Source organism: Phycisphaerales bacterium, from assembly GCA_040221175.1.
In the GTDB taxonomy this organism is placed as follows: Bacteria; Planctomycetota; Phycisphaerae; order Phycisphaerales; family UBA1924; genus JAHCJI01.
On record JAVJVK010000019.1, the window covers coordinates 344124 to 459466 of the forward strand.

General features: G+C 67.2%; 85 protein-coding genes and 1 other RNA gene (2 of these 86 cut by a window edge). 55 read left to right on the top strand and 31 right to left on the bottom strand.

The window, feature by feature from the left end:
• From RIE32_13775 to RIE32_13785, 3 genes are all read right to left on the bottom strand, one after another.
• Window positions 1-1080 carry the 5' portion of a GC-type dockerin domain-anchored protein gene (locus RIE32_13775; protein ID MEQ9097320.1) on the bottom strand. The gene continues 1620 nt to the left of window position 1, outside the view, so 1080 of the gene's 2700 nt are visible here — the first part of the coding sequence; the start codon lies at window positions 1078-1080; the stop codon falls past the left edge of the window.
• A gap of 206 nt (window positions 1081-1286) precedes the next feature.
• Window positions 1287-3290: a VWA domain-containing protein gene (locus tag RIE32_13780; protein MEQ9097321.1), complete on the bottom strand. Its 2004-nt coding sequence runs from the start codon at window positions 3288-3290 to the stop codon at window positions 1287-1289.
• On the bottom strand, window positions 3287-4000 hold the full coding sequence (locus RIE32_13785; protein MEQ9097322.1) for an RlmE family RNA methyltransferase: 714 nt from the start codon (window positions 3998-4000) through the stop codon (window positions 3287-3289). Before RIE32_13785 ends, RIE32_13780 begins: the two co-directional genes overlap by 4 nt.
• A gap of 197 nt (window positions 4001-4197) precedes the next feature.
• Between RIE32_13785 and RIE32_13790 the strand changes: the two genes are divergently transcribed.
• The 6 genes from RIE32_13790 to RIE32_13815 all read left to right on the top strand — a co-directional run bounded on the left by RIE32_13790 (window position 4198) and on the right by RIE32_13815 (window position 11498).
• On the top strand, window positions 4198-5133 hold the full coding sequence (locus RIE32_13790; protein MEQ9097323.1) for an HTH domain-containing protein: 936 nt from the start codon (window positions 4198-4200) through the stop codon (window positions 5131-5133).
• A gap of 784 nt (window positions 5134-5917) precedes the next feature.
• A complete protein-coding gene (locus RIE32_13795; protein ID MEQ9097324.1) occupies window positions 5918-6607 on the top strand; it encodes a hypothetical protein in 690 nt (229 codons plus the stop codon).
• A gap of 303 nt (window positions 6608-6910) precedes the next feature.
• Entirely contained in the window at window positions 6911-7750 is an 840-nt protein-coding gene (locus tag RIE32_13800) for a hypothetical protein (protein ID MEQ9097325.1), read from the top strand.
• A gap of 27 nt (window positions 7751-7777) precedes the next feature.
• Entirely contained in the window at window positions 7778-8170 is a 393-nt protein-coding gene (locus tag RIE32_13805) for a 6-carboxytetrahydropterin synthase (GenBank protein MEQ9097326.1), read from the top strand.
• 32 nt (window positions 8171-8202) lie between these two features.
• Window positions 8203-10431: a polyphosphate kinase 1 gene (ppk1, locus tag RIE32_13810; protein MEQ9097327.1), complete on the top strand. Its 2229-nt coding sequence runs from the start codon at window positions 8203-8205 to the stop codon at window positions 10429-10431.
• 2 nt (window positions 10432-10433) lie between these two features.
• Window positions 10434-11498, top strand: a complete 1065-nt coding sequence (locus tag RIE32_13815; protein MEQ9097328.1) for an N-acetylneuraminate synthase family protein — start codon at window positions 10434-10436, stop codon at window positions 11496-11498.
• Here the strand turns inward: RIE32_13815 and RIE32_13820 are convergent.
• The gene (locus RIE32_13820) at window positions 11424-12782 is read right to left on the bottom strand and encodes an O-antigen ligase family protein (protein MEQ9097329.1); all 1359 of its coding nucleotides are present in this window, start codon (window positions 12780-12782) and stop codon (window positions 11424-11426) included. The genes RIE32_13815 and RIE32_13820 overlap by 75 nt on opposite strands.
• 186 nt (window positions 12783-12968) lie before the next feature.
• Between RIE32_13820 and RIE32_13825 the strand changes: the two genes are divergently transcribed.
• Window positions 12969-14708 carry a hypothetical protein gene (locus tag RIE32_13825; protein ID MEQ9097330.1) on the top strand — a complete coding sequence of 580 codons (1740 nt, stop codon included), beginning with the start codon at window positions 12969-12971 and terminating at the stop codon, window positions 14706-14708.
• A 73-nt stretch (window positions 14709-14781) separates the two neighbouring features.
• Here RIE32_13825 and RIE32_13830 read toward each other — a convergent pair whose 3' ends face one another.
• The gene (locus RIE32_13830) at window positions 14782-16824 is read right to left on the bottom strand and encodes a DUF4139 domain-containing protein (GenBank protein MEQ9097331.1); all 2043 of its coding nucleotides are present in this window, start codon (window positions 16822-16824) and stop codon (window positions 14782-14784) included.
• Between the two features lie 127 nt (window positions 16825-16951).
• Between RIE32_13830 and RIE32_13835 the strand changes: the two genes are divergently transcribed.
• The gene (locus RIE32_13835; protein ID MEQ9097332.1) at window positions 16952-19921 is read left to right on the top strand and encodes an FAD-linked oxidase C-terminal domain-containing protein; all 2970 of its coding nucleotides are present in this window, start codon (window positions 16952-16954) and stop codon (window positions 19919-19921) included.
• Window positions 19922-19923: 2 nt separating this feature from the next.
• Here the strand turns inward: RIE32_13835 and rpiA are convergent, their stop codons facing one another.
• From rpiA to thiS, 3 genes are all read right to left on the bottom strand, one after another.
• Window positions 19924-20694 (bottom strand): ribose-5-phosphate isomerase RpiA, encoded by a 771-nt coding sequence (gene rpiA / locus RIE32_13840; GenBank protein ID MEQ9097333.1) that lies wholly within the window; start codon window positions 20692-20694, stop codon window positions 19924-19926.
• Entirely contained in the window at window positions 20687-22222 is a 1536-nt protein-coding gene (locus RIE32_13845) for an aldehyde dehydrogenase family protein (GenBank protein MEQ9097334.1), read from the bottom strand. The genes rpiA and RIE32_13845 overlap by 8 nt, the downstream gene beginning before the upstream one ends.
• A 67-nt stretch (window positions 22223-22289) precedes the next feature.
• Window positions 22290-22523 carry a sulfur carrier protein ThiS gene (thiS, locus tag RIE32_13850; GenBank protein MEQ9097335.1) on the bottom strand — a complete coding sequence of 78 codons (234 nt, stop codon included), beginning with the start codon at window positions 22521-22523 and terminating at the stop codon, window positions 22290-22292.
• Window positions 22524-22578: 55 nt separating this feature from the next.
• On the opposite strand from thiS, the gene RIE32_13855 reads away from it, so the two are divergent.
• The 5 genes from RIE32_13855 (at window position 22579) to RIE32_13875 (ending at window position 25673) form a co-directional block, all read left to right on the top strand.
• On the top strand, window positions 22579-23412 hold the full coding sequence (locus tag RIE32_13855; GenBank protein ID MEQ9097336.1) for a hypothetical protein: 834 nt from the start codon (window positions 22579-22581) through the stop codon (window positions 23410-23412).
• Between the two features lie 157 nt (window positions 23413-23569).
• Window positions 23570-23947 (top strand): hypothetical protein, encoded by a 378-nt coding sequence (locus tag RIE32_13860; GenBank protein MEQ9097337.1) that lies wholly within the window; start codon window positions 23570-23572, stop codon window positions 23945-23947.
• A complete protein-coding gene (locus RIE32_13865; GenBank protein ID MEQ9097338.1) occupies window positions 23938-24987 on the top strand; it encodes an AAA family ATPase in 1050 nt (349 codons plus the stop codon). Before RIE32_13860 ends, RIE32_13865 begins: the two co-directional genes overlap by 10 nt.
• Before the next feature lie 94 nt (window positions 24988-25081).
• A complete protein-coding gene (locus RIE32_13870; protein MEQ9097339.1) occupies window positions 25082-25339 on the top strand; it encodes a hypothetical protein in 258 nt (85 codons plus the stop codon).
• A 121-nt stretch (window positions 25340-25460) separates the two neighbouring features.
• Window positions 25461-25673: a hypothetical protein gene (locus RIE32_13875; GenBank protein MEQ9097340.1), complete on the top strand. Its 213-nt coding sequence runs from the start codon at window positions 25461-25463 to the stop codon at window positions 25671-25673.
• 146 nt (window positions 25674-25819) lie between these two features.
• On the opposite strand, the gene sat is transcribed toward RIE32_13875, so the two are convergent.
• Window positions 25820-27034, bottom strand: a complete 1215-nt coding sequence (gene sat / locus RIE32_13880) for a sulfate adenylyltransferase (protein MEQ9097341.1) — start codon at window positions 27032-27034, stop codon at window positions 25820-25822.
• A gap of 138 nt (window positions 27035-27172) precedes the next feature.
• Window positions 27173-28354, bottom strand: a complete 1182-nt coding sequence (locus RIE32_13885) for a glycosyltransferase family 4 protein (GenBank protein MEQ9097342.1) — start codon at window positions 28352-28354, stop codon at window positions 27173-27175.
• 103 nt (window positions 28355-28457) lie between these two features.
• Here RIE32_13885 and cysC point away from each other — a divergent pair, with 103 nt between their 5' ends.
• Window positions 28458-29084, top strand: a complete 627-nt coding sequence (cysC, locus tag RIE32_13890) for an adenylyl-sulfate kinase (protein MEQ9097343.1) — start codon at window positions 28458-28460, stop codon at window positions 29082-29084.
• A 535-nt stretch (window positions 29085-29619) separates the two neighbouring features.
• Here the strand turns inward: cysC and RIE32_13895 are convergent.
• The 3 genes from RIE32_13895 to RIE32_13905 are packed head-to-tail and all read right to left on the bottom strand — an operon-like array spanning window position 29620 to window position 33001.
• Complete coding sequence (locus tag RIE32_13895; protein ID MEQ9097344.1) at window positions 29620-29916, bottom strand: hypothetical protein; 297 nt, start codon at window positions 29914-29916, stop codon at window positions 29620-29622.
• Between the two features lie 16 nt (window positions 29917-29932).
• The gene (gene gltX / locus RIE32_13900; protein MEQ9097345.1) at window positions 29933-31648 is read right to left on the bottom strand and encodes a glutamate--tRNA ligase; all 1716 of its coding nucleotides are present in this window, start codon (window positions 31646-31648) and stop codon (window positions 29933-29935) included.
• A 36-nt stretch (window positions 31649-31684) separates the two neighbouring features.
• Window positions 31685-33001: a S8 family serine peptidase gene (locus RIE32_13905; protein MEQ9097346.1), complete on the bottom strand. Its 1317-nt coding sequence runs from the start codon at window positions 32999-33001 to the stop codon at window positions 31685-31687.
• 347 nt (window positions 33002-33348) lie between these two features.
• Here RIE32_13905 and fusA point away from each other — a divergent pair, with 347 nt between their 5' ends.
• Entirely contained in the window at window positions 33349-35418 is a 2070-nt protein-coding gene (gene fusA, locus RIE32_13910) for an elongation factor G (protein ID MEQ9097347.1), read from the top strand.
• Window positions 35419-35487: 69 nt separating this feature from the next.
• Here the strand turns inward: fusA and ssrA are convergent.
• Window positions 35488-35838, bottom strand: a transfer-messenger RNA (tmRNA) gene (gene ssrA / locus RIE32_13915).
• A 127-nt stretch (window positions 35839-35965) separates the two neighbouring features.
• Between ssrA and ispD the strand changes: the two genes are divergently transcribed.
• Window positions 35966-36697, top strand: coding sequence for a 2-C-methyl-D-erythritol 4-phosphate cytidylyltransferase (gene ispD / locus RIE32_13920; GenBank protein MEQ9097348.1), 732 nt, complete (start codon window positions 35966-35968; stop codon window positions 36695-36697).
• Window positions 36698-36706: 9 nt separating this feature from the next.
• Here ispD and lexA read toward each other — a convergent pair whose 3' ends face one another.
• Window positions 36707-37321: a transcriptional repressor LexA gene (gene lexA / locus RIE32_13925; GenBank protein MEQ9097349.1), complete on the bottom strand. Its 615-nt coding sequence runs from the start codon at window positions 37319-37321 to the stop codon at window positions 36707-36709.
• Between the two features lie 593 nt (window positions 37322-37914).
• On the bottom strand, window positions 37915-39093 hold the full coding sequence (dprA, locus tag RIE32_13930; GenBank protein ID MEQ9097350.1) for a DNA-processing protein DprA: 1179 nt from the start codon (window positions 39091-39093) through the stop codon (window positions 37915-37917).
• A gap of 179 nt (window positions 39094-39272) precedes the next feature.
• Between dprA and RIE32_13935 the strand changes: the two genes are divergently transcribed.
• From RIE32_13935 to RIE32_13955, 5 genes are all read left to right on the top strand, one after another.
• Window positions 39273-40709 carry a SpoIID/LytB domain-containing protein gene (locus RIE32_13935; protein ID MEQ9097351.1) on the top strand — a complete coding sequence of 479 codons (1437 nt, stop codon included), beginning with the start codon at window positions 39273-39275 and terminating at the stop codon, window positions 40707-40709.
• Window positions 40710-41514: 805 nt separating this feature from the next.
• Window positions 41515-42063, top strand: coding sequence for a hypothetical protein (locus RIE32_13940; protein MEQ9097352.1), 549 nt, complete (start codon window positions 41515-41517; stop codon window positions 42061-42063).
• Between the two features lie 12 nt (window positions 42064-42075).
• Window positions 42076-44823, top strand: coding sequence for a CHAT domain-containing protein (locus RIE32_13945; GenBank protein ID MEQ9097353.1), 2748 nt, complete (start codon window positions 42076-42078; stop codon window positions 44821-44823).
• Window positions 44820-46076, top strand: a complete 1257-nt coding sequence (locus RIE32_13950) for a S8 family serine peptidase (GenBank protein ID MEQ9097354.1) — start codon at window positions 44820-44822, stop codon at window positions 46074-46076. The genes RIE32_13945 and RIE32_13950 overlap by 4 nt, the downstream gene beginning before the upstream one ends.
• Window positions 46077-46264: 188 nt before the next feature.
• A complete protein-coding gene (locus RIE32_13955; protein MEQ9097355.1) occupies window positions 46265-47386 on the top strand; it encodes a GC-type dockerin domain-anchored protein in 1122 nt (373 codons plus the stop codon).
• A gap of 136 nt (window positions 47387-47522) precedes the next feature.
• Here the strand turns inward: RIE32_13955 and RIE32_13960 are convergent, their stop codons facing one another.
• The 6 genes from RIE32_13960 to RIE32_13985 form a co-directional block, all read right to left on the bottom strand.
• On the bottom strand, window positions 47523-48005 hold the full coding sequence (locus RIE32_13960; protein MEQ9097356.1) for a DUF1772 domain-containing protein: 483 nt from the start codon (window positions 48003-48005) through the stop codon (window positions 47523-47525).
• Window positions 48006-48238: 233 nt separating this feature from the next.
• Window positions 48239-49015 (bottom strand): hypothetical protein, encoded by a 777-nt coding sequence (locus RIE32_13965; GenBank protein ID MEQ9097357.1) that lies wholly within the window; start codon window positions 49013-49015, stop codon window positions 48239-48241.
• Window positions 49016-49385: 370 nt separating this feature from the next.
• The gene (locus RIE32_13970) at window positions 49386-52607 is read right to left on the bottom strand and encodes a DEAD/DEAH box helicase family protein (protein MEQ9097358.1); all 3222 of its coding nucleotides are present in this window, start codon (window positions 52605-52607) and stop codon (window positions 49386-49388) included.
• Window positions 52600-53424: a PIN domain-containing protein gene (locus RIE32_13975; protein ID MEQ9097359.1), complete on the bottom strand. Its 825-nt coding sequence runs from the start codon at window positions 53422-53424 to the stop codon at window positions 52600-52602. The genes RIE32_13970 and RIE32_13975 overlap by 8 nt, the downstream gene beginning before the upstream one ends.
• Before the next feature lie 30 nt (window positions 53425-53454).
• Window positions 53455-54780: a DUF262 domain-containing protein gene (locus RIE32_13980; protein MEQ9097360.1), complete on the bottom strand. Its 1326-nt coding sequence runs from the start codon at window positions 54778-54780 to the stop codon at window positions 53455-53457.
• Window positions 54781-54782: 2 nt separating this feature from the next.
• On the bottom strand, window positions 54783-58034 hold the full coding sequence (locus RIE32_13985; GenBank protein ID MEQ9097361.1) for a site-specific DNA-methyltransferase: 3252 nt from the start codon (window positions 58032-58034) through the stop codon (window positions 54783-54785).
• 162 nt (window positions 58035-58196) lie between these two features.
• On the opposite strand from RIE32_13985, the gene RIE32_13990 reads away from it, so the two are divergent.
• Both RIE32_13990 and RIE32_13995 read left to right on the top strand, forming a co-directional pair.
• Entirely contained in the window at window positions 58197-60380 is a 2184-nt protein-coding gene (locus tag RIE32_13990; GenBank protein MEQ9097362.1) for a Z1 domain-containing protein, read from the top strand.
• Window positions 60381-60967: 587 nt separating this feature from the next.
• Window positions 60968-61795: a thioesterase domain-containing protein gene (locus RIE32_13995; protein MEQ9097363.1), complete on the top strand. Its 828-nt coding sequence runs from the start codon at window positions 60968-60970 to the stop codon at window positions 61793-61795.
• Between the two features lie 84 nt (window positions 61796-61879).
• Here RIE32_13995 and RIE32_14000 read toward each other — a convergent pair whose 3' ends face one another.
• From RIE32_14000 to RIE32_14015, 4 genes are all read right to left on the bottom strand, one after another.
• Entirely contained in the window at window positions 61880-63250 is a 1371-nt protein-coding gene (locus tag RIE32_14000) for an alpha/beta hydrolase (protein MEQ9097364.1), read from the bottom strand.
• Between the two features lie 105 nt (window positions 63251-63355).
• Window positions 63356-65704: a catalase/peroxidase HPI gene (katG, locus tag RIE32_14005; GenBank protein ID MEQ9097365.1), complete on the bottom strand. Its 2349-nt coding sequence runs from the start codon at window positions 65702-65704 to the stop codon at window positions 63356-63358.
• Between the two features lie 196 nt (window positions 65705-65900).
• Entirely contained in the window at window positions 65901-67280 is a 1380-nt protein-coding gene (gene tyrS, locus RIE32_14010) for a tyrosine--tRNA ligase (protein MEQ9097366.1), read from the bottom strand.
• A gap of 55 nt (window positions 67281-67335) precedes the next feature.
• Window positions 67336-68175, bottom strand: a complete 840-nt coding sequence (locus RIE32_14015) for a type II secretion system protein (protein ID MEQ9097367.1) — start codon at window positions 68173-68175, stop codon at window positions 67336-67338.
• A 136-nt stretch (window positions 68176-68311) separates the two neighbouring features.
• Between RIE32_14015 and RIE32_14020 the strand changes: the two genes are divergently transcribed.
• The 6 genes from RIE32_14020 (at window position 68312) to RIE32_14045 (ending at window position 80154) form a co-directional block, all read left to right on the top strand.
• Window positions 68312-69340, top strand: coding sequence for a GC-type dockerin domain-anchored protein (locus tag RIE32_14020; protein ID MEQ9097368.1), 1029 nt, complete (start codon window positions 68312-68314; stop codon window positions 69338-69340).
• Window positions 69341-69375: 35 nt separating this feature from the next.
• A complete protein-coding gene (locus RIE32_14025; GenBank protein ID MEQ9097369.1) occupies window positions 69376-70056 on the top strand; it encodes a biliverdin-producing heme oxygenase in 681 nt (226 codons plus the stop codon).
• 192 nt (window positions 70057-70248) lie between these two features.
• Window positions 70249-72717 carry a GC-type dockerin domain-anchored protein gene (locus RIE32_14030; protein MEQ9097370.1) on the top strand — a complete coding sequence of 823 codons (2469 nt, stop codon included), beginning with the start codon at window positions 70249-70251 and terminating at the stop codon, window positions 72715-72717.
• A 25-nt stretch (window positions 72718-72742) separates the two neighbouring features.
• Entirely contained in the window at window positions 72743-75286 is a 2544-nt protein-coding gene (locus RIE32_14035; GenBank protein MEQ9097371.1) for a GC-type dockerin domain-anchored protein, read from the top strand.
• 11 nt (window positions 75287-75297) lie between these two features.
• Window positions 75298-77712: an EF-hand domain-containing protein gene (locus tag RIE32_14040; protein MEQ9097372.1), complete on the top strand. Its 2415-nt coding sequence runs from the start codon at window positions 75298-75300 to the stop codon at window positions 77710-77712.
• A gap of 27 nt (window positions 77713-77739) precedes the next feature.
• Window positions 77740-80154: an EF-hand domain-containing protein gene (locus RIE32_14045; GenBank protein MEQ9097373.1), complete on the top strand. Its 2415-nt coding sequence runs from the start codon at window positions 77740-77742 to the stop codon at window positions 80152-80154.
• Here RIE32_14045 and RIE32_14050 read toward each other — a convergent pair whose 3' ends face one another.
• Window positions 80155-81324: a sialidase family protein gene (locus RIE32_14050; GenBank protein MEQ9097374.1), complete on the bottom strand. Its 1170-nt coding sequence runs from the start codon at window positions 81322-81324 to the stop codon at window positions 80155-80157.
• A gap of 226 nt (window positions 81325-81550) precedes the next feature.
• Here RIE32_14050 and RIE32_14055 point away from each other — a divergent pair, with 226 nt between their 5' ends.
• The gene (locus RIE32_14055) at window positions 81551-82507 is read left to right on the top strand and encodes a hypothetical protein (protein ID MEQ9097375.1); all 957 of its coding nucleotides are present in this window, start codon (window positions 81551-81553) and stop codon (window positions 82505-82507) included.
• Between the two features lie 13 nt (window positions 82508-82520).
• On the opposite strand, the gene RIE32_14060 is transcribed toward RIE32_14055, so the two are convergent.
• Window positions 82521-83828 carry a hypothetical protein gene (locus RIE32_14060; protein MEQ9097376.1) on the bottom strand — a complete coding sequence of 436 codons (1308 nt, stop codon included), beginning with the start codon at window positions 83826-83828 and terminating at the stop codon, window positions 82521-82523.
• Window positions 83829-84001: 173 nt separating this feature from the next.
• On the opposite strand from RIE32_14060, the gene RIE32_14065 reads away from it, so the two are divergent.
• The 7 genes from RIE32_14065 to RIE32_14095 all read left to right on the top strand — a co-directional run bounded on the left by RIE32_14065 (window position 84002) and on the right by RIE32_14095 (window position 93970).
• The gene (locus RIE32_14065) at window positions 84002-85570 is read left to right on the top strand and encodes an arylsulfatase (GenBank protein MEQ9097377.1); all 1569 of its coding nucleotides are present in this window, start codon (window positions 84002-84004) and stop codon (window positions 85568-85570) included.
• A 137-nt stretch (window positions 85571-85707) separates the two neighbouring features.
• Complete coding sequence (locus tag RIE32_14070) at window positions 85708-87315, top strand: arylsulfatase (GenBank protein ID MEQ9097378.1); 1608 nt, start codon at window positions 85708-85710, stop codon at window positions 87313-87315.
• Between the two features lie 336 nt (window positions 87316-87651).
• Window positions 87652-88935 carry an LssY C-terminal domain-containing protein gene (locus RIE32_14075; GenBank protein ID MEQ9097379.1) on the top strand — a complete coding sequence of 428 codons (1284 nt, stop codon included), beginning with the start codon at window positions 87652-87654 and terminating at the stop codon, window positions 88933-88935.
• A 462-nt stretch (window positions 88936-89397) separates the two neighbouring features.
• A complete protein-coding gene (locus RIE32_14080) occupies window positions 89398-90066 on the top strand; it encodes a hypothetical protein (protein MEQ9097380.1) in 669 nt (222 codons plus the stop codon).
• 263 nt (window positions 90067-90329) lie between these two features.
• Window positions 90330-91964 (top strand): arylsulfatase, encoded by a 1635-nt coding sequence (locus tag RIE32_14085; GenBank protein ID MEQ9097381.1) that lies wholly within the window; start codon window positions 90330-90332, stop codon window positions 91962-91964.
• Between the two features lie 68 nt (window positions 91965-92032).
• Window positions 92033-93187, top strand: coding sequence for a formylglycine-generating enzyme family protein (locus tag RIE32_14090; protein ID MEQ9097382.1), 1155 nt, complete (start codon window positions 92033-92035; stop codon window positions 93185-93187).
• Window positions 93188-93202: 15 nt separating this feature from the next.
• A complete protein-coding gene (locus RIE32_14095; GenBank protein ID MEQ9097383.1) occupies window positions 93203-93970 on the top strand; it encodes a hypothetical protein in 768 nt (255 codons plus the stop codon).
• A 40-nt stretch (window positions 93971-94010) separates the two neighbouring features.
• Here RIE32_14095 and RIE32_14100 read toward each other — a convergent pair whose 3' ends face one another.
• A complete protein-coding gene (locus RIE32_14100) occupies window positions 94011-95561 on the bottom strand; it encodes an ATP-binding protein (GenBank protein ID MEQ9097384.1) in 1551 nt (516 codons plus the stop codon).
• Window positions 95562-95592: 31 nt separating this feature from the next.
• On the opposite strand from RIE32_14100, the gene RIE32_14105 reads away from it, so the two are divergent.
• The 15 genes from RIE32_14105 (at window position 95593) to RIE32_14175 (ending at window position 108824) form a co-directional block, all read left to right on the top strand.
• A complete protein-coding gene (locus tag RIE32_14105; GenBank protein ID MEQ9097385.1) occupies window positions 95593-97059 on the top strand; it encodes a transcription antitermination factor NusB in 1467 nt (488 codons plus the stop codon).
• 89 nt (window positions 97060-97148) lie between these two features.
• Window positions 97149-97610, top strand: coding sequence for a PTS sugar transporter subunit IIA (locus RIE32_14110; protein ID MEQ9097386.1), 462 nt, complete (start codon window positions 97149-97151; stop codon window positions 97608-97610).
• Window positions 97611-97647: 37 nt separating this feature from the next.
• Window positions 97648-99624, top strand: coding sequence for an ABC-F family ATP-binding cassette domain-containing protein (locus RIE32_14115; GenBank protein ID MEQ9097387.1), 1977 nt, complete (start codon window positions 97648-97650; stop codon window positions 99622-99624).
• Window positions 99617-99901: a hypothetical protein gene (locus tag RIE32_14120; GenBank protein ID MEQ9097388.1), complete on the top strand. Its 285-nt coding sequence runs from the start codon at window positions 99617-99619 to the stop codon at window positions 99899-99901. The genes RIE32_14115 and RIE32_14120 overlap by 8 nt, the downstream gene beginning before the upstream one ends.
• Window positions 99898-100185 (top strand): hypothetical protein, encoded by a 288-nt coding sequence (locus tag RIE32_14125; GenBank protein MEQ9097389.1) that lies wholly within the window; start codon window positions 99898-99900, stop codon window positions 100183-100185. Before RIE32_14120 ends, RIE32_14125 begins: the two co-directional genes overlap by 4 nt.
• Window positions 100186-100211: 26 nt before the next feature.
• Window positions 100212-100871: a CoA transferase subunit B gene (locus RIE32_14130; protein MEQ9097390.1), complete on the top strand. Its 660-nt coding sequence runs from the start codon at window positions 100212-100214 to the stop codon at window positions 100869-100871.
• A 158-nt stretch (window positions 100872-101029) separates the two neighbouring features.
• Window positions 101030-103429, top strand: a complete 2400-nt coding sequence (locus tag RIE32_14135) for a proton-conducting transporter membrane subunit (GenBank protein MEQ9097391.1) — start codon at window positions 101030-101032, stop codon at window positions 103427-103429.
• Window positions 103426-103842 (top strand): Na+/H+ antiporter subunit B, encoded by a 417-nt coding sequence (locus RIE32_14140; GenBank protein ID MEQ9097392.1) that lies wholly within the window; start codon window positions 103426-103428, stop codon window positions 103840-103842. The genes RIE32_14135 and RIE32_14140 overlap by 4 nt, the downstream gene beginning before the upstream one ends.
• Before the next feature lie 18 nt (window positions 103843-103860).
• Complete coding sequence (locus RIE32_14145) at window positions 103861-104208, top strand: Na+/H+ antiporter subunit C (protein ID MEQ9097393.1); 348 nt, start codon at window positions 103861-103863, stop codon at window positions 104206-104208.
• Window positions 104205-105845 (top strand): proton-conducting transporter membrane subunit, encoded by a 1641-nt coding sequence (locus tag RIE32_14150; GenBank protein ID MEQ9097394.1) that lies wholly within the window; start codon window positions 104205-104207, stop codon window positions 105843-105845. The genes RIE32_14145 and RIE32_14150 overlap by 4 nt, the downstream gene beginning before the upstream one ends.
• On the top strand, window positions 105842-106318 hold the full coding sequence (locus tag RIE32_14155; GenBank protein MEQ9097395.1) for a Na+/H+ antiporter subunit E: 477 nt from the start codon (window positions 105842-105844) through the stop codon (window positions 106316-106318). The genes RIE32_14150 and RIE32_14155 overlap by 4 nt, the downstream gene beginning before the upstream one ends.
• A complete protein-coding gene (locus RIE32_14160) occupies window positions 106315-106638 on the top strand; it encodes a monovalent cation/H+ antiporter complex subunit F (protein MEQ9097396.1) in 324 nt (107 codons plus the stop codon). Before RIE32_14155 ends, RIE32_14160 begins: the two co-directional genes overlap by 4 nt.
• Entirely contained in the window at window positions 106635-107162 is a 528-nt protein-coding gene (gene mnhG / locus RIE32_14165; GenBank protein ID MEQ9097397.1) for a monovalent cation/H(+) antiporter subunit G, read from the top strand. The genes RIE32_14160 and mnhG overlap by 4 nt, the downstream gene beginning before the upstream one ends.
• Before the next feature lie 40 nt (window positions 107163-107202).
• The gene (gene purE, locus RIE32_14170) at window positions 107203-107739 is read left to right on the top strand and encodes a 5-(carboxyamino)imidazole ribonucleotide mutase (protein MEQ9097398.1); all 537 of its coding nucleotides are present in this window, start codon (window positions 107203-107205) and stop codon (window positions 107737-107739) included.
• Entirely contained in the window at window positions 107736-108824 is a 1089-nt protein-coding gene (locus RIE32_14175) for a 5-(carboxyamino)imidazole ribonucleotide synthase (GenBank protein ID MEQ9097399.1), read from the top strand. The genes purE and RIE32_14175 overlap by 4 nt, the downstream gene beginning before the upstream one ends.
• Here the strand turns inward: RIE32_14175 and RIE32_14180 are convergent.
• Entirely contained in the window at window positions 108821-109405 is a 585-nt protein-coding gene (locus RIE32_14180) for a 4'-phosphopantetheinyl transferase superfamily protein (GenBank protein ID MEQ9097400.1), read from the bottom strand. The genes RIE32_14175 and RIE32_14180 overlap by 4 nt on opposite strands.
• Window positions 109405-110451 (bottom strand): hypothetical protein, encoded by a 1047-nt coding sequence (locus tag RIE32_14185; protein ID MEQ9097401.1) that lies wholly within the window; start codon window positions 110449-110451, stop codon window positions 109405-109407. The genes RIE32_14180 and RIE32_14185 overlap by 1 nt, the downstream gene beginning before the upstream one ends.
• Window positions 110452-110596: 145 nt before the next feature.
• Here RIE32_14185 and RIE32_14190 point away from each other — a divergent pair, with 145 nt between their 5' ends.
• The 3 genes from RIE32_14190 to RIE32_14200 all read left to right on the top strand — a co-directional run.
• Window positions 110597-111622: an efflux RND transporter periplasmic adaptor subunit gene (locus RIE32_14190; GenBank protein MEQ9097402.1), complete on the top strand. Its 1026-nt coding sequence runs from the start codon at window positions 110597-110599 to the stop codon at window positions 111620-111622.
• Between the two features lie 93 nt (window positions 111623-111715).
• The gene (locus RIE32_14195) at window positions 111716-113710 is read left to right on the top strand and encodes an efflux RND transporter periplasmic adaptor subunit (GenBank protein ID MEQ9097403.1); all 1995 of its coding nucleotides are present in this window, start codon (window positions 111716-111718) and stop codon (window positions 113708-113710) included.
• 12 nt (window positions 113711-113722) lie between these two features.
• Window positions 113723-115343, top strand: partial view of an HlyD family efflux transporter periplasmic adaptor subunit gene (locus tag RIE32_14200; protein ID MEQ9097404.1) — the 5' portion only. Its footprint extends 557 nt past the window's final position; only the first 1621 of its 2178 coding nucleotides appear in the window; the start codon lies at window positions 113723-113725; the stop codon falls past the right edge of the window.

The window sequence follows — 115343 nt, forward strand, 5'->3', positions numbered from 1 at the left end:
GAGGTTGGCATTGATCTGGCCAGAGCCCCGCATGAGCACGGTGCTGGCCAGCGTGGTCTCCAGCCCGCCCACCAGGTCGATGACCTGGGCCCGTCCGGCCGCGGTCGTCGAGGAATCGTTCAGCACGATCTCGGCATCGCCGTCGATTGTTCCGCTCGTGGAGAACAGCAGCCGGCTGCCACTGGTGGAGCCCTCGCGGTTGATGAGGATGGTTCCGTCGAGCGTCAAGCCATCGCGGACTTGCAGGTCGCGGCCATTCTCGATCTCGACGTCGCCCTGCACGCGGTCGACGCTATTGAGGACGCCGCTCCCGCCGGCGACCTCGAACAGTCCGTTGCGGCTGTCGATCTCGCCGCCCTCGATGGTGCTGACCAGCGTGACAACACCCCCGTCAGATACGACGGTGCCGGTTGGTCCCTGGACGACGGGGATCGCGATGCGCATGACGCCACCGTCGGTGGCTTCGAAGCGACCGTTGTTGGTCTTGGAGCCGCTCTGGATGTTCAACCGCCGCCCGGCGGCGTCGGCGCGGATCACGCCATTGTTGATCAGGTTCGAGGAGACCAGACCCGAGCCGCGCACCGTCAGGTCGGGGCCGATGGTGGTGAGGCGGCCGCCGATGAGATCGATCATCTGCGCCCGGCCGATGGCCGTCGTTGAAGTGTCGTTCAGCACGATCTCGCCGGTGCCGACGAGCATGCCCATCGGGTCGTTCATGATGAATCGGGCGGCCGAGGTGCTGCCCTGGTCGTTAATGACCAGCATCCCGTCGATGGTGGCCATCGGACCGGTGATAGTCAGGTCTCGACCGGTGCCCAGGCCGACGAAGGCGTTGGGGTTGATGATCGAGAGGCCCGCAAGATTGGGCGACACGCTGCGGATGAGCACGTCGTAGGTTCCCGGCAGAGCAATGATGGCCGCCTCGGGCGGCGCACTGGGAACCTCGACCGGATTCCAGTTGAAGTCATCGCCCCACAGTCCGCCCGCAGCGTTGTCCCACATGATGTCCTGGGCGCTCGCGGTGCAGACCGTTCCGGCCACGGCGCACAGCATCGCCGCCGTTGTCAGCGCATTCTTCATCGGATCTCTCCCGTCTGGTGTCTCTCAGGCTCTCTCGTCTACGCCACCGGGTCCGATGGCAATGCCGGCCCATCGCCCCGGGTAGGACATCATTAGAACCGATGGCGGAAGGTTCCAGCACCCAATTCGCGCGCACATGACCGTTTCCGGACCAACCAGCGAGCACTGGCCCCCCTCGATTGTAAATCTGGCGAATCTGGAGCCTGCTACCGCGACAGACCGCGCCAGGACAGCAGCCACTCCATGCTCAGCACCAGCAGGCCGGCCAGCACGAACCAGTGCCACAGCTCCCGCTCGCCGCCGCGCGCACCGCCATCGGCCTGTTCCGCGCGCAGCCCGCCCCACGCCCCATCGAGTTGCTCGGCCGCCGCCAGCCGGCTTTCCGTCACGCTCATGACGTTCACGGCCACGGCTCGCTGGTCGCCGGCGATGGGCTGCTCGAGCAGGTAGACGCCCGCGCGCTCGAACGGTCCGACCGAAGGCGCCGAACTGGGGGCCGACAGGCGAAGGTCGATCTCGCTGCCCGCGCCACGCAGACGCACCTGCGCGCGCGGCTGGGCGAGCCGGAGCGGCGCCACCTCGCCCGCGCGCACGCCGTCGGCCGCATCGCGCGAGCCGCGCATCGAAAGGTAATCAATCGCCTCGGCGACGAACAGCGGGAAGCTCACCAGCTTGGGCCAGTTGCTGCTGGCCGGCTCGAAGCCAACCCAGATCCGCCGGTGCCGCTCGGCCTCGAAGGCGACGATCAAGGGCCCGCGCGAGCCGCTGGCCAGCACCGTGTGGCGCACGCCCTCGGGCAGGCCGCCATCGATCAATGGCTCGGCGACGGCGAGTTGGTCGAGCGCCAGGTCGCGCATGACCGGGTGCGTGCGCCGCCAGGAGACCACGCGGGTGCCCTCGGCCTGCTCCGCATCGATCACCGCAAGCCCTGGCGTGTCGCGGCGCTCCAGCGGGGGCGGCGGTCCGAAGTGCAGGCTCGGGGCCGGCGGCGGCGTGCGCGGCGACACGCGGTCGAACACGAGGGCGTCGAACGGCAGGTCGCCCGCCGCCGCCAGTTGCTCGTATCGGCTCAGCCGGACGATGCGGATGTCGCCCAGCTCCATGGCTTCGAGCACGGCGGCGATGAGCAGCACCGGCCCGGGCCGGTCGGGGTCGACCAGCTCGGTCTCGGGAATGACCTGCATTACGCGCGGCCGGCCGGCGGTGCGCAGCCAGAGCGAGGCCACGTCGTCGGCGGCGAGCAGGTCCTGGCCGGGCAGCAGCACGCTCAGGACGCCCGCGCCCGGCGCGACGGCCGAGAGGCTCACGCTGGCCTCGGTCGGGCCATCCTCGTCGCCCCCGGGCTCCAGGCGAGCGACCGCCTCGGCGACGACCTCGCCGTCGAGCGCCAGGCGCACGGGCAACTCGCGCCGCATCGGGCCCATCGCCAGCACGCGGGCGAAGACGCGGACGGTCGCGGGGTCCTCGTACTGCCGCTGGGCCGCGAGGGCGACGATCCCGGCGTTGCCGCCCTCGCCCGCACCGCCGACGGACTCCAGGCGCACGCGCACGTTGGCGGGCAGCGGGTCGGCCGGCGGCGGCACCGCGCCGTCGGATACGAGCACGAGGGTCAGGACGCGCGGCTCGTCTTCGCCCGCCGCCTCGCCCTCGCCCTCTCGAGCGCTCGCCAGGCGGACCAGCTCGGCCAGCGCCTCGCCCGAAGCCTCCTCATCGGTCGGCTCGACGGCGTCGATGGCCCCCAGCAGCACGGCCCGGTCGCCGGTCCACGGCGTCAGCGGCACGGCCTCGGCGCCGAGCGCGACGACCATGACCCGGGCATCGCGCCCGGTCGCCAGCTCGCGCGCGAGCGTGCGCAGCCGCGTCCGCGCTTGCTCGAACCGCGTCGCGCCCTCCGCGCCATCGGTGGCGTTCATGGAGGCCGAGCGGTCGAGCACGAGCATGACCCGGCCGCCCAGCGTGCTGGGTATCACGGGCCGCGCGAAGGCCAGCAGCAGCAGCGCGAGCGCGAGCAACTGGAGGAGCAATTGCGTCTGCGGGCGCACCATCCGCCACGGCGCGTTGCCCTGGGCGTCTCGTACCGCGCGCTCCCAGAACAGCACGCTGCCGACGCGCACCGGCCGGCGCCGCAGCTTGAGCAGGTAGAACGCGATCACGGGCGGCACCGTCAGCGCCGCGGCGATCAATGCAGCAACGGGCGCGAGAAAGGTCAAGCGCCCCCACCTCCCCAGCCCTTGCCCGGCTTGGGCGGCGGCGGCGCGACGCCCTCGGGCCGCTGCAATCGCCCGAGCGCCGGTTCGTAGCCGGTGGCCATCACGAACATCTCGGTTGAGACCTCCCTGGTTGCCCTGGGCTTCAGCCCGCGGCACCACGAGAACATCGCGCCCGTGCGCTTGACCAGGTCGGGGTAGCTCTCGCCCTCGAAGACCTTATAGACCAATCCGCCCCCGGGCCGCAAGACGTCGGGCAGCCGCTCGAGGATCGCCTCGCACAGCCGCACCGACTTGTAGTGGTCGCCCGCGCCGCTGGTGTTGGGGGCCATGTCGCTGATGACCACGTCGTACAGCGCGGGCTTGTCTGCATCCTCACCGCCGCCCTCTTGGCCGCGCCAACCCACGACCGGCTCCAGCAGCGTCGCCGCGTCCAGCGTCGTGAAGTCGCCGCGCATCGTCACGACGCACGGGGGCATCGGCTCGCGGACATCGCTCAGGTCGATCCCGGCGACCAGCCCCTCCTCGCCCACCAGCTCCGCGGCCACCTGCAGCCAGCTCCCGGGCGCACAGCCCAGGTCGAGCACGGCCATGCCCGGCTTGATGATCCCCCGCCGCTCCTGGATCTCCAGCAGCTTGTACGCCGACCGCGCGAGATAGCCCTCGGCCTTGGCCTTCTTGAAGTACTGGTCGTGGAGGACGCGCTTGGGCACGCGGGAGGGTATGGGGCAAGCGGCGGAGGGATGGAGCGACGAAGAAGGAGAGACGCAGAGGCGAATCTGCTCTTGCTCCCTCTCCCGCTCGCGGGAGAGGGCCGGGGTGAGGGGTTTTCCTTCCGGCCATCGCGTGCCCATACACTGGCTGACCGCGTCGTAACAGTCGCCGTTGACCAGCACCAAGGGCATCAACCGTGAGCTACACCTTTCTTGATCTGGCCGTCGATGTACTGCAAACCGCCCAGACGCCGATGACCTACCAGGAGATCTGGCAAGCGGCTACCGATGCCCATCTGACCGAGAAATTGAACAGCAAGGGAAAGACGCCTTGGGACACGCTTGCCTCCCAGCTCTATGTGGAGGTGCGAGACAACCCGACGTCCAGATTCATCGGAGTGGGCAAGAGGCCGGTGAGGTTCTTTTTGAAGCAGCGCGAGCGCGAGCTGGACACTGCTGTCATTCAGGGAGTGGAAACGAGCGAGACCACAACGGCAAGCGGCAGGCCCAGTGCGCCCATGGTCGAGCGAGACCTGCATCCGCTCCTTGCGTACTACGCCTACGCCAACCCCAGCTTCAACCGTGGCCGTGCGATCCATACCAAGACCATCTACCACGAAAAGTCGAAGAAGGCCGGTTACAACGAATGGGTCCATCCCGACATGGTGGGCTTCTATCTTCCGCTCGAAGATTGGCAGACCGACGTCATCGAGCTCAATGAGGTCTCCGACAACAACGCGCTGCGCCTCTACTCCTTCGAGCTCAAGCGGTACCTGGACAAGTCCAACTATCGCGAAGCGTACTTCCAGGCCGTCTCCAACTCGTCCTGGGCCCATGAAGGCTACCTGGTTGCCGCGGATGTCCTCGACGACGACGAGTTCCGGGCCGAGTTGGATCGACTGGCCTCGGCATTTGGAATCGGGATCATCGAACTGGATCCTGACGACGTGGATGCCTCGCGCGTGCTCTTCCCCGCTCGACGCCGCCCCGCATTGGACTGGGAAACCATGAACAAGCTGTGCACGCAGAATCCCGACTTCGCCAAGTTCCTGCACGACGTCAAGATCGACTTCAAGGCCCGTGAGGTCCACAACAACAAGTACGACAAGGTGCGGAGCCCGAGCCCCGATTGAGGAGTCAGCCATCCTGACGCCCCGCAGGAAGCCGCCAACTTCTACAAGCGTTCCGGCCGGCTCATCAAGCTCATCACCGTCCAGGAATTCCTCGACGACGAGCACGCCCAGCGGATCTGCGGCGCAGGGGAGGCTGTAGCGGGTCGGGTGGCGCGACGCCGAGCAGATGCGCAGCGCGGTGGAGCCGGTTTACCGCGCTGCGAACCGGTTTCACCGCGCCGCAGATCGGTTTCGCAGCGCTGCGCACGCGTTCTACCGCGCTGCAGGACGGATCCACCGCGCCGCAAAATGGATCCACCGCGCTGCGGAGCCGTTTTGCAGCGCTGCGGAATGGGTTCGCAGCGCTGCAGAACCGTTTTACCGCGCTGCAAAATCGATTTACAGCGCTGCAAAACCGTTTTACAGCGCTGCAGAACGATTTTGCAGCACCCCGAAGGGGCTTGAGCGAAACTTCGCGGCAATTTCTTTTTGCCCCAAGAACCGCCCCTGCGGCCTCCCAGGGCGGTTTTCGTGCGCCGAGCACGCGCGACGGCGGCGCCAGGCCCGGAAATGTTGCCGATTTTCCGGACTCGGGCTGGAGTCGCCCCCGGATCGCCCCGATGACCCGGATAACCCCGGCCGTCGTGGTCCGGGAAGTTTCGTTCACGCGGTCGCCCGCTCGTTTGGGGGTCGCCGCCAGTTCCAGGAGCTTCGCCATGTTGATGCGCGATGTTCACACGCCGTCGGCGGCCCGGTTCGTATTGGTCGCCACCGTCCGGACACTCCGTTCGCAAGGAGCACAATCATGAGCACCATCCCACGAGAAAACGACGCCGCCGTCGCCTGGTGCGCCACGCACCTTCCCATCTGGACCGCCAACGCCGCCGCCATCGGGCTCGATCCGCTCGAGCTTGCCGAGCTGTCGACGCTGATTTCCGAGGCCAATACCCGCCTGACCGCGCGGGACCAGGCCAAGGATGCCGCATCGGGCGCCATCGGCTCGTTCAACGAGGCGGCCGGGCTCATGCGCGACATGGCGGCCCTGCAGGTCACCAAGATCCGCACCTTCGCCAAGGCCAGCGACACGCCGGCCATCGTCTACGAGGATGCGCAGATCCCAGCCCCGGCCGACCCCTCGCCGCGGCCGGCGCCCGGCACGCCCGTCCTGTTCACCGTGGCCCTGGACCAGAGCGGGGCGCTCAAGGTCGAGTTCAAGTGCCCCAACCCGCCACGCGTCACGGCGCTGACCTACCGCGTGGAGCGCAGCCTGGGGGCCCAGCAGCCCTTCGTGTTCTTCAAGAACGCCAAGGAGCGGTCCTTCACCGACGACACCGTGCCCAGCGGCTCGGGCGACGTGACCTACCGCGTCACGGCGCAGTCGTCGACCAAGGACGGCGCCCCGGGCTACTTCACGGTGCGTCTGGGCGTGAACCAGCAGGCCCAGCCGCAGGTGGAGATCATCCGCCAGGGGTCCAGCGAGAGCGAGGCCTCGTAGTTTCGCCTCGTCGGGCAAAGCCCTCCTCGGCGAGGTAGAAGTTGCCGTAGGGCTGGTAGGTTGAAGGGTTGGGAGGAGGGGAAGGTTTTGCGACCGCCCTCTCCACTGCAACGCGGGCCGATGGGCCCGCTTTCTCGTGCGCGGGGGGACGGCAATCGGGACTCGGCAATCGGCAATCGCCGGAGGAAGGAACGTGCGTTCGCGTCCGCTCTTCCCGGATGCCGATCCCCGAGTCCCGATTGCCGAATCCCGATTGCCGAATCCCGGATGCCGATCCCCGATTGCCCCCCTCTACCCTGCCCAATGCCAACCGGCACCGCTGGCCCAACCGTCCCCGACCGCCTGCCCTGCATCGGCTGCGGCTATGACCTCGTTGGCCTGCCCGAGGACGGGGCCTGCCCCGAGTGCGGGGTGGCGATCGGGCGGTCGATCAGCGGGGATCACCTGTTTGCCAGTTCGAGAGAGCATCGGCGGACGCTGGCCCGGGGGGCCGACTATGCGCTCGGGGGCGTCTGGGCGGCGTGGACGTCGCTGGCGTTCGTGCCGGTGTACCTGTTCGTCGACGCCGTGGTGGCCAGGCTGCCGCTCATGCTGAGCGTCTCGCTCGCGCTGCTGGGCACCGGGCAGGGCTGGCTGGGGCTGACCGCGGCCGATCCCGATCGCATCGGCGATGCGCCCGAGCGGTGGGTCCCGCGGTTCGTGCTGCGGCTGTACGCGTGGGCGATCGGGCGCTTCGGGCCGGTGCTGGTCGTGCTGTGGTTCGCCATCGAGGCGTTCCTGCGGGTGCAGGGCCATCGCCCGACCGCACCGAACCTGCCGCTGGTGCTGACCATGCTCGCCTGCCTGCCGACGCTTGCGCTCTCGGGGCCCATCGCCGCGGAGATGTCCGTGCTGGCCCGGCGGATGCTCGAGGGCGACCTGGCCGATCGGTGCCGCGGGCTGGCGGCCACCGGCTGGGTCGCCGTCGTCGCCGTGCTCGTCGCGGTCCAGTTCGAGTGGGCCACGCCCACCGGGCCCTGGTGGGTGCTCGAGCCGATCGCATGGACGGTCGCCCTTGTGATGGCCCTGGCCTGGGCCGTGCAGTACCACACCCTCATCCGGGCCCTGCGCATCGCCCTGGCCGCCGTTGCCGCCCGGCCCTGACGGCCACCCTCCCTACCCTCTCCCCGCATGTTCGAGATTACCGCCGAGGCCAGCTTCAACGCCCAGCACGCCATCCTCATCCGCGGCGACCGCGAGCCCGTGCACGGGCACGACTGGGTCGTCCGGGCCACCATCGCCGGGCCAGCCTTGGATCGGGAAGGCCTGCTGTGCGACTTCCACGCCGTGGAGTCGGCCCTCAGGGGCATCACCGACCCGTGGAACCACGACGACCTGAACCACAGCGAGGCCTTCCGCGGCCGCAAGCTCGAGCCCACCGCCGAGAACGTGGCCATGGTGGTGGCCGTCGAGCTGGCCCGGGCCCTGAAGGGCATCCTGCCCGAGGGCGCCCGCGTGGCCCGCGTGTCGGTGACCGAGGCCCCCCGCTGCGTGGCGACGTACCTTCTTCCCCGAGAAGACTGACGCGGGGCCGAACCAGTGGGGACCACGGACGCATGACCCAGCACGATGCACAGGCGATGGACCGCCCGCAGGCCCACGGCAGGGCCGCCGGGGCCGATGTGCCCGAGCCGGGGCCCGAAGCGCTGTTCAACCGCGACCTCTCGTGGCTGGCCTTCAACCAGCGCGTGCTCGAGCTCTCGGAGGACGAGGCGACGCCGCTGCTGGAGCGCGTGAAGTTCCTGGGGATCTTCGCGAGCAATCTTGACGAGTTCTTCATGAAGCGCGTCGGGCTCATCCGCCGCCAGGTCGACGCGGGCATCGAAGCCCCCTCGCCCGACGGGCTGACCCCCCGCCAGCAGCTCGACGCCGTGCGCGAGAAGGTCCAGGCGCTCCAGGCCCGCCAGGCCGACTGCTGGGAGCGGGCCATCCTGCCCGCGCTCGAGGCCGAGGGCGTATCGCTCGTGGGGTACGACGACCTCGAAGACGCCGAGCGGGCCCGGCTCGATCGCTGGTTCGAGGAAGAGGTCTTCCCGATCTTGACGCCGCTGTCGATCGATCCCGGCCACCGCTTCCCGTTCATCAGCAACCTGAGCGAGAACCTGGGCATCCTGCTCAGCGGCGACGGCGGCATGCCAGGCCACGCCGAGCCCGGCCTGGGGCGTTTCTGCCGGCTGAAGATTCCCGACGGGGTGACGCGGCTGGTGCGGTGCGACGATCCGATGGGCCAGGGTGAGCCCGCCGCCGCGCTGGCCGCCGCGGGCCGGCTGCGGTTCACGCCCCTCGAGCAGGTCATGCGCGCCAACCTGGGCATGCTCTTTCCCGGCGTCTCGGTGCTGGCCATCAACGCCTTCCGCGTCACGCGGTCGGCCAGCGTCGAGGTCGAGGACGAGGCCGGCGACCTGCTCGAGAGCGTGCAGGAAGAGCTCCGCCGCCGCCGCTTCGCCCGGCCCGTGCGCATGGAGATGGCCGAGCAGCCCCACGAGGAGCTGTCGGGCTTCTTCGCCACCAGCCTGGGATTGCAGGACGGGGACATCTACGTCCGCCGAGGGCCGCTGGAGTACGGCGACCTGATGGAACTGGCGGCCCTCGACCTGCCGCACCTGAAGGACAAGCCCTGGAAGCCGCTGACCCCGCCCAGGCTGTTGGGCGTGGACGTGCGCAGCGGGCGCGGCGACATCTTCCAGGCCATCCGCGAGCGCGACATCATCGCGCACCATCCCTACGAGAGCTTCGACGATTCGGTGCGGGCCTTCGTGAGCGCGGCATCGCGCGACCCCGACGTGGTCGCCATCAAGCAGACGATCTACCGGACCAGCCGCGACTCGCCCTTCGTGCGTTCGCTCGTGCGCGCGGCCGAGAACGGCAAGCAGGTGGCGTGCATGGTGGAGCTGCGCGCCCGCTTCGACGAGCACCGCAACGTGTCCTTCGCGCGGCGGCTCGAGCACGCGGGCGTGCACGTGGCCTATGGCATCGTCGGGCTCAAGACCCACGCCAAGTGCTCGCTCGTGGTGCGTCGCGAGCGGGACGGCCTGCGCGCCTACGCCCACATGGGGACGGGCAACTACCACCCGCGAACGGCGCAGCTCTATAGCGACCTGTCATTGCTCACCTGCGATCCGCGCATTACCGGCGAGGTCCTCGAACTGTTCAACGCCATGACCGGGTATTCGCTCAAGGGCGATTACGACCACCTGCTCGTGGCGCCCACGACGATGCGACCGGCCTTCGAGGCGATGATCGACGACGAGATCGAGCATGCGCGGGCGGGCCGGCCGGCACGCATCTTCGCCAAGCTCAACTCCATGGAAGACCGCAAGATGACCGCGCGCCTGTACGAGGCCAGCCAGGCCGGTGTGCAGGTCGACCTGTGCGTCCGGGGCTTCTGCTGCCTGAAGCCGGGCGTGCCCGGCCTGAGCGAGAACATCCGCGTGGTGTCGGTCGTCGGCCGATTCCTGGAGCACTCACGCATCTTCCACTTTTCGAACGGACACAGTGATCCGCTCAAGGGCCGCTGGTACATCGGCAGCGCCGATTGGATGTATCGCAACCTCAACAACCGCCTTGAGGCGGTGTGTCCCATCTACGACCACGCGGCCAGGCACCGGCTGCACGAGGTCATGCGGGCCAACCTGGAAGACCATGCCCAGGCGTGGGACCTTCGGTCCGACGGAACATACGTGCGCCGCGAACGTACGGGTCGCGGCACGTTCTCGACGCTCATGCGCATGACCCAGAAGGCGCACGCCGCAGCACTTGCCGACGCGGGTGAGCGAGAGGGCTGAGCGTGCGTATCGGTCAACGCTCCATCGACATCGATCAGCCGCCCTACGTGATTGCCGAACTGGGCGTGAACCACGATGGCTCGGCCGACACGCTCACGGACCTGGTACGAGCGGCGCACCGGGCAGGCGCCGAAGCGATCAAGCTCCAGCTATTTACTGCAGGTGATCTGCTCGCCGGGGCGGCAACGCTTGCCGAGTACCAGAAGGAGGCCGGCGAACGGGATCCACGCGAGATGCTGCGCCGGCTGGAATTACCCCTGGACGTCGCCCGGCGTGCGATCGACTTGGCGCACGACCTGGGCATGCACGCCATTGCCACCGTCTTCGATCTGCCGCTGCTGCCTATCGCCAACGAGTTGCCGCTCGATGCGTACAAGACGGCCTCGCCCGACCTCGTGCACCGCCCCTTGCTCGAAGCCCTGGTGGACACGAGGCGGCCGCTGATCGTCAGCACCGGCGCCGCCTCGAGGGACGAAGTCCAACGGGCAGTCGGCTGGCTGGCGCCGGCGCGCGATCGACTCGCGGTGCTCCAGTGCGTCAGCAGCTATCCCACGCCACCCGAGTACGCATCGGTTGCCGCGGTGGCCGATCTCGCAGACGTATTCTCGGGACCGGTTGGCTACAGCGATCACACCACGCTCGTCGACACGGGCGCGCTCGCGGTGACGCGCGGGGCTCGCGTGCTCGAAAAGCACCTGACGCTCGACCAAAAGCTGCCCGGGCCGGACCACGCCGCCTCCATCGAGCCCGAGCAGTTCGCCGAGTACGTGCGGCTCTGCCGTGCAGCGCACGAGGGCGATTGGCAGGCCGACCCGAACGACGAGCGGCTCGGGCCACCAACCAAGTTCCTGCTGCCCATCGAGGCCGATGTTCGCCAGGTTGCGCGGCGGAGCATCGTGGCCGCCCGCGATTTGCCCGCAGGCCATGTGCTCACGATGGAAGACTTCGCGTTCAAGCGGCCCGGCGGCGGGCTCGAGCCTTGGCAGGCCGATCTACTGCTGGGGCGACCCATCGAGTTCGACGTTCCGGCCGATCGCGCGATCATGCCGGAGGACGTAATCGACTGACCCGGCCACCGCCAGGCCCATCAGCAACATCCACATCGCCAGCACGTGCGTGTTCATGTGCATGACCTCGAACATGCACGCGGCAAACAGGCCCAACAACGCCCACGGCACGCCGGCGGCGTACGGATGCTCGTGCAGGCGGCAAGTCCACGCGATGCGAGTCATCAGCAGCAGCACCATGACGTAGAGCATCAAGCCGACGATGCCGGTATTGGCCAGCGGCTGAAGAAGCGTGTTGTGCGGATGCGGACCGGTGTGCGTGCGATCGGCCGGGTCGATGCCGCGTCGGGCGAGGTTTTCCAGCACCCAAGTCTCATAGCCCCCCTCGCCCGTGCCGCCGATGGGACTGTCGGAAAAGGCCTGGACGGCCCACCACATGAGCAAGAGTCGTGTGCCGGTGTACGACGAGAAGTCCTGTTGCTCGAACACCTGTTCGAGTTCCTGGTACGCTTCGGTCGCGCGAGGCGCCGCGACCTTCCACCCAACTACACCGCCAGCACCAATGAGCACCAAGCCGACGACGCACGCGACGGCGACCCGACGGGCCGTCCACGGAATCTTGCGGACGCCCACGATGCAGGCCAGCGCGACGAGACCGGCCGCGGCAATCCAGGCGCCGCGCGTGCCCGTGGCCAGGAGCGCCACGAGCGTGATGACGGTGCCGACGCCCCCAAGAACAGCCCATCCCCGCCGGCCGTGCAAGAGGGCGGCCAGGTGCAAGCCCAGCGCGGCGCACAGGTTGGTCCCCCCCGCCACCGGCTCATTCCAGCCCGCGTTGCGGTTGGGCATGCGATCCCACTGGGGCAGCCAGTCCATGCCTGCGCGGCTCAGGCCGTGGCTGAGTTGAGACAGGTTGTAGACGAAGAACCCGCACACCAGCCCGACTACCAGCGTGCCCACCATCGGCGCGAGCGGCAGAAGGAATGGGATGTTCCAGATGAATCTGATCTTGTCGATGCGGTCCACGCCGGCTTCGACGTCGGGCGACCAAAGCAGCGAGATGGCTCGCCACGCGGTCCAGACAACGATGGCCAGGAACAGGGGGTGCGCCAGGCCCATCACCACCGCCCGCCATACCCAGGGCAGCCGCACCAGGGTCATGAGCCAGAGCAGCGCGCCACCCACCTCGACGTACGTCGTCCGACCGCAAACGCACACCGTCCAGGCCAAGGCTCCCAGCAGGTGCAGCCACCACAGCCAACGCGGGCCGCCCTGTGCTCGCTCGATGGCGTCGCGGGCGAACGACTTTGAGAAGAAGCCCAGCACCAGGCGATCGAGAGTCATGCGGGGAATCCCCTTTTGCATTCGTCCTGCCTTCCGGCCTGCAATGCGATGCTGATCGCCAGGTGTCATAACCGAACCGGAATGCAACGAACCTGGCCGCTCTTCGTACAATAGTGCATCGGAGGGCGCCACCCGCCCGACTGTGAATTGGGGCTCTGAATCACCCCGGCAAAGGAGGCAGCGACCATGCAAGCCGTTCACCGAGTCGTCCGCAAGGCCTCGTTGCGGCTGTTCATGCGTCTATTCCTCCAGAGGTTGGCCATCACGACGTTCGTCGCCATCCTGGCGGTCTTGGCCGTCAAGATCGGCCTGTGGCTGGCGGGTATCGGGCTCGACATTGCCGCGACGCTCGCCATCGCAGCGACCGCCGCCGTCGCGGGTGCCGCCCTGTGGGCGCTGGTCACCCGGCCCCGGGGCGTCGACGTCGCCCGCGCCGTGGACGAGGCCGCGGGCCTACGCGAGAGCCTGAGCACCGCGTGGCTCTGCGAGCGAGAAAGCGATCCGTGGTCGGCCGCCGTCCGTACCGACGCCGATCGCCGTGCGACGGCCGTCGATGTTCGTGCATCGCTTCCGCTTACGCTGGGCCAGTTCTGGAAGGCTCCGCCCATCGCCGCGGCGGCAGTGGCGATCATCTGGTTCGTGCTCCCCGCGACGAGCCCCGACATCTTCGGCTGGCTCGAGAAGCAGGAACAACAGGTCCAGGCCGAGCAGGAGATGGAAGAGGCCCAGGTGGCGGTCAAGGTTGCCGAAGAGATCATCCAGAAGGTGGCCGAGAAGACCGGCCAGCCCGTGGATCAATTCAAGCCCGAGCAGAATCCCGAGATGCAGACGCCCCAGGCCCTGCGTATGGCGGCGCTCGACAAGCTGACGCAGGCCGAGCAGGCCTTGCGGGAAGAGGTCGAGAACGGCGAGGCAGCCATGAAGCTCGAAGCCATGCGCCGCGAACTCAGCCGCATGAAGCAGCCCGGGCCTGGTCCTGCGTCCGAACTGGCCCGTGAACTCGCCAAGGGCGACTTCCAGGCGGCCAAGCAGCAGCTCGACGAGCTCTCGCGCCAGATCGACAGCGGCGAGCTGGACGAAGCCACGCGGCAGCAGTTAGCCGAGCAGCTCAAGAACATGCAAGCCCAGCTCGAGCAAATCGCCAAGGACCAGAGTTCGCTAGAGCAAGCGCTCCAGCAGGCAGGCATGGATCAGCAACAGGCCCAACAGCTTGCACAGCAGATGGCCCAGAACGCCAGCAACCCGCAGCAGATGCAGCAAATGATGCAGCAGGCCATGCAGCAGATGCAGAACCTGACGCCCGCCCAGCAGCAGCAACTCATGCAGCAGGCCCAGCAGATGGCCCAGGCATGCCAGGCCTGCCAGAACATGGGCAACAAGATGGGCCAGATGGCCCAGGCCGCCATGCAGCCGGGCCAGGGCAATGCCGGACAGGCGTCTTCGGGCATGCTCAGCCAGATGGAGATGATGCAGATGGAGCAGATGGCCGCCCAGGCCATGCTCTCGCAGACGCAGCAGCAGATGCAGCAACTCAGTGGCGGCATGAGTTCGTTGCAGCCCAGCGGCGGCCGAGGAAGTGGCCCGATGGCGGGCGTGGGCACGCAACTCGCCAACGGCGAGGAGTCCGCCCCGGTCGAAGTCGAACGCCAGGCCCAGCGCACGCCAACCCAACTGGGAGCCGGGCCGATCGTGGCCGAGCGATTGGTCTACGGGGAACTCGTGCGGGGCGAATCGGTCGCTCAATTCAGCAGCGCCGTCCAGGCGGCCAGCACCGGCGTGGCCGAGGCCATCGAAGACAACGTCGTGCCCATCGAGTGGCAGGAATCGTTGCAGGCGTACTTCGGTCGCCTCCAGAAACGGGCCGAGGTGGTCCAAGGCACGGCGCCCGCCGAGCCGGCGCAACAAGAGCCCGACGAAGGCAACTGACGCACTCCGAGTCCAGCAATTAGCAAACCCCGGGCTGAACCCGGGGTTTTTCTGAATAGGCGATGGCGACTCGTTACCGAACGCTCAGGCCCTCGAAGTACTTGCGACGATCGGCTTCGGCCTGCTCAATGGCATTGCGCGTCTGCTCGGCCTGGGTGCTCAGCTCGGCAAGCCGGTCTTCCTGGTTGGTCAGGGTCTCGAGGTAGCGGCGGTACAGGTCGGTTGTCTTGTCGATGGCCTGCATGTTCTGGCGAATCCGGCCCTGATCTTCTTGGATCGACCGGATCTGCTGGTTGATCCGCTCGAGCTGGCTCTCGAGGTCGGCCACCTTGCGATTCATGCTGGCGCCTTGACGAAGCGCGGCAATCACGTCGTCGCTCGCCTCGGCGCCACGATTGATCTGCTCGATCAGGTTGGGCAGGTCGGCGTCGATGAGGCCGTAGCGGCTCGACTCGGTGCGCCGCTCGACGACCTTGAGTTCCAGTTCCTTGCCCGCGTCGACGGTTCGCTCGAAGCGGACCATGCCATCATCGCTCCTGGCGCCGTTGGTCGGCTCGACCAGGTCCCAGCCGCCCATTGGCTGGTGTTCGATGACGACAGTGCGTTCCTTGCCCGCCTCGTTGCGCAGGGTGTAGGTGTTGGTCATGGTGCGAACATGGCTCGATTGCAGGTAGCCGTTGACGATGCGGTACGTCGCACGCGAACTGCTGGAGCTCTGGGCTTGCTGGGCCTTGAGCTCCATGTCGACGGCATAGGCGAGCATGCGCTCGGCGTTCATGGGCACGAAGCCCACCATGGCGTCGCCGGCGTAGGCGCCGTCGTAGACCGCGACGGGCCCGCTGATGAGCGGGGCGCTGGTGGTGTTGGTGAGCTCGACGCCCAGCATGGGCTGGTTGCCCTGGCTGGGCGTGTAGATGCTGATCTTGCGTGCCTCGACCTGCTCGGTGAGCACCGGAATCATCGCGCTCTGCTGGCGGTCGAGGCTGATGGGATTCTCGATGCGCAGGACGACCGACTCGCCCACCTGGACGGCAGCGGCCATGCTGGAGGCAGATGCGAAGAATGCTTCGGAATCCGAAAGTTCCAGCATCCGACTGCCGGCGCTCCGCGAAGCCGTTTCTGCTGCCGGCGCCTGTCGTGAGAGTGCGCGCATTCGCCTGTCGTCGGGCTCGCCGGCGTCCTGGAAGGGCGACTGCCCTCCCGAGTAGACCTTGGGTTGGGCGAGCATGCCCCCGGGCACCGGCACGTCGGGCCGCCGCACGAAGAGTGGCGTCTGCAAGTCCATCGTGAAGCCCACCGGCTGGCTGGCGACGAGCGAGAGGTCGATCCGCCGCCAGTCCTCTTCGGTCGTGTTCTCGACGATGGCCCAGGCCTGGAGGATCGGCTCATTGCGTTGGTTGAGCACGAGGCGGTAGGCGGGCTTCCACACGGGCATCTCGTGCACATAGCTCACGAGCATCTGACGCTCGCCCTGACCGGTGCTCGAAACCTCGACCGTGCGGATGTTCTCGTCGCGCTCCTGCGCGAGGATGTCCAGGGCTCGCTCGATGTCGTTCTTAAGCTGCTCGTCGAGGAATTCGAGGTTGATGATGTTGTCCAGGTCGATCCGCTTGATGCCCGCGCCGGTGAAGATCGTGACGGCGTAGGTCTGCACGGCCTTGTCGCCCTCGGCCCGCTGCACGGTCTCGACGCTGGTGATCGTGCCGGTGGCGGTGCTGTCCGCGGTGGCGACCTTCACCCGCGCCCCGCGGAGGCGGCTGAGTAACTCGGCCATGGAGGGGTTGTCGGCCAGGTTCACGCCGAAGCTGGCCAGCCGCCGCTCGATCGGCTCGCGCGAGCCGTAGCTGATGGCCCCTACCGTGCCGCCGCCACCGTCGAGCACGACCAGGCTCTTGAGCAGGTCGTTGAGCTGGCCCTGGTCGACGCGGAGGTAGAGGTTCGCGTCGCCGTTGATCTGGCCCACGCGTTCGAAGCTGCCCACGCCCGAGCGGTAGAGGGTGACGGCGGTGATGGGTAGTTCCTGGGCTTCGTCTTGAACGGCCAGAGCCGGAAGCGCAAGGCCGGCAACGAGGGCGAGGCTGAGACACGACGTGGGGGCGCGGCGAGCGGCTGGCATTATGGAGATCCTCCTTGGGTGTGCTACAGGCATGTACGGACGCCGGCACACTTGGATCGACCGGTGGCGGGGTTCCCGTCCAGTGAATCGAGGCTTGTGACACGCCCGTGACCCATACCCTGTACGGATGCCTTCCATCAGCCTGCCACAAGTCTCCTCCGCCAACGGCGCCCTGCCAGCGAACATCCTGGCCGACCTACACAACGCCATAGAGGGCGAGGTCCGCCATGCCTACCACGAACGGATGCTGTACGCGACCGACGCGTCGAGCTACCAGGTCGAGCCCCTGGGCGTGGTCATCCCCGCGAACGCAGCCGATGTGGTGAAAGCGGCCCGGGTGGCCAGCGACCACGGCCTGCCCATGCTGCCCCGCGGCGGGGGCACGAGCCTGGCAGGCCAGTGCGTCAACCGGGCGTTGGTCATCGACACGAGCGCCCGGATGACGGCGATCAAGACGGTGGACGCGCAAGCCCGGCGATGCACCGTGGAGCCGGGCATCACGATCGATGATTTGAACACGGCCATTGCTGAAACGGGGCTCTTTTTCGCTCCGGACCCGTCCACGGCCCGCCAGGCCAACGTGGGCGGCAGCATCGGCAACAACGCCGCGGGCTCGCGATCGGTGCTGTATGGGCGGATGGTCGAGAACGTCGAGGCGATCGAGGCATGCCTGGCCGACGGCACGGTCGTGCGATTCGAGGCCGGCTCGCGTGACCCGGTTGCCAGGCGCATCGGCTCACGCGTGATTGATGTCGTGAGAGACCATCGCGATCTGATCCGCGATCGATATCCGAAGACCCTGCGGCGAAACGCTGGCTACGCGCTCGATGTGGTGCTCGCTGACATCGAGCGGGCCGAGCGCGAGGGCGTGGATCCGCTGGACGTGGTCAACCTCGCCAAGCTGCTCTGCGGCAGCGAGGGCACGCTGGCGATGACGCTCAGCGCCGATCTGGTGCTGCACCGGCTGCCCAAGGCCAAGGGCCTGCTGCTGCTCGGGTTCAATGACCTCGACGCTGCGATCGAGGCGGTCCAGCCATTGCTGGAGACCAAGCCATCGGCCGTCGAATTGGTCGACGACGTCATCATCGACCTGGCCCTTGCGAACCGAACGCACCGCGCATCGGCCGAGGCGATGCCGATGCCCGACACCGGCACGCTGCGGGGCGTGCTCTACGTCGAGTACTTCGCCCAATCAATCGATGATCTCTGCGAGCGGCTCGATGAGGGCCGGCGAGTCGCAAGCGAGAGCGATCCGAGCGTCGGCATCGAGCGCATCGAGGATCCGCGGGCCATGGCCGCTGCCTGGGCATTGCGCAAGGCGGGCGAGCCGCTCGTGCACGGCATCGTCAGCAATCGCAAGCCCGTGACCTTCGTCGAGGACAATGCCGTGCCGGTCGAGCGGCTGGGCGAGTTCGTTCGGCGGTTCCGGGCCATCGTCGAGGAGCACGGCACGTTCGCATCGTTCTATGCTCACGCGTCGGTGGGCGTGCTGCACGTGCGGCCCATGCTCGATCCACGCGATCCGCAGGACGAAGCGAAGCTGCACTCGATCTCCGTTGCGATCGCCGACCTGGCGAAGGAACTGGGCGGCGTGATGAGCGGCGAGCACGGCGACGGGCGCGTTCGCGGGCCATTGCTGGAGCGTTTCTACGGGCCGGAATTGATGGCGGCGTTCGCAGAGGTCAAGGCGGCGTTCGACCCGAAGGGGTTGCTGAACCCGGGCAACATCGTGGGCGCCCCCACGGCCATCGAGACGATCACGCAGCACACGCGCATCCGCCCCAACGGCCAGAACGTAGACGTCCCGCCCGTTGCGACGTACTTTGACTATGAAGATCAGCATGGTTTCCGCGGCGCGGTCGAGATGTGCAACGGCGCGGGCGTTTGCCGCAAGAAGAGCGGCGGCGTCATGTGCCCAAGCTACATGGCAACCTTGGACGAACGGCACAGCACCCGGGGCCGAGGCAATGCCTTGCGCCTGGCAACCACGGGACAACTGCCATCGGGCGAAAACGACCCATGGAACGACCCGGGCACGATCGAGACGCTCAATCTCTGCCTGAGCTGCAAGGCGTGCAAGAGCGAGTGCCCAAGCAACGTCGATATCGCACGGTTGAAGGCAGAGTACACGGCCCAGCGCTTTGCCAGCAAGGGCAGGCCCACGCTGCAGGCGGCGGTGTTCGGGCACGTACGGACGTTGAATCGGCTGGGATCGCTGACGCCTGGCCTTGCCAATGCGGTGAACCAGACCAGTCTCGCCAAGTGGGCGGCCGGGAAGCTGCTGAACCTGGACGAGCGGCGGAGCCTGCCCCGCTTCGCGCGATCGCTTACGGGACAGTGGAAGCGTGCGGGGCTCGGCGGGCACGACGACCGCCCGACGGTGCTCGTCTTCGGTGATTGCTTTACGATGTACAACGAGCCTGGGATCGGACTCGCGGCGGGTCGCGTGCTCGGGGCCTTCGGCTACAACCCGGTGCTGGTTGACGTGGGTTGCTGCGGACGCTCGATGATCTCGACCGGCCTGCTCGACGATGCGGTCCGCACGATCACCGCGACCTACGCGACGCTGGTGGGCATCGACGCGAGTGCGCCCATCATCGTGTTGGAGCCAAGCTGCCTCTCGGCGATCACCGACGACTGGGTGCAGCTCAAGAGCTCCATTCCGCTGGCCGAGCGCAAGGCGCTGGCCACTCGGACGCACGCACTCGAATCATTCCTCGAGGATCGATGGGACGAGCATCCGACGCGCCCGGAGATCACGGGCAGCCCCGAAGTCTACCTGCACGGCCATTGCCACGAGAAGGCCCTGCGTGGCATCGGCAACGCGACCAGCCTGCTCGAACGTTTTGCGACCGTCCACACGGCCGACGTCACCTGCTGCGGCATGGCAGGCTCGTTCGGATTTACCAGGGACCGCTACGACCTGTCGATGAAGATCGGCGAACTGGGCGCACTGCCCAACGCACGTGAGGCGCACGAGGCTGGCCAGGCCGTGCTCGCGTCGGGCACGAGCTGCCGACACCAGATGCACGACGGCGCCAATTTGAAAGCAATGCACCCAGCCGAGTGGCTCGATCGGATCATCGGTTCGGAGTAGGCCTATTCGGCCATCGGCGGACGCAGCAGGCGTTCGATGCTGCCGTCGTCGCGGCGGACCAGGACCTCGGTGGCCTCGGTCAGGAACAGGCCGTGCTCGATGACGCCCGGCGTGTTGTTCAGGGCGGCGGCCAGTCGCTCGTAGTTGTGCCCGTCGTCGTTGCTGCTGCCTCCGTGGAGCTGCACGTCGAGGATGAGGTTGCCGTTGTCGGTGACGTAGAGGGTACCGTCCATGCTTCGGCGGAGGACGCCCGAGAGGCCCAGGGTGCGCAGGTTGGCGCGGATCGAGGCCAGGCCGAACGCCATCACGGCGATGGCCAGCGGCGTGCGCTCGCCCAGGTGATCGACGAGCTTCTCTTCTTCGACCAGGTACACGCGTCGTGCGGCGGCGGTGGCGACCAGGCGTTCGCGGGTCATGGCCCCGCCCGCGCCCTTGAGCATGCGTAGCTGGGGGTCGACCTCGTCGGCTCCGTCGAAGAGGTAGTCGACGTGCTCGATGGTGGCGAACTCGCGGACCTTGACGCCAAGCTCCAGCGCATACGCGCTGCTGGCCTCGCTCGTGGACACGCAGGTGATGTCCAACTGCTCGGCGATGATGCGCCCGGCCAGGGCGGCGATGGCGCGGCGTGCGGTGCGACCGGTGCCCAGGCCCACGACCATGCCCGGCTGGATGTCGGCGACGGCGGCGCGTGCGAGCGCGTCGCTCTCGCTCTGCGTGGCGGCCAGGCGGGCGGCTTCGGTGGGCTGGTTGGTGGGCGTGGTTCCATCAGCCAAAGCGCACCCCCTGGGCCAGGCGCAGCGAAGCGCCGTAGTTGATCGTGCAGGTCTGTCGTCGCATGTAGGCCTTCCAGCTGTCGCTGCCGGCTTCGCGTCCGCCGCCGGTGTCCTTCTCTCCGCCGAATGCGCCACCGATCTCGGCACCGCTCGTGCCGATGTTGACGTTGGCGATGCCGCAGTCGCTGCCGGCCGGCGAGAGGAACCGTTCGCTGGATCGCACGCTGCTGGTCATGATGGCGCTGCTCAGGCCGTGGGCGGTCGAGTTGTGCAGGGCGATGGCGTGGTCCAGGTCGCGATACGTGAACACGTAGAGGATGGGCCCGAAGGTCTCCCGCTGGGCGACGGCGAGTTGGTTATTCGCGGGGGCCCGGATAATCGTGGGCCTGACGAAGCAGCCGCCCAGCGAGACGTCGGCACGTTCGCCGCCGACGAGCACCGTGCCGCCCTGGCTCTTCGCCTCGTCGATCGCCGCGTCGAAGGCCTCGCCCGCCTGCTCGGTGATCAACGGACCGACCAACGTCTTGTCGTCCATCGGGTCGCCGATCGGCGCGCGTTCGTAGGCGTCGACGAGCTTCTCGAGCAAGGGTTCGACGATTGCTTCGTGGGCAATGAGCCGACGCGTGGTGGTGCAGCGCTGCCCCGCGGTCCCAACAGCGGCAAAGAGCAGCGCGGGGACGGCCAGGTCAAGGTCGGCGTCGGGCTCGACGATGACCGCGTTGTTGCCGCCAAGCTCGAGCAGGCACTTGCCCAGCCGGGCGGCGACGACCTGGCCGACCTTCCGGCCCATCTCGGTCGACCCCGTGGCGCTGATGAGCGGCAGGCGGGCGTCGGCGGTCATGGGCTTGGCCACGGTCTCGTCGCTGCCGATGACCAGGTTGAACACGCCCTCGTGGCCCAACTCCGTCGCGACCTTGTCGGCGATGGCGTTGGTCGCCATCGCGGTCAAGGGGGCCATGAGGCTTGGCTTCCAGATCACCGTGTCCCCGCAGACGGCCGCGATCATGGCGTTCCAGCCCCACACGGCGTTGGGGAAGTTAAAGGCGGTGATGACGCCGATGGGCCCGAGCGGCTGCCATTGCTCGAAGAGCCGGTGGTCGGCACGCTCGCTGGGCATGGTTCGGCCACCCAGCATGCGCGACAGGCCCGTGGCATAGTCGGCGATGTCGATGGTCTCTTGGACTTCGCCCAGGCCCTCGCTCCGGATCTTGCCGACCTCCATGGAGACCAGGGCGCCCAGGGCGTCCTTGTGCTCTCGCAGGGCGTGGCCGATGCGGCGGACGACCTCGCCCCGCTCGGGGGCGGGCACCATGCGCCACCTCAGGAACGCCGCCCTCGCACGCTCGATGGATTCTTCGAGCTGGGCCGCGCCGTCGAGGCGAACGCCCGCCAGCGGCTGGCCCGTGGCGGGGTTGAGGCTGACGACCTGCGAGGCGTCGCCGGCCTCGCAGCGCTGGGCTGGAACGAAGCGCGGGTCGCTGTCGAGGGGCAGGCTCTCGAGCGGATTGGCGGCCGTCGTCTGGGACATCGGGGCACTGTAGGCAAAGCCCGCCCCGATTCAGGCTCTTCGCAGATCCTTCGAATGCACTGGCCCCTCACCCGCCCCCCACCAGCGTCACGATCTCCACCTCGTCCCCTTCGGCAAGCGTGTGGCTCTCGTGGGTCGCCCTGGGCGCCAGCTCGCGGTTGACCTCCACGGCGCAGGCCGTGCGGGCCAGGCCCAGTTGGTCGAGCAGGCCCGCGATGGTGGCGCCCTGCGGGGCTTCGCGCGGCTCGCCGTTGACCGTCAGGGTGATCGTGTTCGTGCCGGAGGGGGTCGCCTGTGCCATGAGGTATGGTACTCGGTTGGCAACGATCCGGGCCGTCGCGGCGTACGGTATTGGTATGAGCCAGTACCGTTTCTTCGGCGTCGTGATCCTGCTGCTGGCGGTTCTCACGCTGCTGGCCGGCTGCGAGCAGGACTACAGCCAGGAAAGCCCCGAGGCCCTGGTCGATTCGGCTCGCCAGATGGTGCTGGATGGCAACGCCCGGCGGCTGAGCGAGCTGGTCTGGACCGAGAGCGACGGCGAGAAGCTCGTCATCGATCGCCTTGGCCGCACGATGGGCGCGCTGCAACGGCTGGGCGAGGCGGTGGCCAGCGAGTTCCCCCAGGAGGTCGAGAAGATCCGCAGGCAGGCCGACGAGGCGGCCGAGGCCGGGGAGATCAACAGCATCATCGGGCGAGCGCTGACCGCCTCGGGCGGGGTGGCCCGCGGGGCGCCGGCGGCCATGCGCGACGAGCGGCGCATGCGGCAGGGGCTCGACAGCGTCGTGCGTGAGCTCATGGCAGACCCCTATGGCTGGCTCGAGCGCCACGGCGAGAAGCTCCAGCCCATGCGCATTACCGACGACATCGTCGCCTTGAGCTGGCAGGGCAAGCCGGTGGTCGGGCTCAGCCTGGTCGAGCACGAGGGCCAGTGGTACCTCAAGCTGCCGCTCGACCAGCCCGCGCTGCGGCGCTTCCTGCCCCAGAGCGAGGAAGAGTTCGAGATCTGGGGCGAGCTGGTCGCCAGCGTGCACAACGTGCTGCAGGACCTGGCCGACGAGGTCGAACGCGGCGAGCACAAGAACCTCGAAAGCGTCGCCAGCACCGCGGGCGAGTACGCCCTGCCCACAGCCTTCATGGTGATGATCGCCTATGGCAAGGCGCTGGAAGAACGCGGCTCGGGCGAGGGCTGAAGCCGCGGCGAACAAAGAAATCTTGCCCTGATCACCGCGTGCGCGCGCTATGTGGCGGCGCTGCGTCGCTTGTTTCTTGCCTTGCGCTGACGTCGCGGGAAGAGTGCGGGGCCCAAAGCCCCCGTGGACCACTCGCCTCGAACGTGAGGTATCCGCGATGGAGTTTCAAGTTCCTGATCAGCCCGTGCACTCGAACGTCCTGCAAGCCCAGCTCGCCGCCGCCTGCGATGCCATGCGAACCTGGGACGGCACGATCGAGATGCCCTCGAACCCGTCCCTGTGCCTGCGACGCGACGACGCCAACGTGATCGTCCTGCAACGCAACCGTGAGCTGGCCAAGGAAGTCTCCGGCCGGATCATGGACTACCACCTGCGGAACTACCTGGTCAACGCCAGCGTGGACACCTACCGCCGCGCCATGTGGCCATGGGTGTTTGGCATCTGCGACAGCACCTTCCCGCGGGATCCCTCGGCCATGCTGCTGCGCGAGCTGGCGGCCCGCTTCGTCGAGGCGGGGGTGGCCGCATGCGCGTGAACCTCAATGACGGCGGCGTAGCGCCTTCGACCTCGCAGCCCGCCAGCAAGGCCGATTCGTTTCCTCTCTCGGCCACCCCACCCCCGGGCGAGAAACGAAACGAATTCACGCTCACGTCCCTGGGCGAGCTTGGCCCCGGCGAGTCGCCCGATTGGATCTGGCCGGGCTACATCGCCCGTGGCGGCGTCACGCTGCTGACCGGGCTGTGGAAGGCGGGCAAGACCACGCTGCTGGGGCACCTGCTGCGCGATCTGCCGCTGGGCACGGGCCTGGTCGACGTGCCGATGACCGATCCGGTGGCGATCGTGAGCGAAGAGCCCGCGGGCGTGTGGGCGCGGCGGCGCGATGCGCTCACGCTGGGCTCGACCAACCTGCTGCTGCAACGCGAGTCGTTCGCCAGGCCCAGCCACCAGCAGTGGATCGACCTGATCGACAAGCTCGCCGGCGCGGTGCGAGAGCGTTCGCTGGCGCTGGTGGTGTTCGACACGCTGCCCAGCCTGTGGCCCGTGCACAACGAGAACGACGCGAGCGAGGTGGTGCACGCGCTCGCGCCGCTGCGGAACATCAACAACGCCGGGGCGGCCGTGCTGCTCATCCACCACCCGCGCAAGGGCGAGGGTGATCAGGCCCAGGCCAGCCGGGGCAGCGGCGCCCTGCCGGGCTTCGTCGACGCGATCGTCGAGCTGCGCCGCTTCAACCCCCAGGACCCCGCCGACACGCGCCGCAAGCTGACCGCGTATGGCCGCTACCCCGAAGTGCCGCCCGAGATGGTCCTGGACCTGACGCCCCAGGGCTACCGCATGCTGGGCCAGCCCGGCACGCTGCGGAGCGAGGGGATGCAGCAGATCATCGAGGGACTGCTGCCCGGCGAGCCGCCGGGGATGACGGTCGAGGGGGTGCTGGAGGCGTGGCCCGAGGCGAGCCGGCCGAGCGAGATCCACTTGCGGCGCCTTCTCGCGAAGGGTACCGATGACGAGCGATGGGAACGACACGGCAAGGGCGTACGCGGAGATCCGCACACGTTCGTGCGCATGGCGTAAGCCCCCGGGCTGTGGCGATGCGTTTCGTTTCCTATCTCGGCCACCCCTGCCTCGGGCGGGATATGAAACGAATCGGGTTCCCTAGCATGACCACGTGCGATGCCCCAAGTGCAAGTACGACCTGCGCGGCCTGGGCGATACGTTGTGCCCCGAGTGTGGTTGCCATCCGCACGTGGTCTATGCCGACCGGGCCGAGCGTCGCCATCGACGCCGCCGCATCGCGAGGGTTGTTGGCTTCTGGGGCGGCCTGGCGATGGTGGTGGCCATCATCTGGGCCATGTCGTACCTGCAGGTCAACGCGGACGAACTCAGCCATAAGAAGGGCTTCCGCCTGCTGTACGGCGGGCGGTGAGCCCGTGCCCCTTGGCGATCAGAATATGGTGGCCAGAGGCTGCCTTCGAATTCGATTCGGACACCGCCCGAAGCTGGGTCGGTCGGTGCACGAAACGAATCCTGACCCCTACCCTTGACCCGTGAAGTGCCCCAAGTGCAAGTACGATCTGCGCAAGATCGACGAGTGGCGATGCCCCGAGTGCGGCTGCCTCCCGCACTGGGTCTTTGCCGATAGGGCCGAGCGTCGCCAATGGTGCCGTCGGCATCTCGGCGCGGCCAGCTTCTGGGGGCTGCTGGCCCTGCTCGTGGTCGTGCTGGGGTTCATGATGTACCTGGCGCTCACGGGCGCGTAGGGCCAGCGCGAACGCACGCACAGGTCAACCAGAGTCAGATCCGATCCGACCACGTCCGACACCAGCGTGGCCCGGTGTCCGAAACGGATCGAAACAAGAAACCCGGGCGTGCGCCCGGGCCTCGGTGGGTCGGGTTGGCGTCAGTCCTACTTCTTCGTCGCCCACTTGATCAGCACGTCGGCAACCTCCGGCCGGCTGAACTCCTTGGGCGGACGCTCGCCATTGGCCAGCATGTCGCGGACCTTGGTACCGCTGAGGAAGACCTGGTCGCCCTCGATCTTGGGGAAGGTCTTGCCGCTGACCATGCCCTGGGCCTTGTGGCTCCACGCGGCATGCTCGAACTTCAGCGGGGTGATCTTCAGATCGCCGACCGCGCCGGTGGTTACCTGATCGACGAGCGTCTGCGCGTCGTACGTTCCGTAGTAGTTGCCCACGCCCGCGTGGTCTCGCCCGACGATGAAGTGCGAGCAGCCGTAGTTCTGGCGGACCAGCGCGTGCAGGATGGCCTCGCGCGGGCCGGCGTACCGCATCGCGGCGGGCATCACCGTGATCATCGTGCGGTCCTTGTTGAAGTACTCGTCCACGAGCACCTCGTAGCACTCCATCCGCACGTCGGCGGGGATGTCGCCGGGCTTGGTCTCGCCCACCAGCGGGTGGATGAGCAGGCCGTCGGTGATCTCCTGGGCGCACTTGCACAGGTACTCGTGGGCGCGGTGGATGGGGTTGCGCGTCTGGAAGGCGCTGACGGTCGTCCAGCCCTTCTTCTCGAAGGCCTCACGCGTCTGCGCGGGCGTCAGCCGCTTGTCCAGGAACGCCTCGGGGCCGTCGGGGTCGACGCACACCGTGACCACCTCGATCGGCCCGGCCAGGCACGTGTCGCCCTCCTTCTTCACCGCCTCGGCGCCGGGGTGCTGCCCGTCGTCGTCGCCCGGCTTGTTGAAGAAGATCGTCGCCTCAGCCTCGCGATCGTGCGCGAAGACCTCATCGACGGTCATGACGGCCTGGAGCGTGCCGTTGGGGGCGTACAGCGCGACGCGCTCGCCCTCCTTGGGGGCCTTGGCCTTGTCAACGCTCAAGGTAATCGGGATCGGCCAGCGAACGCCGCTCTCCAGCTTCATGTCCTCGATGACGCCCTTGACGTCGGCCGAGCCCATGAACCCCGTCAGCGGGCTGAACGCCCCGGTGCCGATCATCTCCACGTCGCACGACTGCTTCATCGAGAGGTCGATTCGGGTGAGGCCCTCGGCCTCCTTGACCAGCTCATCGCGGCGGGCGCCGGTGGCCACCTGGTCCACCAGGGTGCCGCCGTGGGGCTCGATCAGGGACTTCTTCGTGGTCTGGGGGGCCATCGTCGCCGGCATCGCATCCTCCTTGGGGGTCCGGCGTGGCCTGGGGCTGGAAGGGTTGGCCAAACCGGAAGGGGACGTTATGTCGCACGCCGGTTGGGAGCAAACCGTTCGGGTGCCCGGGGGCCGAGATCAGCGGGTTTTCACGTGTCCTCAACGCCGCCGCAGCGCCCGGGCATGGGCAAAGCGGATGGCCGCCTCGTGCCCGTCGACCATGTTGGCCACGGTGCACCGCTCCAGCACCACCTGCCGCCCCGCCTCGCCCATCTGCCGGGCGGCCTCGGGGTCGTCCACCAGCCGGGCGATCGCCCCCGCCAGCGAGCCGGGCTCGCCCAGGTCGACCAGCAACCCGCTGCGGCCGTGCTCCACGGTGGCTGCCTCGGGGCCATGGCGGGACATGTCCTGGCTGGTGATCACCGGCAGGCCATACCCAAGAGCGTGCAATGCGCTCAGCCCCATATAGTCGGGATACACGAAGGCCCGGGCCGAGAGGAACCACGGAGCCAGCGCATCCTCGCCGTAGATCGCCCCGGGCATGCGGACCCGCTCCTCGATGCCCAGCTTCCGCGACAAGTCTGCCAGGTGCTCGCGCTGATCGCCGTCGCCCACCACCACCACCACCAGATCCGGGTGCGTATCCGTCAGCGCAGCCGCGGCGTGCAGCAGCAACTCGAGACGGTTCTGGGCATACAGCCGCGAGACGAACAGCACCACCGGCCCGCGATCCAGCCCGTGCTCTCGCTGGAAGGCCGCCAGCCGATCGGGATCGCCCAGCCACTTCTCTCGTGAGACCTGGATGGCCCCCTGGTCGAGCGCATTGAGCGCCACGAACAGTCGCTTGGGATCGAAGCCTTCCTCGATCATGCGCTCCCGGGCCGGGTGGTTGTACAGCACGACGGCGTCGGCCTTGCGACCGATCCAGTTGCGAAGCCGGCGAGACCACGCCGAGTCTCGCACCGAGTAGCCGTGCCCCCACAGCACCACGCCCACGCCATGCTTCTTCGCACGCCCAATGGCCGGAAGCAGGCTGGGCGCCCCCGCGTTGTACTCCAGCACCGCCACGTCGGCGCGTGCCGGATCGACCGCTTCCATCTGAGCCGACACCCACCGAACCTTCCTGGGCCACTTCAACAGCGTCCGCTCGGCCACCTGGCGAGCCTCGAAGCCCTCGGCCGCTACGTTTGGCAGCTTGGCCTTGTCGCTGAAGAGCACCTCGACCGAGATCCCCGGGCGTTGGGCCAGCTCCGCGAACACGGGCACGCGATAAGCCGGCAGCGCCGGCTGCTGGAAGCACACGCGGATGGGCTGGTTCTCGGGCGAAGCGGGCACGCTCATGGCGGCAACGCTATCGGTTCGCGGCAGCCAACCCGTCTACGATCTCTCCGCTGGACCGGCCATGCGGGCCCGGCGACCATGCAGAACCCAAACAGGAGGCGGAATGACCCAGACCACCGATAAGGTCAAGGCGACCAACATCCACTGGCACGAGGGCGACCTCAGCCGAGACGAACGCTGGAACGCACTCAAGGCAAAGGGCGCCACGGTCTGGTTCACCGGCCTGAGCGGCTCGGGCAAGAGCACCATCGCCAGCGCCGTCGAGCAGGTCCTGGTCAAGAAGGGCGTCAACAGCTACCGCCTGGACGGCGACAACGTCCGCCACGGCCTCAACAAGAACCTGGGCTTCAGCGCCGAAGACCGCACCGAGAACATCCGCCGCATCGGCGAGGTCAGCAAGCTCTTCGCCGACGCTGGCGTCGTGAGCCTGACCAGCTTCATCAGCCCCTACGTGAAGGACCGCGAGTTGTGCCGTGCGATGCACGACCAGGCCAAGCTGCCCTTCCTCGAGGTCTTCGTCGACACGCCCCTCGAAGAGTGCGAGAAGCGCGACCCCAAGGGCCTCTACAAGAAGGCCCGCGCGGGCGAGATCAAGGGCTTCACCGGCATCGACGACCCCTACGAGGCCCCCCCCAAGGCCGAACTGGTCCTCAAGACCGCCGGCCGCTCGATCGACGACTGCGTGCAGGAAGTGCTGAGCTTCCTGGAGAGCAAGGGCATCGTCCGGTAGGACATAATCTCATGCCGAAGCTTACCTGTCCCGAGTGCCATCACTCTAAGACGCTTTCGGGCAGGGAGTATCGTCGAATTGTGGTAGCCAACCCTCGCTATTTCTTTGAGGATGATGCGAGACGCTATCCAAGTTTTTGTTGTGTGGCTTGCGGATGGCGTGGCACCCCAGTTGTGCAAGACTGGGAGGTTCCCTCGAAAGTTCCGTGCACGGATTGCGGTAAGCCAATTTCAACAGATCGTATTGATGCGCTGGGCACCCCGTCACGTTGTACCGGATGCCAACTTCGAGTTGAAGCTAACCCGTTCGAGTTGGCGGGCAAGCCCTGTGCAGTCTGCGGGAGCGCACTAGTCATAGAAATCACTGAGTACTCAACAGACTGGCTCGATCCCGGCCCGAAGCGTCACCGAGTCCGCTGTGATGCATGCTCTTATGTGCAGCATCAAGACAAGACACGCGTTGAGCCAGAAACCAAGGATCGACACGCTGACTAGTAGATGTTGTGTTCCACTGTTGCTGAGCGTGCTCCACCCGGTCAATTCTTCATCCGCCGAAGGCGCTGCGGCTTGGCCTTGGGCACCTGCTCGATCAGGCCGCGCGCTTCGAGGTCCTGCTTCACCGTCGTGACGTACCAGAGGACGCTGAGCCCCTTGGGGTATGCGTCTTCGTTCAAATGGTCGACGACCAGGTCGCCCAGGTCGCCGAAGAGCACGCCCTCGTCGTCCTTCGGGATGACCTTCAGCAGCGCCCGCCGCATCTCGTCGTACTTGGTCCTTTCGATGTTGACGCCCGCCTTGCCCTGCGGGTGCAGCGTCATGATCCGCTCGGCCATCCCCACGCCCCTCTCGCTAGCTATTGACAGCATGGGCCGACACGCACCGCTCGATGCGAGCGAACGCCTGCGCCTTGCCCACAAGCTCCAGCGTCTGCCCAAGCCCCGGGCTCACCGTCCCGCCCGTCATCGCCACGCGCAGCGGTTGGGCCGCCTTGCCCATGCCAAGGCCCTTGCCCTCGCACCACTGCTTGATGGCCGCCTCGATCGCCTCGGCCTCGAACGGCTCGACCGCTTCGAGCACCGGCGCCAACTCACGCAGCACCGCCAGTCCCTCGCCGTCGTTCTTCAGCAGCACCTTGTTGACGGCCTTCTCGTCGTACCCGAAGTCGTCCCGCAGCGCGAACGCTACCACGCCCGCCGCCTCACGCAGCACCCGGGTCCGCTGCCTCGCAGCGGCAGCCGCCATCGTCAGCTTGTCGCCCAGGGCCTCAAGCGTCGCCTGGTCGTACCGCTCCAGCCAGGTCCGCCACGCATCGGCGAACTGTTCGTCGCTCATGCGGTTCTGGATCTCGTCGGCGTTGAAGGCCATGAGCTTCTCGCGGTCGAACTTGCTCGCGCTCTTGCCGATGCGGTGCAGGTCGAACTTCTCGACCAGGTACCCCATCGTGAATCGCTCGACGTCGGTGCCGTCCTCGTTCTTCTCGCCCGGGTTCCAGCCCAGCAGCGCAAGGTAGTTGCACAGGACGTGCGGCAGGTACCCGCTGCGCCGGAAGTCCTCCACGTCGATCTCCGGCGGCGTGAAGCCGATGACGCCGGCCAGCCGCATCAGGTCATCGGTCGGCAACTGCGCCCGCTTGTCGCCCATCCACGCCTTGAAGCTCGCGTCGTCGAGCGTGCCCTCGGGCGCCGCATCGATCTTCTGTTCCTTACAGAACGCCCGGACGGCCTTGTCCTTGTCCCGCTTGCTCATCTTGCTGTTGTCGGGGTTGAAGATCAGCGGCAGGTGCGCGTACACCGGCGTGCGATAGCCCAGCGCCTGCTGTAGCGCCACGTGCCGTGGCGTGTTCTGCAGGTGTTCCTGGCCACGCAACACGTGGCTGACGCCCATGGCCTCGTCGTCGACCACCACCGCGAAGTGGTACGTCGGGAAGCCGTCGGCCTTGCGGATCACGAAGTCGTCCAACTCGCCCGCGGCAAAGCGAACCTCGCCCAGCACCGAGTCGGCCACCACCACGTCATGGTCGGGCGCCATGAACCGCACCACGTGCGGCTCGCCCGCCATCATCCGGCTCATGCGTTCCTCTTCGGGAATCTCGAGCGCCGCCCGGTCGTAGCGATACGTCTGATTGGCGTCTTGGGCCGCCTTGCGCTTGGCCTCGAGTTCCTCGGCCGTCTCGAAGGCCGGGTACGCCCGCCCCCGCTCGAGCAACTCGGCCAGCGCCGCGTTGTACTGGTCCACGCGCTCGGCCTGGAAGAACGGCCCCACGCCCCTAAGGTCGCCGCCCAGCCCTTCAAACGCGGGCCCTTCCTGCCACGCGATGCCCAGCCAGGCCAGGTCTTCGAGGATGCCGGCAACCGCCGCCTCGCTGGATCGCTTCTGGTCGGTGTCTTCCACCCGCAACAGGAACGTGCCGTCGTGGCCCTTGGCAAAGGCCCAACAGAACAACGCGGTTCGCGCTCCCCCCACGTGCAGGTGCCCCGTGGGCGAGGGTGCGAACCGCGTGTACACCCCATGGACCGGGGCGGGCTGGCCGTTGGCGGCCGATACGTCTGCGTGTGCGTCGCTCATCGTGCAGATGCTAGCGACGCCACCACGCGCAGGGCATCAGCAGCCGGTGGCGAACAGGTTCTGAAACTCCAGGAAGTCAAAGATGTTGAAGTCGCCGTCGCCGTTGATGTCCGCCTGGGCCTCGCCCTGGTCGAACGCGGTCTGGAACGCCAGGAAGTCGAAGATGGTCAGGTCGCCATCGCCGTCGAAGTCGGCCACGCACGGAGGCAGCACGTCCAGCGCCGCCTCGGCATTCACCAGGCCATAGCCGAAGTCGCCGTCCCAGCCCGGGCTGCCCAGGTCGATGGCCGTATCGATCATGAACTGGCGGACCTCGTCGTTGATGCGCCCGTTGCCGTTGGTGTCCTGGATGCCAGCGCCGATGATCAACGCCGCCACGCCAACGGCGTGGGGCGTGGCCATGGACGTGCCGTCGAGGTTGCCGTACGAGTCATCGCGGTTGGAGGTCGTGGAGTAGACGTCCACGCCCGGCGCCACCAGTTCGAGGTTCGTCCCACCCTGCGAGAAGCTCGCACGACGATCGCGGCTGTCGATGGCGCCCACGGCGATCACGCTGTCGTAGCGTGCGGGCACGCCGATGGGCGCGCCCCCGCCGTTGCCCGACGCCGCAAAGTGGATGATGCCCGCGTCCCAGGTGTTCTGATACGCCGATTCAACGAGCGAGGAATCGCCCAGCGTGAAGCTGCTGTTGGTGACCTGGATGCCGTTGTCCAGCGCCCACTGCAGCGCGTTGATGGCGCCCGACGCCGTCGGTGCGAACGTGCCGACCTTCAGCATGTACAGGTCGGCTTCCGACGCCACGCCGACGATGTTCGAACCATTGGCAACCGCCGCGACGCTGCCGCTGACGTGCGTGCCGTGGCTGAACGGGTCGCTGAAATCGTCGCTCATGATCGAGAAGTCGTATCCGAACACGAAGTTGTCGGCGATGTCTTCGTGGGTGTGCCGCAGGCCCGAGTCCATGACGCCCACGGCCACGCCCGTGCCCCGCTGTCCGCCGGTGTGCGTGTTCTCGCAGCCAACGCGGCGCACGCCCCACACCTGGTCATACTCGGTCGTGTACTGGCCGATGCCGTTGGGCTCCACGCCCACCACACGGGCATCGAGCGCACGCAGCTGAGCCTCGGCCCCGGCGGGCAGGCTCGCGTGCATGCCCGGCGCCACCGTCCAGACCTGGTGTACGACGCCGCCAAGCGACTCGACCAGCGCCACGTCGGCGGGGGTCGGGTTGCTGACGAACTCGATGAGCACGTCGGCCATCGGGGTCACGGTCTCATCGGCCTGGGCGGTCGAGCCCAGAGGGCCACACACGGACAACACGGCCGCGGCGGCGGTCAGTCGGGCAGGCTGCATATCAAACTCCTAACAGTTTCGATGGGCAGGAAACGAGCGAAACCGGGCGGGCCATCCCGGCCGCCCACCACCTGCCAGCATACCGCGCTCCGCTGGCGTGCACGGCTGGCTGGCGGTCTTTTGGGTCTACGTACCCAACCATCCGCCGTTACAACCGGTGCGGTTTCGCCTCGTTGGCGCGGGTTCACCATGCCATAACGCAGGCTTGGCCCCACATGTATGATGGAGCGTGGCCGCTCGTGGGCCCGGGGCCGCCCCAGGCCCCATGCCAGGCCACGCCAACCCGCTCGGCGGCAACGACGGGCACGGACCCGCGACGTGCCGCCCAATCCGACGGAGGCGCCCCTATGGCTGTTCGCAATCCTTCAACGATCCGCAACCTCCTCCTGGCCGGCCACGCCGGCGCCGGCAAGACCCTGCTCGTCGAGCGACTGCTCAACGCCGCCGGCGCCACCAACCGCATGGGCTCGATCGAAGACGGCAACACCGTCACCGACTGGACCGACGAGGCCAAGAAGCATGGCCACAGCCTGACCAGCAGCCTGGCCCATTACGAACGCAACGACACGCTTGTCTCCCTCATCGATACGCCCGGCCTGGCCGACTTCTTTGGCCAGGCCATCGCCGGCCTGCCCGCCGCGGGCCTGGTGGGCGTGGTCGTCGATGCCGCCAAGGGAATCGAGACCAGCACGCGCCGCATCATGTCCGTCGCCGAGCAGCGCAACATTCCGCGCATGATCATCGTGAACAAGATCGACGACGCACAGGCCGACCTCGAAGGACTGATCGCCAAGATCCGCGAGACCTTCGGCAACGTGTGCGTGCCCGTCAACCTGCCCGCGGCCGACCGCGAGGGCGTCGTCGACGTGCTGGGCGAAGACACCAGCGGCGATACGCTCTTCAGCGACGTCGAGACGGCCCACACCAGGATCGTCGAGCAGGTCGTGGAGGTCGAAGACGGCCTGATGACCCAGTACCTCGAGGGCGGCGCCGCCTCGCTCGACCGCAAGGCCGTGCACGATGCCTTCGAGAGGGCCCTGCGCGAAGCCCACCTGGTGCCCATCTGCTTCGTGAGCGCCAAGACCGGCGCGGGCGCCGATGCCCTGCTGGACCTCATCGAGAGCCAGTGCCCCAGCCCGTTGGAGACCAACCCGCGCACGTTCGAGAAGCTCGACGACGACGGCAAGCTCATCGAGAGCTTCGAGCCCAAGCCCGACGCAAGCCAGCCGCTTCTGGCCCACGTCTTCAAGGTCGCCAGCGACCCGTTCGTGGGCAAGCTGGGCATCATGAAGATCCACCAAGGCACGCTGAAGGTCAAGGACGAGGTGTACTTCGGCGACGGTCGCAAGCCCGTCCGCGTGAACACGCTCTTCCGCCTCCAGGGCAAGGATCACGTAGACGTCACCGAGGCGGGCCCGGGTGAGATCGTCGCCGTCAGCAAGATCGACGAGATCGAGTTCAACACCGTCGTGCACGCCCACGCCAACGAACACCTCCGCCTGCGGCCGCTGCCGCTGCCCAAGCCCATGTTCGGCCTGGCCGTCGCCTTGTCAAACCACAAGGACGAATCCAAGTTCGGCCCCGCCATCGCCAAGTTGCAAGCCGAAGATCCCTGCTTCATCATGGACCGCGTCGTCGCCACCAAGGAGACCGTGCTGCGCGGGCTGGGCGAGATGCACCTGCGCGTCATGCTCGAACGCATGAAGAGCCAGTACGGCATCGAGGTCGAGACCCACCAGCCCAAGATCGCCTACAAGGAAACCGTCACCGCCAACGCCGAGGGCCACCACCGCCACAAGAAGCAGTCGGGCGGCTCAGGTGAGTTCGGCGAGGTCTATCTCCGCGTGGCGCCCCTCAATGGTGAAGCCGCCGAGCACGGCGAGCACTTCGAGTTCGTGAACGCCACCGTGGGCGGCTCCATCCCCAAGCAGTTCATGCCCGCGATCGAGAAGGGCATCCGCCAGGCGCTCACCGAGGGCGCCATCGCCGGATACCCCATGGAAGGCGTGAAGGTCGAGGTCTACGACGGCAAGTACCACGCCGTCGACTCCAAAGAAGTGGCCTTCATCAAGGCCGGAAAGCGCGCCTTCGTCGATGCCTGTCGCAAGGCAAAGCCTGCGCTGCTCGAGCCGTTCGTCGAGGTCGAGGTCACCGCCCCGGCCCAGTACATGGGCGACATCACCGGCGACCTGTCGACCAAGCGCGGCCGAGTGCAGGACTCCATGGTCGACGGCGATACCTGCACCGTTCGCGCCGTGGCGCCCCTGGGCATGCTCCAGAACTACGCCAACGAACTCAAGAGCATGACCCACGGCGCTGGCAGCTACGTCATGGACTACAGCCACGACGAACGTACGCCGCCGAACGTCCAGGCCGAAGTCATCGCGGCGTATGACCCCCACGCCGACGACGACTGAATCAGAGCGAGCATCACCTGATCACCAACGACAACGCCGCGCGCAGGAGCACGCGGCGTTGTTCATCGAGAGTGGAGCCGGGGGGAATCGAACCCCCGTGTCGGATCGGCAGCCATGGCGCCTCTACGCGTGTAGTCGGCGATTTGATCTCGGCCTGTGCACGGGCGCCGACGCCCTTGCCTTCGGCCCAGCCACCGGTGAACCTCCTCGCCAACACGCCCGGAAGCGCCACGTGTTGACCAGCCCGATGTCGTCGTCCCCCTTCCCTATCGGGCGTCGAGAGGGGGACGGGCTACGTTAAGCAGCCAGAGCGTACTGCGGTTCGGCAGTTGTTGGTTTTGTGTGCCGGTTACGAGGAGAGCACACCTCTCGACGCGCCACACCATGCCTCACACGTCCGATCGAATCCATATCGGCCCCAAGTTGTCGCCCCGACCATCAGGCCGCGGGCACGGACTATAGAGAGCGATCCATTGCCGGGCCGCCCGTTCTGGGAACCCCACCAGCATCATCGCCTATTCCGCCACCCGACTCCATACACTGGTCAATGCCCCCGCCCACGAGCCTTGCCGTCCTCATCTGCGCCGCCGGCTCGGGCAGCCGCTTCGGCACCAGTTCTGGAAGCAAACTCGACCAGGACATGCACGGCAAGCCGGTGCTCCATCGAGCGGTGGAGCCCTTTCTTTCCCAGCCAGGAGTTGGCTCGGTCCTCGTCGCCGGCCCCGCAGATGCCTCGCAGCTCGCCGCGTTTCGCGAGCGGCACGAGGCCGCCCTGACGCCGCTGGGAGTCACCATCTGCCCCGGCGGCAAGGCCGAACGCTACGAGACCGTCGCCGCGGGGCTCGACGTTCTCCGCTCTCGCGCGTCCGGCGAGCAGGCCGTGCTGATCCACGACGCGGCGCGGCCGTGCGCGTCCCGGGCACTCGTGCGTCGCGTGATCGACGCCTTGGGAGATGCGGCGGCGGTCGTGCCCGCGATTCCAGTAGCCGACACGCTGAAGCGTGGCCGGCCAACCGAAGGTAATCGAGCCTTTGTCGAGGAAACCGTCGATCGCCGAAGCCTCTACGCATGCCAGACGCCCCAGGGCTTCACGAGAGAGCTCATCTCACGGGCGTACGCCCAGCACGACCTGCAGAGCACCGACGACGCGCAGCTCGTCGAACGCCTGGGCGAACCAGTCACGCTCCTACCAGGCGATCCGAGGAACCTGAAGATCACAAGGCCCGAGGATCTCGCGCTGGCACGTGCGATCTGGCCGACGCTGGCGTCGGATGCCTAGCCCCAGGGCTCAATACCGACGGATGACGCCGCGCACCACGCCCTGCACTTCGCAGTGCTTGACGCGGATGGGCTCGAAGTCGGGGTTCGCTGGCTGCAGGCGGATGTGATCGGATTCCCGGTAGAACGTCTTGAGCGTGGTGGCGCCATCGGGCAGCAGAGCCACGACGCGATCACCGTTGTGGGCTGTGGGGCTGCGCTCGATCAGCACGTAGTCGCCGTCGAGAATGCCCTCGTCGCGCATCGAATCGCCGTCGACCTTGAGAGCGAACATGGAACGGCTGGAGTCCGAGGGATTACCCACGAGTTGTTGCAGGTCGATCTCGTCGCTGTCGGCGACCTTCTCGATCGGGTAGCCCGCGGCGATCTTGCCGACCAGCGGATAGCGGAACGGCCGGGACTCGTCGGGAACCGAGACGCCCTCAGCAATCGACAAAGAGCGTGCCCTGTTGGGCTCGCGCACCAGAGCGCCCTTCTTGATGAGCGCCTCGACGTGCTCGAATACGGTCACCTTGCTGACGCCGATTTCGTCGGCGAGTTCCTGCATCGTTGGCGAATAGCCTCGGCGGATCCGCCAGTCGCGGATGAGCCGAAGAATGCGAAGCTGCTTGGGTGTCAGGTTCATGGGGGCGTACCTCGTTCTCTCGCGGCACGGTGACCAGGGGCATGGGCCCGCGGCGCAGAGCGTGCTGCGTGGCTCCCGTCCCAGCTTCGGAACTGGTCCGGGCCGGTCTGGGTGTGTTGTTCGTGCTCTCCGAGCGCCGGTCGGCCGACGCTCCCTCCAACGACCCGGGCGCCGCCCGGGCCACGTTCTCTTGCTCGCATACCGCGCCACGTGCCGGGTCGCGCACGCTGACAAGGCGAATGGCGCCCAGGGCCAGCCCCACGAGTTCGCCCAGGAGTTCCCTCCAATCCTGGGCGCTCCACGACTGGGTGGCCTGCGACGCGGTTGCCTGTGCGTCGCCGCGAACAAAATCGCCGCCGGGTCCCAGCATGACCAGCGCACCTTCGCCCCGGCATCCGTCTGCGACCTCAATCGGAAGGGACGTGGCGGCGAGTTGGCTTGGGTGGGCGATCATGCCAGATTCATCGGATCACGCGGTCATGGTGTTCGATATTTTTTCGGACTTCTGTTCGGATTACTGTAGCAAGCCAGATCCCTGATATCAAACGATCCGCCGACTCGTCCGGGCCCCTCGGCCATGCTAGGCAATACCCTTACCGATTCCGAACAAGCCTGAGACCTTCCCTGCGGATCCGCCGCCGAATCTCCAGCAGCGTCACCACCGCACGGACCTGTTCCGGCGGCAGGTCGACGCGCTCGCAAAGCTGGTCGAGCGTCAAGGCTTCGGCCAGCGCGTCGAGCACGCGATCTTCCATGTTGTTCGGTGTCCGATCGCGCCCGGTTCCCTCTGGTGCAACCTCTTCTTCCGAAGAGGCCCCGAACAGGTCGGGAGCGGGGTACTGGCGGTCCCGGAGAGACCCCAGGGCTTCTTCAACGTCGGCGGGCGTGGCCACGAGCGTCACGCCGTCGCGGATCAGCGCATGGCAGCCGCGGCTGGATTCCACGTCGACGCGCCCCGGCACGGCCATGACTTCCCGCCCCATCTCACCCGCCAGCCGGGCGGTGATGAGCGCCCCGCTCTTCGCCCCCGCCTCGATCACGACAATGCCGCGCGAGAGGCCGGCGATGATGCGGTTGCGGGCGGGGAAGTTCTTGGCCTCGGGCCGGCAGTGCATGGGCAACTCGGATACCACCGCCCCGCCGCGCTCGGTGATCTGCTCGAACAGTTCGGCATTCTCGGCCGGGTAGGCGTGGTCGAGTCCGCAGCCCAGCACGGCGACCGTGACGCCGCCGCATCGAAGCGCCGCGTGATGGGCCGCCGTGTCGATCCCCCGGGCGCCGCCCGACACGATCGACCAGCCGCCCTGGGCCAGGACGCCGGCGAAACGTCCGGCCTGGTCGATGCCATACGCCGAGCACTTGCGCGCTCCGACAAGCCCAACGCCTGCGCGTTGGAGCGCCTCGACCGATCCACGCACGTACAGCAGTGCCGGGGCGTGCTCGTCGCCAGCCAATTGCGGCGGGTAATCGGGATGATCGAACGGCAGCAGCTGCACGCCGGCCTCGAGCGCATGCTCATATCGCTGCTCGACCTCGGCACGCGCCGTCTTCAGCCCCGCGGCCAGCTTGCGGGCCAGGGCGTCGCCCACGGAAGGGACGGCGGCGAGTTGCGCCATCGACGCGGTCAGCGCCGCCTCGGGACCGCCCATGATGGAAACCAGGCGGCGGATCCGCCGGGGGCCCAGCTCGGGCACCAGCGTGAGCGCGAGGATCGCCCGGGCCGAGGGCCGGCTCTCGGCGGGCGTCGTCCTGGGCGTGCCGACTACGGACATCCGCGATTCCCTCCGGGATCCTCTGTCGCCATGGTAGCCCCCAAGCGACAGGCCCGGACAACCCCCTCACACGTCGTCAGGCCTGCTTGACTACTACGCTTGTGGCCGGGGCCCGGCGATCGACCGCCGCTGGTAGCTTTCTTACAAGGACGCCACCGACGGCGCCGATCGGGAGCAGGATGTTCCAGCCCATTCGCACAGCCGGGGTCAGGGCCTGGGCCGGCCTCTTCGGCCCGGCCGGCCTGGCGCGAGCCCACCTCGCCCATCCGGGCTCGGGAACGATGGCGGTGCTGCTTGCCACGGGCCTGATCGTGAGCCTCGTGGCGGCCAGTTGCCAGTGGCCGCAGCGCACGCGCACCGTGCTGGGCCCGACCGATGGCACTTGGGAAGTCTCCAGCGTCTGGATCGGCCAGGAGCCGACGATCCGGGTGCGCATCGCCGAACCGACGCGCGAGATCCTCGTCGCGGGGGCGCGCCTCGTGCTCGCGCGCGACGCGACGGGCGGGGTCAAGATCTATCGAACTCCCCTGCTGGCCCGCGCCTCGGCCGGCACGCTCGAGTTCCAGGAACCCGGCGGCGCCACGCACCGGCTGTCCGGGGACGTGACGCTCGAGTCGGCCGACCCGCGCGAGGCGGGTTACGCAAGCCCGGGCACGCTTGCCTGGTTCAAGGACGCACCGACCATTGCCGTGCAAGGCGTGCCATACGCCGGCTCGGTCACGCTCAGCGCGTCGGCGGCGGGCGTGCAGGCGGTGAACGAGATCGAGCTGGAGCGGTACGTCGCGGCGGTCGCCTCGCGCGAGCTCTATCCGTCGTGGGACCTGGCCGCCTACGAAGCCCAGTGCATCGCCGCACGCTCTTATGCGTTGCAGTCGATGGAACTGGCCGAGCGGCGCGGCCGCGCGTGGCAGGTCGAGAGCGGCACGATCGACCAGGCCTACCCCGGGCACACCGAGCACGAGCAGAGCATTAGGGCGGCGATCAACACCCGCGGCCGGGTGCTGGCCTACGGCGGGGGCGTGCTGCGTGCCTATTACAGCAGCACCAGCGGCGGGCGCAGCGGCTCGGCGGCCGATACCTGGCCGACCGGCCCGGGCTATGAATACAACCTGGTGCCGCCGCTGCAAGCTGGCGTGGGCGGCGTGGCTATCCACGCCAGCGAGGCGTCGCGCTTTCACCGCTGGCAGGTCGTGCGCAGCACCGACGACGTGACCAGGCGGCTGCGCGCATGGGGGGAGCGTGCCGGCCACTCGCTCAAGAACGCCCGCGCGGTGACCAACATCGAGGTCGCGCGCACCAACCGCGTCGGCCGACCAGCCCAGTATCGCGTGGGCGAGCGCAACGGCGTGTCGCACGTGCTCAGCGCCGAGCAGCTCCGCATCGCCCTGAACGCCGACGCCAAAGGGCTCGAGGACGTCGGCGGCGAAGAGCGCGTGCGCAGCGGCGACTTCGAGGTCACCGCCGCCGGCTCGCGCTTCGTGATCCGCGGCCGCGGCTTCGGCCACGGCGTGGGCATGTGCCAGTTCAGCGCGCAGGCCCTGGCCCAGCGCGGGTGGAACGCCGAGCGCATCCTGCTGAACTTCTATCCGGGTGCGGAGATCGAAAGGGCGTACTGACGACCCTCCGAGGCAGAACACGTGCCGCGTCGTGTCGGGCTGCGACGCATCGGAGGCCACGTGGTGCGCGTTGCGCTTCGCTGGCTTCCCAGATAGATTGCAAGACGGCTGCCCCGCGATGCTGCGGCAACGCAGCCGGCGCATCGTCTAGACTTGTCTGGGAGTTCGCCCTCGCATGTGTCAGACGCCGGAGAATTGGCACGCAGAGCTTCTGCATCAATGCCGAGCGGGCGATCAGCGCGCTTGGGCGGAGCTGGTGTCCGAGTTCGGGCCGCTGGTTTTCGCCGTTGCACGACGCGTTGGCTTGTCCGAGGACCGCTGCGAGGATGCGGCGCAGTCAACTTTTGCCGCACTTGCGAGCAACCTCCGACGGATCAAGGAGCCTGCGGCATTGCCAGGGTGGCTCGCAACGACCGCTCGTCGGGAAGCAGTTCGGATATCGAAAGATGTCGCCAGGCGGCGCGGCAATCCGCTCGCCAATGAGCCGGAGGCTCCACCCGAGCATGCATGGCTCGATGAACTCGAGACTCATCAGCGATTACGAACGGCTTTCGGCAAACTCGGGCCTGCGTGTCGCAATCTGCTCAGGGCCCTGTACTTTGAAGGGACATCGCCCGACTACCGGGGTGTTGCCGAGCGTCTGGACATGGCCGTGGGCAGTATCGGTCCTACTCGGCAACGTTGTCTCTTGAGACTGGCCGAAATCTTTACGGGGTCTCCCTGATTTTTTGCCCTGCCGAGGGAAAGGTCGCGATCTTGCGGCATGCTGCTGTATCAGCAGGCGGCTGAATACCTCTAAAGGGGCATGATGGACCATCAGGACATCCCGCCAGAGATCGCCGATCCGCTCCGTCGCGCAGCGGCGCTTGAGCCGTTGTTTGCCGTTGACCGTGGCGTGCTCGATCGCATCGCGGCCGCGACCGCGCCGACGACGCCCGGCAACCTGGCGAATTCCCTGGGAGAGTTGGTCTTGACGCTCGTCGAAGGTTCCACCGGCGGCCTGCGACCGGCATATCGCGCCGGTGTGAATCCGACGCACGCCGTTCGCAAGATGACCTTTGCGGCCGGCGGCCTCCGGCTCTCGCTCATGCTTGACCCCGGGACACCCGGGCTGCCGCTGGACCTGCCGGCAGCGTACCGGGTGCTCGGCCGTGTCTTGGGGGCCAAAGCCATGCAGGACTGCGCGGTGCGATTCCGGTCGTCGCAAGGCGTCAAGGCTACAACCCTCGATTCGCATGGGTTCTTCGAATTGACGCTCGATCCGGGCGTGTACCGGTTGGAAATCGCGTTGTCGGACCCGGAGACGCAATTGGTCGTGCCACAACTCGACGTTGGGACCAGCGGAGTCGAGTAATCCATGGGCTCCGTGCTCGACCAGATTGAGGTCGTGTTGACGCGGAAGAGCACGCGGCCGGACGAACTGCGCGCATTGGCCAGCGATCTCAAGCAACTCGCGCTAACCGACCTGAAGCAAGCCGTGACAATCGCCGAGCGTTTGGCCAGCCTGCCGGTGGCCGATGATGCGCTGGCCGTTGATTTGCTTACCGCCCGGGCACACGTCCTGAGCTATGCCACCCGATTCGATGACGCGACGAGCCTGCTGACCCAAGCTGCACGGATCGCTGACCGCACCGGCGATATCGGCGCTTTGGCCCAAGTCCGGCTCACGGCGGTGCAACCGTTGGCCCGCGCCGGGCGGTTCGAGGAAGCCCAGCACGCCGCCGAGGCCGCCTGCGATGCGTTTTCCGCTCGCGACGATTCGATTGGTCAGGGCAAGAGCAAGCTGAATCTGGGCATCGTCCTTCGCATGCGCGGCCTGCCGTCGGATGCCTTGCAGGCATTCAATGCCGCATTGCCGATGCTGGCCGAAGAACCCCTGCTGCTGGGCGCGCTCTTCAGCAATCGTGCCGAGGCAATGCTGGATCTCGATCTGTTCGGTGAAGCCGAAGAGTCATTCCTGGCGGCACGCGAGGCCTTTTCTACGGCCGGCAACGAGCATGGGGCGGCGATCGTGGAAGGCAACCTGGCGGATCTGTTCGCTCGCGAGGGCCGCCTCGACGCAGCGCTGGAGCGTTTCGAGCTTGCGCGCCAACATTTCGAGGCCAGTGGTGCGACCGCCGACGTAGCTCGCCTGGACGCCGAAAGTGCCGAAGCCATGGCGATGCTGGGCGCGCGCGATGCCGCCATCACGACGCTCAGCCAGTGCCTGCCCCAATTGAGCACCGCTGGACTGGTGCGCGAGTGGCGGCGCGGCCAATTCGCCCTGGCCTGGTGCCTGCTCACCGGCGGACACGATGGTTCGGCCCGAGACGTCATCCACGCGTTGCTCGGAAACCTTGGACCGGAGGAGCCTGTCTTGCGTGCCCAATGCGAATTGGTGCTCGCCGTGCTGGACATTCGCTTTGGTCGCGCTGCGACTTCCGATCGGGCATCGGCCATCCTCGAAGCACTGGGCGACAGGCCCTTGCGTCTGGCACAGGCCCACGCGTGGCTGGCCGACGCAATGATCCGCGCCGGGAACTTCGACCGTGCCGATACGCACCTTCAAGCACTGGGTGCAAGCCGACTGGCAATGTCGATGTCGGCTCTACGAGCCCAACACGGACACCTGAGCGGCAGGCTGTTGCAGGCTCGCAAGAAGACCGCTGAGGCAGCGGAAGTGCTCCGCGAAGCGATGCTGGAGGCCGAACGCATACGCGGGGCCCTGCGTGCTGATCGCTGGCGGACCGCCTGCGGCCAATCGTGGCGCGATGCCTACCTTGACGCAATGTCGGCATCGCTGGACTCGGGCGATGTAGGAAACGCGCTGGACGCACTCGAGCGCGTGCGCGGCCGATCGCTCCACGAAGCAATGGGTTCGCAAGCCTTGGCCCGGGCACAGGACCCAGAACTGCATGAGAAACTCGAGGCCCTGAACGTGCAGTACGCACGGCTGGAAGCCGATGGCGACGCCTCGAGCATGGCGGCGAAGATCGCCCAACTCGAAGACGGCATCGAGCGGCTTCGTATCCGCAGAGATGCGGTGGGTCAGCCGCGACCTCTTTCGGTCGACCCGCTGCCGCTGGAGACCATCCGGGAGCGATTGCCCAGAGGCGCCGCGATCCTGGAGTACTTCCAGGAGGGCCGCGACGTGGGCGTGTTCGTTCTCCGGTCCGACGGCGTGCGCGTGCATCGCTGCATCGCGGGCGAGCAGCAGGTGCGAAGCGGTCTCTCGCGATTGCTGTTCGCCGTCGAATTCGCCGTTGACGATGAAGCCGAGCGTCGTGCGAGCGGCGAAGGGGAAGAGGTCGGCCCACGCAACGAGTCGGAGCAACGCGCCAACAGTCAGCTCTGGCGTTCCGCCGCCGACAACCTTTCCAGATTGCTCCTGCACCCCCTTGCGCCGGACCTGGAGGGCATCGACACGCTGGCCATCAGCCGGCCAGCAAGCCTGGAGGGCGTACCCTGGGCCGCCTTGCCCTGGGGAGAGTCGATGCTGCTGGCGCAATTCGTGGTGCGTTCGACGCCCAGCGCGAGCGTCGCCGTTCGGCCGCGAGAATCCGTATCACTGTCGGACGTGCTCGCCGTGGGCGTCGACGATGCGCTCGCACCGCGGATGGGTGAAGAGGCGGCATTGGTGGCCCAGCAGACCATTGGGCATGCACTGATCGGAAGGGACGCGACGACGAAGCGCGTCCTGGCAGCCATCGAGACGGCGGATGTGGTGCATCTCGCAACGCACTGCGTTTTCTCTCCCCGGCATCCGATGGCCTCGCGGCTGAAGCTGGCCGACCGATGGCTGAGCGCCTACGAGCTGGCCGCGGCCATCCGGCCGGGAGCTCGCATCGTGCTGGCCGGGTGCGAGACTGGGCGCGCGGGCGGAGTCAACACCGAGGATCGCACGGGGCTCGTCAGCGCCCTGCTGGCCAATGGAGCCGCGGAGGTGCTGAGCACCCATTGGCCGCTGCATGATTCGAGCGCTGCACGGATCTTCGAGGCGATGTACGCCCAGCTCACATCGGGTTCGGCGGCCTCGCTTGCACAGGCGCTGGGGCGAGCACAGCTTCAGGCCGAAAGAGAAGGCATGTCGCCGTGGCACTTCGCGGCGTTGCACGTCACGGGAGGGATGACATGAAGAGGAAACCGAATCTGCTTCTGATTTTTGTGCTGGCGACGCTGCTGCCGGCCATGGTGGCGCTCGGCGACGACGATGAGGTCGTGCCCGGGCAGGTGGTCGTGCGATTCGCTCCCGGGGCCGACATCCCCGGCTTCCTCGCCCGATGGCGGGCCGAGTACGGGGCCGAGATCATCACGCGGACCACCAGCCGCCCGATCTACCTCTTGAGCGTCTTCGAGGGCGATGAGGAAGAGTTCGTCGACGACGTCGAGTTCGACCCCGCCCTCGACTGGGCCGAGCCCAACTACTTCGGGCGTGACGAGAATCCAGATCCGGGCACCCAGAGCATCTTCGTGGCCAGCACGTCCGGAGCGTTCCAGTCCCAGCCCGCCATGAAGGCCCTGGGCGTGGACGCGGCCCAGCGTTTCGCCACCGGCCGGGGCATCGTCGTCGCCGCGATCGACTCGGGGCTGGACCCCGCACACCCGGTGCTTGCGGGCAAGCTCGCCCCGGGCGGCTGGAACTTCATCACGGGCACGCCCGACGTTGCCGACGTGGGCGACGGCATCGACAGCGATGGCGACGACCTGATCGACGAGTCGGTCGGCCATGGCACGATGGTCGCCGGCCTGATCGCACGAATCGCACCGGACGCGAACATCCTTCCCCTGAAAGTCCTGGACAGCGACGGGCTGACCAACACCTTCCTGATGGTCGAGGCGATCTTCTACGCCATCGACAACGGCGCCCATATCGCCAACGTCTCGATGGGCACGACGCGCCAGACGCTGGTCATCGACGCGGCCCTGGCCGAGGCACGCGACGCCGGCATGCTGGTCGTCGCCAGCACCGGCAACGAGGACGACAGCAACCCACGCTTCCCGAGCGGATCATCCGACGAATCGGGCTTGGGCCTGGGCGTGCTGGCCGTGGCCGCGGTGGACGACGACAACCGCCGCGCCGAATTCAGCAACTACGGCCCGCATGTGTCCCTGACGGCGCCCGGCGTGGACATCACCAGCACCACGCCCGGCGGCGGGTATGGCCGCGCCAATGGCACCAGCTTCGCCGCCCCGATGGTCGCGGCGGGCGCTGCGTTGTACTGGTCAGGGGCGCCCGACGCCTCGGCCGGGAGCGTGCGTGATCGGCTGCTGGCCTTCACGGTGGACGTCTCCGCGCAGAATCCGAGCTTCGACGATGAGCTCGGCGCCGGCCGGCTGCACGTGTTGTGGCCTGTCAAGGGCGTCGAGCTCCGACGCGACCAGCGCTGAGCATCCAGGCTTTCCACCACGTCGCGCTCGTTTTCCTTGGCGGCCCCCGGAGGCCGTTCTCTTTTTGGTGCGCATCGCACGAATTTCGTGCGCGCCATGTATCACGACGCACCTTGCGCGCTCTGTGGTGTTGAACGCCGGCCCACGACTGCGGGGCCGGCCACACACAACGCTCAAGGAGATGCACCATGACTCGCACGAACACGCTTTCGACCCTCGCCGGCCTTGCACTTGCCAGCCTTGCCACCGCTTCGCCCGTCGACCCCGTGTACACCGTCACCTTCGACGACTGCATCACCAGCGACAACCAGTACGTCGGCCCCGACGGCGAGCTGCGCTGGGACGTGGACGCGGGCTGCGACATCTACCAGACCGACCTGTACGAGCGGCCCATGGCCCAGGCCTTCGACCTCTTCCGCGGCCGCTTCGGCGCCAAGGAATACTTCGAGTACCTCGACATCGCCCAGGCCCGCGCCGGCTTCGACGACCGCTACCTGTACGTCTCGATCAAGCTCGCCGGCCGCGACCTGCTGACGAGCGGCGGCGACCGCAACGAGCAGGGCCTGGTCGAGCGCTACGGCTTCACGCTCAGCACCGACGCCGACGGCCGCTTCGGCGTGCTGCTGGTTGCCGACCAGCCCGAGCTGAAGATCGACCCCGTCACCGTCTTTGGCACCACCGGCGTCTTCGGCTACCGCGACACCGACGGCGATGTGGGCGGCGCGGCCGATTCGGGGCCCACCGGGCGCGACGTCACCAAGACCGACAACCCCCAAGAAGAGAGCGGGCTGAACGGCTACGACACGGCCATCATCAGCGACGGCGTGCTCGACGCGACCAGCCGGGAGGTCCTGTTCGTCCGCCTCAGCCCAACCGACGACACCGTCGTCGAGTTCGCCCTCGACTACGCCGCGCTCGGCTTCACGCAGGACGACCTTCGCACCATCGGCTCGTTCGAGATCGAGGCCATCAAGGGCGGGCCCAAGGACCCCCAGAACTACCGCTTCAACGACAAGTACAGCGCGGTGGAGGCCGGCTCGCCCAACCCCGGCATGGGCGGCACGAGCGAGTTCGGCACCGAGGGCCTCGAGGCCATCTACGAGATGGACACGGTTCGCGGCGGGCCGATCGACGGCGGCGCCGTGTGCCGGGCCGACTGCGACGGCGATGGCGCGCTGAGCATCTTCGACTTCCTGTGCTTCCAGAACCTCTTCGCCGCGGGCGACCTGCGGGCCGACTTCGACGGCGATGGCGCCCTGACGCTGTTCGACTTCCTGGCGTTCCAGAACGCCTTCGACGCGGGCTGCTGAGGCTCGTCATGAGCCCCGCCCGTCACGATGGGCCCGGGCACGCGCTCCCTCCGGTGCACCCGGCGTCGCTCGCGGCGACCGGGTGTTCCTGCGCCCTGCGCGGGCTCGTTGGGCGCCGGTGACGTGGGGCTGTCGATCAGAGCGCCCTTAGCGCCCCGGCGAACTGGATGAGCGCGAGGACGGAGGCGACGACGCGGACGTGGTTCCACCGCGTCCAGACGACCAGGTACCGCCGCCAGAGCTCGGCCGCCTTGGGATCATCCGCGTCGACGGCCGCGAGCCGGTTGTTCAGCGGCACGTTTCCGGCGGCGGTGACCACGAACACGCCCAGCGCGTAGAGCGCGCCGGCGGACGCCATCGGGAACCACCAGCCGCGATCGGTGTTCAGCAGCCCGAGCACGACCGCCGCCACGCCCAGGACCGCCGTGCCGAAGAACGGGACCATGAACCAGGGCGTGAACACCGTCTTGTTGATCTGCTGCATGGCGCGGATGCCCTGGGCGTCGGGCACGCGGGCCAGGGCGGCCATGATGAACGCCGAGAAGCCGAAGAGCGCCCCGCCCACGAGCGCGACGCCGACGATGCCGGCGTACGCGAGGATGGTGATGGTCCCGTCCATGCTTTCCCTCCCAGGGCTCGAGTGCGCGACCGCACCGATTGTTGGCGATCGCGAGCGCGCGGGCGGCCGGATCGACCGCATCGCTCGCGCGAGGGGACCTGCTATTCGGGTTTGCACGGCGCGACCGGGCGCTCGTGCCGGCCCTCGTGCTCATGCGAAAGGGCGGCCGTGGCCGCCCTTGGGTTCGTCACGTTGTCGATGGCTCGGCCGGCCCTCGCTCAGCCGGCTTTGGCTTACCCGGCCTTTTCCGAGCCCTTGGCCGTCTGGGCGTCCTTGAGCTGCTGGGCGTCTTCGATGGTCAGGCCCTCGCCGCCATCGCCCCCACCACCCTCGCTGGTGGTGCTTGCCTGGCCGCTCGCCTGGGGGTTCTGGTTCCCGATGGTGCCGAAGTTGAAGGTCTTCTCGTCGCTCCAGTCGCTGACGACGTTGGTGGTGAGCTTCGTGGCCACCTGGTAGGCGATCCACTCGAGCCCGCCGGGCACGTCGGTGTCGGTCCATTCCTTCTCGCCGGTGGTGTCCATGTACTGGAAGCTGGAGACCACGCCGTCGAGGGTCTTGTACCGCCGCTGGATGACGAAGACCGAGCCCTGGCCCTTGTTGGCCTCGTAGGTCAGCACCAGGTTGCCGTTGGTGGTGCTGCGCAGCGCCAGGTTGGTGGGAATGGGCGCCTCGGTGCGCGGCGTCGCCTTCCTGGGCGGGTCGATCTGGGCGAGCTGGTAGAGCTCGTCGGTGCCGTCCTTCTTGGCGTTGACGCGGATCTGCTGGACCAGCAGCGAGCCAAAGTCGTAGAGCGCGTTGAGCGCCTCGTCCTGGGCGTCGACCATGGCCTTGTATTCGTTCCAGCCCTCCTGGGCCTCGTTGAACTTCGTGTTGGCGTCGCTGAGCAACGCCGTGAGCGTCGTGATGTCGTTGGTTGACAGCAGGAGCTGCTCGGCGTTGTTCGACCAGGGGGCGATCCGCTGGTTGAAGAAGTCGAGAATGCCCTGCTTCGTACGATTGATCGTGCTCATGGTTTTCATCCCCGTGAAAGCACCCGTGGGCGAGCCGGTTCATCGTGCCCAGCGTGCCCGTGTGATGCGGCCCGCACCTCGGGGCCGCCGACACCCGTTCATCGGGAACCGCGGGCTGGCCCCTGAGCGTCGAGGGTTGGTCGCGTCGAAATCGGTCCGGTTGTGCGGTCTGGGTAAGCGGGCGGGGGTTGGGCACGCGGTGGCGGGCACTGAGGGGGGTTGAAGAGGGGTTGGGCGGCGGTTATGGGGACGGGAGGCGTTCCGCTTCGCGGCATGGGGCGAGCATCCGGGGGGACTCGGAGGCCTCTCTACTCCCTCCCCCGCTCCCAGCGGGGGAGGTGGCCGAGGTCTGCCGAGGTCGGAGGGGGGCTTAATCCCGCCTGTTTCGCTCTACGACAGCCACCAACTCGCGCCCCAGCGTCTGCGGGTCCCGACACGGGTGGAAATCCCATCGCCCGAGTTTGCCCCAGTTGTTGACCGCCCGGACCCACTGGCGGGCCGCGTCGTACTTGGCCGTGTCCTGCGGCGTCTCGTAGCCCTTGACTTCGAGCACGAGCGTCGTGTCGTCGCTCATCCGCACGAGGAAGTCCGGCTCGAAGCCGTGCTCGACGTTCATGTGCTCGTAGGGAATCGAGAACTCAAGCCCGTCCGTTCTCGCGTAGAACTTGATCGTGCCTGCCCTCGCCGCTTCTTCGAGCCGGAAGGCCGCGCTGCTCTCCCATGCTTGCGTATCGAGCACGACCTGGTTCACGTGGCTGAACGTCGTGCCGTGCACCGCTCGCTTGGTTGTGAAGTTGATGTCGTCGGTGCTGCCCAGCGGCTTGGTCTTGTTGAGCACCGGGAGCAGCGGCGACTCGCCCTGCCCGTCGTCCGGCTCAATAGCGGCGGCCAGCCGCTCAACGACCTGCTGGGCGTATCGCTGCAAGGCGATCTCGGCTCTTGGCTCGTCGCGGTAGTTGACCTTGCGTGACAAATACTCATCGACGTAGCGGTAGACCTGCGGGAAGAGCATGTGCCGCGACTGCAGCTTCATGACCCTGGCTTTGCGTTCACTGTCGGGGCCCGCGGAAGCCCCAGACAGCAGACGGTCGATCACGCGTCGCGTGAACTCAAACGCGATCGTCTGGCTGTGGTTCGCCGCGTAGTACGCCGCCCGATCCTGCTTGACGGTCTCAAAGGCGCCCGCCGTCGCGGTCGAGGGCCCCTCGCTCACGCCCGCCGCCACTCGCACAAAGGTCGCCGTCGGCTCCCGGTGCGGCTCCAGTTCGAGCACCTCCATCGAGTCGATATCGCAGCGGATCAGGTTCTGCCGCAATGCGTACACGTAGCCCTCAACTACCGGGAACTGCATGCGGAAGGCCGACCGCTCGTCGAGCGCCCGCACGTGGTTCAGCGGCCGGTCATCGTCGTCCGGGGTGCCCGTTGCCTTGCCCTTGTAGGGAATCACCGAGAAGGGGATGCCGTAGACGTCGACGTGCTCGGGCGGGAGCAAACCCGTGGTCGGGTCTGGGCGGTAGTTCATCCGGCGCAAGCCGCGGCCGACGACCTGCTCGCATAGCAACTGGCTGCCGAAGGCGCGCACGCCGAGGATGTGGGTCACGTTGTTGGCGTCCCAGCCCTCGGTCAGCATCGACACCGAGACCACGCACCGCACATGCTCGCCCGGCTCGCCCTTCTTGCCCACGGTCGCCACGACCCTGCGGAGCGCCTGGGCCGCGTCGTCCTTACTCTTGCCCGGTATGCCGCTTTCGGCCTCGGCCAGCAGCTTCGAATCGATGCGGATGGTGTACTTGCGGTGCGCGGTATTGGACAGTGCGTCCGGCTGCACCTCGCCCTGCCCGTACGCCGTACGCGTCTTGGGCTTGGCGGCCTTCTTGCCCCGCTTGGGTTTGGCCTCTTCCTCGTCTTCCTCGTCGGCGTCGAGTTCCTGTTCGACGTCCTCGCGCGTCACCACCTCTTCGGTCGTCTCGCCGCTGATGCGGCGGTAGAACTCTTCGGCGATGTCGGTGTTATCGCACACGATGATGAGCACGGGCGGCACGCGCTCCTGGCCCTGCTCGGCCGCTTGCACCATGTCGAACCGCGTTCGCCACTCGCCGGCGAGTTGCTGGAGCGCGGCCTCGGCCTTCTCGTAGACCACGTGTGGCTTCGGCTTGCCCTGCTTGCCCGGGAGCTTCTGGCCCGGTTGCAGGTCGGCCACGATGTGGTCCTTCCACAGCCGGAAGTACTTGGGATCGGGCCGCCCGGTCGTATCCTGCACCGGCAAACGCGGGATCTTGACGATCCCGCTCTCGATGGCGTCCACCAGCCCGAAGTCGCTGACCAGCCAGGGGAAGGGCAGGCCCTCGGGGTAGTCGCTGCCCTGGATGTAGAAGGGCGTGGCCGACAGATCGACGCACAGGCCCACGCACGGCACGCCCGCACCACGCAGGCCGCAGTTGTTGAGGCGGTCGAGCCCGTCGAGCCAGACGCGGGCCTCTTCCTTTTCAGTCTTGAGATCGCCCTCGGTGGCGACGCGCTCCTCGCCGTCCTTCTTGCGCGAGCCCTTCACCGGGTTGGGGTTGGGCCGCCAGCAATGGTGCCCCTCGTCGTTGAGCACCATGATGGGCATGCGCGACGTGGCGGCGTCGCCCAGGATGCGGCGGGCGAAGCTAGCGGGGTCTTCCTCGCCCTTGTCGACCGCCTGGTACGTCTTGCCACCCTCGCTGTGCGGCGAGGCGGGCTGGAACTGGTGCCAGTTCTCGACGATGACCGTGCCGCGGTTGAGGTAGTCGCGATACTTGGCGGGCACCATGCCGAAGTCGTCGTAGTAGTTCTTGTCATCGCCGGGGCGGAGCACCTGCAAGCGCTCCTTGACGGTCAGGTTCGGGCAGCACACCAGCACCACGTCGGGGAAGTGCTCGCTGTGCGGGTTCACGCCGCGGTTGCACAAGGCCCAGGTGATGAGCATGGCCATGACGACCGTCTTGCCCGATCCGGTGGCCATCTTGCAGCCCAGGCGGCGCAGGCCCAGCAGGCTCTCGTCGGCGGGTTGATCGAGCAGCGTGGGGTAGAACTCGGCGCTCTCGGTGCCGAACCGCGGGTCCTCGCCCTTGCACAGACGGCGCAGGTGCTCGTCGGTCACCTCGAAGTTGCCGAAGCCCGTGCGGCTGCGCGATGGCTGGCCGGGCGTTGAGCGTGCCGATTCGGGCAGGCGGATCTCGGCCAGGTAGATCAGCGTCTCGACGGCCTCACGCTGGCAGAAGAACAGGCGGCGGAAGCCGCCCTTGGCCGTGCCCTTCTCGCGTGACCAATGCCGGAGCAGGTCCTTGGTAACGGTGGTCGAGCCGCGGTAGCCCGATTTCCGCCAGCGGCGAACATCCTTCCGAAGACGGTTGACGAGTTCAAGGAGGTCTTGGTCCTCGTCAGGAAAGATCTGCGTCTGCGAGGTACCGACGCGTTCGGTCTTGTACCAGTACGCCGCGTCCCGTCGGAATCCCGCGCGGTAGGCCTCGCCGCTCTCGCGGCGGTAGAGCCAATGGTCGTTCGGCTCCGCGTAGGGGTTGCAGAGGATTGGGGAAGCGACGGGCTGTATCGGTGTGGCACTAGTCATCGATTACCGGCGGGGGGTGCAGAGCATAATCTGTCGGATGAGCCGATGCTGAGCTCTCCAGCAACTCGGATTCGCTACGTTCATCTTCCTCGGTCACAACAACATCGAGAAGCTTCATTGCCTCCGTGAGTCGATCCGTAAGAGACACTCGTCGCTGAAGGGTGGTTCGAGATCGAAACTCTTGGTCCAGCCAATCGTTGATGTAGGATTGTCGGTCTAGCGTGATGCCATAGTCCCCGTCCCTAGAGACGATTATCACGTGTCGCGACGTGACGTTTGAGCAGTGGATCACCCACTCCCAGTTAATGGCATCGCCAATCGACGTGTCATTAGTTTTGCGTGGCGGGTAGCCGAGCATGAATCGCTTCCACGCCCGACGACGAACGTCTTTCTTTTCATCTCGGTCACGCCGCAGGTTCGTTATCGCCTTGCACTTGAAGAGCCTTTGTGCAGATTGATACACTGGATCTTCGCCCGTCGGATTCAGCATAAGCTTTTTCGTGCGCTCGTGAAGCCTTTTCAAGCCGTCATTAATCTCGGCCTCCCTACTACGAATCGCGCCTACGGTCTTCGCGCCCTTCAAAAAGGCGGGCGGAGTTGGAGCGGAGACCTTGCTCTTGAAAGCGCTCAGAGCTTCCAGGATAGCTCGCTGCCGATTCTTCTTGAACTCCATCTCAACCTGATAGCTAGTGATAAGTGACTCGTGCAGCTTGTCGATCTTTTCCAGCAGCTCGATCTGCATCTCGTTGCGGGCTCTGTAGAAGTCCAGCAGAATATTCGTATCGATGAAGACTAGCGGGGGAGTTGCACTTGCCACGAGTTGAGGTTCCTTGGCGGCCGAATGCTCTCAGCGGCGAACAGGTCGACCGCGCTTTGGTGCCGCCCGATTGCCCTTGGATGTGTTACACCGAGCACAAAGCACTTGCCCGTTTTCCACGCCCGTCCGCCCGCCACGCGAGTGCGGCTTGACGTGGTCCGCATGGTAGTTGTCCCAGGTCACTTCCTCTTTACACCCGACGCAAACGGGTGCCTTGGCGCTGTTCCAGATGAGACGACGTTGCACCGGATTGAAGGCACGGACGGTGTCCTTCTCTTCAAACACGTTTTCGAGAAGATCGCTCAGGATCTTGTGTCGCTTCTTACGGTTTGCAAGCGCATCCGCACCCTCACGGGTTGACATGAAGTAGGCGCTCAGCTCTGGATCGACGTTTCGGGGCATCTGCAGGTTACGCTGCCGCTCGGCCAATTCGTCCAACCTCATCGCCAGTCGCTTTAAGATGCTCGCCGCCTGCCCGCACCTCTTAGCGGAACGCGTTGACAGATGGCGGCGATGCAACTCGTCGAGCACGATGACCAGTGAATAGAAATCGGACACCTGCTTGAACCGGGTCGCCTTCATGTCTGGCAGGATTCTTTCCGCCGTCCGAACCGCCTGTCCGAGTTCCGACGCGGCTTGCTTGATTTGTTTGGCCGTGAATCCCGAGTTTGCCATCGCTCGGTCGAGAGCCGCCTTCTTGTGCTGCGGACCCTGCTGAATGATCGCCACGAGCAACTCCGAAACGAGTTCGACGTCTCGCATCCGCTTCCGCTGCGGCTCGCTCACTACGCCCATGTGCTGAAGCGCTTCGCCATGTCTGACGGCGAGCCGCTGCGCCTCCTTGAGCAACGGGCTTTGGAGGAACTGCGCGTGCCTCTGTTCCTGGCGGGTCAGCTTCTGCCCAGTGCTGTTGATGCGAACGAACAGGTCCACGATCGCGGACATGTCACCCTCGACTTCCACCGCCTGCATCTCGTAACCACGAAAGACGGCTTCGTGGCCCCACTCCTTGATGTCCCGCCATTCGTAGCGGTACATACCGTCATCCTCGGGAAACTGGTACTTCACGTCAAAACCGTCCCTCGTGAAGCCCTTTGCCCGCATGAACATGAAGATCGATTCAATCCGCTGCTTGCCGTCTAACACGTCGTAGACCGGACGGCCGCGCTCGCTCCGTCGATACAGGAAGATCGATGGCACCGGCATTCCGTCGAAGATCGAGGTGATGAGTTTCTGGCGGTCGCTTTGCCTCCAGACGCTCTTTCGCTGAAAGCCCGGGTTCAGGTTCAGGCGTCCGGCCTCTTGCATGTCCACAAGGTCTTGGACGGTGTACGTACGAAATCGCCGCTCAAGCATGCTCACAACCCCACCACCTTCATCACCTCATTCCCCCGCGGATCGATCACTTTCACCGCCGCCCGCTTGTGCTTGCCGGGCGGGAAGGGCAGGCTCTCGGTCCCAGCAAGCGCCTCGAACCGCTCGTCGTCGATCACGCCCCCGCCCTTCGACCCCAGTGCCTTCGCCAGCTTCTCCCACGCCGAGCGGTCGGGGAAGAAGGCCTGGGTGATGCAGAAGGTGCGGCCGTCGTAGTCGCCATCGAGGAACCAGGCGGCGACCTTCTTGGCCCCCGTGGGCTCGATGGTGTTGCTCACAGGGTCGTAGATGTCCACGCCCTCCATCGTCACCACGTACTCGCCGTCCTCGTCGGGCCCCTCGATGCTCACGCGGGGCTGGCCGAAGACGGTGAAGAGCTGCTGGCTGCTCTTGCCGGTGCTCTTGGCGCCCTTGCCGCCCTTCTGCTTGTCGGGGTCCTTCAGCAGGCCGTCCATCGCCGGGTTGGCCGTGGGGCTGATGTTGGACATGTGGATCTTCAGGTTGGGGTGCTGGGCTTCCTCGATGGCCGATTGGGCCATGCCGTCGAAGCTGAAGCCGGCGATCACCAGGGCGTCGTAGCCGGCGCGGTTGGCCGCCCGCACCAGGTCCTCGACCATCTTGGCCGTCACCGGGCCGTACTGGGGGCCGAAGGCCACGGCGACCTTGTCGGCAAGGACCGTGCCCTCGCCCTGCTCCATCCACTGGCCCTGGGCGTGGATCATGTCGCTGCGGCCATCCTCGAACAACGGCGTTAGCGGCTCGCCCTGCTCTTCGGATGCCCAGGCCATGTGCTTGTTGTTGGGGAAACGCACGCCGTCGTCGCGGATGAGTTGGAACATGCGGCGCAGGTAGGCCGCGGCGTTGGCGGCCTCGACGTCGCCGCGTGACTCGACCATACGGATCTCGCGCGGCATGTCCTCGTCGTCGAAGGCTTCCAGTTCTTCCGGCTCGCCCCCGAACCCGACGTCGACGACATCGCCCAGGCTCATCTCCGGCGGCTGCACGGCCTCGACGGTGAACGGCCCCGACACGCGGACCACGCCGGGCACCTTCTCGGGCTGGTCGACCAGTTCCTCCTGCGTCGCGTTGGCCTCGATGCAGGCGTTGACCTCGTCCATCTTGGCCCGCCAAGCCTTGCGATACGCGGTCACCGCGTCGGCCAGTCGTTTTGGATATGCCCCATCGGGCTCGAAGGGCACCTGCCAATGCTCCCAGCCCATGCCGCCTTCGGGCACGCTGCTTGGACCAACCTCGGCGGGCGACGGCACCTTGTCAACCAGCGAACGGATCTGCTTGGCCGTGGCCTTCTTCTTGGTGCCTTTCAACCCGTCGGCGACGCCCTGCTCGATGGTTTCCTGCTTCGTCCCGGGCAACAGCCACTGGCGTTCATCGCCATGAGTCAGGCCACGCCAGCCGGCGCTGGCGATCTTGTAGCCGAGTTTGCGTGTGAGTGCCAGGTGGTTCTCATCGTTGATCTCGGTGATCGCCGCGTTGCACTCGGCTAGCGCCTTGTCGAGAATGGGCTGGTGCTTGGCGAAGATGGGATCGAGATTCGTGTCCTGGGCGATGGAGCCAAGCTTCACGTGCGGAACCGTGTTATAGACAAATCCACTATTTGGATCTGTTCCTGTAGCTTCATCGACGCCTTCGTTTGCAACCCGATAGTGCTCGTACTGATCTGTCAGCAACCGCTGTCTGGCGACGGCCACCGCGACGCGGCTAGTGTCTATGGTAATCCAACGTCGTCCCCATTGCTCGGCTACCGACGCTGTTGTGCCGGATCCGCAAGTGGGATCCAGGACAAGATCACCCGGATCAGTCGTCATAAGCATGCATCGTTTCACAGCTTCAGCGGCCGTCTGCACAACATACAGTTTTGATTCCGATCTCGACTGGATGCCGCCAATGTCCGACCAAACGTTTGTAAGCTGCGAAGCTGGGAAGTCCTCAATGTAACGGATGTAGCTCGCAGTCTTGCCGGAAGGGGTCAACCGTTCCGCATCTCGCAACCTGAGAAGCCCCGACGGATTAGTCTTCCAGGTCTGCGAAAACTCGACGCCGTTTATGATTATCGAGTGCTCAGGATTGCCTTGCGAGGTCGCATTGTCTTCACGAAGAACACGCGCTCGCTCCGGAAGCACGTCGCTCCTTTCGTATCCGGCTTGTGCGAATGTGCGACATTCGCCGCTTTCGAACTCGATCGTATTGTATTTCTTGCTGGCACCTTCGATGGCATTCTTTAGCGAGTATAACCTGCGCAGCTTCATGTGGTCGCGATCGCGACAATACCAGATTAGGTAATCGGCAACGCCTTTCACAGACAAGCTACTACCGAAACCGCCGGTCTTCACAAATGCGATGATTGCTACGAACTGATTGGGCCCGAAGACCTCGTCCATGAGCATCCTGACTCGATGCTCATTCTCATCACTAATCTGCACAAAGACACTGCCCGAATCCGCCAGCAACTCCCTCGCGACCGTCAACCGATCGCGCAGATACGACAAGTACGAGTGGATCCCCAGGTGCCACGTATCCCGGTACGCCCGCACCATCTCTGGCTCGCGTGTCAGATCCTCCTGCTTGTCCTTCACGTCGCGCTTGCCGACCTCGGGCTGGAAGTTGCTCGCGAACTTGATGCCGTAGGGCGGGTCGATGTAGATGCACTGGACCTTCCCCGCCAGATTCTCCCGCCGCGCAAGCGACGACATGACCTGCAGCGAGTCGCCCAGGATCAGCCGGTTGCTCCAATCGACCTGGTGCTTGTAGAACTGAACGGCCTCGTGGTACTCCTGCTGCGGGTCGGCGAAGAGCGTGCGCTCCACGTCCTGCCGGGCCGCCGCCCGCAAGATGGCCTGGGCGCTGACCCGCTCGTGGATGTGCAGGGCCACGGGGTCGACCTCGAAGAACCCGCGCTGGTGTTGCTCGGCCTTCTCGGCCCACTCCAGCCAGGGCTCGCGCGCCTCGAGCGCCGCCCGCAGCGTGGCCGCCTCCTCGTCGCTCAGCGGCTGCTGGCGGGCCTTCTCCAGCAGCGCCACGTACTCGCCATCGGGGTCGAACCGCAGCGTGGGCGGCCGGTGCGGGCTGTACGCGTACCGGGCCTTGGGCAGCGCCGGCACCACCCCCTCGGCGGCGATCTTCGCCGGCGGGTTGTTGGCCCGCTTGTCCTTGGTGTGGCGGTAGTCGGCGGTGGTGGTCGACCCGCCAGACTTGCTGGAACGCTTCTTCTTGGCCATACGGTCCTTCCGGTCAGCCACGATCCCGCCGGGCCCGTAGCCAGGCGATGGCCACTCTACGCAGGGGAATGCCCCGATGGCAATTCGGGCCTAGCCTGGCCAAATAGAGACGACCGGGGAGCGCTCAACGCACCCCCCCAGTGTGGGGAGCAGGAGAACTTCATGCAGACCGCTGGCTCCTTCTACACGAGGTACCGTCAGACTCGCGGCCACTACGACGCGGAGACCTTCGAGTGCGCCGAGGACACGGTTTCGGCCCTGCTCGACAAGCCGACCTCCGAGGACCATCCCGGCATGTTGCTCGGCAAGGTCCAGAGCGGCAAGACTCGCACCTACGTCAGCGCGCTGGCCCTCGCCTTCGACAACGGCTACGACGTCGCGATCGTCCTGACGAAAAACTCTCGCGCGCTCTCGGAGCAGACGCTCAAGCGGCTGGACGACGAGTTCAAGCCCTTCGTCGAGGACCACGAGCTCGAACTCTTCGACATCATGACGGCGCCGACGTCCTTCACCGCGTTCGAGTTGGAGGCCAAGCTCGTCTTTGTGGCCAAGAAGCAGAAGCACAACCTGGAACGGCTCATCGAGTTGATCTCCAACGGCTGCCCCGCCCTGGCGCACAAGAAGATCCTTGTAATCGACGACGAGGCCGACGCCGCCTCTATCGGCTACACGAAGAAGAAGGACATCATCGAAGCGAGGACGATCGCCAAGCTCGTCAGCGACCTTCGCGCCACTGCCCAGGATGTGTCGTTCCTCCAGGTCACGGCCACGCCGTATTCGCTGTACCTCCAGCCCAGCGACGTGGCGATCAGCAACAGCCCGGACTTCCGTCCCACGCGGCCGGCGTTCACGAAGCTGGTGCCGGTGCCCGACTCGTACGTTGGCGGCGACGTCTACTTCGGCGAGCGAGCCCGATCCGAGCAGCGGTCGCTCGAGCGGTGCATCCACGTCTCGGTGCCCCAGGCTGAACTCGACGTCGTCCGGTCGCCAGACCGGCGGCGGTTCAAGATCGAGCAAGCGTTGGAACACCAGGCCATCGACGGGTTGCGCCGCGCGTTCGTAACGTTCATCGTCGGCGGATCGATCCAGCGGCTGAACGGCATCGCCGCCCACGTCCCGTCGCGGCGGCTGCGGTACTCGTTCCTGCTGCATTCTGAGCAGGCTAAGGGCTCGCACAACTGGCAGGTGCAGATCTTCGAAGAACTTTACCGCCAGTTCGCAGAGCAGGCCGCGGGCGACACCAAGCTGTTCCGCGGCCTGGTCGAGGACGCGTACGCGGACCTGGCTCAGTCCGTTCTGTTCGACGGGGGCCGGTTACCGAAGCTGGACGAGGTGCTCGATGCGACACGCGAGGCCATGGAGAACGAGTTCGTCACCATCAGCAAGGTCAACTCCGACGACGACGTGGTCGCCATGCTCGACAAGGACGGCCAACTCAAGCTTCGCAGCCCGCTGAACATCTTCATCGGCGGGCAGGTGCTCGACCGCGGCGTGACGCTGGCCAACCTGCTGGGCTTCTACTACGGGCGTCGGCCCAACAAGTTCCAGCAGGACACCGTGCTCCAGCACTCGCGCATGTACGGGTACCGGCGGCAGGACCTAGCCGTGACCCGCTTCTACACGAGCCACTACATCCGCCAGGCCATGTTCGAGATGGAAGAGTTCGACTCGGCGCTCCGTGCGGCCATCGAAGATGGCCACGACACAGGCGTGCAGTTCATCCGTACGTCGGCCAACGGCTCGATCGTGCCGTGCAGTCCCAACAAGATCCTGGTCGCCACGACGCAGACGCTCCGACCCTTCCGTCGGATTCTCCCCATTGGCTTTCAGTCTGGATACAAGACCTACATCGAGGAGAAGGTTGCCAGAATCGACGAGCATGTGTCGCGCACCTGCGGCTTCAACGCCGATCGCCCTGTGCTGGTTTCGCTCGATGAGGCCCTGGGGCTCCTCGATCTGATCAAGTCAACCCTCGAATACGACAAGAAGGACGATGTCGAGCCGTTCAACTGGGCCGTGGCGAGCGACGTGCTGCGGCACCTGGCGACACACCACGACGACCCCAAGCTGCGGGGCAAGGTGTACCTCTGGGCAGCCAGGGGTCGCCAGTCTGCTCGGTTCGCCAGCGCGGGCACGCACGCCAGGTTCATCGAAACGCCCGACTCGGAGAAGACAGAAGGCCAACTCGCCCGAACCTACGCGAAAGATCATCCCATCCTGTTCGTGCTGCGGCAGGAAGGCGAGAAGACCAAGGGGTGGCGTGACACGCCATTCTATTGGCCGGTGATCCGCGCCCAGGCAAACGCGCCCACGACGATCTACTCGCCTGATGCGGTCGAGGAGTAACCCTTGCCCCCCGCGTCACCGCGGGGGTTCGTCAGAGCGCTGCGGCGCGGAGCCCCCCTCACCCCGGCCCTCTCCCAGAGGGAGAGGGAGCCGGAGGCGGACGCCCGAGAACGTGGCTCGATGCGCCGCCAACCGCCGCGCGGGACGCACGTCCGACAATCCCGTTCGGTCACTTTTCGCGTTAGCCCCGCGCCGCGGCTCCGAGTGCGGGTCGGGCCCGAACATCGTCCGGATCGCACCAGGTGCGGTTGAGAATCGCAGCGGTGTTGTTGAGAATCGCAGGCCTGCGGGCGCCACCAACACCAGTGGGCGAGCCGCCAACACCAGTGCGCGCGGCTCCAACACCAGTGCGCGAGCCGGCCGCACCAGTGCGGGCGACGCCAACACCGGCGCCCGAGCCAGCAGCACCGGTGCGGGCACGACCAGCACCGGTGCGCGCGCGGGCGACGCCGGTGCGCGAGCGAGCCGCACCAGTGCCCGAGCCACCGGCACCGGTGCGGTCGCCGCCCGCACCCGGGCGCACGCCCCCACCAGCGCCCCCACTACCACCCGGCTCCCCCGCCCCGGACGGTGTACCGTCCGCCGCCATGGCCGAGCCCGCCCAGACGCACGCGCCGAACCGGCCCGATGGCCACGCGCACGAGGACGCCGCGCCCGATCGGGGCCCGCGGCCGCGCCTCATCCTCATGCCCGGCATGGGCACCGATGGCCGGGCCCTCCAGCCCCAGCGGGCCATCGACGCCGACGTCACCGTCCTCGAGTGGCTCGAGCCCGACGAGCGCGAGCCGCTCGACCGCTACGCGGGGCGGCTGGCCGATGGGCTGGACCTGAAGGGCACGGCGGACAGGAAAGCGCCGCCGCCTTCCGTCGCGCCTGGGTCTGTCGGGCCGCTGTATGTCGGCGGCGTGTCGCTGGGCGCTATGATCGCACTCGAGCTCGGCCGCGTGCTGCACGCCCGGCGCGAGCGAACGGGCGCGCCCGTCGCGGGCATCTTCATCATCGGCGGGGCGCAGTCGGGCGAGCAGATCGCCACGCCGCTGCGCTGCTCGGCCTGGCTGGCGCGGCACACGGTGTTTCCCAGGGTGCTCGTCCGCCCCTCGCTCCCGATCGTCGCGCGCTTCGTGAAGTTCAGCGAGGGGCTCGACGACGAGCAGCGAAGGCTCGTGCGCGACATGCTGCAGGACCTCTCGACGCCCATGCTCCGCTGGCAGGCGACCGCCGCCTGCGCATGGGCGCTCGACGGCGATCCGGCGGCGCCGGTGCACAGCATCCACGGGGCCCAGGATGGCGTGATTACTCGTCAAGAAGGCGAGGTCGACCAGATGGTCGAGGGCGGCAAGCACCTGATCAACATGACCCACGCGGATGAAGTGAACGCGTTCATCGAGGCCCGGATGGCCGCGGCCGGGGCCTAGGGCGGCCCGGCGCGGGCCCACGCAGCGCACCGCTCAACGGGTCCACGCGGCGGGCCCAGTCAGCAGCCCCACGGAGCGGCCCATCTAGCGGACCGGGTCCGCCTCGGGCGTCCACTCGCGCAGCGGCGCCGTGCCCCGCACCGCGCCCAGGCCGCGCAGCCGGTCGGGGTAGTCCGCGGGGATCGACCAGACGATGGGGTCGCGATCGGGCTGGTCCTCTGGAGCGGTCCCCACCAGCCCGCGCTCGGCCGGGCTGAGATCGGTCCGGATCGACAACACAACATCGGAGCTGGCCCAGGGATGGTTGAACCAGTAGCGGTGCCCGGTGATGTCGAAGCCGCGCTCGCCCGAGCCCCGCGACACGTTGATCACGTGGAAGCGTTCCAGGTCCAGCAGCCAGCCGCGATGCTCCTCGGCGACCGTCGCCGCGTGCAGCAGGCCGATGCGGGCCTCACCGCCCATGAACCGCTCGGCCGAGGCGAGCGCGCCGTCGTGGTCGCTCTGGGTCACGACGACCTCGCGCGAGAGATCGTGGATCGCCGGCAGCGCCTCGAGGAACTGGTCGGCCGGCACGTCGGCGGCGGCGAAGTAGACCGTGCCCAGGCGGAGCTTCTCCTGCAGCTCCGCGTGGTCAAGATCCGGATGCCGCTCGCGCAAGAGGGCCATCGCCCGCGACGTCACGCGGCCGCCCGCGCTCCAGCACAAGACGTGGATGCGCCGGGCGCTGGTGTCAGAGGCCAGCACCTCGAGCAAGGTCGCCAGCGCCGGCGCGGCGTGGTAGGCCCGCCCCACGTCCCCGCCCACGCCGTAGGACAGGATGCTCTGGTGCGTGGGCCACGCGAACGCCAGCGAGGTGAGATCGCGGCCCATGAAGTGGTCCAGCTGGGCCGCGAAGGCGCAGGCGTTGTAGAAGTCGACCTTGGCCCCGTGCACGTAGACCAGGATGTCCGGGTCGCGGGCGGTGCGCACGGCCTGATCGATGTTGTCCAGCACCCAGCCGGCGCGGTTGGGCTCGGCGGCCTGGTCGGCCGTCGCGTCGACCGCGAAGCGGCCGGCCTCGAACACGCCGTTGATGGTCAGCGGCGGGCGGCCGTCCGTCCCGGGCGTGACGGTGGCGGCCCGCAGGTCGGCCCAGGTCATGTCCTCGGGCCCGAAGCCGACCAGCGCGACGCCCATCGAGAGGTGGTCGGCCTCGCGGTTGCCGTAGGCGATATCGCGCCGCGTGCTCGTGCGTTCGCGCGTCGTCGCGTAGAAGACGCGGCGGGGCACCCAGCGCTCCTCCTCGGGGATGTGGGCCATCGGGTCCACGCCCGTCTCGGTGAAGAGGGCCGGCGTGGGCATCAGCGGCTCGAGCTTCGCCGCGCACGCGGGCAGCAGGCCGAGGGCGAGCGAGAGCAGCGCAAGCGTCACGATGGGGCGGGGTGGGGTCCCGAGCCAGGCGGTTCGTCGGTGCATGGCCCATGGTATCGCCGGCCACGGGCGGCGACCGGGGCGCACGAAAACGCCCGGGCAAGCCCGGGCGCGGATCTTCCCTTCGTGCCTCCGTCGCTTCGTCGCTTCTTAGTTCTTTACATCGAAGCGGTCCAGCATCATCACCTTGTTCCAGGCGGCGATGAAGTCGCGCACCATCCGCTCGTGGCCATCGTTGGCGGCGTAGACCTCGGCCAGGTTGCGAAGCTGGGAGTTGCTGCCGAAGACGAGGTCCAGGCGCGTGGCGGTGTGCTTCGTCTCGCCCGTGGCCCGGTCCTTCAGGTAGAAGCCCATCTCCATCGGGTCGGCCGGCTCCCACTCGTAGTCCATGCTGGTCAGCGTGGTGAAAAAGTCGTTGCTCAGCACGCCGGGACGATCCGTGAAGACGCCGTGCTTGGAGTGATCGAAGTTCTGGTCGAGCACGCGCAGGCCGCCGACGAGCACCGTCCACTCGGGGGCGGTGAGCGTCAGCAGGTTGGCGCGGTCCAGGAAGATCCGCTCGGGGGCGATGTCGATGCGCACCTTCGTGTTCACGTAGTTGCGGAAGCCGTCGACCACCGGCTGGAGCCAGTCGAAGCTCTCGACGTCGGTGTGCTCGTCCATGGTCTCGGCCGGGCAGTCGGTGCGGCCGGGGGTGAAGGGCACGGTGGCGCTGACGCCGGCGTCCTTGGCGGCCTTCTCGATGGCCGCGCAGCCGCCGAGAACGATGAGGTCGGCCAGGGAGATCTTCTTGTTGCCGGACTGCGACTTGTTGAACTCGCCCTGGATCTTCCGCAGCGCGTCGAGCGTCTTGGCGAGCTCTTCGGGTCGATTCACGGCCCAGTTCTTCTGTGGGTCGAGCGCGATGCGGGCGCCGTTGGCGCCGCCGCGCTTGTCCGAGTCGCGGTACGACGAGGCGGAGGCCCACGCCGCCGAGACCAGCTGGCCGACCGAGAGCCCGCTCGACAGGATCGCCTGCTTGAGGTTCGCCACGTCGCTCTCGGTCACCAGGTCGTGGTCGACCGCGGGCACCGGGTCCTGCCAGACCAGGTCTTCGCTGGGCACCTCGGGGCCCAGGTAGCGGCTCTTGGGGCCCATGTCGCGGTGGGTCAGCTTGAACCACGCGCGGGCGAAGCAGTCGGAGAAGTAGTCAAAGTCGGCCAGGAACTTCTGGCAGATCTTGTTGTATTCGGGATCGACCTTCAGCGCGATGTCGGTGGTGAGCATCATCAGCTCGTTCTGCTGGCCCGGCTCGTGCGCATCGGGCGTCTTGGGCGCGCTGGCGTCCTTGGGCTTGTACTGGATGCCGCCGGCGGGGCTGCGCGTCAGCTCCCACTCGTACTTGAAGAGGTTCTCCAGGTAGGCGTTGTCCCACTTGATGGGCTCGGGCGTCCACGCGCCCTCGATGCCGCTGGTCATGGCGTACTTGGCGTAGCCGCTGCCCTCCTCGTTCTTCCAGCCCATGCCCATGGCGCTGATGGGGGCGCCTTCGGGCGCGGGGCCGATCTTGTCGGCCGGAACGGCGCCGTGGCTCTTGCCAAAGGCGTGCCCGCCGGCGATCAGGGCCACCGTCTCCTCGTCGTTCATGGCCATGCGCTTGAAGGTCTCGCGGATGTCGGCGATGGCGCTCTGGGGGTCGCCATCGCGCAGCGGGCCCTCGGGGTGCACGTAGATCAGGCCCTGGAAGCTGGCCGCCAGCGGGGCCTCCAGGTCGTAGTTCTCGTCGCCGGGCTTGCCGGTCCAGCGCTTGGTGCGCGTGACCATCTCGCCGGGGTGGTCGCCCGGCTGGGTGGCGTGGGCGTCTTTGGCGCGGGCGAACTCGTTGACGCCCTTGCCATCCCAGAACTCGCTGCCGAAGTACATGCCACGGTCGGGCTCCCACGCGTCGATGCGCCCGCCGCCGAAGCCATAGGTCTTGAAGCCCATGTCCTCGAGCGCCACGTTGCCGGTGAGGATCATCAGGTCGGCCCAGCTGAGCGCGGCGCCGTACTTCTTCTTGACCGGCCAGAGCAGGCGGCGGCTCTTGTCGATGTTGCCGTTGTCGTCCCACGAGTTGGTCGGCGCGAAGCGCTGCAGCCCGGCGCTCGCCCCGCCGCGGCCGTCGGCGATGCGGTACGTCCCCGCCGCGTGCCAGGCCATGCGCACCATCTGCGGCCCGTAGTGCCCGTAGTCGGCCGGCCACCAGGGCTGGCTGTCGGTGAGCACCTTGCGGATGTCCTCCTTGACGGCCTTGAGGTCCAGGGCCTCGAAGGCCTTCTGGTAGTCCACGTCCCCCAGCGGGTTGGCCTGGGGCGGGTCCTGGTGGAGCAGCTCGACGGGCAGGCGGTTGGGCCACCAGTCGCTGATGGTGGGGCGGCTGCCGAAGGCCCCGCCCACGCGGCCGCCGCGGAAGGGGCACTTGGCCCCGCCCTGGCCGTTGGAGTGCGACGGGGCGCCCGATGAGGTATCCATGGTGGTCATGCTGGGGTCTCCTTGCTCTGCGGATCGCTCGGGCGGGCGCGTGCCGGGATGGGACCCGCGTGCCGGCGACGATCTGGAATGATTCTAATCTAGAATCGCAGGATACCCCCCACGACTGCCGAAGGCCATCGCAGCGGAGGCGCGACAAGGGGAGTTGTGGATGTCGGTTGCGTGGCGCGGTGCCCGCGTACGCCCCTTAGTCCACCCAGCGGACCACGGCCTGCTTCTTCTTGCCCCGCTTGAGCACGGTCAGCCGGTCGTGCAGCAGATCGGCCGCGGTGATGGGCGTCGAGCCATCGTGGGGTTTGCCGTTCACGCGGATCGCTCCGGCTGCCAGGAACTCGCGCGCCTCGCGCTTGCTCGAGGCGAGCTTGGTGGCCAGCAGCAGGTCGATGAGCGCCACGCCATCCGCCAGGTCGGCGCGCGGGTGGTGGATGCTCGGCGCATCGGCAACGGCGGCCTCCAGCGCGTCGGCGTCCAGCGACGCCAGGTCGCCCGAGAAGAGGGCCTGCGCCGCCTGCACCGCGCCGGCGCACTCGCCCCGGCCGTGCAGCAGCGTGGTGGCGTGCTCGGCCAAAGCCTGCTGGGCCAGGCGCTTGCCCGGCTCGGCCTCGTGGCGGCGGAGCAGGTCCTCGATCGCCCCGCGGTCGAGCAGCGTGAAGATCTTGAGGAAGCGGCCCACGTCGGCGTCGGGCGTGTTGAGCCAGAACTGGTAGTAGTCGTAGGGGCTCGTGCGCGTGGCCGTCAGCCACACCGCGCCGCTCTCGCTCTTGCCGAACTTGCTTCCGTCGGCCTTGGTCACCAAAGGCATCGTGAAGCCGAAGGCGGCGGCCCGGCGTTCGAGCTCCTCGCGAACGACCGTGTCGCCGGCCTCGGTGCTCAGCCACGCGGGGCGCTGGCGGGTCATGGGCAGCTCGACCATGAGCCGGCGGATGAGGTCGGTGCCCGAGACGATGTTGCCCCACTGATCGCTGCCGCCGCACTGGACGGTGACCTTTTTGGTCAGGTGGAGGTGGGCGAAGTCGAGCGCCTGGAGGATCATGTAGCTGAACTCGGTGTAGCTGATGCCCTGCTCGCGGCCGTGCAGCCGGTCGCGGACCGAGTCTCGCTGGATCATCTGGTTGACGCTGAAGTGCTTGCCCACGTCGCGCAGGGCGTCGAGGAAGCTGACCTTGCCCAGCCATTCGAGATTGTTCAGGATGGGCGGCTCGGCCAGCCCGGCGCCCCTGAAGACGCTGCCGAAGATCGGCCGCTGGGCGTTGACGTTGGCCTCGATCCGCTCGCGGCTGGTGAGCTGCCGCTCGGCGCTCTTGCCTGACGGATCTCCGACCAGTCCGGTACCTCCGCCCATGACGACGATGGGCTCGTGCCCCGCCTGGGCGACGTGGACCAGGGTCATGATGGGCACGAGGTTGCCGATGGTCAGCGAATCGGCGGTCGGGTCGAAGCCGTTGTAGATCCGCCTCGGGGATTCGCTCAGGTGCTGGGCCAGCCCTTCCTCGTCGGTGCACTGGTGGAGCAGGCCCCGCCAGCGGAGTTCGTCGAGGAGGTCAATCTGTTTGGAAGTCTCGGGCATGGGCGGGCATGGTATGAACCCTGCCCAAAGATCGCCGAGGCTTCTTGCCGGGCCCCTACCGCCGCGGCTCGGGCGCCCAGTCCGAGCTGTCCGCCTGGTCCGCCCACCGGCGCATGTCCCTCAGCTCTTGCCACCCCAGCACCTCGGCGTGTCCGTCGAGCATCGCCGTCACGGCCTTTCCACCGTGCCGCAGGCTCACGAAGCCGCTGTTGAGGCCGGGGTTGGTCGCCCCGTCGTCATAGCTGTCCTGCCAGCCGGCGCCGAAGGTCGGGGCCTCGACCCTGAAGAAGCCCTCGGGGTCGGGCAGCTCCTCGATGGTGCCGGGCCCGCGGAAGCGGGCCGAGGCGAAGGCGATGACCTCGGTGGGCCGATTGGCCTGGTCGTCACGCTCCAGGAAGACCTTGCCGAAGATGCGCTGGCTGGTGCGATCGCCCAGGTGGTTCACGCTGCCGCCGACGTAGGCGACGTTCATGCCGAGGCTGGGGTAGAGGCTCACGACGTACTGGAAGTCGGCCCGACGATCGCGCAGGGTCGCCAGGGCCCGGTCTTCATAGAGCCCGCGGAAGTTGTAATCGACATAGGGGGCCAGGCGCCACGGGTAGCGCTGGGCGATCCGGGGGTCGGTGATCGGCTCGCCCCGATCGTCCATCGGAGCGTCGCGGCCCACGACGTCGCCCACGGCGGGCATGCCGCTGAGCAGGCGGCCGTCATTGTCCTGGGCGTAGAGCTGGAAGGCGACCATGGTCTGCTGGGCGGCGGCCAACTCGCGGGTCGACTTGGCCAGCGAGCGGGCGGCCCCCAGGCTGGGCAGAAGGATGGAGATCAGGACGGCGATGATCGCGATGACGACCAGGAGCTCGATGAGCGTGAAGGCGGCTTGGCGGTGGCGTGGCATCGTGGTGCTCCGGAGCGATTGCTGTAGAACCGGAATTATTCTTGACGGACAGCGACGCGGGCTCAATACTACGCAACTGAGACTCAATCGCAACCACTTTCCGAGCCCAAGGGTTCGGCTTTCAGGAGAATCCGCCATGCCCCGCCCCGTGAACGCTGTCGCCTCCGCCGCCCTCCTGGCCCTGGCCGGCGCCACCTTCGCCCAGACTGGACCGATCTCGCTTTCCTTCGACGAGCCCGCCCGCGACCGCTGGAACTACCCCTTCAGCGCCTCCCCCGGCGTGCGGACCAACGCGAGCATCTTCGGCGCCACCGGCATCGAGGGCTTCGACGACCGCGACGCCCAGTTCGTGATCGGCTTCGACACGGCAAGCGAGATCCCCACCGGCTTGGGCGCTGGCGCCTTCCGCGTGGTCTCGGCCCGCGTGACGCTGGTGATCGACAACGACCTGCAGTTCGTCTACGACGATTCGGCCGACCCGCTGGCCAGCTTCTTCGACCCCGCCGACCCCGACTACGTCGAAGACACCTCCGCCGGCCGCCCCATCGAGCTTTACGCGACGGGCTACCGCAACGGCTTCACGATTGAAAGCTGGGAGGAAACTAGCGAGTTCGGCGGCATCCCCATCGTGCCCCCGGCCGAGGGCGCCCGCAACGCGTTCGCCGCGTTCTACGCGGACGTGGACGACGTCGTCGACCTATCGCGCCAGGTGCGCGAGCGAATCGAGAGCACGCCGCTGGCGATCGGCCAGACCGACGGCGTCGCGGCGGGCGAACTCGTGCCCGCCGAGACGGTGTTCACATTCGACATCGACACCTGTGCGCCTGGTGCCGCCGCATTCTTTGACGCCTCGTTCGATGCCGGGAAGGTGAACCTGACCGTCACGAGCATGCACTCGGCCGAGCTAGGGTCAACCGAGTATCCCTCCTTCTTCACCAAGGAGAACGCTATCAGCCCGATCCTGGGCTATGCCCCCCGGCTGGAGCTGACGGTGATTGCCGTGGACGACGCGGACATCAACGGCGACGGCGTGCTGAACATCTTCGACTTCCTGGCCTTCCAGAACGCCTTCGATGCCGGCCAGCCGCTTGCGGACTTCGACGGCAACTGCACGCTGGACATCTTCGACTTCCTGGCTTTCCAGAACGCCTTCGACGCCGGCTGAGCCCCTACGATCGATCTCAACAGGAGCCAGACCGCATGCAACACCCCACCACCCACACCGGAGCGTCCGAGGCAGCCACCGGACTCGCCGCAGCGCTCAAGGACAACACCTGGGACCTGCACCAGGAGGCCGAGAGCGGCGACCTTCAGAAGCGCCTGGTCAAGGGCGAACTTGGCAAGCACGAGTACGCGTCTCACCTTGGCCAGCTCTACCTTGTGCATCGCGCGCTCGAGAACTGCCTGGATAAGGCACCGTGCGATCACGTCAAGTCCCTCAACAGCGAGGACCTGAACCACACAGGCAAGCTGGAAGCCGACCTGGCGTTCCTGTCGATCGACCCGGCCGACGTGCAGCCCGTGCCCGCGACCTCGAGCTTCGTGAGTTGGATCGAAGAAACCGCCCAAGAGCACCCCACGGCGCTCATCGGCGTGCAGTACGTGCTGGAGGGATCGACCAACGGCAATGGCTACATCGCAAAGAAGATCGGCCCGGCCCTGGGCCTTGAAGAAGACGGCCTGCGCTACCTCAAGAGCTACGGCCCGGCCCAGCGCGAGACGTGGGCACGCTTCAAGAGCCGGCTGGACACGCTGGACCTGAGCGAAGAATCTCGCCAGCGCGTGGTCGCCGCGGCCCGCCGCACGTTCGAGGGCGTACGGGATATCAATCAGGAACTGCTCGAGGTCCTGGCTGGCCACAAGAAGCCCGCGGGCGCGTAACGCGGCTCCTTCGGCCCTGATAACTGAGGTGGTCCCGACCAGAGCAAGGATGGGACCTTTTTGTCTGGACATCGCTCGGGCAGCGCTGCGAGACTTCGCGAAAACGAGCCTCTGGCTGCAACTTTTGCTGCAGCCGGGCTGTAGCCTCCCATGACCTGCGTTCGCGGGGCTTTGGACGAGAGGGAGGACGGCATGCTGCAAGTCGATACGGGCGCGCCGCGCGCCCGGTGTTGGAGCTGGATCGGAGCTGCGATCCTCCTTATGTTTTGCTGCGCCGCGCCGGCGGCGGCACAGGATTGCGAACCGGCCTTCGCTGAGGGCCTGTTTCTGCCGCCCGGCGTGAGCGGAGACGTCCGGGATGCGGTCGTGTGGGACGACGGACGCGGCCCGGCGTTGTATCTCGCGGGCGAGTTCTTCTCGGCCGGTGACACGGCTACCACTCTCGTCGCACGCTGGGACGGGCAGACCTGGGAATCATTGACCAGCATCACGGGGAGCCAACTCTCGGGTGAGGAGGTCAACGCGCTCGCTGTCTTCGACGACGGAGGCGGCCCGGACCTCTATGCGGGGGGAATCTTCTCGCGGGCCGGCGGACTGACGGCAACGAACATCGCCAAGTGGGACGGTCGCACGTGGAGAGAAGTCGAGGGTTCGCTGGGACAGGGGATCAACGGACGCGTTGACTGCATGCACGTCCACGCCGATGCCACGGGCACCGCCCTGTACGTTGGCGGCCAGTTCGATCGGGCCGGAGGCGTTTCGGCGTCCAACATCGCCAGGTGGGACGGCTCGGAGTGGTCCCGCCTGGGGAGCGGTTTCGCCGCCGGCGTTGATGCGGCTGTGTTCGCGATGGAGACGTTCGACGATGGCTCGGGACCCGACCTCTACGTGGGCGGCGCATTCACGTCGGTGACCGGAATCGGCTCGGCTCGATACATCGCGCGTTGGGACGGCAGTGCGTGGTCTGCCGTAGGAAGCGGCGCCGATGGCGGCGTTCGGGCGCTCCGCACCATCGTAGCCGATGGTCGTCCATACCTGTACATCGGCGGCGCGTTCCAGACCATCGGCGGCGTTTCGGCATCGCTGATCGCGCGATTTGATGGGAACGACTGGAGACCCATCGGCGATGGACTCGAAGGCTCCGAAGTCAGCGACATCCTCCCATTCGATGACGGCCGCGGACGCGTCCTATTCGTGGGAGGCTCGCTCGACAAGCCCGGCTCGCGTGGCGAAGACGTGGGCATACTGGGCTGGGATGGCCAGGCTTGGTCGGCTCCCAATGGCGGCGTTTCGCGTTTCGTTCGAACGCTTACCGAGTTCCAGGGCCGACTCGTGGTCGCGGGACGCTTCGAGTGGACGATTGACGGCGGTTCCATGAACCACGTGGCAACCTGGGGAGCGGACGGGTGGCAATCGCTGGGCAATGGGTTTGACCCCGGGACCGTACAGGCATTCGAGACCTTCGATTCGGGCGAAGGCCCGGAACTCTTCGTAGGTGGCCACTTCGCGTCGGTGGCTGGGCGCCCGGCGGGCGCCATCGCCCGATGGAACGGCTCCCGATGGCTTCCCTCCCCACCGGCGCTGCGTTCACCGGGACAAACGCGGGTGCTGGACATGCTTTCGTTCGATGATGGCTCGGGCCCGGCGTTGTACGTGAGCGGAGATTTCACGCGAGCAGGCAACCATGCCCAAGCGATGAACATTGCTCGCTGGGACGGTCGGCGATGGAGCGTGGTTGGCGATGGCTTCAACGGCATCGTCGATGCGCTGCTCATCCATGACGACGGCAACGGCCCGCGCCTGTATGCAGGAGGGCGTTTCACGGCGTCGGGCAATAACACGATGCTGCATGTTGCCCGTTGGACGGGTGACCAGTGGGAAGCGGTCCGCGCCCAAGGGGACGAAGGCATCAACGGCGAGGTCTACACCATGGCCTCCTGGAACGGCGACCTATACGTCGGCGGGCGTTTCTCCGCCGCGGGGAGCGTCGCCGCATCGAACATCGCCCGCTGGGACGGAATTCGTTGGACGGCCGTGGACTCCGGCGTGAATGGGCCGGTCAACGCGCTGGCCATCTTCGACGATGGCGGTTCGGAAGCGTTGTTTGCCGCTGGCGAATTCACCGACGCCGGACCTCTGCAGGCCGAAGGTATTGCCCGCTGGGACGGCGCGGTGTGGACCGATCTGGATGGCGGTCTCGACGGCGAGGGCAACACGCTGCTCGTTCACGACGACGGCACCGGGCCGGCTCTGTACGTTGGCGGGCCGTTCTCGGGCGTCGGACCCGTGGATGATCGCATCCAAGCCGGAGGGCTTGCGGCCTGGTCCGATGCTGGATGGCGTGGCGTGACCGACTTCGTCAGCGGCGAGATCCTGACGCTGGCCAATCATCGGGATGACGACGGGCAGGCCTTGTGGGTGGGCGGACGGTTCGGACGGATCGACGGCGTCGTCTCGGCTCGCATCGCGAGGCGTTCGGTGTGCCCTGATCCATGTCCGGCTGACTTCGATGAAGACGGCTCGCTGACGGTGTTTGATTTCCTGGCGTTCCAGAGTGCGTTCGCCCTGGGTGAACCGGCCGCGGATCTGGACCTGGATGGTCAACTGACCTTGTTCGACTTCCTCACTTTCCAGAGCACGTTCGCTCGCGGTTGCTCGTAGACGCTTGGGCAGGAGCAAAGGACACATGATGGTGCGACAAATGATCACACGCACAACGAATCACGTCGCCGCGAGCTTGGTCGCGGCAGCGGCCTTGATCGGCTCTACGCCCGCCAACGGCCAGGACTGCGAGCCAGGTTGGGTTGCGTCGGTCTTCTGCCAGCCCGGGACGGACGACCGCATCAACACGACTACCAGTGGCGTCGTCGGCGACGGGGGAAACCTCTTGTACATCGGCGGCCGGTTCGATTCGGCAGGCTGTACGGATGCACAATCCCTTGCCGCGTGGGACGGGGGCGCGTGGGCGGAAGTCGGTGGCGGCGTTTCCGGCGAGGTCAACGCCATGGTCATCTTCGACGATGGCAGCGGACCGGCGTTGTACATCGGCGGCGGCTTCACGGCTGCCGGCGGCGTGGCCGCTCGGAACATCGCCCGGTGGGACGGCACGCAATGGTCCGCCCTGGGGGGCGGCATCGATGGACGGGTGACCGAACTGGCGGTGTTCGATGATGGCGGTGGACCGCGCCTGTATGCCGCCGGTAGCTTTGACACGATCGATGGCCAGCGTGTGAACAACATCGCCCGCTGGAATGGCGCCCAATGGGAACCCGTGGGCACTGGCGTCTACAGCACGACCGGGCCATCCCGAGTGGGCGCCCTGCACGTGTTCGACGATGGAAGCGGACCTGCTCTCTATGTCGGTGGCAGCTTCTCGACCGCCGGAGGCCGTTCGGCCCGCAGCATCGCGCGATGGAACGGATTCGAGTGGGCGCCCCTTGGCTTTGGCACGAGCGGAGACGTTGAAGCACTCGAAGTCTTCGACGATGGCACCGGTCCGGCGCTGTACGCCGGTGGTGAGTTCCAGGTCATGTCCGGCGTGCTCGTCGAGAACATCGCGCGGTGGGACGGTGCTGGCTGGTCTCCTTTCGGCTCGGGCATGGAGTTCGGAATCTACGGCGAGGTCTATTCGCTCCAGGCTTATGAGGAAGCGGGCACGCCCACGCTCGCCGTGGGTGGCAACTTCATCCGCGCCGGCGGCGAACCTGCGGCCAACGTCGCTCGCTGGACCGCCTTCGGCTGGACTTCGATGGGCAGCGGGCTGGATCGGACCCCCGGCCCGGCCATCGTGGAAGACATGATCGTCCACGACGATGGCGCGGGCGCCGACCTGTTCGTCGTTGGCACCTGCGACCGCGCGGGCGGCCAGGTCGTTCGGAATATTGCCAGGTGGAACGGCAGCGCATGGGGCTCGGAGAAAGTCCTGCAAACTTCGCTGGATGACGCCGTCGCAGCCTTCACAGTCTTCGATGAGGGCAATGGGCCAAGGTTGTTCGCCGGCGGCGACTTCGAAATCGGCGGCGCCGAGCCGTCCCGCGGAGTCGCACGCTGGGATGGTCGCGTGTGGACCAGCGTGAAGGAGGAAAACGTCGAAGGCGTGGAGGGCATCGTCCGCGCTGTCACCGTCTTCGATGACGGCGACGGGCCGGCGCTCTACGTCGGTGGCGTCTTCTCCAGGGCCGGCGAACGCGAGGCAATGAACGTCGCGCGATGGACCGGTGCGCAGTGGGAACCGGTGGGCGAGGGACTCAATGGTCCCGTCCTGGCGCTGGCGGTTTATGACGATGGGACCGGCCCCGCGTTGTATGCGGGCGGCGACTTTGATCGGTCGATTCAGGACCCGCTCAACCACATCGCTCGCTGGGACGGTTCTGAGTGGCGACCCGTGGAAGTCGACGGTGTCGCAGGCATGAACGACTTCGTGTCGGACATGATCGTGTACGACGATGGCCGCGGGCCCGGCCTGTTCGTCACCGGCAGCTTCAACACGGCTGGCGAGATCGATGCCAACCGCATCGTGCGCTGGGATGGCTCCGCATGGACGCTCCTTGAAGGACCGATGGGCCAGGGCCTCGATCGCTCGGGCTCAGGCGGACTCGACGGCTACGCGCTCGAGGTGTACGACGACGGAAGAGGCGACGCACTCTACGTGGGCGGCGAGTTCGACTTGGCCGGGGGGCGCGTGGTCAACCGCGTGGCGCGATGGGACGGCGCCGACTGGGAGCCCTTGGCCAGCCCGCTGGGCACGGGCGTGGGTTCGGGAAGCGTCAACGCGTTGCTGTCTTTCAACGACGGCTCGGGGCCGAAGCTCTACGTAGGCGGCCTTTTCCAGTCAGCCGGCGGCGTTACGGCCGGCAATATCGCGCGGTGGGACGGCGGCCGCTGGGAAGCCATGCCAACGGCCGCGGGCTCGGGCCTGGGGACCCATACGGGCAGCGACGTGTGGGCGTTGGAGGCGTTTGACGCCGGCCAGGGCGAGCGGCTGATCGCTGGCGGCCGCTTTACGCGGTCTTCGGGGTCCCCGACCGACTACACGGCGGTCTGGAAGGGTTGCCCGAAGGCGTGCGCCGTCGACTTCGACGGTGACGGCGAACTCACGTTGTTCGATTTCCTCGAGTTCTCCAATGCGTTCCACATGGGCGAGCCACGCGCGGACTTCGATGGCGATGGCCTGTTCACCCTGTTCGACTTCCTCCTGTTTTCCAACGACTTCGATGCGGGGTGCCCGTGATGGAGTTTCACATGAGCATTCGACGAGGCATGCACCTGCGCTTGGCGACCTTCGTGGTCGCACTGACCGCCCTGCTTTCGTTCGCCAACTCGGCTCGGGCTCAGGACTGCGAACGCTCGTGGACGTACGCGGACTTTCCAATCTCTGGCCTGAACGGCAGCGTGTTTGACATGGTCGTCTGGGATGACGGGGCCGGGCCGGCACTCTTCGTGGGCGGTCGCTTCCGCCTGCCCGACGAGACCACTTTTCGCGGCATCGCGCGCTGGGATGGACAGACCTGGTCCACGCTGGCGGGCGGTGGCGTCGGCGGCGAGGTCTACGACCTGGAGGTCTGGAACGACGGTTCCGGATCTCGCCTGATCGTCGCCGGTGAGTTTCGCAGCGCCGGGCCGATCCCCGCAGCGAACATCGCCAGTTGGGACGGCACGACCTGGTCGCGCTTCGGCGACGGACTGGATAGCCGGGTCGAGTGCGTGGCCACGTTCGATGACGGCAACGGCCCCGCCCTGTACGCCGGTGGGCGCTTTACCGGGTCGGGCGGCTTGCCCGTGGACGGCATCGCGCGATGGGACGGCGTCAACTGGACGAATCTGGGCGAGGGCCTCGGTGGCGGCAGCGCGACGGACCTGGCCGTCTACGACGACGGCAACGGCCCACACCTGTACGTTGCCGGCGGATTCGACACGGCCGGACCGATTGCCGCCGAGTCAATCGCGCGATGGGACGGACTGGCGTGGTCTGCCGTGGGGCTTGGCGTCGCTGGCGAGGTCAACGCCCTGGAGGTCTATGACGACGGCAACGGTCCCATCCTCTTCGCCGGGGGCCGCTTTTCACAGGCCGGCGGCGTCACCGCATCCAACATCGCCGGCTGGGACGGCGTGCAATGGTCCGCGTTGGGACCGGGCCTGGACGATGCCGTGCACGCCCTGCACGTGCACGATGAAGGAACCGGCCCCCGGCTGTTCGTCGGCGGCGACTTTCTGCAGTCCGGTGGCGCGCGCACGACGCGTGTGGCCATCTGGAACGGCCGCTTCTGGCTGTCCGCCGCAACCGGCACGGACGAGCGCGTGTACACACTGGCAAGCTACGTCCACGACGGACGCCCGGCGCTGTACTGCGGGGGCATATTCGGACGCGCCGGCGAGACGAGCGCTCAGCGAATCGCTCGCTGGCAGGAAGGCCGCTGGTCTTCGCTCAACGAAGGCCTGTCCGGCGACGCCATCATCTTCGACCTGCTCTCGTTCCGCGACGCCCAGGGCCCCTTGCTGATCGCCGCGGGTGACTTCGAGTATGCCGGCAGCGTTCAAGCCGGTAATCTCGCGGGCCTGCGTAACGGCGCCTGGGTCGCGCTGGGCAGCGGCTTCGATGGCCCGGTCTACGCGATGCTCGAACACCATACCGGCTCGGGCGTGGGCCTTGTGGCCGCCGGATCGTTCACGACCGCCGACGGCCAGCCGGCCGCGAACATCGCCAGGTGGGACGGCAGCCAGTGGTTGCCGATGGGCGACGGACTGAACGGAATCGTGCGCGCACTGACGCTCTTCGATGACGGCGCGGGCGAAGCGCTCTATGCCGCGGGTGAGTTCACCCAGTCGGGCGCCGAACCGGTTTCGCGAATCGCTCGATGGGATGGCGTGCGCTGGCTCTCGGTCGGCGGTGGCGCGAACGGCAGCATCAATGCCCTCGCCGTGTTCGACGATGGAACGTCATCCGCCCTCTATGCCGGCGGCGAGTTTACGTTCATCGGCGATGCCGACGTTCGCAACATCGCTCGCTGGGACGGCGCCGCGTGGTCTCGCCTGGGCTCGGGCATCGACGGCGAGGTTGCTGCGATGGAGACGTTCAACGACGGCGATGGCTTCGCGCTGTTTGTCGGCGGCAACTTCCAACAGGCCGGCTCCCTCCTGGCGCTGAACGTCGCCCGGTGGAGTGGCCGGTCGTGGACCCCCCTGGGCACGGGCGTACGCGAAGGCGGCGCCTCGCCGGTTCGTGACCTGCTCGCATGGGACAACGGCACGCGTCCCGCCCTGGTCGTCGCTGGAGACTTTACCGAGCCCGGCGCGTTCCAACGCGAACGCATCGCCTATTGGTACCCATTCTCGTACGAGTTGTTCCCAGCCGGCCCCAACGACATCATCCATACGCTGGTCTTGCATGACGATGGTGGCGGCGTTGCGCTCTATGCGGGCGGCGCCTTCAATCAGATCGGAGACCGCCCCTCGATGGCCCTCGGCCGCTTCGGCTGCGAGCCCCAGCCCTGCATTGCGGATTTCGATGGCGATGGTTCGCTCACGCTGTTCGATTTCCTCGCGTTCCAGAGCGCGTTCGATCTCGGCGATTCGCGGGCCGACGTCGATGGCGATGGAAGCCTGACCCTGTTCGACTTCCTCGAGTTCCAGACCGCGTTCGCAATCGGCTGCCCCTGAACCCGCCTTCGCGCAGGAGCCTTTCAGATGCCCATTTCTCAGACGATTGCCGTGCTGGCCACGGCGCTGGCAACATGCCTGGCAACGACGACCCACGCCCAGGATTGCGAGCCGGCCTGGGCCTCGGACCTGTTCAGCATTCCCTACGTTGACGGCGAGGTGCTCAGCGGCGCGACGTTCGACGACGGTGCCGGGCCACGGTTCTTCGTCTCGGGATACTTCACCCAGATGGGCGTCCAGCCGATCAGGCGCCTTGCGATTTGGGATGGCCGGACGTGGTCGGCGCTCGGCCAGGGTGAGCCCGACGGCGCCATGACCATGCTGTCGTTCGATGACGGCGCCGGTCCGGCCCTGTACTACGGCGCTTCGGTCGGGCCGATCGACGGCCTGCCGACGAACAGCATCGCCAAGTGGGACGGCACGCAGTGGTCGCGGCTGGGCAACGGCCTGGACGGCAGAGTCAAGGCCATGGCGGCCTTCGACGACGGCTCGGGCCCGGCGCTTTTCGTAGCCGGTGAGTTCCTGATCGCAGGCGGTGAACTGGTCAATCGCATCGCTAAGTGGGACGGTTCTCGCTGGAGTCCGCTTGGCGAGGGCCTCAGCGGTCGCGCCAACGCACTTGCGGTGCACGACGACGGCAGCGGTCCTTCGCTCTACGTCGGTGGTCGTTTCGTGACCGCTGGCGATGAAATCGTCAACAACATCGCCCGCTGGGATGGCGCCGCGTGGGACTACCTCGACTTCGGCGTAAACGAAGAGGTCCACGCCCTGGCCACCTACGACGATGGCTCCGGACCAGCGCTCTACGTCGGCGGTGGCTTTACGCAGGCAAGCGGAACGCCCGCCGTGGGCATCGCCCGATGGGACGGCGCGGCATGGTCGCCGGTCGGCGGCGGGCTGGACGGCGGCGTCGCGACGTTCCAGGTCGTGACCGGGGGCGACGCGCCGGGCCTGTACATGGGCGGAAACTTCCGCGCCGCCAATGGCGAGATCGGCTTCGACTTCGTTGCTCGCTGGGTAGGCGCATGGCAGCGCGTCGGCGCCGGCTTCCAGAACACGGTGGCGACCCTGGCGACCTACTACGGGCCCGATGGACCGCACCTGCACGCCATGGGCTCTTTCAGCCGAAGCGGCGAGGGCTTCCTCCCCGGCTTTGCGCAGTTCAACGGGGAAGACTGGGCCGCGCCGTTCACCGGCTTGCAGGCCACGCCCCTGGCCATGGCGGTCCACGACGACGGCAGCGGCCCCAGCCTGTACGCGGGCGGCGAGTTCCGCGGCGCCGGACGATCGGCGGCCATCCGCATCGCAGCGTGGGACGGCGATCGCTGGCGCAAACTGGGCTCGGGCATGGACCGGTCGGTCCTGGCGCTTGCGTCGCACGATGACGGCGATGGACCGATGCTGATCGCTGCCGGCGACTTCACTTTCGCCGGCGGTCTGCCGGTGGGCTACGTCGCAGCGTGGGACGGCCAGCAATGGCTCAGCATGGGCGATGGCTTTTCGCACGGCGCCCACGCACTGCACGTCCACGCCGACGGGCAGCTCTACGCCGGCGGTGGCTTCTTGCAGAGCGGGTCGCGCACGCTCAACAGGATTGCCCGATGGGACGGCGACGAGTGGGTCGCACTCGAAACAGCAACGAGCACCGGCCTGAGCGGCGGCGTCCACGCCCTGGCGACCTACGACGATGGCGATGGGCCGGCGCTCTACGCGGGCGGGCAGTTCGCCGGTGCGGGCGAAGTCGTCGCCACGAACATTATCCGGTGGGACGGCTCGGCATGGCAGTCCCTCGGCCCCGCCGGCACCCAGGGGGTCAACGGCCTGATCTCGGACATGGCGGTCTTTGACGACGGCAGCGGACCGGCGCTCTACGTTGCCGGCAGCTTCACCCAGGCCGGCGGCGTCGCCGTGTCCAACATCGCGCGCTGGGACGGCGCCGCATGGTCGGCCGTCCAGGACGCCTCGGGCAACGGGCCCGACGAGCCCATCGTCGCCCTCGAGGTCTACGACGATGGCGACGGCCCGCAGCTCTACATCACCGGCCGGTTCCAGGCCATCGGCTCGCTGCCCGCCGGCCGGCTGGCCCGCTGGAACGGCTCTCAATGGTCTGGCGTGGATGGCGGCATCGGCACGGGCCGGCGCGAGCGCGGCTGGGCGATGGCGACCTACGACGACGGCGCCGGTGAGGCGCTCTTCGTCGCGGGCACCTTCGACACCGTGGGCGATCGCATCGAGTCGGCCTACCTGGGCAAGTGGCAGGGCTGCCCGCCAGTTCCGTGCGTGGCCGACTTCGACGGCGATGGCGCACTGACGCTCTTTGACTTCCTCGCCTTCCAGAGCGCCTTCGCGCTGGGCGAGCCGTCAGCGGACCTGGACGGCGACGGCGCTTTGACGCTCTTTGACTTCCTGGAGTTCCAGACCCTCTTTGCGGTGGGCTGCTGACTACCGCTCGCGCCCGGCCTCGATCACGCCCGCGTCCAGCACGATGTGCCGAACGTGCTCGCGGCCATGGCCATGGACGACGTGGATGCGGCCGTCCGAGCCCTGCATCATCGTCGGATAGTCGGCCTGGTCTCGATTGCGAGAGACGTCGGGGATCAGCACCTCCCAGCGCTCGCCATCGAACGACCGCGCCAGCGAGAGCGGTCGGCGGTCGGGCGGGGGGTTGTAGGCCAGCAGGTGCACGCCATTGGCGGTCGTCAGGGCGTGCGAGCCGGCCTTGGTGTCGATGGGCGAACGCTCGATGGGCGACCAGGTCTTGCCGCCGTCGGTCGACTCGCTCCACGCGCTCTCGCGTGCGAAGACTGCCAGGTGCTGCATGTCGGGCGAGAGCACGATGAAGCTGGGCTGGATGGCGTGCGGATTGCCTGGCCCTCGCGGGGCGTTCTGCCGTGCGTCGGTGATGGGCCCGATGATCTCGACGCCGTGCTCCTGACCGATCCAGTCGCCCGCGCGGTAGCGCTCGAAGTGGATGCGCCAGCCCTCGGGCGACTCGGTGCTCGAGGCGCACAAGAGGTCGCCATCGGGCAGCACGATGGGCCGGTTCTTGACCGGGCCCGTTGCGCGATGAGCGTAGGGCTCGAAGACAGCGTGCCGCTGGTCCTGCTCGATCTCGGGCAGCCACACGCGGTCCGACCACGTCCGACCGCCGTCGTCGCTCGTGCGCACGGCACCCCACCAGTTCTTGTATCCGGGCAGATCGGTCTCGCCCGTGATCTTGAACCACAGGTAGATGCGGCCCGTCTCGGGATGGGTGAACAACACCGGATTCCAGCACGCGTACTCGATGTCGCGCTCCTGGCCATCGCGGCCGGTGATGGTGCACACGCCGTCGTCGACGATCACCGGCCCGGACCATGGCGCATCGACCGGCTTGCGGGCCACCCAGATGTCTACGTCCGCCCGCCCCTCGCGGCTGCCGCCGTACCAGGCGGCCAGCAGCGTCCCGTCGGCGGCCTCGGTGATGGTGGCCGCGTGGATCTGCCGCTGGCGGGGCAGGTCGCCGTGCGGAATATTGTGCGTTTCGAGCACGGCGTCCGCGGCGAGCCGGCCCTGCTGGGCAAACGCCGCGCCGCACAGGCAGGCGAGCACGAACACGATCGTCGTTCGCATGTCGAAATCCCCCGAGGCTGGTCTTTGGTTACTCTAGCTCCACGCCTTCCCAAGGCAGCGCGGTTCGACAAGCCTGGCAGAGACAGGGAGAACGCCTATGCCCTGCCGAGTCGAGGTCGAGTACACTTCGAAGCACGGGTCGCGTGTGTAGGGGCGCGCAGCCGGCGTCCGAGTCCGAAGGCTCCGGAGGCGCGAGGGCCGGACCACAACACAAAGGAATGGGAAAATGATGCAGGTGCGTGGCATGATCCCGCCGTTCGTCGCCGCACTTCTTATGACCGGCTTCGCAATGACCGGCTTCGTATACGCCGCGCCGAGCGATTCGGGCGCCGCGCTGCGATTCGTGCACGACCAACGCGGCGCAACGCCTCCGCACGCTGCATCGACGCCGCCGCGACCGGGCGTGTTCACGCTGCCGGGCGTCGAGCTGCCAGCCGCCCAGGACACCCCGCCGGCGAGTGAAGATCTCGCCAAGAAGCTGCAGAACCCCGTCGCCGATCTCATCAGCGTGCCCTTGCAGCTCAACTACGACCACGGCTACGGGCCCGACGACGCCGAGCGATGGACGCTGAACATCCAGCCGGTGATCCCGTTCTCGATCAGCGAGGACTGGAACCTGATCTCGCGCACCATCGTGCCCATCATCTATGCCGAGGGGCTGAGCGACACCGACGACAGCGACGTGGGCATCGGCGACACGGTGCAGAGCCTGTTCTTCTCGCCCAAGGAACCCGTCGGCGGGGACGGCTGGATCCTGGGCTTCGGCCCCGTCGCGCTGCTGCCGACGGGCACCGACCCCGACTTGCGGGCCGAGCAGCTCGCGCTCGGGCCGACCGGCGTGGCGCTGCGACAGCAGGGCGGCTGGACGTACGGCCTGCTGTTCAACCACCTCTGGGGCGTGGCCGGCAGCGGCGACGTGCCCGACGTGAACGCCACCTTCCTGCAGCCCTTCGCCAGCTACACCTTCGAGACCAAGACGACGCTGACGCTCAACACCGAATCGACCTATGACTGGCGCACGCACGACTGGACTATCCCGATCAACCTCAGCGTCAGCCAGCTCACGGGGGTCGGCAGCCAGCCGATCAGTCTCCAGTTCGGCGCCCGCTACTACGCCGAGCGCCCGGGCGGCGGGCCCGATGTGGGACTGCGCTTCGGGCTGACGTTCCTGTTCCCCAACTAAGTTCGCCGATCCGCTAGGCACTCCGCTTCGGCCACACGCGCACGTACGCGTGCGCGACGATGGGTGCGAGCACGACGGCGATGGCAATGCCGATCACGAAGCCGATCACGAGACGGATCATGATCGTATCGACGAGCGCGTGCGCTGTTTCGTCCGCCTCCCGGATGGCGTCGGCCACGAGCCGCTCGATGTCTTGCGTGGCCTCTTCGCGCTGGCGATCGAGCTGGGGCTGTAGCCATTCGAGCGTGGCAAGGCGCTGTTCGTCGACGCCGCGCAGCACGAGCGCGCGCTCGTCGGCGATGCCCGCGAGCAGCGCAGCACGTTCGGCCGCAACGGCATCCAGCACGATGGCTCGCTCGCTGGCCACGGCCTCGAGCATGAGCTCCCGCTCGCCGCGCACGCCGTCCATGAGCAGCTCTCGCTGCTCGGAGACAGCATCCAGCACAATGGCCCGCTCCTCGCGCACCAGTTCGGGCACGGCCTCGGCAACGGAGGCCGCGCGTTCGGCGGCTTGTGTCGCGTCCAGGGCGGCGCCGACGAGCTCTTCAACGGCTGGCTGCCGGACCACTTCCTCGACGGCTTGATCAATCAGCAGCTCCGCCTCGCCGCGCACCTGGAGGTGCACGTCGGACAGCACCAGCCTCGCCTGGTGGGCCAGCACGGCGACCTGCTCGTCCAGGTTGTTCACCCGTTGCAACGCGTTGCCGCGATCGGGCGCGAGCTCGGCCAGCGGCCCGAGCGGCGATGACCGCTCGAAGGAGAGGTCCTCGAGCGGGTGTGCTTGGACCCATGCCGCGACGCGGTCGCGTGCCTCCGCGTCCAGATCGTCCTCTGACGTGACGTACTCGCGCCACAATCGCTCGGCGGTCTGCGTGAGGTGCCGGGACGTCTCGATGGCGATATCCTGCTGATCACCAAAGACGTTCCGGCCAGCGCCGGCTTCGAAGAACTCGGCGAGTTGGGCCGCGAGCAGCCATGCATCGAAATACGCCGCGAGCGGATCGGCTCGGAAGCACGCTTCCTGCATCGCCGGGATCGCGTTGAGCTTCCATAACAGCGCCGCACGTTGCACTTGCGGGTCCGACGACTGGGACGCGATTCGATCGGCGGCCTTGCGCACGGATGCGGAGAAGTCCATGAGGTACTCTGTCGCGGCTGCGCGAATGATCTCCGTCCGTACGTCGACGGGCACGCCAGCGGCACGCTCGCGCTCCTGAGCGTGCGACCTCGCCGTACCGCATGCGGCAAGCGTGGCCAGCGGCGCAGCGACGAGCGCGAGCCAGCAGCCCGCCAGTGCGATCGAGCGTGCGGTGTCTGCCATGTTGAACCCCCCAGGGTTGCGAACCGATCACCACAGCGTACGACTCGTCCGGCCTTAGCGGCACAAGAGGGACAACGCGTATTCCAGGGCCCGCGGTTCCTGGGTACACTGCGCGAAGGTAACGACCCTGCGGGGTGTCCCCACAGTCGGACGTAAGAAGGAGTTCGGACACGATGCAGGTACGAAGCACGATCGTGCTGGTCGCCGTCCTGGTGCTGGCCGCCTCGGCCTTCGCCCGTAATGGCAACCAGCAGGGCCAGCAGGAACAGGGGCAGGCATCCAGGCCCAACATCCTCATCATCTGGGGCGACGACGTGGGCATGTGGAACATCAGCGCCTACCACCGCGGCATGATGGGCGGCGAGACCCCCAACATCGATCGCATCGCCAAAGAGGGCATGATCTTCATGGATCACCTCGCCCAGGCCTCCTGCACGGCCGGCCGGGCCTCGTTCATCACCGGGCAGTACCCCATCCGCACGGGGCTGACCACGGTCGGCCTGCCGGGCGCCAAGGAGGGGTTGCAGGACTCCGACCCGACGCTGGCGTCGATGCTCCAGGACCACGGCTACGCCACCGGTCAGTTCGGCAAGAACCACCTCGGTGACCGGGACGAGCACCTGCCCACGGCGCACGGCTTCGATGAGTTCTACGGCATCCTCTACCACCTCAACGCCGGCGAGTACCCAGAGCAGTACGATTTCCCAAAGGACGAGGCAGTCCAGGAGCGGTTCAACCTCAAGCAGCGCGGCATCATCCACTCCCGTGCACTGCCGGATGGTGGGCAGGAGATCGAGGACCTGGGCCCCTGGGGCCGCGAGGTGCAGCGCACGCTCGACCAGCAGGTGCTCGAGCAATCGAAGCGGTTCATCACCGACGCCGTCGAGAGCGACACGCCGTTCTTCGTGTGGCACAACACCACGCGCATGCACTACCGCACGAACCTCAGTGAGGAATACGAGGGCAAGAGCGGCCTGGGCATCTACGCCGATGGCATGATGGAGCTCGACGACGACGTCGGCGAGCTGCTCGACCTGCTCGACGAGCTCGGCGTCGATGAGAACACGATCGTCATGTTCTCCACCGACAATGGCGCCCCCTCGAATTCCTGGCCCGACGGCGGCAACCACCCCTTCCACGGCGAGAAAGGCGTCGGCGGCTGGGAGGGCGGCTTCCGCGTGCCCATGCTCGTGAAGTGGGACGGCAGGATCCCCGCCGCAACGCACACCGGCGAGTTCATGACCATGGAGGATTGGGTCCCCACGCTCATGGCCTGGGTCGGCGACCAAGACATCAAGGAGGACCTGCTCGACGGCATGGAGATCAACGGCAAGCAGTTCCGAGTCCACTTGGACGGCTACGACCAGAGCGACATCCTGCTCAGGAACGGCGCGAGCCATCGCAAGGAGTTCTTCTACTTCACCGAAACCGTCTTCCACGGCATGCGCTACGACCCGTGGAAGCTGCTCTTCATCGACCAGGAAGAGTGGTTCCGCGCCGAGCAGGTCCCGCTCTCCACGCCCATCCTCATCAACATGGAGCTCGACCCGTTCGAGCGCTTCATCGAGGCGCGCGGCTACGACGAATGGTCGGAGAACCGCAGCTGGATCCTCGGCCAGGCCGGCGGCGTCATCGCCGGGTTCGTCAAGACCTTCGAGGAATATCCGCCCAGCCAGAAGGGCATGTCGGTCCAGGTCACGAACCTGAGCGAGAAGATCAACTCGATGCCGGGCAGCCGTTAGCGGCCGGGCCGCAGCCAGGCCATCAAGGGCACGAACGAGGGCAACACGCGGTAGGCACGGGCGGCAGGAGCCCGTGAACGATCAGTTCTCTGCAACGACTCAGACACCGGGCCAAGTCCGGAGAACGGAGAATCAAGATGCAATGGAACGCGACCCGTGGCATGCTCGTCGCAATGGCGGTGGGCGGCCTGAGTGCATCCGCCTTGGCCCAGGCCGAGGGCGACGCCTTCAACCGAGCCGTGCGCACCGCCGACCACCTCGAGCCGGCCATCCCCAACGGCGAGCAGGACCGCCAGGCCGCCGCCAAGCTGCGAAGCCTCCGCGAGCGCTTCGGTCGCCCGCCCAACATCCTGATCCTCGTGGCCGATGACATGGGCTGGGGCGATCCGGGCGTCTACGGCGGCGGCATCGCCGTCGGAGCGCCGACCCCGACGATCGACCGGATGGCCAACCGGGGCCTGCGGCTGACGTCGACCTACTCCCAGCCCACGTGCACGCCCACGCGCGCGGCGATCATGACCGGTCGCATCCCGACGCGCAGCGGCCTGACGCGGCCCATCCTGACCGGCGAGCAAGTCCTGGTCAACCCGTGGGAGGCCGAGGTCTCGGCCGCCGAGATCCTGTCGGGCAACGGCTACACCACGGCGCTCATCGGCAAGTGGCACGTGGGCGAGCAGGAGGGCATGCGCCCCCACGAGGTTGGCTTCGACGAGTACTACGGCATCCTCTCTGTCGTCAGCGAGTTCTCCCAGCAGTTCGACGAGCGGCTGTACCCCGACCTGGTCCTCCGCCCCGAGCGCATGGCCGCGGTGGCCAAGCTCAGCGAGCCGGCGATCACCAAGGGGGTCAAGGGCGGCCCGCTGGAGATCGCCGAGGAACTCGCCACGACCGACGACCTGGGCCAGCTCGATCAGAGGTTCGCCGATGCGTCCGAAGACTTCATCCGGCGGACGGTGGACGCCGATCGCCCGTTCTATCTGGTGCACGCCTTCAGCCGCGTGCACAACGACAACTACCCGGCCGAGGGCTACGCCGGCAAGAGCCCGGCCGGCTTCCCGTACAAGGACGGCATCATCGAGATCGACGACATCACCGAGCGTCTGCTCGGGGTGCTCGCCGACACGGGCCAGCTGGAGAACACGCTCGTGTTCTTCACCTCCGACAACGGCGCCAACGAGGACCTCTCGCCCGACGCGGGCTTCCAGCCCTGGCGCGGCGGCAAGGGCACCACGTGGGAGGGCGGCGTGCGCGTGCCCGGCATCGCGTACTGGCCCGGCACGATCGCGGCCGGGCGGCAGAGCGACGGGCTGTTCGATCTGTGCGACCTGTTCAACACGTCGCTGGCCGTCGCCGGGCTGGACATCCCCAGCGTCACCAGCGAGGAACTGTACATCGACGGCGTCGACCAGACCTCGTTCCTGCTGGCCGACGACGGCCAGAGCAATCGCGAGGCGGTGTTCATGTACTCCGAAAACACGCTCATGGCGGTGCGCTGGCTCGAGTACAAGGTGCACTTCCGGGTGTTCCAGACCCATGCGCCGCGCCGCAACCTCGATGAAACGACGATCGCGGCCACCGGCATGAGCCCGTGGGTGTACAACCTGTACATGGACCCCAAGGAGCAGGCCAGCACCGGCCACTCGCGCTTCGAGTGGGGCATCCCACAGGTGTTGCAGAAGGCCGGCGCGCACAACGCCACGTTCGAGAAGTTCCCGCGGAAGGACATCGGGCTGCGCAAGCCCTGACGGGGCGATCGATCGCGCGTGTGCTCGGCCTGGACGCCTTCGGCATCGGCATGGACACCGGCCAGCCGGTGACCCCCGACTACGAGCCGCCCTTCGCCGGCCAAATCGAGAAGGTGGTGATCGAGGTGCGTTGAGCATTGGCGGACGGCGGCGGGCCCGGTCATCCGGGCCTGGCCAGCCACGGCGTATCCTGGACCAGCCATAGCGTGGCCCAGGTGGCGCGTGCGCTGGCCGAAGCCAGGCGGGAGCGCCCCACCATCGCGGCAGCAGCGTTGGCGTCAACGCGCCTCGGCCCCCGCTGCTGGCCTGGACCGATTCGACCGAGTGGAGGGCGACGTGACGGTCCTGGAACTGGCAGTTGGCATCGCGGTTCTGCTGGCGGTGTTCTGGGTCGGTCGCCTGCTGATCCACCGCTTCTGGCCCTACCGGACGACCTCCATCGAAGCCGCGGGCGTGCTCGAGCACGCCCAGGTCCAGTCGAGCGGCCCGGTGCGCGTCACCATCTCGGCCCTGGGGCGAACCGAAGCGCACCGCGTCTTCGGCGTGCCGCTGGCGATCCGCGGCATCCAACCGGTCTGGATCGAGGTCGAGAACGGCGAGGACGTCCCGCTCTTCTATCTTCGAGCGGGAACCGACGCCTCCTGGTACTCGCCCTTCGAGACCTCCTGGCTGGCCCGCTATCGCGCTGCGCGCCCGGCCAATCGAAAACTCCAGGACCGCTGCTACGACCTGAGCTTCAAGAACCCCATCCCGCCGGGCCAGACGCGCTGCGGATGCATCTTCACGCGCGTCGACGAAGGCACCAAGGCGGTCGATCTCGACCTGGTGGGCATCGGCAAGGTCGTCCACAGCTTCACGTTCTCGCTCGACGTGCCGGGGTTCCGCGTCGACTCCCAGGGCATCGACTTCGAGAAGCTCTACGCCCCCCAGGACGTCGTGGACCTGGAATCCGAGGACGACCTCCGCGAGGCCCTCGAAGCGCTCCCGCGGTGCACGTCCAACAAGGCGGGGGATCGCCAGGGCGACCCGCTCAACGTCGTCCTGATCGGGACCCACGCCGACGGCAGGGCCGCCTTCGCACGGCGTGGATGGCATCCGACCGAGCAGACCTACGCGGCCGCGGTCTGGCGGACGATTCGCTCGTTCATCTTCCGGGCGCGCTACCGCTATTCGCCCGTCAGCCCGCTGTACGTCTTCGGACGGCGCCAGGACATCTCGGCCCAGAAGGCCCGCGAGTCGATCACGCTCAGGAACCACGCTCGATTCTGGCTCACCCACCTGCGTTTCCGGGGCGATCCGGTCTGGATCGGACAGATCAGCCGCGACATCGGCGTTCGCTTCGTCCTTGGACTCCCACCAACCACGCACAAGATCGATCCGGACGTCGACGAGGCGCGAGGCGGCCTGGTCCAGGACCTGGGCTACTCCCAGGCGCTGGCGCGCTTCGGGTACGTCAAGGGCGTCGGCGAGGCGCCGCGGGACGCCCAGCGCGTGAACCTGACCGGCGATCCGTACTTCACCGATGGGCTCCGGGCGGTCCTGTTCTTCGACAAGCGACCGCTGACCCTCGAAAAGGTCGAGTTCATCGACCAATGGGAGCTGCCCGAGCCGCACCGATGACCGCCTGGCCCGCCCCCATCGGGCCCACCCACCGGCCCCATTCCTCGGCCCACCCCCCGGGCCGGCCGTCACGCCGCCAACGCCGGGCGCGCGAGATCGATCGCCGGGGGCCCCGCCCCCGGGCCCGGGTGCGCCGCGCCGGGCGCAGGAATTGCCGCGCCGTGGCTTTGTCCCGGCGCGGCTGGGCCACGGCGCGGGGCGACCAACGCAAGGCGCGACGCGCCCTTCGAAGGATTTGTCGCGCCGGGCGTTGTTATCCGGGCCCTGGCCCCATCGCGGCCGGCACGGCCGGGCACGATCGGCAAGTCTTGCGCTCCCGGTATTTTTTATCATTTCTCGGGTCGATCCGCCCTCCGATCCGCCGATGCATGGACCCGTCCCGGGGGCACGCCGCCCCCGGCATCCAGCAACGGCCGCGATGCTCCCGTGGGGGCTGGTGGCCAACAACCACGGAGCATCGATATGACACCACCGACGATCCCCGAGACCAAGGCGGGGCAACTGGACTTCTTCGAGAGCCGCATCACCCCCTGGACCGAGAGCGCCGCGCAGATCGGCCTGGTGGTGGCGCAGACCACCGAGCTGAGTTCGCGTATCGACGCGGCCCGCGCCGCATACGACGCGGCGCAGGCGGCCAAGCTGACCCTGGCCGCGCTCATCGAGACCCAGGACGCGGCGCTGGGCGCCATGACCGAGTACGGCAGCCAGCTCGTCCAGACCATCCGCGCCTTCGCCAAGCAGACCGGCTCGGCGTCGGTCTACGCCACGGCGCTCATCGACCCGCCCAAGGACCCCACCCCGATCCCGCCCTTCCCGGCTAGCAATCTTACGTACGAGCTTACGACCAGCGGCTCGCTGAAGCTTACGTGGGACGGCCGGCTGTCCACCGGCACTTCGTACATCCTCGAACGCGCGTTCTTCAACGAGCAGGGGCAGGTGCAGCCCTTCGAGGCCATCGCCTTCGTGGATGGATTGAGTTACACCGACGACTCGATCCCCAACGGCACGGGCAACATCCTGTATCAGGTCAAGGCCCTCAAGGGCGGGGCGACCACCCAGCCCACCGCGCCCATCTTCGTCCGCTTCGGCACCGGCAACCAGGCCCAGGGCCAGAGCGAGGCGGCGGCCTAGGCCGGCGTTGGGAAGGTTCCTTCAGCGAGGGCCTTTTCAGCACGGCCCTTCCAGCAGGGTTCTTTCGGCACGGTTCTTTCGGCATGGCAGGGGCCGCACGCGGCCCCTGCCGTCGTTGCGCACGCGGGTTTCCCGCAGCGCCCCGCGCCCGCGTTCGGGAAAGTGGTGTACCGTTGCGGGCAGGCCGGAGAGTACACTGAGCCAACCGCGCCGCGTCCCGTGGGGGGCATGCGTGCGTGCGTGCCGCAAAAAGGAGTCCCACGATGACGCGAACGCGCAGCATGATCACGCTGGCCCTCGTTCTGGTGCTGGCCGCCTCGGCCCTCGCCCAGCGCGGCAACCAGCGGAACCAGCCCGGCCAGCAGGGCCAGCAGAATCAGGGCCAGGCATCGAAGCCCAACATCCTCGTGATCTGGGGCGACGACATCGGCTGGTCGAACCTGGGCGTCTACAACCACGGCGTCATGGGCTACCCCACGCCCAACCTGGACAGCATCGGCCAGCAGGGCGTGATCTTCACCGACCACTACGCCCACCCCTCGTGCACGGCCGGGCGCGCCGCGTTCATCACCGGGCAGTACCCCATCCGCTCGGGCATGACGACCGTCGGCCAGCCGGGCGATGCGCTGGGGTTGCAGGCCGAGTCTCCGTGCCTGGCGGCGGTGCTCAAGGCCGAGGGCTACGCGACGGGCCACTTCGGTAAGAACCACCTGGGCGACCGCAACGAGCACCTGCCAACGAACCACGGCTTCGACGAGTTCTTCGGCAACCTCTACCACCTCAACACGCAGGAGGAGGCCGAGCAGCGCGACTACCAGAACTTCGGTGAGGCGTTCTCGGGCAGCCTCGAGGCCTACGAAGAGCAGTTCGGCACGCGCGGCGTGATCCACTCCTTCGCGACCGACGAGTTCGACGACACCGAGCACCCACGATTCGGCATCGTCGGCCGCCAGACCATCGAGGATACCGGCCCGCTCACGCAGGAGCGCATGAAGAACTTCGACGGCGGCGAGGTGATCCCCAGGGCCCTGGACTTCATCGAGCGATCGCAGGACGAGGACAAGCCGTTCTTCGTCTGGCTCAACACGTCACGCATGCACCTGTACACGCGCATCGACGACGAGTGGCTCCGCAAGGTCGAGAAGTACACCAGCGAGGCGGACTACCACGGCGCCGGCATGCTCCAGCACGACCACGACATCGGGGTGGTGCTGCAAGCCCTCAAGGACATGGGCCTGGACGAGAACACGATCATCGTCTACTCCACCGACAACGGCCCGGAGCACGCCTCGTGGCCGCACGGGGCGACCACGCCCTTCCGCGGCGAGAAGATGACCACCTACGAGGGCGGCGTGCGCGTGCCGTGCATGGCCCGCTGGCCCGGCAAGATCCCCGCGGGGACGAAGCTCAACGGCATCCAGAGCCACATGGAGCTGTTCACCACGCTGGCCGCCGCGGCGGGCGTCGACGACGTGGCCGAGCGCATCATGGCCGAGAAGAACCAGCCGATCGACGGCGTCAACAACCTGCCCTACTGGCTGGGCGAGGCCGACCAATCGGCCCGCAACCACCTGTTCTATTACTACGAGACCAAGCTGACCGCCGTGCGCATGGGGCCGTGGAAGTTCCACTTCTCGACCAAGGAAGACTACTACGCCAACCTCGTGCCGCGCACGGTGCCGCTGGTCTTCAACATCCGCATGGATCCCTACGAGAGCTACGACAACAAGGACTCGTACGGCCACCTGCTGCAGAAGGTCTCCTGGCTCATCCAGCCGATGGGCCGCCTGATGGCCGAGCACCTGCAATCGCTGACCGAGTATCCCCCGGTGCAGGGCGGCAAGTCGTTCGACATGTCCAACGTGGTCGAGGAGTACATCGAGAAGGCGAGGCAGTAGGTGGAACTGTGCCGGTCAAACCGGGGGCGCTCTGGTTGGAGTGTCGCTCCGTTTGAAGGGTTTGGTTGATGATCTGGCACAGCCTCATGCTCGGCGTGCTCGTGCAGGCGGCGATGCCCAAAGAGCCCGCGTCTTGCTGCGCGCCGCCCGACGCCATGATGCTGCGTTTGGCCGCATTGGCCCAGCCCGAGGATTCGACACCCGCCAGCACCGAGGGCATGGTCTACATCCCCGGCGGCGAGTTCTCGATGGGCTCGACCGACCCGCTCGCTCGGCTGGACGAGGCCCCCGTGCACCGCGTGCGGGTCGACGGCTTCTGGATCGACGCGACCGAGGTGACCAACGCGCAGTTCGAAGCGTTCGTCGACGCGACCGGCTACCTGACCATCGCTGAGCGCCCGGTCGACTGGGACGAGCTCAAGAAGCAGTTGCCCGAGGGCACGCCCAAGCCGCCCGACGAGGCGCTCCAGCCCGGCTCGCTGGTGTTCACGCCGCCCGAGTCGGCCGTCGACCTGAGAAACTTCGGCCTGTGGTGGACATGGACCCAGGGCGCGAGCTGGAGGCACCCCGAGGGCCCGGGCTCGACAATCAAGGATCGCATGGACCACCCAGTCGTGCACATCGCCTGGGACGACGCCGTCGCCTACGCAACGTGGGCCGGCAAGCGATTGCCCACCGAGGCCGAATGGGAGTTCGCCGCTCGCGGCGGGCTCGAGGGCGCCGTCAACGCGTGGGGCAATGAGCCCATCGCCCCGACGCGCGCGAACACGTGGGACGGGCAGTTCCCGCACAACAACACCAGCGCCGACGGCTTTGCGCGCACGGCCCCGGTGAAGAGCTACCCGCCCAACGGCTACGGGCTCTATGACGTGGCCGGCAACGTGTGGGAGTGGACCAGCGACCTGTACCGCCACGATGAGTACGCACGTCGCGTGTCGGCGGCCAATCGAGCAGGCGACACGGAACCGGTCTTCGACAACCCGCGCGGCCCCGAGCGCGCCGTCGACCCGCGCAACCCGCTGGCCGCGGCGAGCTACATCCATCGCGGTGGCTCATTCCTTTGCAACGATAGTTATTGCGCGAGCTACCGTCCCAGCGCGCGCATGGCGGCGCCGTCGGATTCGGCGTTAAGCCACCTGGGATTCCGCTGCGTCAGTGATGCGCTGCCACCACCCGATACAACGAGCACCGAGAACGCATCCAAGCAAGGGGCGGGCTCCTAGTCCGCACGGGGAAGTATGACCATGACGCTGGGAGCGTTGGCCGTCGCGCTGGCGATCTTTGCGGGGCTGCTGCTGGCCATCGAAGGTGGGTATCGCCTCGGCCGACTCGCCGTGAAGGCGGATCGCAGGTCTGGCGATACGAAGACCGGGGCTCATATGGGCGCAGTGCAGGGCGCGACGCTAGGCCTGCTCGGCCTGCTGCTGGGCTTCAGCTTCGCGGGCTCGGCGGGCCGGTACATTGAGCGTCAGGACCTGATCACGAACGAGGCCAACGCAGTTTCGACGGCCTACTTGCGGGCTGAGTTGTTACGGGCCCCGCACGGAGTTGACTTGCGCCTTGCCTTGCGCGAGTACGTCGCGCACCGAATTGAAGCTTCACAGAGTCTGAGGCTCTCGCTCAGAGAACAGGACGCGGCACGCATCACCGACTTCCATGATCGCATCTGGAGTGCCGCGAGCAAGGGCGTTCGCGAGCAAACCGAGTTAGCGACACCCATTCTCAACCCGGTGAATGACGTGCTGGATCTGCACGCTTCGCGTGTGGCATCGGGGCGCAAGCATCTCCCCGGGCTCGTTCTTGGCTTGCTCGCAATGTGCTCGGCGCTGGCCATGGCTTCGATGGGGTATGGTTGCGGGCTGATGGGCCGACGAAACCTCTCGATAACCGCCCCGTTGGCGGTGCTGATCGGAGCGGCGATGTGGACCATCATCGACTTGGACTATGCCCGGATAGGCTTGATCCAGGTTTCGGACCAGGCACTGATCGATCTAGACTTGCGATAGCCGGGGCCCCACGGTCCGGCTCCCAGCACCATTGGCCCCGTCACACCCCCGACGCCGGCGCGAACGCCGGGAGCAGCACCTCAAACTCGGCCCCCCCGCGCGGGCCGTTGCGCGCAATCAGCACGCCCCCGTGCTCGCGCACGATGCCGTCGGCCACCGCCAGGCCCAGGCCCGTGCCCTTGGCGTCCAGCCGCGAACTCACGAACGGCTCGAACAGGCTGGCCAGAAGCTCGGGGCGGATGCCCGGGCCGTTGTCGGCGATCGTGATGCTCACCCAATTAGAGCCCTCGCGCTCCAGCGCCTCGGCGGCGATGCGCACCGTCGGATCGCGCGCATCGCTCTCGACGAGCGCCTCAGCCGCGTTGCGCACCAGGTTCACCAGCACCTGCACCATGCGGTCGCCATCGCACGGCACGCGCAGCGCTCCCGGAACCGCCACTTCCACGCGCACGCGCCGCACCGGGTCGTCCAGGCCCAGCAGTTCCAGCGCCTGGGCCACCAGGGCGCTCACTTCGACGGGCGCGATGCGTGGCGATCGCACCCGGGCGAAGTCCAGCAGGCCCTCACCCAGGCGCTCAAGCCGATCGACGACACGGGCCATGAGCTGCGCCTTGCGCGCCTCGACCGGGCGATCAGGCCTGGTGTTGAGCTCCGAAACAAGCCCCTTGAGCACCGCCAGGGGCGTGTTGATCTCGTGGGCGACGCCCGCGCTGAGCATGCCCAGCGACGCCAGCCGGTCGGCGTCGGCCAGGTTCCGCCGGGCATTCTCCAGGAGATGGTTCTTGCGCTTCAGATCACCCGCGACGAGTTCCAACTCGGCCAGCGTTCGCGCCAGCTCGGCTTCGTTCCTGCGCAGCGCCGTGATGGAACGGTTCCGGCTGCGCATGATCTCGCCCAGCTCGTCCTGGGGCATGAACCTGGGGTCGATCAGCTCGGCCGAGCGCTCGCCCTGCTGCACGGCCAGGTCGGCACGCAGCATCCGGCGGATGGGCTGGTACACGTGCCGCGGCAGCACGAAGACCTCCAGCGCGGCGGCGATGAGCAGGTACACGCCCAGCATGCTCAGCAGCAGCACCGCGTCGAGGCGCGCCACCGACGCCCGCACGCCCTCGAGCCGGCGGTCGACCACGTAGTAGCCCCCGCCCGCCGCGTGGGGCAGGTACACGCCCGCCGAGCCCAGGCCCAGTCCGTCGCCGCCCCCGTGCGCCAAGGGCACGGGCGCGGTGGCGGCGCGCTGCAGCCCGGCGATGGCCGACGGATCGAGCCCGAGCGCATCGGCCTGGCCCCACCGCAGCGTGATGCCCGGGGCGACAGTGCGCCGGCCGTTAGGCCGCCCATCGGTCAACTCGCGCAGGTCCAGCGTGCTCAGCACGTAGGCGGCGTCCTCGGCCTCGGCCTGGCGCACCAGGTCGGCGATGGCCGGCCTGAGGATGAAGAACATCAGCGCCGCCAGTCCGGCGGAGAAGAGCGTGTGCAGCACGATGAGCTTCTTGCGGATGCGCATCGTGCCCAGCAGCCGGGCCGGGCGGCGACCCGGTCGCGCCGGAGCGGGCGGCGTTTCGCCGGACGATTCGGGCCGATGGTCGCTCACGCGGCGATGGTACGCCCCCCTACCATGGCCCTTGGCACAACGAACCACCCAACGCCGCCGCCCCGGCCGCCCCGCCGCACCCGGGAATCAGCACCACACCGCCCGCTCGGTCGCCCACCAGCGCCTGCGCGAAGAGGCCCACCGCTACCCCGACCTGGGACTGGAGCCCCTCGACACCGGCCCCATCAAGGGCCCGGGCGCCGGCCGCGAGGCCGCGTTGGCCCACGCGATCTACGACGCCGTCATGCGCCGCTGGATCACGCTGGAGGCCATCATCGCACCCCACACCAGCCGCCCCATGCACGAGATGGACAGCACCGTGCGGGCCGCGCTGCTGGCCGGAGCGGCCCAGTTGCTGCTGCTCGAGCGCATCCCACCCCACGCGGCGATCAACGAGGCGGTCAACTGGACGCGCGCCGCCGGCAAGCCCAAGGCGACCGGCCTGGTCAACGCCGTACTCCGCCGTGTTTCGGAGACGCTGACCCGAGGCGAAGAGGGCTGGCCGGTGGTCCTCGAGGGCCCCGCGACCGAGCACGTGGGTACGGCCGACCGCCTCCCGCTGCACGACGGCCGGGCCATCCAGCTCTGGGGCGACGCCTTCCCCGCCGAGACGCTGCCCTGGCTCGAGCAGGCATGCGGCGTGCCCAGGGCGCTGATCGAGCGCTGGCACGCGCGGCTGGGCGAGGCGGGCGCCATCGAGCAATGCCTGCACACGCTCGTGCATCCGCCGGTGGTCATCAACCACGCCCACGCAAGCGAACCTGTTGAAGCGCCCGAGGGCCAGACGCTGACACCGCACGAGCGCGACGGACTCAGCGTGCTGGGCCCCGCCGGCGCCAGCCCGCGCCACCTCCTCAAGGGCCGTAAGGACGTCTGGGTGCAGGACGCGACCTCCGCCGGCGCGCTCGACGTCTTGGCCGGCCTGAACGCCAGCCCCACGCTCATCGTCGACCTGTGCGCCGGGCTTGGCACCAAGACGCGCCAGCTCCGCGCGATGTACCCAGAGGCAACCATCCTGGCGTGCGACACCAACGACGCGCGGGCCAGGGGCCTGCGCCGCGTCTTCGCAAAGGACAAGAAGACGCGCGTGCTGGACATCGAGGACGTGCGATACGAGGCGGCCGGCAAGGCCGACCTGGTGCTGCTGGACGTGCCGTGCAGCAACTCGGGTGTACTGCCGCGCCGGCCCGAGGCGCGTTACCGGCTTGGCTTCGAGCAAGCCGCGGCGCAACTGGAGCGCCTCACCGGCGTGCAGCGCGACCTGGTGGCCCAGAGCCGCGCCATGCTCGTCGCCGGCGGGCGCGTGGTCTACGCAACGTGCAGCATGGACGCCGAGGAGAACGAACACATCACCCAGTGGGCGTGCGCATCGGCCGGTTTCCAGCTGGTGCGCGAGTCGTCCACGCTTCCTGCCGGGCTGCCCGGCCAGCCGCCATCGGCCTATCGCGATGGCGGATACGCCGCATTGCTGGCCGCCCAGGCGTCCGAGGGCCGATAGGCACGTGCCGGGGGGTCTACAGTGGCCCCACGATCGAGCCGGAGACCACAGTCGGTCGCCCCGGCATGCAAGCGGCGGAGCGGGCACCCATGAAGTTGCTGGACATCCTGACTCCCGAGTGCGTCAAGGCGCCCCTGGAGTCGACCGACAAACGCGGGGTCATCGACGAGATGGTCGACCTGCTGTCCGAGTTGGGCCGCGTCAACAACGCGCAAGCCCTCAAGGACGCCGTCTGGGCCCGAGAGCAGACCCGCACCACCGGCATCGGCCACGGCCTTGCCATTCCCCATGGCAAGTGCGAGGGGCTCAGCGGCCTGGCCATGGCCATCGGCAAGCCAGCCAGCCCCATCGAGTTCGAGGCCATCGACGGCCAGCCCGTCCGCCTTGTGGTCCTGCTGGCCAGCCCCCCCGACCGCACGAGCGACCACATCCAGGCGCTGGCGCGCATCAGCCGCCTGATGACCATGGACGACTTCCGCGATCGCATCTACGCGGCCAGCGATCCAGAGGAGATCTACCAACTCCTCAAGGATCAGGAAAAGGCCGGCTGACCCGTCGGCACCGCCCGCCAGCCCACTACCATCAAGCGTGCCCGTCCTCGCCGTCGCGAATCTCGACCTGTCCTACGGCGACGACATGATCCTGCGCGGGTGCTCGCTCTCCATCGAGCCCCGCGAGCGAGTGGCCATCGTTGGCCCCAACGGCACCGGCAAGAGCAGCCTGCTCAAGATCATGGCCGGCGTCCAGAAGCCGGACGCGGGCGAGGTGTCGCTCCAGCGGGGCGCCCGCGTTGCCTACCTGGCCCAGGATCCTCGGATCGATCGCGGGCTGACCCTCCGCCAGCACGCCGAGGGCGCCTTCGAAGAACTGGCCGCCCTGCACCTCCAACTCGAGGCCGTCTTCCACAAGCTGGCCGACGCCACCGGCGAAGATCTCCAGAAAGCCATGGCCGAGCAGGCTCGCATCGAAGAGCGCATCCAGGCCGCCGGCGGCTACAACGTCGATCACCGCATCGATGGCGTCCTGCACGGCTTGGGTTTCCGCGACGCGCAGTTCTCCCTTCCGGTCGAGAAGCTCAGCGGCGGCCAGAAGGCCCGCCTGGCCCTCGCCCGTGCGCTGCTGACCGAGCCCGACGTCCTCTTGATGGACGAACCGACCAACCACCTGGACGTGCACGGCCGCATCTGGCTTGAAGACTTCCTGGTCGATGCGTTCAAGGGCGCCGTCGTCCTCATCGCACACGATCGCTCCGTGCTCAGCCGGGTGGCCGAGCGCGTCGTGGAGCTCGAACGCGGCCGGATCATCAGCTACCCCGGTGGATACAACGCGTTCCGCACGCTGCGGGCCGATCGACTGAAGACGCAACTGGAGGCATGGGAGCGACAGCAGACCAAGTTCCGCCAGGAGCAGGCCTTCATCGACAAGTATCGGGCCGGCCAGCGGGCCAAGCAGGCCAAGGGGCGCGAGAGCCGCCTCGATCGGGCACGCGAGTCGTCCACGCTCGAGAAGCCCGTCGAACTTGCCGTCTTCAAGCCAAGCCTGCCGCCCGCGCCGCGGACGGGCGACATCGTCGTCAAAGCAACCGGCCTGACCATGCGCTATCCCCGCGACGACGGCTCCACGCTCACCCTGTTCGAAGATCTAGACATCACCATCTCGCGCGGCGAACGCTGGGGCGTCGTTGGCCCCAACGGTGCGGGCAAGAGCACGCTCGTTGAGTGTCTGCTCAACAAGCGGGAACCCTCGGCCGGCCAGGTCAAGCACGGCGCTGGACTGAAGGTCGGCTACTTCAGCCAGGGCCGCGGCGATATGGATCCGATGACCACCGTGCCGCGGCACATCCAGCGGGTCGTGGCCCGCCTTGCCGACGCCGAAGAAGGCCCCGACAAGCCCAAGCTTTTGAGCGAACAGGAGGCCCGCGACCTGGCCGGCGCGTTCCTCTTCTCGGGCGACCGCCAGGAGTCGCTCCTGGGCGATATGTCCGGCGGCGAGCGGGCGCGGGCGGCACTGGCCGCGCTGCTCGCCTGTGCACGAAACGTGCTGGTGCTCGACGAACCGACGAACCACTTGGACATTCCCAGTGCCGAACGCCTCGAAGCCCTGCTGGAGCGCGGGCAGGGCAAGAAGAGCGGGACCTTCGATGGAACGCTGATCGTCGTCAGTCACGACCGCACGCTCATCGACGCGGTATGCGACCACCTGATCGTCTTTGATGGCAAGGGCCGCGTAAGCCTGCACATGGGCGGCTGGAGCGAATGGCTCGCCGGCGGAGCACGTGCCATCTCGGCACCCGAACCGACCAAACGCACGGTGCCACCACCGGCGCCGCCCCCTGCGCCGGCGCCGAAGAAGAAGGCGGGCAAGAGCAAGTTCTCCTGGATGCCCGTCGAGGCCATCGAGCAGAAGATTCAGGAGCTGGAGGGTGAGATTTCGCGCATCGATGCGAAGCTGGACGATCCCGAGATCTGGAAGGACGCCGTCCGAGCCGCCGAGATCAACGCCAAACGCGATGACCTCAAGGCCGAACTGGATGAGCTGGAAACGGAGTGGCTAGGCCGTGTCTGAGCAACACATCGATCCCATACGCCGCAAGCACACCCAACGCATCAAGCTGGGCGCGATCATCGCCTGCACGCCATGGCTCATGCTCGGGCTCGTCGGCCTGATCTCCGCGGGCGTCACCGCGGCCCGGGCCGCCCGGCTGCCCATCGACGAGATCCGCCCGCTGGCCCTCGTGACGCTGGGCATCAGCGCGCTGGTGAGCGTCGTGGGCCTTGCAATCCTCATCTTGGGCGTTGCCGGGCTGGCCATCTCGGGCAAGAACACGGAAGGCAAGCCATGAAGCGCACGCTGGGCTGGATTCTGCTGCTCCTGGGCCTCGGCCTGATGATCACCGGCCTGGCCATGGCCTTGCAGGGTTACGTGCACATCATCCACGAGGCCGTGAGCAACCCACTGGCCGAAGGCGCCGCAAGCGACGAGCCGGAACAGGTCGAGGCGGGCAAGATGCTCCGCTGGGCCATCGTCGGGCTGGCCGGGGCGCCGCTCGCGGCGATCGGCGCCATGCTGACGATCAGGGGGCGGTTGAACCGCATGAAGGCCCGCAGGCTCGCCGGCGGCCGCTGAGCTGCTCGTTTGGGGTACACTTGCCCATGCTTACCCGAGACCAGATCACGAAGCGAGCGGCCCAGGAACTGCGTGACGGCTACGTCGTCAACCTGGGCATCGGCATGCCGACCCTCGTGGCCAACCACATCCCCGAGGGCATGGACGTGTGGCTGCAATCCGAGAACGGGCTGCTGGGCATCGGGCCATTCCCCACCGAGGCCGAGGTCGACGCCGACCTGATCAACGCCGGCAAGCAGACCGTGACCGCCCGCACCGGCGCCAGCTTCTTCAGCAGCGCCGACAGCTTCGGCATGATCCGCGGCGGGCACATCGACATGTGCATCCTGGGCGCCATGGAGGTCAGCCAGGAAGGCGACATCGCCAACTGGATGATCCCCGGCAAGATGGTCAAGGGCATGGGCGGGGCGATGGACCTCGTCGCCGGCGTCCGCAAGGTCGTCGTCGCCATGGAGCACTGCAACAAGCACGGCCAGTCGAAGATCGTCAAGCAGTGCTCTCTGCCCCTGACCGGCCAGCGCTGCGTCAACATGGTGATCACCGACCTGTGCGTGCTGGTGATGGACGTGAACAAGCGTCGCTTCGTCCTCACCGAGATCGCGCCGGGCGTCACCGTGGACGAGATCAAGGCCAAGACCGAGGCCGAGATCCTCGTGGCCGACAAGGTCACCGAGGTCGCCGCCTGAGAATTCGCCCCGACCGGCAGCATTGATTCAAGCGGGAAAACCAGACGGCCGATTCGTAGGAGCCGGTCCGGTGGCATTCTCGGATACCATCGCCGGGTTATCGAACCTCAGCGCCTGCGTCGGTCGTGGGCCCGGTCCGATGCGAACGGAGCCCGCAGTTGATCGTCGGCACCCTGCTTGCCATCTTCGCCCTGGCCTTGGCCGCTCCCACGCTGCATCGCGTGCTCGGTCGTGCCACGGGATACGTGCTGGCTCTCGGGCCGCTGGTCGCGTTCGGGTACTACCTCACCCAGATGAATCCCACCGCCTCCGGAGAAGCCGTGGCGGTCGGCTGGACCTGGAGCCAGTCGCTCGGGGTCGAGTTTTCGTTCCGAGTCGACTCGCTCAGCACGCTCTTTGCCTTGCTGGTTACCGGCGTGGGTACCGGCATCGTGCTCTATGCCAACAGCTATCTCGAGGGCCATCCGAAGCGGGGACGCTTCTTCGGCTATCTGCTGGGCTTCATGGGGGCCATGCTCGGCTTGGTCCTGGCAGATGACCTCATCCTGCTGTTCATCTTCTGGGAACTGACCAGCATCACGAGCTACCTGCTCATTGGCTTCGACCATGAACGCGAGAAGGCGCGCAAAAGCGCTCTTCAGGCACTCGTGGTGACCGGGCTCGGCGGACTCTCGATGCTCGCCGGCATGGTGTTGCTCGGCCAGATTGCTGGCACGTTTTCGGTTTCGGGCATCATCGAGCATCACCACGTGCTCGCCGACAGCCCGCTGACGGTGGCGGCGATGATCCTGATCCTGGGCGGCGCCTTCACCAAGAGTGCCCAGTTCCCCTTCCACTTCTGGCTGCCCAACGCCATGGAGGCTCCCTCCCCGGTCAGTGCCTACCTGCACTCCTCGACGATGGTGAAGGCCGGCGTCTACCTCGTAGCACGCCTCAACCCCGCCTTTCTCGAAGATCCGGCCTGGCAATGGAGCCTCTCATGCTTCGGCGGCGCCACCATGCTGTTGGGCGCCTACTTGGCAACGCGTCAGACCTACTACAAGAAGGTCCTTGCCTACACGACGGTCAGTTCGCTTGGCATCATGATCATGCTCATCGGGCTGGGCGCGCCGCAGGCCGCGGCGGCGTACATCTTCGCCCACGCCCTGTTCAAGGGCGCCCTCTTCCTCGTCGCGGGCATCGTCGACCACGAAGCGGGCGTCAAGGACACCGAGCAGATGGGCGGCCTCTTCGGAAAGATGCCCGTCACGGCACTGGTGGCAATCATCTCGGGCTTGTCCATGGCAGGCATGGTTCCGCTGCTGGGCTTCGTCGCCAAGGAACTGCTGCTCAAGGGAAGCCTGCACGCCCATGGCGGGCCGCATGAGGTTGCGTGGCTCTGGCCCACGATCTCGACGATTGCCGGGGCGTTCATGGCCGTCGCCGGCTTCCAAGCCGGCATCCGACCGTTCCTGATGCGTCGGTCCGCGACCGAGGACTATCCGAAGAAGCCCCACGAAGCGCCGCTGCCCATGCTGTTCGGGCCGGTCGTCCTCACGGGCCTGACTCTGATCGGCGGTGTCTTGCCCGCCCTGTTCACCGCGCCCATTATCAACGGTACCACGGCGTCGATTGCTGGCGGGCACGACGTCGAACTGGTCAAGCTCGATGCGATCTACATGGCCACGCACGCCAGCACCGCCCTGCTGCTCAGCGGCATCGCGCTGGTCGCCGGTGCACTGTTGTTCGTGCTACGGAAGCCCTGGCGTGCCATCACCCGCCCGCTCGACCGCGTCGCGACGGCCATCGGGTGCGAACGCATCTACCACCTTCTGTTCAACGGAACCGTCGGCCCCGTCTCCCTCGCCACGGTGCAGACGCGATTCCTCCAGAGCGGCTATCTCCGCGTCTATGTCCAAGTCACGGTGCTGACCACGCTGATGCTCGGCGGGGGTTTGCTTGCCTGGAAGGGCGGCGTCGTCGACTCGATCGCGCAGGCGTTGCCCCCGTTCGGCGAGATCGCGTGGACCGAGTTGCTGTTTGAAGCGGTCCTCGTCAGCATGATCTGCGTGGCGGCCATCGCCAGCACGCAGATGCGCGGACGCCTTTCGACGATCGCGGTGCTCGGTGTCGTGGGTTATTGCTCGGCCGTGATCTTCGTGCTCTTCGGTGCTCCCGATGTTGCCATGACGCAATTTGCGGTCGAGACGCTGACCGTCATCATCTTCGTGCTCGTGGTCTATCACCTTCCGCGCTTTGCCGTATATAGCTCCAGGAAGGCCAAGTCGCTGGACGCCCTGCTCGGCGCTGCGTTCGGCCTGATGATGGCGGCATTTGTCGTCTCTTCCTTTGCCATTACCGCTGACGATGGCATTTCCTGGTTCTACAACCACTACGCGCTTCCGGATGCTCCGGGCGAACACGTCGCGTATGGCCGCAATCTGGTCAACATCATCCTCGTCGACTTCCGAGCTCTCGATACGCTGGGCGAGATCACCGTGCTGGGTCTCGCGGCCGTTGGCGTCTATACGCTCCTGAAGCTCCGGCAAGAACGTCCGGCGCAGGGAGGGATGGCATGAACTCCATCATCCTGCGAACCGCAACGCGCTTCATGCTCCCATTGCTGATCCTTTTCAGCATCGTGGTCCTGCTCCGCGGCCACAACCAGCCCGGCGGCGGCTTCGTCGGTGGACTCCTGGCAACCTCGGCCTTCGTCCTGTACGCCATGGCCTTCGGCGTTCCCGCCATGAAGCGGCTGCTCCGTGTTCCACTGACAACGTACATCGCCATCGGCCTGGGCATGGCGCTGGTCAGCGGCGTGCCCGGACTCATCGAGAGCAAGCCGTTCTTGTACGGGATGTGGGCCAGCTTCGAACTGGCCGGGTTTGGCGAACTCAAGGTCGGAACGCCGCTGGTGTTTGACATCGGCGTCTATTTCACCGTGCTCGGCGTGTGCCTGCTCATGCTGCTCACCCTGGCCGAAGAGAGCTAAGGAAAGGAGGATCGCGATATGGAATTGCTGCTCGCCATCGCCGTCGGTTTCCTGTACGCCGCGGGCATCTACATGATCCTCCGCCGAAGCTTCGTCAAGCTGATCATCGGGCTTGCGCTGATCAGCCACGGCGCGAACCTGTTGATCTTCGCCGCCGGCGGGCTGACCCGCGGCAAGCCCGCGCTCATCCCAGCCGATGAAGAACAGCTCGTCGCGCCCTACAGCGATCCGCTGCCCCCGGCACTCATCCTGACGGCCGTCGTCATCAGCTTTGCCATCCTGGCGTTCACGATCGTGCTCGTGAAGCGAACCTACCAGGAGGTCGGCACCGACGACCTCGACGCCATGCGGACGACCGACCGATGAACCTGACGATCATCGCGCCCATCCTGATTCCACTTGCCACGACGGTGCTATGCATCGGGCTGTGGAAGGATCGCGTGATGCAGCGGGTGGTCAGCCTCGCGGGCGCTCTCAGCCTGCTCGCGTCCTCGATCTCGCTCCTCTACGCCACCAGCGACGGCACCGTGGTCACCACCGACGCCGCGGGCTGGGCCGCTCCCTTCGGCATCTCGCTCGTCGCCGACACACTCAGCGCCATGCTGGTCGGCTTGAACGGCCTGGTCGCCGTCGCGCTGACCGTCTACAGCATGGGCGCCATCGACCGCAAGCGAGAGAGCTTCGGGTATCACCCGCTCGTGCACGCCGTGCTGGCCGCCTGCTCTGGCGCGTTCCTCACCGGCGACATCTTCAACATGTACGTCTGGTTCGAGATCATGCTGCTGGCCAGCTTCGTCCTGCTAACCCTGGGCGGCGAGCGCGGCCAACTCGAGGGGGCCATCAAGTACGTCACCCTCAACCTGCTCTCCAGCGGCATCTTCCTGGCCGCCATCGGCCTGCTCTATGGCATGACCGGCACGCTGAACATGGCCCACCTGTCCATCGTGCTCGACCGGGCCGACAACCCCGGCGCCATCACCGCTCTCTCAATGCTCTTCCTGGTCGCCTTTGGCATCAAGGCGGCCGTCTTCCCGCTGTTCTTCTGGCTGCCGGCCAGCTATCACACGCCGCCGGTGGCCATCACCGCGCTCTTCGCCGGCCTGCTGACAAAAGTGGGTGTCTATTCCATCATGCGCACGTTCACGCTGCTGTTTGACCAGCAGATGGACATCACCGCCCCCATCCTCATGTGGATCAGCGGCCTGACTATGGTGACCGGCGTGCTCGGTGCGGCGTGCCAGTTCGAGATCCGCCGCATCCTTGCGTTCCACAGCGTGAGCCAGATCGGCTACATGCTCATGGGCCTGTCGGTGGCTCTCTATGCCCTTGCCCACGCCGAGCCCGACAGCGTGACGGCGCGCGAAAACGCCACCGTGGCCCTGGCCGGATCGGCGATGTTCCTGCTACATCACGGCATCGTCAAGGGCAACCTGTTCCTCATCAGCGGCCTCGTCCAGCGACTCGCGGGCACCAGCGAACTCAAGAACCTGGGCGGACTCATCAAGACCCACCCGTGGACCGGCGTGCTGTTCATGGCCTCGGCCCTGTCGCTGGCGGGCATTCCGATCTCAACCGGCTTCTGGGGCAAGTTCGTCCTCATCAAGAGCGGCCTGGCGGCTGGGGCATTCTCGCTCGTTGCCGCCTCGTTGTGCGTCAGCATCCTCACGCTCTACTCCATGACCAAGATCTGGGCCGAAGCGTTCTGGAAGGAGCCCCCCGAGTCCATGCCCGAGCGTCCTGCGGTGAAAGGCCGCGATGATCGTGTTCGAATCGGACTCATGGCCACGCCCATCGTCGTCCTTGCGACAGCAACGATTGGGCTGGGCATCTTCATCGAACCGCTCTACAACGTGGCCGAGCGAGCCGGCGCTCAGCTGCTCGATGCCGAGGGCTACCAGCGGGCCGTCCTAGGCGAACATTACCAGCGTGCGGTCGATGGCACGCTGCGCGAACTGGCTACCGTTCCGAGCAGCGGCGATGCTCCGAAGGAGGACCAGCCATAGGCGCGCTCGTTCTCAATCTCGTTCTCGCATTGGTATGGGCGATGGCAATCGGGCCGTTCTCGCCCGCGAACTTCCTCATCGGGTTTGTCATTGCCTTCGTGACGCTCAGGCTGTGCATTCCCAGGGAAATGCGAGGGTCGTACTACTCCAAGGTCGGGCGTACGGCTCGCTTCTGCTTTTACGTGCTCGTCGAACTGGTCATCGCGAACATCAAGATGGCCTACTACACCATGAGCCCGCTGAGAAAGCTCAAGCCGGGCGTGCTTGCCGTTCCCATCGACGAGAACATCACCGACACGGAGTTGACGATCCTGGCCAATCTCATCACGCTGACGCCCGGAACGCTGAGCCTGGACGTGTCTGCCGACAAGTCGATCCTGTTCATCCACTTCATGCACGTGACCAGCCCCGACGAGATGCGACGTGAGATCAAGGACGGCTTCGAGCGACGCCTGCTGGAGGTCACGCGATGACCGGCTTCGTCCCCGCCCAGGCCATCACGCCGGCCCTCAACGACGGCCCGGTCTTCATCGAGGTCATCGTACTCGTGGTGTTGGGCATGCTGGCCGTCGCCATGATCGGGTGCCTGGTACGCCTGCTCATCGGCCCAACGCTTCCCGACCGCGTCATCGCGCTGGATCTCATGGGCATGTTCGCCGTAGCCGTCATCGCGATCTTCGCGATCCTCATCGGCAAGCCGGTTCTGCTCAGCGTTTGTCTCGTGATGGGCTTGATCCTGTTCCTGGGCACCGCCGCATTCGCACTTTACCTCGAGCGGAGGGCCAGGCCATGAACGAATGGATGACGCAGGCCGTCACGTGGCTGAACTATGGGCTCACGGTCGCCCTCGTACTCGTGGGCGGATTCTTCAGCGTCCTCGCGGCCGTTGGCCTGCTCCGCATGCCCGACGTGTACTGCCGGATGCAGGCCGCGACCAAGGCCGGCACCCTGGGCGTCGGATGCATGGTGCTGGCGGTGGCCACCCACTTCGTCAGCCTGGACGTGGTGCTCGAAGCGCTGCTGGTCATCGGCATGCTCTTCATCACCGCTCCCATCGCCAGCCACCTCATCGCCCGGGCGGCCTACTTCGTTGGCAGCCCCTTGTGGGATGGCACCGCACACGACGAGATGCGCGGCTGCTACGACGCCGACTCGCACATCCTCCACCACTGCCCGACGGGCTCGCCCGCCGAAGACGGTGATCAGCGCCCGTCGATGCTGGCCGGGCGAACCTCGCGCGAAGTCATGACCGACGACGACGAGGACTCGAGCCCCCGCGTCAAACGCTCCGGGCAATCTCGTTCGCAGGCCGGCTGACTGACCGCCCCCTCTGGGCCTTGCCTTCCTACCCTGCCCGATGGCAGCACAAGCCCCGGAAGCACCGCAGTCTCCCGCCGGCCCGCCGCTGGTAGGCGTCATCATGGGCTCAACCAGCGACTGGGACACCATGGCCCACGCGGCGCAGGCCCTGGCCGATCTCGGCGTGGCATTCGAGTGCCGGGTCGTGTCGGCGCACCGCACGCCCGACCTGCTCTTCGAGTATGCGGCCAAGGCAAAGGAGCGCGGGCTCCAGGTGATCATCGCGGGCGCCGGCGGGGCCGCCCACCTACCGGGAATGTGCGCCAGCAAGACGCCCTTGCCCGTGCTTGGCGTGCCGGTACAGAGCAAGGCGCTCAACGGGCTTGACTCGCTGCTCTCGATTGCGCAGATGCCCGGCGGCATTCCGGTTGGCACGCTGGCCATCGGCCATGCGGGCGCTCGCAACGCGGGCATCCTCGCCGCGCAGATCGTCGCCCTTGGGAATCAGGACGTGGCCCAAGCCATCGATCGATTCCGCCGCAGCCAGACCGATGCGGTGCTCGGAGCCACCCTCCCGCCCGAGGCCGGCAAGTGAGGCTCGGCGTCCTGGGCGGCGGGCAATTGGCACGAATGCTGGCCCTGGCCGCCGCGCCCTTGGGTGTCCGCGTGCGGGCCTACGACCCCGGCGCTGACGCATGCGCGGGCGACGTGTGCGAACTGGTGCGCGGCGAGTACGACGATGCGGGTTCGCTGCATCGGTTCGCCGAGGCTCTCGACGTCGTCACCTATGAATTCGAGAACGTCCCCACGGTCGCCGGGGAAACGCTGGCTCCGCTCGTGCCAATTCGGCCTGGCATCGAGAGCCTTCGTCTGTCCCAGGATCGCGCGTTGGAAAAGCGCGCGCTGACGGACGCCGGTTTCGAGGTTGCACCCTGGCACGTCGTTGATTCGTTCGACATGCTCCCGCAAGCCGCCGAATCGGTCGGGCTGCCGGCGATCCTGAAGACCCGACGGGGTGGGTATGACGGCAAGGGCCAGGCCATCATCGCCGACCCCGCCGACATGGAGCGGGCGTGGTCGGCGATTGACCAGCAGCCCGCCGTGCTCGAGAAGATGATCCGCTTCGAGCGAGAACTCTCGCTCGTGGCCGTGCGCGGCGTCGATGGAGCCATTGCCCACTATCCGCTCGTCGAGAACGAGCATCGCCAGGGCATCCTGCGCGTCACAACGGCTCCTGCCACCGGCGTGCCGACGGCGGTTGATTCGCACGCGAACGCGCTGGCAACCAAGCTGATGACCGCCCTCGCTCACGTGGGCGTGCTGACGATCGAGTTCTTCGAGGCCGGTGGAAGATTGATCGCCAACGAGTTCGCCCCGCGGGTGCACAACAGCGGTCACTGGACCGTCGACGGCGCCGTCACCAGCCAATTCGAGAACCACGTCCGCGCTGTAATGGGCTTGCCGCTGGGCGCCACCGCGTTGCGCTGCCCCACGATCATGCTGAACTGCGTCGGACAGCTGCCAAACGTCTCGGCCGTGCTCTCGCGGCCAAACGCCAAATTGCATGACTATCGCAAGCAGCCTCGCCCAGGCCGAAAGGTCGCCCACGTGAACGCCTGCGGCTGCGGGGCTGATCGTATCGACGAACTGGCCCATGCATTTGATATCGATCTTGGCTAGCAGTGAATTTCCATCGACCAGATTCGGATCGCCGGCTTCTCGCGGATCTCGATCATGTCATAGCCACCTTCCACGTCTGCACCCTCGTTCTGCACGACCAGTGACGCAACGGCTCCAGATTCGCACGGGCAGCCGATCCACAGCCAGCCATCCTGCCTGAACCACTCGCAAGCCGCCGGTGATCGTTCGGGAACAGAGAGAGCACGCACGTCATTCGGCAGACCGGTTCCCATGGCCTTGGAAAGCGCCTCTTTGCGCGTCCAGAGTTCCAGGAGCCCACGGGCATCGCGGGGCGGCGCCGGATGCACCAGCGAAGCCATCTCCGTGAGTTCGCTCCAGGGCCGCAATCGCTCGACATCGATGCCAACGGCGCCGCACGTGCCCACCACGCACATCGCCAGATCATCGGTTCTTGAGAGCGAGGCTGCAAAACCTTCAACCCGCGGCGGTTGGCCGGCCTGGTGCCCAACCGGACGATCCTCGCCTGCCTCGAGCGCCACCGCCTGACCGAGCAGGTCTCGGGCCAGTTCAGGCCGTTGGCGCTGGCCGGGCGCCCGCTGCGACCACACGCTCAGGCGCATCAGTCGATCCAGAACTCAGCAGAAATCTGACCACCTTCGCCTGGCAGTACTCTTGCGATCGGCCGCAGGTAGTTGTTCTTCTGGTCCAAGGCGCCCGGGCCGCCGGGGGCCCCATCGCCGCGGATCGTGCCGCGACCATCCCGGCCGCGCACTTGGCTGATTTGTTCGTCGATGAGCGCCCGGCTGTGGTCATGTTCGGCGTGGAACAGATTGTCGGGTCGCGTCATCCTGGTCGGATCGGAGATGCCCGCGAACGTCCAGGTCAGGTAGGTCGGCGCTGCCTGCGTGTAGAACTCCACGTGCTGGTCGTTGAACCCGACGTTGCCGTGCCATTGGTCCTTCGGGCCGTGGATGGCCATGGTCGTCGAGCGTGCACCGAAGCTGTTGCCTGGGATTGGCTCCCACAGGTCGTTCTTGAGCGTGAACGCAGGACCGCGATTTCCCAGGCAGGCCTGCGTGGCGCTGAACGTGTTGCTCCACAGGTACGCACGATCGTCGAACCAGGGCGCCTGGGCGTAGGAGTTATGGCTCGGGTCGCCGACCTTACCGGGGATGCCGCCTCCCCACTCGTCCAGTGGCGTGCCGCGAAACGCAGGATCCCAATACGCGTTGCCCGGAGTCACGGCGGCCGATGGACTGGCGGACTGGTAGGGATACATCACGTCGACGTTACCCATCTCTGCCGGGCTTACGGTCAGTTCGACCGGGAAGAAGCCGTTCCATATGAGCAGCGAAAGCATGTTGCCCGTCGTGTCAAGCCGGCGATCAGCACCAACGAGGCCATCGGGCCTTGAGATGGTGGCGCCCGTCAGATCGACTTCGCTGGGGATCGGGTATTGCTCGTTGTTGTTCTGGGCCCAAATCGCCGCGGCCTGGACGATGCCTCGAACCTGGGTCGAGTCTTTGAGGAATCTCGGCCCGTGGTGATGGTTGCGGAACCCACCGACCAGCGGGAGGGCGATCAGCGTGAGCAGGACCACCACGCCGATGACGACGAGTAGTTCGATGGCCGAAAAGCCCCGACCCATATCTTGCCTCGACCGCATGATGGAATGCTCCTTCCGGGCCTGGTGTCCTGGCGAACCGGAGACCTGCGACGATACGGGTTTCTACGGAGCGGACGGGGTCACGGTTGCGAAATGCAGTCTGAGGGGAACAAAGGCCTACGTCTCAACCGTATACTGGGTCACCATGGCCACAGCCAAGCCCACGCGCCGTCGTTCTTCCATCCTTACCATTGCCCTAACCCTGCCGTTGCTGGCTGGTGCCCTACCCGTTGCGTTTGCGCAGCAGACCGAGGAATCTCCGCGCAGCTATCAATATGAGCCGTCGTGGGCTGCCGAGTTCGGTGGCATCTACCACTTTACCCAGCCCAGCAAGGACGCCATGATGGGCTTCAGCCAGCCCAGCGAGGTGCGGCAGGTGCTGGTGAGCGTGGGCGACAAGGTGGAAAAGGGCGACGTGCTCGTCCGGGCTCGGGATGCGGACATTCAGGCGGCCCTGCGTCTTCAGCAGCGGCGGGCCAAGAACCGCTTCGAGATCCTGGCGGCCGAGAACCGCGTGAAGCTGGCTCAGATCGAGTTTGACAACCAGCAGGCCGCCCAGGACCAGGGGGGTGGCAGCACGCTGGAGTACGAGCGTGCCAAGGCCTCTCTTGAAAACGCCAAGATCGAGCTCGACACCGCCAAGGAGCGGTTTATCGAGCAGGGCATCGCGCTGGAGCGGCAAGAAGCCGAACTCGAGCGATTCGCCGTCACGGCCCAATTCGACGGAACCGTTGCGGCGATCGAAGTGACGCCCGGTCAGGCGATGCAGGACAGCGAGCCGGTGCTGCGTCTGGTGTCGATTGACCCGTTGCAGGTGAAGGTGCCCACCCCGACGAGCACGGTGCTGGCCGAAGGGATCGCCCGCGGCGATGCGGCGTGGGTGGCGGTGAGCGTGGCCGGGGAGCCCCGGTTGTTCGAGGGCACGGTGACCGAGGTGAGCCCGGTGGCGGACTTCGGCTCGGACAAGGTGTGGGTCAAGGTCGAGATGGCCAACCCGGATCGCCTTCTTTCGGGCTTGCCGGCCTGGGTGCGCTTCAGCGAGCCGACCGAGGCCTTCATGCGCATCCTTGCGGAGCATGAGGCCCAGAACGAGGCACGACAGGACGCGCGGGCGACCGAGAACGATGGGGAGCAGCAGGGCGCGCCCGCCCTGGCCGCCGACGCCGGCTGACCGGCACGCGGCCCAACAAGAACGAATCGAGCGTGGCCGGCCGCAACAGGTGGTCGGCTACGCGATTGACCCGTTGCCCCGAGAGGAGCGACCGTGACGGATATCTCTAATCTGCGAACGCCCGCGTGGCGGCGTGTGGTCGAGGAACTCTCGGCCGAGTCGCCCAACGCCACGACCTTCCTCGCCCGCCTGTGCGTGGTCCTGACCCGCGTGGCCAACGCCCGCCAAGGGTCGGTGGTCATCGTGTCGGCCAGCGACACGCAGGACCAGGGCGCCGAGGAACCTTCGATCGCGTTCGCCGTCGCCGCCGGTGAAGCGCAGGGAGGCAGGCCGGCCGAACCCCGCCGCATCGATCCCGGGCAGATCGAACACGGCTCGTGGGTGCGTTCGGCTGCGGCAGAAGCCGTTCGTGGCGGCGAGGCCCGCGTGTTCGCACTTGGTGGCACGAGTTCGCCGATGTATGGCGCCGGCGGCGACAGCGGGGCCGTGATTGCGGGCGCGATCGATCTGCCTTTAGGCGGCGGCCACAAGGCGGCTATCTGCCTGACCATCGAGCAACGCTCACGCGAGGCAACGCAGACGACGATGGCGCTCGTCGAAGTCCTGTGCGGCTATGCCAAGTTGCACGCGGCCAGGCAGGAGGCCAAGGGCGCGTGGCAGTCGTCGGCCGCTCTGGATCTGGCGGGCCGGTTGATTGCCTCGATCAACGAGGCCTCGGGCTTCAAGGGCGCGTGCATCCAGCTTGCCAACGACCTCTCACGGGCCGCGTCGGCGGATCGGGCCGCCATCGGCTGGGTACGCGGACTCGGGGATTCGGGCGTGGTCCGCGTCCAGGCGCTGAGCGACACCGAGCACGTCGACCGCCGGCTGCACATGGTGCGGATGCTCCAGGCCGCGATGGAAGAGTGCTACGACCAGGCCCACGCGGTGGTCTACCCCGTCCCAAAGGCGCCCCAGGGCGCCCAAGCCGAAGAGGGCGAGCCGGCCGTCGACCCGACTCTGGCGGCGGCAGTCACCCACGCCCACCGGCAATTGGCGTCCTCTGACGCACGGTTGAAGGTTGCGTCGCTCCCCATTCGCGCGGGCGAGCGCGTGGTGGGCGTGGTCACCATCGAACTCTCCGAAGAAGATCAGCTCGAGCCGGCGAAGCTCGAGTTGTTGCAGGCAACGCTGGACCTCGTTGGGCCCGTCATCGAGCTGCGCCGCAGCGATGATCGTCCAATTCCCCAGCGCGCATGGCACAGCATGCTCAAGAGCGGCACGTGGCTGGTGGGCCCACGGCACACGGCGTGGAAGGTTGCCGCACTGGTTGCCTTGCTTGTCCTACTGGTCGTGACGTTCGTGAAGATTCCCTACCGGGTCGACGCACAAGCCGAGCTGCTTGCGGTGCACGAGCGCTCCGTGGCCGCGCCGTTCGCGGGCATCATCGCCGGCGTGCCTGAAGGCATCCGCCCGGGCGTACAGGTCGCCAAGGGCGATCTGCTCATGCAACTGGACACGACGGAGCTGCGCGAGAGCCGCATCGATGCGCAAGCGTCGGTTTCCTCGGCTCGTCGCGAGGCCGACGAGGCGCGCAAGGAGGGCGACCTGAACGCCGCCGAGCAGGCGCTCGGCCGGCTGGAGCAGGAGCAGGCCAGGTTGCGGTACATCGACACGCAGATCGAGCGATCGCGGATCATGGCTCCGATCGACGGCACGATCGTCTCGGGCGACCCGCGGCGGATGATCGGTTCGGCGATCAATATTGGCGAACCCATGTTCCGCATCGCCAGCCTCGACCAACTCGAGGTCGTCGCGCGCGTGCCGGACAGCGACATTGGTTATGTCTCGCCCGAGAGCGTCGGTGGGTTTGCTACACGCGCCCGGCCCGGCGAGCGGTTCCGCTTCAGCGCGAGCAGCCTGGTGCCCATGGGCCAGCCCGACGAGGGCAGCAACGTGTTCGAACTGCGTGGCTCGCTGGAAGACCCGCCCGGTTGGTTGCGGCCGGGCATGGAGGGCATCGCCTACATCGACACTGGCGACAAGCGGATCATCTGGGTGCTCAGCCGACGGCTGCTCGACACCGCGCGTCTCTGGTTGTGGTATTAAGGGGGCGCTGGCATGACTGACCGCCCGACCTTCAGCCCCATGTGGAGCCGCGTGCGTGCGATGAAGCCGCGCCTGCGGAGCCACACCCAGATCACCCGCCAGCACTATCGCGGCCGGCGATGGCACGTGGTGCACGACCCGGCCAGCAACCAGTTCTACCGCCTCACGCCCATGGCGTACGAGTTCGTTTGCCTGCTGGATGGCAAGCGGACGGTCGAAGAGACTTGGAAGCTGTGCCTGGAAATGCACGGCGACGCGGCCCCAACGCAGGTGGAGACCGTCGAGCTGATCAGCCAGCTCTACAACGCGAACCTGCTGAAGGCCGACGACACGCCCGAGACCGAGCAGTTGCTGACCCGGGCCCGCCAGCGCATCAAGAAGAAGGCCATCGGCCAGGCGATGGGCATCATGTACTTCCGCATCCGGCTATTCAATCCGGACGCCATCTTCACGGCCGTCGAGCCCATCGTGCGGCCGATCCTCAACCGCTGGGGCTTCCTTGCCTGGTGCGTGCTGCTGCTGAGCGCCATCGTCGCGCTGACGGGCGAGGTGGGCGCGCTGTTCGACACGGAGCGCTTCCAAGGTGCCATCGCGCCGGCCAACTGGCCGTGGTTGATCGTCGTGTTCATCATCAGCAAGATCATCCACGAGAGCGGGCACGGGCTGGTGTGCAAGCGCTTCGGCGGGCAGGTGCCCGAGCTTGGCATCATGATGCTCGTGATGTTCCCGGCGCCGTTCGTCGATGCGTCGAGCACCTGGGCCTTCCCCAGCAAGTGGCAGCGGATGGCCGTGGGCGCCGCGGGCATGATCTTCGAACTGGCCGCGGCATCGGTCGCCGCGTTTGTGTGGCTCTCGACGCTCGACACCGGCGGCGTGGTGAACCAGTTTGCCTACAGCGCGATGCTCACGGCCAGCATCAGCACCATCCTCTTCAACGCCAACCCGCTCATGCGATTCGATGGATACTACATCCTCAGCGATTTGCTCGAGGCGCCCAACCTCATGCAGCGGGCCCAGAACCTGATCAAGTATCAGTTCCAGCGGTACATGTACCGCATCAAGAACGCCAAGCCCCCCACCGTGCAGCCCGGCGAGCGGCCATGGCTGATCGCCTATGGCTGGGCGGCGATGGCCTATCGCGTGTTCCTGTTCTTCTCGATCACGCTGTTCGTGATGGGCCAGATGTTCGGCCTGGGGCTCGTGCTGGCGATCTGGACGGCCACGGTGTGGTTCGTCATGCCGCTGGGCAAGTGGACGCACTGGCTGGCCACCAGCCCGCTGATCGCCGACAAGCGCGGCCGCGTGGTGCTGACCAGCCTGGCCGCCGTGGGCCTGGCGGGCCTGATGGTGGGCGCCGTGCCGCTGCCCGACTACCGGCGGGCCAGCGCGGTCGTCGAGAGCGAACAGTTCACGGGCGTATTTGCCGGCAGCGACGGGTTCGTCGACGAGGTGTTCGTGGCCCCGGGCCAGTATGTTGAGGCGGGCCAGCCCATCGCGCGGGCCGAGAATCCGGAGTTGCTGGCCCAGCTCGAGCGGACGATGGGCGCCTTCCGCGAGCTCGAGGCCCGCTTCCGCTCGGCCATGGCCCAGGACGTGCCCGTGGCCGACCTGATGACCGAGCGGCGCGGCGTAC

Excerpts from the sequence above, each read along its gene's own strand:
- RIE32_13795 (MEQ9097324.1), top strand. The coding sequence starts at position 5,918 with ATGAGCACCATCCCACGAGAAAACGACGCCGCCGTCGCCTGGTGCGCC.
- RIE32_13800 (MEQ9097325.1), top strand. The coding sequence starts at position 6,911 with ATGCCAACCGGCACCGCTGGCCCAACCGTCCCCGACCGCCTGCCCTGC.
- RIE32_13805 (MEQ9097326.1), top strand. The coding sequence starts at position 7,778 with ATGTTCGAGATTACCGCCGAGGCCAGCTTCAACGCCCAGCACGCCATC.
- ppk1 (MEQ9097327.1), top strand. The coding sequence starts at position 8,203 with ATGACCCAGCACGATGCACAGGCGATGGACCGCCCGCAGGCCCACGGC.
- RIE32_13820 (MEQ9097329.1), bottom strand. The coding sequence starts at position 12,782 with ATGACTCTCGATCGCCTGGTGCTGGGCTTCTTCTCAAAGTCGTTCGCC.
- RIE32_13825 (MEQ9097330.1), top strand. The coding sequence starts at position 12,969 with ATGCAAGCCGTTCACCGAGTCGTCCGCAAGGCCTCGTTGCGGCTGTTC.
- RIE32_13830 (MEQ9097331.1), bottom strand. The coding sequence starts at position 16,824 with ATGCCAGCCGCTCGCCGCGCCCCCACGTCGTGTCTCAGCCTCGCCCTC.
- RIE32_13835 (MEQ9097332.1), top strand. The coding sequence starts at position 16,952 with ATGCCTTCCATCAGCCTGCCACAAGTCTCCTCCGCCAACGGCGCCCTG.
- RIE32_13845 (MEQ9097334.1), bottom strand. The coding sequence starts at position 22,222 with ATGTCCCAGACGACGGCCGCCAATCCGCTCGAGAGCCTGCCCCTCGAC.
- thiS (MEQ9097335.1), bottom strand. The coding sequence starts at position 22,523 with ATGGCACAGGCGACCCCCTCCGGCACGAACACGATCACCCTGACGGTC.
- RIE32_13855 (MEQ9097336.1), top strand. The coding sequence starts at position 22,579 with ATGAGCCAGTACCGTTTCTTCGGCGTCGTGATCCTGCTGCTGGCGGTT.
- RIE32_13860 (MEQ9097337.1), top strand. The coding sequence starts at position 23,570 with ATGGAGTTTCAAGTTCCTGATCAGCCCGTGCACTCGAACGTCCTGCAA.
- RIE32_13865 (MEQ9097338.1), top strand. The coding sequence starts at position 23,938 with ATGCGCGTGAACCTCAATGACGGCGGCGTAGCGCCTTCGACCTCGCAG.
- sat (MEQ9097341.1), bottom strand. The coding sequence starts at position 27,034 with ATGCCGGCGACGATGGCCCCCCAGACCACGAAGAAGTCCCTGATCGAG.
- RIE32_13885 (MEQ9097342.1), bottom strand. The coding sequence starts at position 28,354 with ATGAGCGTGCCCGCTTCGCCCGAGAACCAGCCCATCCGCGTGTGCTTC.
- cysC (MEQ9097343.1), top strand. The coding sequence starts at position 28,458 with ATGACCCAGACCACCGATAAGGTCAAGGCGACCAACATCCACTGGCAC.
- RIE32_13895 (MEQ9097344.1), bottom strand. The coding sequence starts at position 29,916 with ATGGCCGAGCGGATCATGACGCTGCACCCGCAGGGCAAGGCGGGCGTC.
- gltX (MEQ9097345.1), bottom strand. The coding sequence starts at position 31,648 with ATGAGCGACGCACACGCAGACGTATCGGCCGCCAACGGCCAGCCCGCC.
- RIE32_13905 (MEQ9097346.1), bottom strand. The coding sequence starts at position 33,001 with ATGCAGCCTGCCCGACTGACCGCCGCCGCGGCCGTGTTGTCCGTGTGT.
- fusA (MEQ9097347.1), top strand. The coding sequence starts at position 33,349 with ATGGCTGTTCGCAATCCTTCAACGATCCGCAACCTCCTCCTGGCCGGC.
- ispD (MEQ9097348.1), top strand. The coding sequence starts at position 35,966 with ATGCCCCCGCCCACGAGCCTTGCCGTCCTCATCTGCGCCGCCGGCTCG.
- lexA (MEQ9097349.1), bottom strand. The coding sequence starts at position 37,321 with ATGAACCTGACACCCAAGCAGCTTCGCATTCTTCGGCTCATCCGCGAC.
- dprA (MEQ9097350.1), bottom strand. The coding sequence starts at position 39,093 with ATGTCCGTAGTCGGCACGCCCAGGACGACGCCCGCCGAGAGCCGGCCC.
- RIE32_13935 (MEQ9097351.1), top strand. The coding sequence starts at position 39,273 with ATGTTCCAGCCCATTCGCACAGCCGGGGTCAGGGCCTGGGCCGGCCTC.
- RIE32_13940 (MEQ9097352.1), top strand. The coding sequence starts at position 41,515 with ATGATGGACCATCAGGACATCCCGCCAGAGATCGCCGATCCGCTCCGT.
- RIE32_13950 (MEQ9097354.1), top strand. The coding sequence starts at position 44,820 with ATGAAGAGGAAACCGAATCTGCTTCTGATTTTTGTGCTGGCGACGCTG.
- RIE32_13955 (MEQ9097355.1), top strand. The coding sequence starts at position 46,265 with ATGACTCGCACGAACACGCTTTCGACCCTCGCCGGCCTTGCACTTGCC.
- RIE32_13960 (MEQ9097356.1), bottom strand. The coding sequence starts at position 48,005 with ATGGACGGGACCATCACCATCCTCGCGTACGCCGGCATCGTCGGCGTC.
- RIE32_13965 (MEQ9097357.1), bottom strand. The coding sequence starts at position 49,015 with ATGAGCACGATCAATCGTACGAAGCAGGGCATTCTCGACTTCTTCAAC.
- RIE32_13970 (MEQ9097358.1), bottom strand. The coding sequence starts at position 52,607 with ATGACTAGTGCCACACCGATACAGCCCGTCGCTTCCCCAATCCTCTGC.
- RIE32_13980 (MEQ9097360.1), bottom strand. The coding sequence starts at position 54,780 with ATGCTTGAGCGGCGATTTCGTACGTACACCGTCCAAGACCTTGTGGAC.
- RIE32_13985 (MEQ9097361.1), bottom strand. The coding sequence starts at position 58,034 with ATGGCCAAGAAGAAGCGTTCCAGCAAGTCTGGCGGGTCGACCACCACC.
- RIE32_13990 (MEQ9097362.1), top strand. The coding sequence starts at position 58,197 with ATGCAGACCGCTGGCTCCTTCTACACGAGGTACCGTCAGACTCGCGGC.
- RIE32_13995 (MEQ9097363.1), top strand. The coding sequence starts at position 60,968 with ATGGCCGAGCCCGCCCAGACGCACGCGCCGAACCGGCCCGATGGCCAC.
- RIE32_14000 (MEQ9097364.1), bottom strand. The coding sequence starts at position 63,250 with ATGCACCGACGAACCGCCTGGCTCGGGACCCCACCCCGCCCCATCGTG.
- katG (MEQ9097365.1), bottom strand. The coding sequence starts at position 65,704 with ATGACCACCATGGATACCTCATCGGGCGCCCCGTCGCACTCCAACGGC.
- tyrS (MEQ9097366.1), bottom strand. The coding sequence starts at position 67,280 with ATGCCCGAGACTTCCAAACAGATTGACCTCCTCGACGAACTCCGCTGG.
- RIE32_14015 (MEQ9097367.1), bottom strand. The coding sequence starts at position 68,175 with ATGCCACGCCACCGCCAAGCCGCCTTCACGCTCATCGAGCTCCTGGTC.
- RIE32_14020 (MEQ9097368.1), top strand. The coding sequence starts at position 68,312 with ATGCCCCGCCCCGTGAACGCTGTCGCCTCCGCCGCCCTCCTGGCCCTG.
- RIE32_14025 (MEQ9097369.1), top strand. The coding sequence starts at position 69,376 with ATGCAACACCCCACCACCCACACCGGAGCGTCCGAGGCAGCCACCGGA.
- RIE32_14030 (MEQ9097370.1), top strand. The coding sequence starts at position 70,249 with ATGCTGCAAGTCGATACGGGCGCGCCGCGCGCCCGGTGTTGGAGCTGG.
- RIE32_14035 (MEQ9097371.1), top strand. The coding sequence starts at position 72,743 with ATGATGGTGCGACAAATGATCACACGCACAACGAATCACGTCGCCGCG.
- RIE32_14040 (MEQ9097372.1), top strand. The coding sequence starts at position 75,298 with ATGAGCATTCGACGAGGCATGCACCTGCGCTTGGCGACCTTCGTGGTC.
- RIE32_14045 (MEQ9097373.1), top strand. The coding sequence starts at position 77,740 with ATGCCCATTTCTCAGACGATTGCCGTGCTGGCCACGGCGCTGGCAACA.
- RIE32_14050 (MEQ9097374.1), bottom strand. The coding sequence starts at position 81,324 with ATGCGAACGACGATCGTGTTCGTGCTCGCCTGCCTGTGCGGCGCGGCG.
- RIE32_14055 (MEQ9097375.1), top strand. The coding sequence starts at position 81,551 with ATGATGCAGGTGCGTGGCATGATCCCGCCGTTCGTCGCCGCACTTCTT.
- RIE32_14060 (MEQ9097376.1), bottom strand. The coding sequence starts at position 83,828 with ATGGCAGACACCGCACGCTCGATCGCACTGGCGGGCTGCTGGCTCGCG.
- RIE32_14065 (MEQ9097377.1), top strand. The coding sequence starts at position 84,002 with ATGCAGGTACGAAGCACGATCGTGCTGGTCGCCGTCCTGGTGCTGGCC.
- RIE32_14070 (MEQ9097378.1), top strand. The coding sequence starts at position 85,708 with ATGCAATGGAACGCGACCCGTGGCATGCTCGTCGCAATGGCGGTGGGC.
- RIE32_14080 (MEQ9097380.1), top strand. The coding sequence starts at position 89,398 with ATGACACCACCGACGATCCCCGAGACCAAGGCGGGGCAACTGGACTTC.
- RIE32_14085 (MEQ9097381.1), top strand. The coding sequence starts at position 90,330 with ATGACGCGAACGCGCAGCATGATCACGCTGGCCCTCGTTCTGGTGCTG.
- RIE32_14090 (MEQ9097382.1), top strand. The coding sequence starts at position 92,033 with ATGATCTGGCACAGCCTCATGCTCGGCGTGCTCGTGCAGGCGGCGATG.
- RIE32_14095 (MEQ9097383.1), top strand. The coding sequence starts at position 93,203 with ATGACCATGACGCTGGGAGCGTTGGCCGTCGCGCTGGCGATCTTTGCG.
- RIE32_14110 (MEQ9097386.1), top strand. The coding sequence starts at position 97,149 with ATGAAGTTGCTGGACATCCTGACTCCCGAGTGCGTCAAGGCGCCCCTG.
- RIE32_14125 (MEQ9097389.1), top strand. The coding sequence starts at position 99,898 with ATGAAGCGCACGCTGGGCTGGATTCTGCTGCTCCTGGGCCTCGGCCTG.
- RIE32_14130 (MEQ9097390.1), top strand. The coding sequence starts at position 100,212 with ATGCTTACCCGAGACCAGATCACGAAGCGAGCGGCCCAGGAACTGCGT.
- RIE32_14140 (MEQ9097392.1), top strand. The coding sequence starts at position 103,426 with ATGAACTCCATCATCCTGCGAACCGCAACGCGCTTCATGCTCCCATTG.
- RIE32_14145 (MEQ9097393.1), top strand. The coding sequence starts at position 103,861 with ATGGAATTGCTGCTCGCCATCGCCGTCGGTTTCCTGTACGCCGCGGGC.
- RIE32_14150 (MEQ9097394.1), top strand. The coding sequence starts at position 104,205 with ATGAACCTGACGATCATCGCGCCCATCCTGATTCCACTTGCCACGACG.
- RIE32_14160 (MEQ9097396.1), top strand. The coding sequence starts at position 106,315 with ATGACCGGCTTCGTCCCCGCCCAGGCCATCACGCCGGCCCTCAACGAC.
- mnhG (MEQ9097397.1), top strand. The coding sequence starts at position 106,635 with ATGAACGAATGGATGACGCAGGCCGTCACGTGGCTGAACTATGGGCTC.
- purE (MEQ9097398.1), top strand. The coding sequence starts at position 107,203 with ATGGCAGCACAAGCCCCGGAAGCACCGCAGTCTCCCGCCGGCCCGCCG.
- RIE32_14180 (MEQ9097400.1), bottom strand. The coding sequence starts at position 109,405 with ATGCGCCTGAGCGTGTGGTCGCAGCGGGCGCCCGGCCAGCGCCAACGG.
- RIE32_14185 (MEQ9097401.1), bottom strand. The coding sequence starts at position 110,451 with ATGCGGTCGAGGCAAGATATGGGTCGGGGCTTTTCGGCCATCGAACTA.
- RIE32_14190 (MEQ9097402.1), top strand. The coding sequence starts at position 110,597 with ATGGCCACAGCCAAGCCCACGCGCCGTCGTTCTTCCATCCTTACCATT.